Raw genomic sequence first — 114,486 nt, forward strand, 5'->3', positions numbered from 1 at the left:
AAGGGGCGGATGCCAAGCTTTTCGAAAGTGGCCGTTGCCGCGATCGTCGGCAACGAAGACGGCGCGCATAATGCTTCGTCGCAAATCTTTCAGGCGCTGAACGATGTGGGATGGACGATTCCCGCTGTCGCCGCCTGCTACTGGGTCGGTGAGGCGATGGGTTCAGTCGATTTCAAGGATCTTCAGCATCGCCCCAGCAAAGTAACCGAGACCGCCAAAATGGTGGCCGCTAATGCCACGCATCTTGCCCGACTATTGAGGGAATCGCCTTATCCCGGCTGAGCAGGTCGATCGCGCGAGCCGTCTGACCTCTTATCCTGCTGCCTTGGCCCGCACATGCTACGAGACAATCAGCAAGCGCTCTTTGGCGCGTCAACCGCTTGTGGCCATTTAAGAACGGCCCGGTTTTGGCGGGAGACGGAGAGAGGCGGACATCCGCGGCGCGCCGGATAGCCACGACCGAAAGCGACCGATTGCGGGCACCGGCTTTGTATGTATCCTCCACTATATGTTTGGGGAGCGACCGATGATCGGCAGGCGGAAGGCAATCACAGCGGTGGCGTGCGCCACGGTTTATGCCGGGAACGGCAATGTCTTGTCAGATATCATCGCCTCGCCCAGACCCTGTATTTGATAAGCAGGCGCAAGAAAAACGTTTGAGACTCGTCGAAAGGTTTTTTGAGAAGATCGGTCAAGCGGGGTCGTTCGAAGAAATCGAGCGCTCGACCGAGAGCATGCGACGGGCCAGTTTTCGGTGGCCCGCTCCGCAACCGTTTCAACTGCTGGAAGCCACGCCAGTGGGCGATCTGGTGATCGCGCGTGCACAAGGAATTGAAGCCACGCCCGAGAATGAGTGCAATCCGTTCGTCACGGTCCACGCTTATTACTCGTTCCATTTCGACCAAGACCAGATCGCTCTGATGAATATGATTAGCTATGGCGCTCTGTGGTCCGCCCCAGAGATACCGGAGGCTATTTTTCTGGAACGAAGCTAACTCGCTCTTGAGCAGCCGACTGCTGCATCCGCTTGCCATCCCATTCAGCCACCTGTTCGCTGCGAGCCAGCGCCGACGCTGGACCTGGCCGGTAGCGACGGGCGGATGCAAGACCAAATTTGCTCTCAGCGGACGTTTGGAGGGCGACCTGAACTCATAACGCACTGCGAGCACCCGAACTCCCGCTACCGCACGCCCCGGTCGGTGGTCCCGACAAACACGAGCGGCGCCCAAACCGCCGGAGACGAGGTATCGTCTTTTGCACGAAGCGCCAGTATCGCCTGCCGGAACGCAGCCCCCGGAGCGCCGGGATGCTTTTCGATGCCTGCAAAGAGATGCGTGACGATTTCGGCCCCGGCCTCATCGTCGAGCGGCCAGTGCGACACCAGAAGCGAACCCGCGCCAGCATAAAAGAAAGACTGCGCCAAGCCCGACAGCCCGTCCGCTTCGGCGCTGCCGTTCGAACTTGCCGTGTTGCACGCCGACAGTACGACGATATCCGCTGCGAGCTTCAGTTGCGCGGCTTCCGAGGCGGTGAGAAGACCATCCTCCCTGTCGGACTGCGCCCCCGCTAATGGCGGCGTGAAGACGAGACCCGGCTCGCCATCGAGCCCCGTCTCGCTCGCCAGCAGACCGTGCGTCGAAAAGAGGACATAGCGTGCATTGGCCAGCCCGGGATTCGACTTGACCGATCCCTCGGTCGCCGCGGAGCCCATAAGAGCAATAGTCTGTCCAGGATCGAACATCGATCGCACGCCCTCGATCTCGCGGCGCGTGCCTGGAAGCGAAGGCATCGCCATGATCCGGGCCGGGTCCGCTATGCCACGCTGGAACAGTTCCGAATATTCCACGATACCCCGGTCGTCGCCTGGATGACCCTTGAGCGCCGGATCGCCCGCAGCGAACAGGATCGTCTGCGATGGCGGACGATTGCGTCCGGGTCCAGGGCCGCAACCGGCCGGGCGATCACCCGCAGGCCGAAGCAGGCAACGCAACGAGTAAAGGCTTGAAACCGACGGCAGCGTCGAAATCTCGTAACGATCAATCAGAAATTGCGGCTTCTGCGTGTCGGCACCCGCGGTGACGAACAAGGTCAACGGCAGGCTGCTCAGCGGACCTGGCGTCACGGTCATCAGACGTGTTGCGCCGCCGAGGGACGTTTCGATGGGCGCAATGAGCTCCTGATACAGATTGTGCGCAAGCTGCTCGTCGAAATTGTCGACGCTCCCGGCCCAGCGCTCGCGAAGGTCGCGCTTGATCTGACCGCGCAGCCGCTCAACGCTCTTCGCCAAGGCATCGCGGGTCAGGCGCGAACGATGCCATGTAAATCCCGAGCGCGTCAGAACAAAGACCGACGTGCCCCGCTCGTCAGAAAGGAAGAAAAGAACGGCTTCGTCCTTGTCGAGCAGCGCCTGCACTCGTTCGGCGGCGATCGGCCGAGGCTTGACGAGCTGATCATAGGCGGGGTCGATCGCGGCGATCTCCTCGGTCGACATTTCGTCCATCACGGCATCAACGTCGCGCAAATAGAATTTTCCGAGCAACTCGCGATCGGTATCGGGGCTGCCGGGAACCGATAGCCATTGCGCGATCTCGCGGTTGAGCGACGCAACGCTCGCGCGCACCTCCTCGCGGAACCGCTCCTTTTCCGCGACCGGGCCGTTGCTGCGCGATGTGCGTGCCGAAACCTTGGCGAGTGTCGCCGCGGTCTCGCCGATCGACGACCATTGGGCCGCCTCGAACGCTTCTCCGCGCGTGAGCGAGCTCGCCGCTTCGGGAAGAAGGGCGCCGAGCAGTCCCTCAAAGACGGGACGGTAGCGCCGGACGGCGCGAACAAGCCCCTCGGTTGTGTCGGCCGCCTCGACCCGCGCCACCGCGCCTGAGACAGCCTGCCGATATTCGGCCGCGGCATCGGCGTGCTGCCCTGGATCGAGCGCGAGGATGGCGGCGCCGCGCGCCGCATGCGCATCGATGCGCCGGTCGTCGCTCCTGTCCCAAGTCGTATCGACGACCGGCATTGCCTCGGCGAGAATCGGGGCGCCTTCGTTAGCGCGCCCCTCAGCGACGAGCGCAGCGCCGAGCCGGGTCCGAAATTCGAGACGCGACGCGCCTCGCCCGCCGCGGAGCAGGTCCGGCTCGGCATCGAAGCGCGCCACCGCCTTTGCCATGTTCCCGCTCCGCGCGAGAAAAGCGATCTCGTCGCGGGCGAGGCGACCCCGGACTGCCGCCCAGTCATCGGGGTCCCATCCCTCGCCGTTATGCTCGCGTTCCCATTCATACCTGGCCGCCGCCTCGACATAATCCGCAGCGCCACCGGCCGCTTCGCGCGGCACCAACGCCGCAACCGCCAGAAAATCGGGGAGCGCGCGTTTAGCTTCGGGGGAGCCCATCATTGCCAACGTCGAGAGCAGGCTGTCGGCGGCGGCGAGATAACCGCGCGCCTCCTCATTGCGGCCCTGCAGCGCAAGGTTGCGGGTCAGCCGCAGGAGCGATGTGCGGAGCGCCGCATCGGAGAGCCGCTCGGTTCCCTGGAACTCCATTGCCCGCACGATGTTGTATCGCAGCCCGTCCCGCAAATACTGCTCGCCTTCTACCGGCCAGCCGTAGAGGGACAGCATCTCGCCGAGGTTGCCGAACGCCGACGCGAAGATCGGCCCATCGGAGCCCTTTAGCCTGTTCACCTGGGCGTGGAGGAGGCGCGCGGTGCGAAGGGCCATACCTTCGCCCTTTTCGTCGCGATCGAAATCACCATGATCCACCGCCCAGGCGGTCAGCGCATCGCTTTGCAAGGCGAGCAGTCCGACGCAAGGATCGGACCCTTTGCCCGCGACGCAAGCTTCATGCTCGCGGCGTGCCAAAGTCATCGCTTCGTCATAGCGTTTGGCGGCGAGCGCATCGTTCAGCTCGGCACTCGCGGGAACGGGGTCGACGGACAGCTTGGCGGAAACCTCGGGCGCCGCCAAGGCAAGCGCCCCGAAGAGCAACCATGATTTGTACCGGATCAATTGCACGCCCCCTGCCCTAGCGCGACCCCTGACCGACCTATCGCGGCGCGCGAAGGACGCAAGCAAGATCGCTGCGCCTCACCGGCCTCGCGATCGCCGCCTCGGGCGCCAAAGCACTATTTCGAACACCCGCAGTGCTCGTGAAACCGATTTGTGCAAGCTCGGCAGCGGCAGACGGCTACATGCCGGGGACGGCTCCGCCCGACAGCGCTTCTTGCACGCAGGCCTGCTGGAAAGCGCGTGCGGCGCCCGGGTCGGCGCGAGCGAGCGCCGTGACCGCCGACGTGGCCGCGGCGCGGCGTTCCTCGGAGAAATCCTCCGTCCGGATGTCCCACCAGTCGCGCACCTGCCAGCTCGGCCCCGATACCTGTCCCTCGGCGGCGAGCTGCCCGACGAACATTTCCACATGCGCGCGGCACGCGGCCTCGTGGGCGCCGCTCTCGCCGCCGGATGGCGCCGAAGCGGTCCGCTGCGCGCGTTGCGCGCGGTAGCGCGCGAGCAGCGTGCGGCCGTCGATTGCGGGCACACGCTTAACCTGCTGGGCCGGATCGCGACGGCAGATCATTCTCAGACTATGGTCCGCCAGGTCGTTAGCCGGCTTCGCGGCCTCACCCTTGCCGAACGACCGCAGCTTCGCGCCCGAACTCGAGAAGGCGGCGCCCCCGAGCAGCTGCGACTTGAGCGCAAGGCAGTCGGCGCGGTAGGTCGCCGCCGTATACGCCGCTCCGTCGGCATCATCCTGCGGCAGCGTGAAGGCGGCCGCGAAATCGAGCGTCCCGTTGCCGCGATCGACCCAGTGAAGGTCAAAATATTTGGCGCCGTTCGGCCCCAGCGTGTCCGGCACGATGCCTGCGCTCCCTTCCTTGGCGAGGATCGCCGCAAGCTCGTCGCCAAGCGCGACCACTTCGTCGTCGGGCGCGACGGCCAAGGCGAGCCGATACTGGCCAGCGGCGCCATCGATCAGGCCGAGCGCGACGTAAGCGCGTGCCAGATCGCGATGCCACGCGGGCAAGATCGCGAGCATATGATGGCGCGGGGCCACCAGCGTTTCGAGGATGCCCGCCGCTTCGGCAGGGTGACCCGCGTCGATCGCTTGCGCTGCGATCCGAGCGGCGGCGGCATCCCTGTCGGCCTGGCTGCCGTCAACGGCTGGAGGCACGGAAGCGCCGACTGCCGCGGAAGGGCCGATGACCGCGAGGAGGAACCCGGCGATGACATGCCGGCAATGGGTCGCGCCTCGCTTCGCCTGATGCCTCACAAGGTGAGCCTTTGTCCCGCCCGGCCGCGGCGCATCCACTCTCATCGCCGATCCTCCATCATTTTACTGCCCTAGTTCCCTCACCCGCGCCCGCTTCTCGCATCGCGGCCGACAGAACAAAAAGATCGGAACCCTTTCATCGGAGCAAGCTGGTTCGCCTGTTTTGCGGCGAGAACTCACATGCAAAAATCAGGCCAGATTTGACGTGAGCGCTATCGTTTGCCGCGCAGCGACTGGCCTTCGCTTCTTTCATCGCTCACTTGCGATATTGCCATTGATATTCCGGAATATTGCCCTTGCGAAGGAAAGCGGCGGTCCAGAAATTGATCGTCAGGCCTGGCTTGCCGCCGTAAGCTGCCGACTGCACAAAAGCATGCGTAGGACAAGCTATGGTGTCCGACCGCGAGGTGTCGATCAATTCAAGGCATTGGCCGACGAACCGTGCCGACTTGGGTCCGGTCGATTCCACGCCCGTGATGCGAGCGATGACGGTTCCAGGAGGTGCCGCGATCTTCTTGAGGTATGGATCAGCGGTGTCGTTTTCCACGATCGTTACCACGCCATTTGCCACGGACAGCTTGATCTTGTGGTCGACGCCATACCATTCGCCATCGATCGCCTTGGCCGGATTTGCCGGCAAGTCAGGCACCGTCTGAGCCTGCGCCGGTACTGCCATCAGCGCCAACGCCACCATCATATTCGCAGTTCGCATCTGTTTTCCCCCCGTTACAGCATTGAGGCTGCAGCATTCCGCCCAGCCTGGCAATAGCGGCGATCATTGAGAGGGTCGCAGCGCTCCCTTCGACACGCAGTTTGGCCCGTCGCCACCCATGATCGACGAACGGTTGGCCGCATACAATGCTCCTCCGCAACCTCTTGTTAACCTCGAAACCGCATTTTTGCCGCGGGGGGCACTCATACGGCAGCAGCCGAGCGAATGGAGAGTTCGCAGTGCTCGAATTTAGGACAAGGCCGACATCGGTCGCCGGGCCGGTGGGGCCGCTGACAATCGACGATCTGCCCTCATCGACGGCAGGCTATTGGGTCGCGCGCCGCAAGGCGGAGTTGCTTGCCGCGATCGATGGCGGATTGATCGGGCTGGCCGACGACTGCGCAAGATACCGTCTCAGCGGCGAAGAACTGGAATCGTGGCGCCGCACTATCGACCGGGCGGGCATAGCCGGTCTGCGCGTGACGAAGGCACCTCGCCCGCGGGATCAGACTGTCGGATAGATTTTTCGTCACCGCCCGCACCCCCACTGCGTGCGGTGTCCAAGGGGACGGCGCGAGCAGACTGGTCCCTCTCGCGCCGTCCTTTCACATCAGCGGCATTTCAGTTCACCGCGATCGATAGCCCGTCCGAGCAAGCCACCGCCGGCCGCGCCGATGATTGTGCCGACCGTGCGATCACGCCCTCCATCGAGTTCGCGCCCGACGAGCGCACCGACGGCGGCGCCGATGATCAATCCGGTCGTGCCATTCTCGCGGCGGCAGTGGTAGCGGCCATCTTTGCTCCGCCAAATACGGTCGTTGTGCGAAATGCGGCGAGGCTCGTAGTAGCGCCCATATCCGTCATAAAGACCACGATCCTTGGCGCGCTTGCCGTGCGCCGGTGCCCAAGGCGGCGGATCCGCCAGCGCCGGGCCAGCGGGGACGGCGAGTGCAGCGAGGACCGCAGCGGCGATATATTTTTTCATGGCCCGTCTCCTTCAATCATGGACCGGACGTAGCGGCGCGCAGCCGAACACCGGCTGAACAAACCGCATGAGCGGCCGATTGCCTACCGAACGGTTCCTATCTGAAGCAACCGGTGGTCGACGTCCAATGCGCGCCAGGGCAGCTCTTTTGGCGCAGCGGTACAATAATTACCCGGCCCTCGACATTATCTGCGCCGTGCGACCCAGGAGACCTCGTCCTTTCAGGAAACCGAGATCTTCATCTGACGCCCGCACGGTTTCGGCCGCGCGGGCGTCTTTTTTGGCGCTTGCCGGTTGGCGATTGGAATGGCCGATTGGGTCGGGCGGCTTTCAACTCCAATTCCAGATATGCGGACATTCCGTCGCTGTACGACAATGCCGTGGCCCCTCGTTTCTTGGCGCGGCCTGATCGGTACACTGCGCTAGATCAATCTCGGACCTTTCTTCCGATCCCATTCGACAGCATTCGGTCCACCGGCATTTTTTGCGCGGGATGTCACAGCGGAAGAATCCCGCTCGTCAGGCATGGTGACGCCTATTTTGGCTCAGGAAGAAAGGAAGATCAGATGAACCGGTTGAATTGGTCCGAAGTGGCTCCCGCTGGAGCGAAGGCGCTCTACGGTGTGCACCATTATGTCACCACCAGCACGGCCCTACCTGAAGAACTGATTCACCTCGTCTTCCTCCGGGTCTCGCAGATCAACGGATGCGCTCACTGCATCGATCTGCATACCCGGGACCTTCTCAAGACCATGCCGATCGACAAGATCGCGCTGCTTCCGGTGTGGCATGAAGTCCCGCATCTGTTCCCAGACCAATATCGCGCGGCTTTGGCCTGGGCGGAGGAAGTCACGCGTGTCAGCGAGACCCATGCTTCCGACGAGGCCTATTCAGCAGCAGCCGAGGCATTCGAGCCGAAAGACCTCGTGGACCTGACGATCGCGATCGCGGCGATGAACGCCTTCAACAGGCTTGGCGCACCATTCCGTCTTCCGGTTGCGGTCAAGCCCTGAGGCGCGAGAGCTGCTCCCTTTTTGGCGTCGCGGTACAATATCAGGTCTACCAGCGAAGCTAGGCGCGCCATGCGACCCAAGAGAGCTCTTCCTTTCAGGAAACTCAGCTCTTCATCTTACGCCCGTCCGATTTCGATCGGGCGGGTGTTCTTTTTCGGCAAATCGTTCGTTGTGGCCGACAGGAGACAGTCTGCTGATGGCATCAGAATGCAAGGAGCTGCCATTAGGTCCGTTGCGGCAGATTGCAGCTCGGGCTTCGTTGGCGAGAATGGTCAGCGACGGTCCCGCGGTCTGGACAATTTACAGGTGCGACACTGCAAGTGCGCTTGGGTGCGAGGTCGCAACGTCAGCCGTTGAGGCATTGACCGAGACCGGGGGCTTGGTTTCTGAAGTGCAACAGGCCGTTTACCCACCGGGCGATTGAAACGATCATTCCTCGGCAGCACCGAAGTCAGACGGGCGTCGCCGAGCAGAATTTTCATCCCTGTGCGCCAGCGCCTGTGCGATGCGATCGAGCAGGTCGGCCCGGCGATAGGGTTTGCCAAGCACGTCACGCTCGCTGCGAAGTGGTCCTTCGACGACTAAGTCCTCGTTATAGCCCGTGGTCATCAACACGGGCACTTGAGGTGCGAGCCGCCGGACTGCTTCCGCGAGCGCAATGCCATCCAGGTTTCCGGGCATCACCAAGTCGGTGAAGACTAGATCCACCATGTCGGTGGCAAGCAGGTGCTCAAGCGCCACGAGACCCGCGTCACCATTCTCCGCGACCGTTACGCGATAACCAGCGTCCTCGAGATTTTCGCGCGCCAGCGCGCGGACTTCGGCATCGTCTTCGACCAAGAGAATATGGGCCTCGCCGCGTTCGACAGACTGTTTCGGACCCGCAACCGGCAATTCCGCATCGTCAGATGTCGAGACGGGGAAAAGAATGCGAACGGTGGTGCCCTTGCCGACCTCGCTCTCGATTTCGAGCCGCCCCCGCGATTGCAGAACGAAGCCGCTCGCCATCGCAAGGCCCAGCCCTGTCCCCTTCCCGGTAGCCTTGGTCGTGAAAAACGGCTCCACCGCCCGCGCGATCACATGCTGCGCCATGCCTTCGCCCTCGTCGACGAGCTCGACCGAGATATAGTCACCCGGAGAGAGTCCCCGGGCCGGTGCATCGCCGTTCAGATGGACCTTCGCCGTTGCAATCGTCAGGACGCCGCCTCCCGGCATGGCGTCGCGCGCGTTTAGCGCAATATTGAGGATCGCCATCTCGAGCTGCTCGGGATCGACGACCGCCTTTGGAAGGCCGCGCCGGAGCGACAGGTGCAGTTCGATGCGGCCGCCGAGCGATGCCTCAAGCATGTCGGCGAAGCCGTTGATGCAATCGTTCACATCGACAGCCCTGGGCGTCAGCCTCGTCTTGCGCGCAAACGCGAGGAGCTGGCCCGTGAGTTTGGCGCCGCGCTCCGCTGCCCCGCGCGCACGCGCTAGATAGCTTCGTTGTTTCTCATCCTCGATCCGGGTCCCGAGCAATTCGAGATTACCGTTCACGACCTGAAGCAGATTGTTGAAATCATGCGCGAGCCCGGCGGTGAGCTGACCGATTGCCTCCATCTTTTGGGCCTGCTGCGACGCCTGTTCGCTCTCTCGCCGCCGCGTCACATCGAGCTGGCTTGCGAAGAAATGCAGAAGCTTGCCGCCAGTGTCATAAACCGGTCCGATAAAGACCGCATTCCAGAACGGCGTCCCATCGCGCTTGTAGTTCAATATCTCGAGGGCGATCGACTGGCGGTTCGCGACTGCAGACCGGAGGTCCGCGACAAGCTCGCGATCGGTTTGCGGCCCTTGCAGGAAACGGCAGTTCCGCCCGAGAACCTCGGTCTCTTCATAGCCGGTCAGATCGAGGAAGGCCTTGTTCGCGAAGACGATCGGATTATCGGCAATGTTCGGATCGGTCAGGATCATCGGCATCCTGGTCATCTCGATTGCGGCGAAGAAGATATTGCTTCGCTCGTCGAGGCCAGAATGGGTCAGCGTGGTTTCGCGTCGATGATCGCCAAGAGTGGCCCCAGCCGAAGGTTCGGTCCCGCTCGCTCCGGCGTCGAGCTCCTCATGATCTGTCACGCGGTCAACAGCCTCCATTTCGCCCGCTTAGCGGGCGGCTCATCGTGATACCCCATACGCCCCCGTGCGGATTTTGTTGCAAAGTGGCGTGGCTCTTACCGGAACGAAATCGTCCCTATAACGTTCATCCGCGGGGAAATTGTCAAGGGTCGGCCAAGGTGGCGGATCGTCCCATGCGAACGGGAGACGCATGCCACGATCCGATCAGCTAAGCCGCGAGGAATTGCTTGAGCGTCAGGCATTTCAACTCGCCCTGCTTACAGAGCTGCGCGATCTCGCGGACCCCGTGGCGATCCTCGCGGCAGCGGCCACGCGGCTCGGCACCCATCTCGGCGCGGCACGGTGCGGATTCGCTTCGAACGCCGGCGAGGCCGGCCTGAGAATCGCGTCTGAATGGACGAAAGACGGCGCGTCGCGCAGCGGCGAGGTTTCACGATTGCAGGGAGCGACGAACGGCGAGCTCGCCAAAGGTGACACCGTAGTCACGACGGGACACAAATCAGATGACCATTCGCGGCACGATATTGCGGTAGAGATTCTCTGTCCCATGACACGCGAAGGCGTGCTGGAATCGCTGCTTTACGTAGAAAAGGACGCGCCGCACGCATGGACGACGGGCGAAATTGCGCTCGTCGAGGATGTCGCGCTTCGCATTCGCGAGGCGGTCGATCGTGCGCGCAGCGACGCGGCGCTCAAGGCCAGTCGCGAAGAACTTGAGCTCGCGACACGCGCCGCCGAGCTTGGTCGTTATGATTATCGCCCGCGCGAAGGGAGTCTTTCCTGGGATGACCGGTGCCGTGCGCTCTTCGGTCTGTCGCCGGGAGTTCCGGTCAGCTACGAAAGCGCATTTCTCGCCGGCCTCCACCCCGATGATCGCGAGCGCGCAGACCGCGCCGTCGCCGCGGCGCTCGATCCCGATGGAAGTCACCGGTTCGACGTCGAGTATCGGACGGTTGGGGTCTAAGACGGGGCTCTTCGTCACATTCGTGCCCAGGGCCTCGCATTTTTCGACGGCCGAGAGCCTGTTCGGCTCATCGGCACCGTGCAGGATGTTACGCGCGACCGCGAGGCCAGCGCCAGGCTGCGCGAGGTCGAGGAGCGCCTTCGTCTAGCGGGACGCGCCACGAACGATGCGATCTGGGACTGGGATTTTCGGACCAATCATGTGACGTGGAACGCCGCTCTTGAAAGCGCTTACGGTCACAAGCCCGACGACGTTGTCCCGACCGGCGAATGGTGGCTAGCGCAAATTCACGCTGAAGACCGCGCGCGGATCGATGCGAGTATCCATCATGTGATCGACGGAGGCGCGAGTGACTGGACTGACGAATATCGCTTTCGCCGTGCGGACGGGAGCTTCGCCGACGTTCTCGACAGAGGCTATGTCATTCGCGGTGAAGATGGCGCGCCGATCCGGATGGTGGGCGCAATGCTTGATGTATCGGCTCGCAAAGCGGTAGAGCGCCGGCTTCAGCAGGAGCGCACGCGGCTGGTTGAAGAAGTCAAAGAAACCGCGGCGGAGCGTGACCGTGCCGAAGAGGCGCTCAGGCAATCGCAGAAGATGGAAGCTGTCGGCCAGCTCACAGGCGGCATCGCGCATGACTTCAATAATCTGCTGACCGGCATTTCGGGGTCGCTTGAAATGATGCAGATCCGCATCGCTCAGGGACGCGTCGCGGAGATCGACAAATATTCGGTTGCCGCGCAGGGCGCGGTCCGGCGTGCCGCTGCGCTCACGCACCGCCTACTCGCCTTCTCCCGCCGTCAGACGCTCGATCCCAAGCCGTGTGACGTGAACCGGCTGATCTTCGACATCGAGGAATTGGTGCGCCGAACGGTGGGCCCCTCGATCACGGTGGAGACGGTAGGCAAGGCGGGATTGTGGACGACGCTGGTGGACACCAATCAGCTCGAGAACGCCATTCTCAACCTGTGCATCAACGCGCGCGACGCGATGCCCGAGGGCGGACGGATCACGATCGAGACGGCCAATAAATGGCTCGACGGACGCGGCGCAAGAGAACGCGATCTCGAACCCGGCCAATATGTGTCCCTCTGCGTGACCGACACCGGGACGGGCATGACCGACGATGTCGCCGCGCGCGCTTTCGATCCCTTCTTCACGACCAAGCCACTTGGCGAAGGAACAGGCCTCGGCCTGTCGATGATTTACGGGTTTGCTCGTCAATCGGGGGGACAGGTTCGTATCTACAGCGAGGTCGGGATGGGAACGACCATGTGCATTTATCTTCCCCGCTACATGAGCGTTGAGGAACCAGAAACCGTCGATTCCGATCCGCCCGCGCCAACATCGATCGATGGCTCCGCGCCGGCACGCGGCAATGTGCTGGTCGTCGACGATGAGCCGACGATCCGCATGCTCGTCGCCGAAGTGGCCGAGGAATTGGGCTATCAGGTTCTCGAGGCGTTCGACGGGCCGAGCGCGATGCGGATCCTGCAGGCAAAGAAGGTCATCGATCTTCTGATCACCGACGTCGGTCTACCTGGCGGCATGAACGGACGGCAGATAGCCGATGCCGCTCTCAGCCTTTGCCCTAGCCTGAAAATTCTTTTCATCACGGGCTATGCGGAGAATGCTGTCATCGGAAGCGGGAGGCTCGCGCCTAACATGGCGCTCATTACCAAGCCTTTTGCGATGGATGCGCTCGCGCACCGGATTCGCGAAATCATGGCTTGAATGCGATCATAAACACGTGTTGCTCGCCGAGCCGCAACGCTGCTTTGATGCCGCTGTGTAACGTTGTGCTATAAACTGCGCTGCTCGCCGCCTCGAATTTTCCAGATATAGCGCGACGGCATTTCGCCGTCATCGAACGAACTGCGTTTCTGCGGCGCCGCTTGGCCGCTTGCCGTCGGTCTGCTTCTGGCACAATATTCGCTAAAGCGGACAGGCAAAGAGGCGGAGCCTCTTGAAGCGACTGCTAGCTCGTCAATACGGGATAGGCCTTCTATCCCAGCCGTAGAACCCGCCGCTATCCGTTGACGATAGCTGATCGATGACGCCCAGAATGTGCATCGCGCTATTATTCGCACTAAAGAGCGATGATTCAGCTACTCGCGCCTGAAACGGCTCCGAGAGCGGCGTGTCGACTGTTCCGGGGTGCAGTGCCGCGACTATCGCTTCCGGATTGCTGCGGCCGAGCTCTATCGCGAAGCATCGCACCAGAGCATTGAGCGCCGCCTTGGAAGCTCGGTAGCTGTGCCATCCGCCAAGTCTGTTATCCGCAATCGAACCTACGCGAGCAGAAAGAAATATCGCGACGGCTCGCTGCCGCCGGGCAAGCAAGGGAAGAAAATGCTTTGCGACGAGCGCGGGCCCGATGCTGTTCACAGCGAAGACCTCGGCCATCACCGATGCTTCAAGCTGCCGGAGGCTTTTTTCAGGACGGATGTCAGTCCTGCGATGCAGCAGGCCCGTCGCCACGATCAACAGGTCGAGAGCGCCATCTTGGGCAATCTGGCGACCTGCCTCGGCAAGCGTGTCGTCGTCCAGTATGTCGATCGTCAGCGTTGTCACATCGGGACGACGCGAAGCGTCGGGCCGCCTGGTCCCGGCATAGATGCGGTCAAATCGGCCCGATGCGACAAGTTGATCGACAAGCGCGGCGCCGATACCGCCGCCACTTCCGATCACCAAGGCGCGCTTGCCGTTCAAATGCCTCTCCTCACGGCCACAAAGCCGGTCCGGCTGCCTGAAGCTTAATCGGCGGCGGCGCGATATCCCATATGCCTCAAAGGGAAGCTGGAGCGGTCCCTAGAAGCCGGCCTCGACCGCGAGCCGGATCGCATCGGCCGTGGTCTCGACGCCGAGCGCGCGCAGCAGCGCAGCGCGGTGCATCTTGATCGTCCGCTCCGACAGCGACAGCGTGAAGGCAATCTGCTTGTTGAGCTGTCCGCTCGCCATCAGCTTCAACACCTCGCGCTGCCTCGGCGAGAGCGCCTCGATCTGGGCGCGCGCTCGCGTGCTCCGTCCTCCAACCGCCTCGCCGGTCTCGTCGACCTCGATTTGCGAGCCGAGAAAATATTCGAGAGTGCCGCCGGGGCCAAAGATTGGCGCGACCAGCACGGCATTGCGGAAGGGCGTTCCGTCCTTCCGGTAGTTGAGGATCTCGACGAGCGCCGGCCTCTGCTCCCGGATGGCGGCGCGCAAGGTCTCGGTCAGTTCGGGCTCGGTGCCCTGCCCGGCGAGAAAGCGGCAATTGCGTCCAAGAATTTCCTCCGGCCCATAGCCGGTGAGCGCCGAGAAGGCAGCATTGCACTCGACGATCGGATTGTCAGGCAGGCGCGGATCGCTGATCACCGCGGCGATCGGGCTGGCCGCGATCATTGTCTTCAATGACATAGTATCTGCCTGCTCTCCCCTGGGTGCCCCAAGGGACATGTTGCGACACTTCCCCTCGCTCATGCAAGCCTGCGTCGATGACAATTGCGACGAACCGGAAAAAATCACGCATGACGCCTCGCACGTCGACAGCGCGGACATCCCTGCAGGCGGAGGCCGGACATTGTCCGTGCCACTTCGGTGACCGCGAGGCCATGGTCTGATGCGGGTCGCGATCATCGGAGCCGGCATTGCGGGGCTCGCGTGCGCGCGGCGGCTGCGCGACGCCGGTCTGGAAGCCACGCTGTTCGACAAATCCCGCGGCATCGGCGGCCGCCTCGCGACCCGCCGCGCCAACCCGGGCAATCCGGAGGTCGCATTCGATCATGGCGCCACGCATTTCACGGCACGCTCGGAAGGCTTTACCAGGCTCGTAGCAGCGTGGGAGAAGGCAGGCGTCGCCGCGCGTTGGCCGGCCGCCGGCGCGGACAGCTGGGTTGGCACGCCGACCATGACCACGCCGCTCAAAGCTCTCGCGGACAATCTCGATGTCCGCCTGTCGCGACCGGTCACAGCCCTGACCAAATCGCGTGCCGGATGGACGCTCCACAGCGAGGCAAAACGGCTCGGCAAATATGATGCGGCAGTAATCGCCATTCCGGCAGAACAGGCGGCTCCGCTTCTGTCGCTGCATGATTTCGAGATGGCGCGCGCCGCAATGGCGGCGCGCTATAACCCATGCTGGACCGCGATGTTCGCCTTTGAGGAGCGGATCGAGGAGCTCCCCGATTTCCTCCGCGGCTCGGGTGCCCTCGTGACCGCCGCGCGCGACAGCGCGAAGCCCGGCCGCGCGCCGGGCGAGCGGTGGGTCGTGCAAGCCGACTGGACCTGGTCGCAGACGCACCTCGCCTCCGACAGCGCGAGCGTGGCGCCAGAGCTTCTCGCCGAGCTGGGAAAGGTCGCGGGCCGCGACCTGCCCGCCCCGAGCCATATCGCCGCCCATCGCTGGCTATTCTCGCAGCCCTCGGGACAGGATCTGAAGCTGCTCTGGAATCCTGCCATAGGCCTCGGCGCTTGCGGAGACTGGCTCTATCACGGCTTTGTAGAATATGCGTGGCTGTCGGGCCATGTTCTCGGCGCGGCGATTGCGGCAGAGGCGACGCGATGACCCGCGCGATCGTAATCGGAGCCGGCATCGGCGGCCTCGCGCTGGCCATCCGTCTCCAGTCGGCGGGCCTCGATACGCTGCTCGTCGAAGCGCGCGACCGGCCGGGCGGCCGCGCCTATGTCTTCGAGAAGGATGGTTTCACCTTCGATGCCGGGCCGACGGTGATCACCGACCCGGCCTGCCTCGCCGAGCTCTGGGAGCTGAGCGGCCAGCGGCTCGAGCGCGATGTCGACCTTGTCCCGGTCTCGCCCTTTTACCGGCTGAGCTGGCCCGACGGATCGACCTTCGATTATGGCAATGACAAGGGGGCGCTCGCCCGTCAGATCGCCGCGCTCGATCCCGCCGATGTGGCGGGATATGAGCGGTTCCTCGGCTATGCCGCCTCGGTTTACGAGGAAGGCTATGTGAAGCTCGGGGCGGTCCCCTTTCTCGATTTTCGCTCGATGCTGAAGGCGGCGCCCGCGCTCCTGCGGCACCGTGCCTGGCGTTCGGTCTATAACACCGTCGCGAGCTATGTGCGTAGCGAGAAGCTGCGCGAGGCGCTTTCCTTCCATACCCTGCTCGTTGGCGGCAACCCGATGGCGACTAGCAGCATCTATGCGCTCATCCACAAGCTCGAGCAGGATGGCGGTGTCTGGTATGCGCGCGGCGGCACCAACCAGCTCGTCGCCGGCATGGCCGCGCTGTTCGCGCGCCTCGGCGGCACGCTGAGGCTCGGCGATCCCGTAGCTCGCATCGAAACCGAAGGCGACCGCGTAACCGGCGTCGTGACGCGGAGCGGGTTTACCGCACGCGCAGATCTTGTCGTCTCGAACGCCGATCTCATGCACAGCTACCGCGACTTGCTCGCGCATCCGCGCGGCAAGGGAGAGGCGAAGCGCCTCGCGCGCAAGAGCTGGTCGCCTAGCCTCTTCGTCCTCCACCTGGGAGTTCGAGGCGCCTTCCCCGATATACCCCACCATATGATATTGTTCGGTCCGCGCTATCGCGGGCTTCTCGACGACATCTACCGGAACGGCACGCTCGCCGAGGATTTCTCGCTCTACCTTCATCACCCGAGCGCAAGTGATCCGGGCGTCGCGCCCGCAGGTCATAGTAGCTTCTACGCGCTCGCCCCGGTTCCCCATCGCGGCCACGCCCCGCTCGACTGGAAGGTCGAAGGGCCGAAATTGGCAAAGCGCATGATCGCCGAGATCGAACGGCGATTGATTCCTGACCTTGGCGAGCGGATCGTCACGCAAATCCAATATGCGCCGCCGGACTTCGAGCGGGATCTCGCCGCGCATCTCGGGAGCGCCTTCAGCCTGACGCCAACACTGCTGCAGAGCGCCTATTTTCGTGGGCACAACCGCGACGCGCGCATCGAGAACCTCTATTTTACCGGCGCGGGCACGCATCCCGGCGCTGGTATTCCGGGGGTCGTCGCGAGCGCGAAGGCGACGGCGAGCCTCATTCTCGGCGACTTCGGCATCAGAACTGCGGCAGCCCGCGATCCGGGCGCTCGCGACCGGATAGTCTCCGGGCCCAATGAAGCGGCAGGAGATGCCTCCTCCAGTTGATCGCACGGACGTTCCGATTCTGCCGGCGGCCAGCGCCTTGCGACCCACGCCTGGCCGCGGCGGGGGGCGGTGATTGCTCATCGCTGGGCGGTGCGACGCCACGTCGCACCGCCCAATCCCCGCATATACACGCCCGCCAATGCGGTTCTGTATGGCTTGAACTTCCCGAAAGGTCATCTTTTGCGGAGGTCGGAGCCTGCCAGATGAGGAACCCCGCGCTCGCCCGCACCATAGCCCACCAAAAAGGGAACCGCCGCCATGCCGCCCGCCATCTTGTGGCTCCGTCAGGACCTCCGCACCACCGACCATCCGGCGCTTCTCGCGGCGATCGCCGAAGGTCCGGTCATTCCGCTCTACATATTGGACGACGAGAGCCCCGAAACGCGCGCGATCGGCGGCGCGCAGCGCTGGTGGCTCCATCACAGCCTCGCCGCGCACGATGCGAGCCTTCGCAAACGCGGCAGCCGGCTCGTCCTGCGCCGCGGCCCTGCCGCCGAAATAGTCGAACGCGTCGCGGCGGAAGCCGGGAGCACAAGGGTTCACGCGACCCGCTGCTACGAGCCCTGGTGGCGGCGCTGCGAAAACGCGCTGGACGCCAGGCTTGCGCTGCGGCTCCATGACGGCAATTATCTTGCGCCGCCCGAGAGTATCATCAATGCGCAAGGCGCGCGCTACCGCGTCTTCACGCCATGGTATCGCGCGCTCCTGGGACGCATGCCGCCCGCCCTTCCCTATGCCGCGCCCGACCATATTCCGGCTCCCGACGTCTGGCCGACGTCGGACAATCTCGCCGATTGGGGTCTGACCCCGACCAGCCCCGACTGGGCCTCGGGATTTGACGACTGGCACCCGGGCGAGAAAGGTGCCTGGCGCGCGCTGCGCGACTGGCTGCCGCTTGCCGGCGACTACAAGGCCCGCCGCGACTTTCCTTCGCTCCCCGCGACATCGCGGCTGTCGCCGCATCTTCATTTCGGCGAGATCAGCCCCCGGTCGATCTGGCATGCGCTCGGCGAGCGCGACGATGCGGGCGCCGAGACCTTTCGGTCGGAGCTTGGCTGGCGCGAACATGGCATCAATCTCGTCGACCAGATGCCCGATTATGGCGATCGGAACGGGCGCCCCACCTTCGATGATTTCGGCTGGCGGAGCGGCCCCGGAGCCGACCGGGACTTCGCCGCCTGGACCCGGGGAAGGACCGGCTACCCGGTGGTCGACGCGGGCATGCGCGAGCTCTGGCGCACGGGCTGGATGCACAACCGCGTGCGGATGGTCACCGCCTCCTTCCTCGTCAAACATCTGCTGATCGACTGGCGCCGCGGTGAGCGCTGGTTCTGGGATACGCTGCTCGACGCCGATCTCGGGTCGAATGCAATGAACTGGCAATATGTCGCGGGCACCGGCGTCGACGCGCCGGTCTTCTCGCGCATCATGTCGCCGCTGCTCCAGAGCGAGCGGTTCGCGATGGGCGATTATGTCCGCACTTATGTTCCGGAGCTTTCGCATCTGTCGGACGCCGAGATCACCGCCGCCCATGGTCAGGATGCGCGGGTGCCCGCCTATCCCGCGCCGCTGATCGGTCATGAGGCGGCGAGGGCGCGGGCCCTCGCTGCTTGGGAAGCCCTGCGCAGCTAGCGAGCAGGCCCACCAAGCTAGTCGAAGGCGGCGCTTGCCACGCCGTGGCTGTTGTAAACATGGCCTTCGCGCGACACCGCGAATTTGCGGCTCGACGACGCGCGCACGCCAAATGCGCCTATATGCCCCAGCATTCCCCTGTATTGCGGCCCGGCGAGATGCGCTGCGAGCGCAGCTTCGCCGTCCCATTCCTCGAACACGTGGATGCGCGTCGCCACATGCGGATCGAGGGTCCAGGCGTAAGCGAGACAGCCCGGCTGGGCGAGCGCGCCTTCGATCCAGCCGCGCGCACCCGCCAGCGCCTCTCCGCGCGTCTCGGGATCGATATCGATGACCGCCTGGATCAGGATCTTCATGCCTGCACCTCGCTTGCTGAAAGCTGAGGCAACGGTCGAAACCGCCGCTCTGTAAACAGCCACCGACCATCAATTTGGCGGCAGACGTCGTCATAGATGCCAAGGGTCCGGTGAAGGGCGCCGTCGCGCAGGAAGATTTCCTCGGTGTAGGACCGCATGGCCGCGGTCTCGCCATGGACCTCGATCGAACCCGGCCAAGCGCGAAAGACGATGTCGGGAAAGGCGCGCATCGCCGCGCGCCAGGTGTCGACGATCTTCGCCTTGCCCTCGAAGATCCCGAACCCGGGAAGCGACCATCGGCCGCCTTCGTCCCAGGTCGCCGCCCAGGCTTCGCTGTCGGCACGGTTGACCGCGTCGGCGTAGGCATCGAGCAGGTCGCGAAGCGCCAGCCGGTCTTCGAACGATCCCTCAAACGGCATGGATGCCCCCTTCTTGCCCGGCTGCGTCGATCGCCAGCCTGCCGCCTATTTGCCTGCAGCCGATCGGAGGGAGAACTGCCGTTATCGCTAGCGGCGATGGGCCACCGAGTGCGGGCCGGATAACCCGCCCCAAAGGACAGGTCGCCGAGGCGGAGCGGCGCGCCTAATTCCGTACCTGTCCTATCCCCCCGGGACGAACATTCGAAAAGGAATGACCAATGGCTATTTCCCGTATCTCTCTTTCGCTCGCCGCAGCAGCGCTTGCGCTCGCGGGCGGCATCGCGGCCGCCAAGAACCCGATGGTCGGCGGCGCCGCGATGTACGAGACCAACACCATCGTCGAAAATGCCGCCAATTCGAAGGACCACACGACACTCGTCACGGCGGTCAAGGCCGCCGGCCTCGCCGAGACCCTTTCGGGGGCAGGCCCGTTCACGGTCTTTGCGCCCACCAACGCTGCCTTTGCCAAGCTTCCCGCCGGCACCGTCGACACGCTGCTCAAGCCCGAGAACAAGGCGATGCTGACGGGCATCCTTACCTATCATGTCGTGCCGGGCCGCCTGACCGCGACCGATATTGCCGCGCAGGCCAAAGCCAATGGCGGCAAGGCCATGCTTACCACGGTGCAGGGTGCCAAGCTCACCGTCTGGGAGAAGGATGGCAGCTGGTATGTGAGCGACGCCAAGGGTGGCACGGCGAAGATCGGCCCCGCCGACGTTCTTCAGTCGAACGGCGTGATCCACGTCATCGACGGCGTGCTGCTTCCCGCCTGACACGGTATCGGGGCCGCGCGACACTTGTTGGCGCAGCGCGGCCCCGATAATCAAAAGCCCTCAAAGCCAACCGGAAAGTTCGCTCCTTATCAGCGCGGCGAGCATATCCATCCCGACATCGCTGTCATTCAGACAGGGCACATAAGCGAAATGGCGTCCGCCGGCGGCAAGGAACTGCTCGCGGCCGCGGATGGCGATTTCCTCAAGGGTCTCGAGGCAATCTGCAGCGAACCCCGGCGCGATCACGACCACCGACCGGCCTTCTCGCCCGAGCGTTTCGAGCGTCATGTCGGTTGCCGGTGTCAGCCACTTGGCCTTGCCGAAGCGCGACTGAAAGCTCGGAACGACACTCTTCCCCAAGACCTCGCCCAACCGACGCGCGGTCTTGAGGCACATGCAGTGATAGGGATCGCCAAGATGCAGAGTGCGCTCGGGCATGCCGTGGAAGCTCGCGACGATCGTGTCGGGTACAAAGGCGAGGCCGCCGATCGCACGTCCGAGCGACGACGCCAGCGCCTCGACATGGCGATCGTCATCATAATAAGGAGGAAGGATGCGCAGCGCCGGCTGCCAGCGCAGGCGCGCCATATGCGCCTGGACCGCATCACCAACGCTTGCGGTCGTCGCGGTGCAATATTGAGGATAAAGAGGCGCAACGAGAATGCGGCGACATCCTGCCGCAAGAAGCGCGTCGATGCCGTCCGAGATCGAGCCGCTGCCATAGCGCATCGCATGCGCGACCACCGCATCACCTCCCAGCGAAGCCTGAAGCGCCCTTGCCTGGCGGCGGGTGATCGCCGCGAGCGGCGAGCCCTCTGACGTCCAGATTTCGCGGTAGGCACGCGCGGACTTTCGCGGCCGAACGGCAAGGACGATCCCGCGCAGGATCGGCTGCCAGACCAGCGAGGGCAGTTCGACAACGCGCCGGTCGGAAAGAAATTCCGCGAGATAGCGCCGCACCGCACTGCTGGTCGGCGCGTCGGGCGTGCCGAGGTTTACGAGAAGCACGCCGATGCGGTCGACCGGCCCGGCGGGGTGACCTGTTGGCAATCCGGCGGGATCCGCTTCTTCGTAACGGTCGCCGATTCTGGCCGTTAGCAGAGGCCCTTCGTCATTCATTGCAATCTCCGCGGACAGGACGCCTTGCGGCGACCGTGCCGCGCGATGTTGACCCCATGTCTCCGACTTGTCCCGCGCCGCCAAGCTGCACCAAGGGGCAGACTGGATGCGAGTATCAGGACCTCGTCAAGGCCGGCGTGATCGATCCCGCCAAGGTCGTTCGCACCGCGCTGCAGGATGCCGCGTCGGTCGCGTCGCTGCTGATCACCACCGAGGCGCTCGTCGCCGAACTGCCGAAGGAGGAGAAGGCTGCGCCGATGCCGGCGATGGCCTTCTGACAGGCCGGGGGCGGCGGGGCCACCGCCGCCCCCGCATTTCCGTACCGCCCTATTCACCAGCCGCCGCGCACCGCGCCACGCCTCGTCAAGCTAGCGGAGGGCATTTCTGCGTTCCGGGGCTCACCCGAGGTCCGTGCGCGAAACGGGCTTCGAACCGGCGATCTGCCCCAAGGGACATGTTGCGACGCCATGCTGCGCTCGGGCATGCGCCGATCCGGCGGTCCACCTCCCTCTCCTCCCCTCCCGGAACGCCAACCCTTCGCCGTCAGGAGGCCAGACCATGCTTCACGTGCCCCCTTCCAGCCCCACCGTTGACGGCGCGATACCCCCCGAGGTTCTCGCTTCGGTGGAGACGCTGCTGCGCTGGGTCGGCGAAGATCCTCATCGCGAAGGCCTGCTCGACACACCGAAGCGCGTCGCGCGTGCCTGGAAGGATTATTGCCAGGGGTATGACGAGGATCCGGCGGTGCATCTCTCGCGCACCTTCGAAGAGGTCGGCGGCTATGACGAGATCGTCTTGCTGCGCGACATCCCGTTCCAGTCGCATTGCGAGCATCATATGGCGCCGATCACCGGAAAGGCGTCGATCGCCTACCTCCCCCGCGACCGCGTCGTCGGCATCTCCAAGCTCGCGCGCGTGCTGAACGGCTATGCGCGCCGGCTGCAGGTGCAGGAGCGGCTGACCGCCGAGGTCGCCAGATGCATCTGGGACAATCTCCGTCCGCACGGCGTCGCCGTGGTGATCGACGCCCAGCATGGCTGCATGACCGGGCGCGGCGTGCGCACGCCCGGCGTCGGCATGATCACGAGCCGGCTCCTCGGCTGCTTCCTCGACGACCAGCGGAGCCGCAAGGAAGTGCTCGCACTGATGGGCTATTGATGCGCCGGTCGAGAATCCGGACCGGTCTCGCGAGCGTTACCCGCCCCCATGAGGCGCTCGCCAGAATTCTGTGCGGCGCCGCCTCGCGCGGGTCTCCTGCCGGGATTGCACCGACATGACGCGGTCTCCACAACCATCCGACGATCTTGGTCATGTTCCGAACAGCTTGCGTGGGCAGCCGGATGAAGCGGGTCATTTCGGGAAATTCGGGGGCCGCTTCGTCCCCGAAACGCTCATGCCCCTCATCCTCGATCTGGAGCGCGAATATCGAGCCGCAAAGCGCGACCCGGCCTTCCAGGCCGAGTTCGACGACCTGCTCGAACATTATGTCGGCCGTCCCAGTCCGCTATACTTCGCGCCGCGCTTGACGTCCGCGCTCGGCGGCGCTCAGATCTGGTTCAAGCGCGACGAACTCAATCACACCGGCGCCCACAAGGTCAACAATTGCGTCGGCCAGATCCTGCTGGCGATCCGGATGGGCAAGACCCGCATCATCGCGGAAACGGGCGCGGGCCAGCACGGGGTGGCTACTGCAACCGTCTGCGCGCGCTTTGGCCTGCCCTGCGTCGTCTATATGGGCGCCGCCGATATCGCGCGCCAGGCGCCCAATGTCTTCCGCATGAAGCTGCTGGGCGCCGAAGTCGTGCCCGTCACGGCCGGCGCCGCGACCCTCAAGGACGCGATGAACGAGGCGCTGCGCGACTGGGTCGCCCATGTCGAGGACACCTTCTACATCATCGGCACCGCAGCCGGTCCCCACCCCTATCCGGAGCTTGTGCGCGATTTCCAGAGCGTGATCGGCAGGGAAGCGCGGGCGCAGATGCTGGCCCGTACCGGCCGCCTGCCCGATCTCCTGGTCGCCGCGATCGGCGGCGGATCGAATGCGATCGGTCTCTTTCACCCGTTCCTCGACGACCCGATGGTGAAGATGCTCGGCGTCGAGGCGGCCGGGCATGGCCTCGACGAGGCGCACGCCGCGTCACTGGCCGGCGGGCGTCCCGGCATTCTTCACGGCAACAAGACCTATCTGCTGCAGGATGACGACGGGCAGATCGTCGAAGGCCATTCGATCAGCGCTGGCCTCGATTATCCCGGCATCGGCCCCGAGCATGCATGGCTCAAGGACATCGGACGGGTGGACTATACCTCCGCGACCGACGCCGAAGCGCTGGACGCCTTTCAGCTACTTTGCAGCACAGAGGGTATCATCCCGGCGCTTGAGCCCAGTCACGCCGTCGCCGCGGTTGTCAGGATCGCGCCGGCGATGCCGAAAGATAGTATCATCATCGTCAACATGTGCGGACGCGGGGACAAGGACATATTCTCCGTGGCCCAGCATCTTGGCGTGGAACTTTGAGCGCGACGAAAGGTAGGGGCACGGGACGTGTGATCGAAGACACTGGCGCTACAGATTTCGGATCTATGAGGGACGGATGATGATAAGGGTGCTTCTTGTTGAAGACGATCCGCTGGTGGCGATGATGCTCGAGGGGTATCTCGACGTGCTTGAACACGAGATCGTGGCGGCCGCAGCGACCGTCGCGGAGGCGCTGGATCTCGTCGCGAAGCGAGATTTCGACCTCGCAATATTGGATGTTCACCTTGCCGATGGCAAAACGAGCGAGGCGGTCGCTGCCGCGTTGAGCGATGCCGGGAAGGCTTTCATAGCGACGAGCGGAGATGCGACGATCATGGCGGCTGAATTTGATGGCCGGCCAGTTCTTCGCAAACCTTTCAGGATTGCCGAGCTCGAACGGGCAATCGCCGCTATAACGGGGTAGCCCGCGGTCACAGGCCGGAGCCTGCTCGACGGTCGTATTCGGGCGCGACTTGGTGACGGGCCATGTGCGGCATGAAATCCATCTTGCCGATGGCAAGACCTGCGTTGCGCAGCGGCGCGTAAGCCATCGTCGCATGAAAGTAGAAATTTGGCATGATCCAGTCGCGGACTCAAAGCCGCGATTGCAGCCGCAGCATTCTCCTGGCAGATTGTCGTCCATGGGGTCGTTTCGTAGTTTTTTGATCATCCTTTGGCTGGCGCTGGCCGCCTACACCGCTGTAGTTATTTCCCGCCACGGCCTTGGATTGTTACCGATCTTTTTCGGAGACGTGGCGAAGCTGGGATGGCCCGGGCAGTTCAACCTCGATTTTCTCTGCTTTCTCGTCCTCTCTGCGCTTTGGACGGCTTGGCGGAATGGATTCAGTGCGATCGCCCTGCTCCTCGCGCTCATCGCCTTTTTCGGAGGCGCGGGTTTCCTGCTTCCCTACCTCGTCTTTCTAACAGTTCAGGAACGAGGAAACATGCCCCGGGTGCTGATCGGCGCGCGAACCCGAAAAGAGATGAGCCTTACAGCGGACGATGAGCGCGACGGCATTTCGCCGTCATCGAACGAACTGCGCTTCTCGCGGCGCCGCTTGGCCGGTTGCCGACTGTCCGCTTTTGGATCGCGCAGCGAGAGAGCTGCCCTTTACCTATCGCGCTGCGGAGGCCGCAGCGATTTACAAGTTCGTGAGAACTTCGTGATAGCGAGGGAGACAATCGTAACGCGGGACATACTCATGCTACCCAATCTCCAAAGAAATACTTATCGGCTTGCCGGCCGACATTGTGGACGATCTCAATATCATGGCTGACGGCCCGGTCCTTGTCGCACAGGCAACTCTATGACCGTGCCGCCCTTTCATTTCGGGAGGAAGAGAGCTCCTCGGGAAGATGTCGGCGAACGCATATCCCAAGTCGCTGGGCCACGAAACTCCGCTGCGGATTGGGACGAGTTTAAGGCATTTGCGGTTCAAGCCCTCCGGCCCGATCATTTACTCGCAAGCTTGCGCGAACATCGTTCTCGTCGGCCGGACTATGGATACTGCAATATCGCCTTTCGCCGCTTTTCCATCCGGGAGGCAGAGGAGATGGGGTTGGACGAGCTGATTGAGCAAGCCGATTCCGATAGCGACATTTCCTCCGCTCTGTCGCGGTTACGCGCATACGGATTTGAGGTTCGGATTGCCAGTTATGACGAGCCGGGTGGTAGAGACCTTCAGATCGGCATCAAACAGGATGACGAGGCGGAACTAGCGATGCGCATCACCGAGCGTCTCGAATGAGAGTATTTGCAGGACGCCTCGAGGCCATAGTTTTCAGAAGGCAAAAGTAGGTGAGCGACGACGTCACCTATAAGCAAGGGTCCTTCAATCGGCTGCGCTTCTAGAAGCTCTATTTGGTATCGCCTACCCGCAAATCTTGTAAATATTTAGCGCCACGCCAAGCAGCGAGTGCTGGAGCCGTCGACCGTGTCCTCGCGATATCGGCTCCCTATTGATCGCCCTCGGTCAGGCGGAGGAAGAGCCCGTAGCCGATACAGGATAATGCAATCACAAACAGCCCGATCGACTGAGCCATGGGGTATTGAATTCTTGTCGGCCAGCCAAACAAGGCTACGAACAAACCCTGCGCGGCGAGAAGACCCACGCCACCCAAAAGATATTTGCTGCTTTCGCTCATAGTCTTGCCTTGCAAAGAGCGGTCCTGAGCCAACTCTGGCACGCCACCCCGTATCGACTGGAATCGTTAAATTCTTAGTTAGTTCGGGCGCGCTGTCGCATTCTCCGGGGATTGGCTCGATGCGTACGGTTACCGTCAGGCCGGAAGGAAGTTCATGGGGAAGCCTGCCAGCGCTCGGCCGCTTTCAGGTACAGGCGAAGAGAGGCGGGAACGGCTGACATCACAGCCGCGCTGCTATTGGAGCCGCTCTTCAGCCCAACCTGGCCGATAGCGGCCAGGCCGCTTTCGGGCGTAGACCTCAGGAATCAGACGTTCGCGAAAATTTGCTTGCCGATGAGCGGCGTGCGACCGACTGCGGACGTTAACAGTCAACAGATGCGAACAACGGCTGCGACGAAGACGTCGCGACAATTCATATTGACGACGCGGCCGCCAATCGTCCTTGGTATGGAACGCATGACTTCCGTAGGTCATTCCGCCGAAGTCATTCTCCCGCACCGAAAATCAGATCGAGCATTTGATTCTTCCAGATCCGCACTGCGCGCTCGATGAACGCAGCATCCGGATTCCGGATGTGTTCCACGGTCAGCCCGCGGGTGACAGCGTTGTTGAGCAGCTGCACGCTCAGATTATTCTCATTTTCGGCAATTCCCGCTGCGTGCAGGATGGAGTAGGCCCACAAACGGACGCGCCTGTCGAAGCGGCGGGTGCTGGGCCCCACCTCGCGATCGAGGTCCGGATCATTGCGGCGCGCGAGATGAATTTCGAGAACCGCCGCCATCTCGGGTCGGCTGATCATCTCGAAATTCGCGTCGATCAGATTTTCCATCGACTCCCGCGGCGTGCGTCCGCGCCGAATGGCTTCGCGATAGACGCGAACCCGATAGGCCGAGAATTCGGCCGCGACAGCTGCCATGAGCTTCGCCTTGGTCGGGAATTGATGCTGGATCGCGCCGAGGCTCATGCCGGCGGCGTCGCGGATCGCGTGCATCGTCGCCCCAGAATAGCCTTGCGCGCATAAGACATCGCGCGCCGCCGCGATCACCTTGGCGCGGGTTGCCGCGCTGCGGTCGGCTTGGCTGCGCCGCGGTTTCCGTACAAGGTTCGGCACGCGGGAAATGTCGGTAACGATATCGGCCTCGTTCATGAGCGGGGTTTCCACGGAGCCATAGGAAAATTCAACCCTGACGATGGAACGGAGCGGGGGCGCCCCGTCCTTCGGACAAGCCTGTCGTCAGAAGTTCGAACTGAATCGAACACCGAAGGTCCGCGGCTGCTGGACGATAGCATTGCCCGTTCCCCCCGCCCCATCGCCGCTGAGGTAATAATAGAGCCCGCGTGCATTCCCGACGTTCGTGACATAAAGGTCGAGCCGGTGCTGGCCGAGCTCGACCCCGCCTTGCAGGTTCACCGTGCTGTAGCTCGGAAGCCGTTGATGGCCGGTCTGCGGCGCCGCGAGCCCGCCGACGACAAAGTCCGAATTGCGCGATCCGACATAGGTCCAGTCCGCCCCCACGAACATCGTCGCGTTTCCGCCGAGCGGCACGCGATAGTCGAAGCCCGCCGTGTTCGTGAAGGTGGGCACATAGGGCAGGCGATCGCCCCGAAGGCCGCCAATGCTCGGGACGGCTGCCCGCAGATTGGTATCGGTGTAGGCGCCGTTGACGAAGAACGACAGCTGCCGCGATGCCGCCAGCCGCAGCGCATATTCGACACCGCGGCTGCGCGCCTTGCCGCCATTGTCAGTGAAATTGTTGGGGACGCCCGTATCGGGATCGACCACCGACGTCGGGATCTGGATATTCGTCCAGTCAACGGTAAATACCGAGATGTCGAAGCTCAGGCGGCGATCGAACAATTCGCCTTTCGCGCCCAGTTCGTAATTCACGGTCGTGTCGGCGCCGTAGCTGGTCCGGTACCCCGGCGGCGGCGCCGCCGGCACGAGGTTGGGACCACCCGGCCGATACCCCGTCGCCACCCGCGCATAGAGCGTCACCCGCTCGGCCGGGTGCCAGCTGATCGCGCCGGACCACGTGACTTTTCCTTCTTTGGTTTTCGACGCCGGATCGGTGACATCGACGAAGGATTGCGAAACGAAGCCCGCGAAGCGCGTCGTTTGCGATCGTTGCCGGTTGCGCGAATATCGGGCGCCGCCCGTGACCTCGACAGTGGGTAGCACATGCCAAGTCAGCTGCGCGAAGCCGGCGACCTCACGATATCGGGCGGGGACAAACAAGCCGCCGCCTGGCACCGGAAGCGTCAGAATCTCCGGCGGCGTTGTCACGCTGGTCACGTCGAAGAACTGGGTGATCGAGCTCTTTTCATGGGTATAGAAAAGGCCGACGAGATAATCGATCGGTCCGGAGTCCGGCGCTGACGCGAGGCGGATCTCCTGGTTGATGCGGCGTACCGTGGTGAAATCGTTGCTCCGGATATCGACCGGTTGCCCATAAGCCCCGCCAAGCACGTCGCCGAAGGTCACACCCGGCGCCGCATTATAATGGGTTAGGACCTTCCGGCGCTGAAAATTCATCTTGGCCAGGCTGGTGATGCTCGTGATCGACGCGAAGCCGGCATCATAGCTCAGGGTCGCACTATACACTTGCGACTTGCGGTTTATCGGTTCGCCCAGGCGAAGATTGCGTTGCAGTTCGCCCCCATTGGCGATCGAGGTGGCATGGGCCGGCGGCGCAGCAGGCGTCAGCGCGGCGCCGACCACGTCGATGCTGACGGGCGCATCGCGATCGTCGCGCTGCCAGATGCCGCTCAGCCGGACACTGAAGTCAGGCGTGGCCTGCCACAAGAGGGCGCCGCGGACGCCATAGCGTTCACCCCTGTTGACGTTTCGCTTATTGCCCAGCGGATTGTCGATATAGCCCGGAAGACGCTCGTAGAGCCCCGAGATGCGGATCGCCACGCTGTCCTGAATAACCGGCAGGTTGAGCGCCGCGCGGACGCTTCCTCCCGTTTCACCGTCGTCAACGTGATTGAGTTCCAGCTGCGCCGATCCCTCGACACGGGATAGATTGGGCGCCTTCGTCACATATTTCACCAGCCCCCCGAGCGCCGAGGCGCCATATAGCGTTCCCTGTGGGCCGCGCAGCACCTCGATCCGTTCGAGGTCATAGGTGTCGAAATTGGGCGTCGTGCTTTGCTGGTACGATGATGAGGAGGTGAGCGGCACATCGTCGACGAGGATCGCGGTCGTGGCGCCTTGGCCACTCGCGTTGAGCCCGCGAACGGTAAGCTGCGGGCCGGCCAAACCCTCGCTGAACGAGATCCCCGGCGTGAAGGCCGCGAACTGTTCGATTCGAGTGAGGTTGCGCTGCGTCAGCGCATCTCCGCTCACGGCCGTGACCGCGGACGGAACGTCGATCAGCCGCTGCTCGCGCTTTTGCGCGGTCACGACGATCTCGTCGGGCGCGGCCGGGTCGGCGTCCTGTGCCCAAGTCGCCGATGGTGTTGCGATGACGGCGACCAGAGCGGTGCCGGCAAATATCCCGTTCGAACGTCGCATATCGTTTCTCCCAGTTGGCCTGTTTTGGATTTGCTTCACGCCCCGCGGCCCAGCGCAAATCGCATGCCGTGAAGGATAGCGGCCGGCGCGACCGAGACGTGATCGTCCTCGGCAAAGGCGACATGGCGCAGGTTCGAGACGCCGGAATCGCGCAGCGCGCCAGCGAAATCCTTTGCGCCGTCGACCATGCGCGCGGCACGCACCTGCGCCTGCGCTTCCTCCAGCGTCAGGCCCATCCCGTCGGGCACGCTCGTCGGCGGGTCCTGCTCTTTGGCCCCGACATCGACGAACACGCGCGGCTGCTGCGGCAGCGCAGCGAGCCGCTTCTTGAATGCAGGAAGTCTCTGAAGGATTGAAAAGCCGTCCCACCAGAGCGACGGACTGCTGATAATGAAAGACGCAAAGCTGTCGGGCTGGGTCAACAGGGCATTGGCGGCAAAAAGGCCCCCGAGCGAATGACCGAAAAGGATCGGCGCGCCGCCGACCGTCAGCGGATAGCGCGCTGCGATCTCGGGCCGCAGCGTCTCTATCAGGAAGGCCAGGAATGTGTCGGCACCACCGCTGCTTTCGCCGCCGATCGCCGTGCCGAACGCCCCAAGATCGTCGAGCGCCTCGGCTCCGATCGGCGGTGCGAGATCCGCCGTGCGAAGCCTCATGAAATCGGCGAACGCCGCATCATAACCGATCCCGACGACATAGTGCGCAGGAAACTCCTCCACCGTGGAGACCGCCCGACCAATCTCAGCCGCCATGCCGAACAGGATGTCGCCGTCGACGACATAGAGCACCGGCATAGGCGCATCGGGCGTCTCGACCGCTGGGACCGCAACGCTGATCTGGAGCAGTCCCTCGCGATAAGGATGAGCGAGCGTGAATTGCTCGACCGAAGCGCGGACGGAAAATTGCATCGCGTTACTCCTGCCCAAACGACCGCTCGAGACCTGCGCACCAATCGTGATTTTTCAGAAATGCCCAGCCTCTGATGCCCGACTCATCACATCATTTTACAATAAGGTCAACTTATTTGTTGTGCCGCACTGATGATCGGTATAGATCGCTGCATGACAACCGCGGGAGAAGGGACATGACGAGCAGGACGGGCCTGACCGCAGAAAGGCCTTCTCCGCCAGCGATCCGGCGCGCGGCGGCCGAGTCCGCCGCCCGGCCAGCCTCGGATGGGGTTGGGGCGCTGGCCTGGTATGGTCTCGCCGTTCTCTTGACGGCCAATTTCTATGGCCTCGTCGTCCGCCAGATGCTCAACCTGATCGCGCCCGGCCTCCAGAGTTCGTTCGGCTTCTCCGACCTCCAGCTCGGAATGCTCCAGGGGCTCGGTATGGCGGTCTTCGCCTGTATCGCAAGCTATCCGATGGGCTGGCTCGCCGATCGCTACGGCCGCCGCCTGCTGCTCGCGATCGGGATCGGCATATGGTCGCTATCGACCATCCTATACGCATTCCAGGACGGCTTCGGCGGCCTGTTCGCGGGGACGGTCGGCATAGCGATCGGAGAGGCCGGGCTGATCCCAATCATTTATGCGATGATCCCCGACCTGTTCCCCGAACATAGGCGCAACACGGCCAATCTGATCTTTTATGGCGGATCGCTGTTTGGCGCCGGGATCGGCATGGCGCTCGGCGGGGCGATGCTCGAATGGTTGGCTGCATCGCCTGGCAGTCTGCCCGACTGGCTCGCAGGCGTCGATATATGGCGCATCGCGATGGTGATGATCGCTCTGCCCGGCCCGGTCTTCCTCCTGCTCATTGCAACGATGCCGCTTGCTGGGCACGGGTCGCCCGTTCATGCGGCGCAAGCGGCCGCCCCGGACAAGGCGCCGGGCTTTGTCTCTTATGCGCAAGCGCATTGGCGCACGCTCGCCTGCGTCTGCGGTTCGATATTTGCCATGGCGGTGGCGATGACTTCGGCGCTCATCTGGTTTCCCGTCGCTTTGCCGCGCGCCTTCGGTATCGACCCGGCGACCGTTGGCGTCGGCCTTGGTACAGCGGTCACCGCCGCGACGCTGATCGGCGTGTCCCTTCCCGGCATCGCGCTGAAGTTCGGACGGCGCGGCGGGCTAACGCCGATCAAGGCGACGAGTTTCTTTCTCTGGCTGACACCGTTACCCGCCTTGTTCCTGCCCTTCGTCACATCACCCTTCCAAGCCTATACGGTCGCCGCTCTGCAGGGCGCGATGGGCGTCGCGGGCTCGGCGCTTATGCCGGGGATATTCCAAGACCTCGCGCCGTCCGCTCTGCGGGCGCGCGTCATGACCCTGCTGGGCATCGCCAATGCGCTGGCCTTCGCGGCGTCACCGCTCGCAGTCGGCATGATTTCGAATTTTATGACCGGGCCGCGTGGCATGCTTTATTCGATAGCGATCGTCAGCATACCTTCGCTCGTTGCCGCCGCCGTCCTGATGTCGCTCGCCCAGCGCCCCTATGCCGCCACGGTCCGCGCCGTGCGATCCCCGTTTCCAGGAGAAGAAGTATGACCGCCCCCATTACGACCGACCGCCCCGACGATATGACGAGCATGCGTGAAGCGGTCGAGGGCGGGCAAACGACTTCGGCGGCGTTGGTCGAACGCGCGATCGAACGCGCCGAGGCGGTCAATTCGCAGCTCAATTTCATCACATGGCCCTGCTTCGACCGCGCCCGCGCGCAGTCGGCCGAACCGCGCTCGGGGCCGCTGGCTGGCCTTCCGACCCTGATCAAGGATTCGATCCTGGAGAAGGGCACCCGGTCGAGCTTCGGCGCGGTTGTGCTACGCGACTACATCCCCGCCGAAGATGGCCCTTACGCCCGTGCAATAAACAGCGCAGGCCTGGTCTCCATCGCCCGCACGGCGATGCCCGAGCTCGGGCTCAACGTGGTAACCGAATCGCCGCTGGTGGGCGTGACCCGCAATCCGTGGAACCTCGACCATACGCCCGGCGGTTCGTCAGGCGGCGGCGCGGCGGCCGTGGCGGCCGGCGTCGTACCGGTCGCCCATGCCAGCGACGGGCTCGGGTCGATCCGTCATGGCGCGGCGCCGTGCGGCCTCGTTGGTCTCAAGCCCTCGCGCGGACGCAATATCGGTGACGAGGCGATGCGCTCGATCGCCGACCTGAACGTCGATGGCTGTGTTAGCCGCACGGTGCGCGACACCGCCGCCTGGCTCTCGGCAACCCAGACGCGCGCGCCTGACGCCTCCTTCGCGCCGGTGCCGCTCGTAACCGCGCCGATCGACAGCAAGCTCCGCATCCATGCCTATAGCCGGGTTATGCGTAGCGGCTCGGATCCGGACGCGAGCGTCGTGCGGGTCTTTTCGGACACGATCGATCTGCTCGGCCGCCTCGGCCACGGCGTCGGTGACGGTCGGCTGCCGTTCGACGCGCGCGCCGCGATCTCTGCGCTCAGCGACATAACCGAAGGCAGGTTTTCACGGCGCCTGGGGGCGGTCGCCGAACTTCTCGGTGTGAACATCACTCCGAATGATCTCGAATATCGCTCGCAGACGATCGTTGAACAGGGGAACCGGATTTCGGACGAGCAATATGACGCGGCCTGGGCGCTGATGGAGAGAAACGCCGCGTCCTATCTCGCGATGCTGGACAACATCGATATCTGGATGACCCCCACCTTCAGCACCGAAACCATCCGCACCGGCGTCTTCGGACCCGACACCGCATGGCTCGACACACGCGATCATCTGCTCGACTATGCCGGCTATTGCTGGATCGATAATTTTGCCGGCTCGCCGTCGATCAGCCTGCCGATGGGGTTCAGCGACAATGGATTGCCCGTCGGCGTCCAGTTCGCAACCCGGCCCGGCGGCGAGGCGCTCCTGCTCGCGCTCGCATACCAACTGGAAAATGCCGTTGCATGGTGGCGTCATACCCCGCCGATCTGGGTCGGCTAGTGATGATGGACGAGAGCTTCGGAGCCGTGTTGAAGCGCCACGCGGAGGAAACGCCGCATGCCGACGCCGTGCGCTATGACGAAAGCAGCCTGACATGGCGCGAGCTTGACGCACGCTCCGACGACCGCGCGGCACAGTTGCTCGCCGCGGGCGTCGTCCGCGACGATATGGTCGCGATCGCCCTTGCCAACGGCACCACGCATCATGAGTGGACGTTCGGCGCGTGGAAGGCGGGCGCCACGCCCTGTATCCTTCCCTATCGGCTCCCGGCGCATGAACTGGCTGAAATCGTTGCACTCGCGGCGCCCCGTGTCGTTGTCGGATCGCCGGGCCTTCCACAGATGGTCGCCAAGCATATTGCCCCTGACTCAGCATTGCCGTCCGGAAATGAGTCGGTTTTGCGCGCTCCCGCGTCGGCTTGGAAAGCCGTCGCCAGTGGCGGATCGACCGGGCGGCCAAAGCTGATCGTCGATCACGGGCCCGCCAGCCTTACCGCCAATATCGACCAGCTGATCGAATTCGTCTGCATGCCGCGCAGCGGCACGATCCTCAATCCGGGCCCGCTCTATCACAACGCGCCCTTTCTCTTCTCGAACCTCGCTCTTGTCGCGGGGAGCCGCGTGGTCGGAATGGCGCGGTTCGATCCCGAAAAATGGCTGCAACTCGTCGAGCGCGAACGGGTCGAATGGTGTTTCCTGGTGCCGACAATGATGCACCGCATCTGGTCGCTCGCACAGGAGATCCGCGAGGCTTATGACCTGTCATCGCTGAAGTGCATCGTCCACATGGCGGCCGCCTGTCCGGTATGGCTCAAACATGCATGGATCGACTGGCTCGGCCCCGAACGTATCCTCGAAGGCTATGCCGGGACCGAAACACCTGGAACCATGATTACGGGAACCGAATGGCTGCGCAAGCCGGGCTCCGTCGGCCGCGTCGCCCCCGACACGATCACCATCCGAGGCGCCGATGGCGAACCCTGCGCTCCCTGCGAAATCGGCGAGATATTCTTTCCCGCCGCGTCCGCCGACCGCTTTCACTACATCGGCGCGGCACCCCGCCTCGACGATGTGGGACGAATGTCGCTTGGCGATATGGGCTATGTCGACGTCGATGATTATCTGTTCCTCGCCGACCGGCGCACCGACATGATTATCCGCGGCGGCGCCAACATCTACCCGGCCGAGGTCGAGGCGGCAATCGACGAACATCCTGCGGTTGCGAGCGCCGTCGTCATCGGGCTGCCGTGCGAAGAGTTTGGACACCGCGTTCACGCGATCCTCGAAGTCCAGCCCGGTGCTGCGCTCGAAATCGCAAACCTGTCGGCATTCATCGCGGAGCGGCTCGCCCCCTACAAGCGGCCCGAGAGTTATGAAGTGGTGGAGACCCCGCTGCGCGACGATGCCGGCAAAGTGCGACGCGGCGCTTTGCGCGACCAAAGGCTTGCTTGGATAGCTGAAGGAACGCCTCTCCAAGAGTGGTGACCAACCAAACCGCGCAGGGGGACGTTGATAAGTCACGCAGTATGGCCGGTTGCAGACTGTCCGCAATTGGGTGTCAAACAAGGAGAGCGGACGTTCAACGAAGAACCGGAGAGCTCGCTCAACGGGATAGCGAGATTTACTGGCTAAACTTTGATGTTTTCCGTCAGGGTCAGCGCATCTTCAACGTCGACGACGGGGTAAACGCCCTTACATAAGTCATCTCGCGGACAGGTCGAGCGCTTCTCGCGCGCGCTGCGAATGTCGCTTGATCGGCAACGTGACAATCAGAACGTCTCAAGCTATCGGCGTCTTGGGTCGCGCCGCTTTTCTTCTCTCGCCGAGGCGACACGATGCGCATACCTGTTTTATCCCGACTATCCACTTTGCTGATGCTGGCACTTGGCGCGGGTGCAGACGCGCAGGCCCAAGCCGGTCTCGAAATCTGGACCTGCACCGCGGTCGCAGAAGGCGCCCATTGCATTGAAAGGCTGGACGCCGCCGATCTTGCCGTCGCGGTTCAGTCGTCAGCGCGCGATTTGCGCAAGCTCAAGGCCTACAGCGCGGAGGAATGGCGCAAACAGCAGCGCGGCGCGCAGGGCAAAGGCCCGATGGGTCAGTATAAGCTCGGGATTGCCGACGCATCCGGAGCGGTCGTCTTGTCCCCGCTCTACAATCATGTCGCGATCGTCGATGACAATACCGCCTACGCCGTGCTGCTGACGATGAATGGCAAGGCTGCGCGGTACGACAATCTGATGATCGACCTCACGACCGGAGTATCTCGGCCTGCCGACCCCGGTCTCCCCACCTTCTTCCGTCCTCAAACCTATTTGACCGCGTCGGGCCATCGCTATGTCGTGGGTTACAATGACAGACATTCCGAGGCCGCCGTGCCGTTCAACCACCAGCGTTTCCGGGCGTGGGACGGCAACAGGTTTCGGGTTCTCGGTGATGTCAGCCTCGAAGGCGGGGGCTCGAGCGGCCCCAACCTCCTGCGATTGTACGGCGAAGTGCTGGTGCTCCGACAGACGTCGTTGAGCCACATCACCCCTGTGCGCATCTTCGACCGATCGCTCACCGAACTTCACAAGGACCGCGACCTTGTCATCGCACGTGACGACAAATGGCGGCTCACGACCCTCGCCGCAGTGGAACCGATCGATGGCAACCGGGTCTACCGTCCGCTCACAGCGAACGGTGAGTTGGAGACGCGGCCCGATGGTTGGATCGGGTTCGTGGCCAGCCACCCCGATCCGCAGTGGGAATTGTACGACGGGAATTTGCGCGTCAGCGTTTATCGGACGCCGCGCGGGATCCGCTACCGTTACGCTGGCGGCGAATATGTGTCGCTCGTCACCGATCCAGCGCTGATACCGGCTTTCTTCGGCAATTTCCGCGGTCGCACCGGGCGCCAGACGGTATTGGGACGGCTCGAGACCGGGCAATGGACCGCAGTCGAAGATCCGGCGCGCCAGACCTATGCGAGCGTCGCCGACGCCGTCGCCGACCTGCCGCGCCGCAACAGTAACATCGGTGCCGCCGCCTACGCAGCCGCTCAGGCCGCGCGAAGCAAAGGCGACCGAGGCCAGCTAATCGCGGATTTCCAGGCCCATCTCGACACGCCTGCCTATTCACCCGACGGCACGAGCCTGATCGCCAAGGCACGCAGGCTCGGCGGAGACTATCTTCTGACCTATGCGCGGCGCTTTCCGCTGGAACCGCAGGACCTCGCCGTTCTGTGCACCGGTGGCCGGAATGCAATGATTTGCGACAGTCAGCGCTCGCGTCTCGCTGCGCTCGATGCCGCCAAGGCCGCGCGCGCCGAGCGTGGCGCCGAAGCCGCTGCATTCGCGAATGCCATGGCGGCAGCGGCCAGCCGCCCGAGTGATCCGGCGCTTGTCACGGTCCGCACCTATGACAGCAAAGGCAATTACCTCGGCGATCGCCTGATGACCCCGTCTCAGGCCCAGACGATCGGCGCCAGAGCCTATTGAGGGCAAAGCATATCTACAATGCACCCGCACATCAGGAAGACAGCCGGTACCGAGGTAAGGTTTTAAGGATCGAACGGCTTGAACCGCACCCAGTCCAACGGTCGAATATCGATGAGCAAGCAAAGGGAGACCGACGATGGCAAAAGGAAACTATCTTATCACGGGTGCCGCCATGGCGGCAGTGGTCGTCATGACATCGGCGGATGCGAAGTCTCCTCCACCACCGGCTGAAGTGGCTTCCCGTTGGGAAAGCTATTTTGCTGACAGCAGCTATAGCTATTATCGCGACCCGGCGATCGTCCGCGACGGAACGAACGCAAGTTTGTGGAAGGTATCCGTGCCGACGCCGTCCATGAGCAAACTCGGCGTTCCCACGAGCTATGAACGGGTGACCTATGATTGCGTGGGCAAGCGCAAGAAGATCATGGAGATAAAACGCTTCAAGGCGGATGGATCGACCCAGCCGCCGCCTGAAAAGGATGTCAAACTGGACAGCTGGTTTCCGACGCTGAGCGCGTCGGATACATTGCTTCTACGCGAAGTTTGTTCATCGATTTGATGGTCGCGCAACGTCGTCGCAGAATCGCCAATGACCGCGACTAGGTAGAAGCCGCGACTTCGTCGTCGCATGCAAGCCACCGCTATCGATCTGCGACAATTGAGCTCGCCCAATGCGCGGGGGCGCTGATCAAGGTTGGCCGGTTGTGGACTGGCAGCTTTGAGCCAGAGGGCGGGAAAAGCAGACGGAGCCTCGACGAACTAGATCGAGCCCCTCACGCTGTCGAATTGCGCCGCGATATGCCGCGCATAGGGCAGGCCGTCGTCGCGGATCACCAGGTCGTCCGCGTCCCATTCGATGACGCCGCGACGTTCATATTCGGCGAGGACGCTTCGTACGTGCATCCTGCCCTCCGTTCCGACGCGCGTCCGTCCACGGCATAAAAGGTCGCGGATACTCCTGCCCCGCATCTGCTGCGCACCGTCGATCGATACGCCGCGGACCGCGCTCAGCCGCCCTTCGCCGACCATGTCGCGATAGGGACCCGCGCGCTTCTCGTTCTGGACGATCAGCTCGGGAAACCGGCTGATCGCGCTCGCGCCGAAGCCGAGGAGGACCGGCGCGTCGTCGTCGGTAAACCCCTGGAAATTGCGGCTGACGCGCCCCGCCTTTACGGCGCCAGCCAAAGGATCGTCGGGCCTTGCGAAATGGTCGAAACCGACGGGAATATAGCCGGCTTCGGTCAACCGGCGATATCCCAGTTCGGCCTGTTCGAACCGAAGCCGCTGATCGGGAAGTCCGCTGGCGTCGATTCGCCGCTGACGCGGGATCATGTCGGGCAGATGCGCATAGCCGAACAGCGCGATCCGGCTCGGTGCAAGGCGGATCGTTTCATCGAGCGTGGCGTCGAGGTCGGCGAGCGACTGGCCGGGCAGTCCGTACATCAGGTCGAAATTGATCGCATCGATATCGCGCAGGCGCAGCGCCGCGACAACGCGTTCGATATGCGACAGCGGCTGGATGCGGCCGATCGCCTGCTGGACGTGCGGAGCAAAGGTCTGGACGCCGAGGCTGACGCGCGTGACGTGCGCCGCCGCGAGCACCAGAGCCCATTCGGCCGAAAAGCCGCGCGGGTCGAGTTCGATCGACACCTCGGGACGATGCGCGTCGAAGACGGTGAGGATGCGGTCGAGCAGCCGCACCAGTTCCACCGGCGCGATCGCATTCGGGCTCCCGCCGCCAAAGGCGATGCGCTGCACCCGCCCGCGCCCGCCAAGCCGCTTTGCGACGAGCGCGATTTCGGCGCGCAGCGCGACCAGATAGTCCGCCAGCCTCTGCTTGCGCCCGGCCGCCCCCGTGTTGCAGCCACAATACCAGCAGATCTGCTCGCAAAAGGGGATGTGGACATAGAGCGAGATCGGCGTCGCAGCCTCGATCGCGTCGAGCGCACGCGCATAATCGTCAGTGCCGACAGCGTCGGTAAACTCCATCGCGGTGGGATAGCTGGTGTAACGCGGCACCGGCTTGGCGAGCAGATCGGGATGATAGGACCACATGCAAGCCTCTTACCCCCGCGCCCGCGCCCGAACATTGACCGGGATCAACGCACGTACGTCAGCAGCAGCCCTTTTTGACGCCGGCCGCCTTGCTGCGCCGGTCGGTAACGGCGTGGCACGCCTTGACGCAATCGCGCCGCTGGTCGGGGTCGGCGGGATCACCGGGGACGATCATCCGGTGCGTGGCGCCGCCGCACGAGGGCACGAACAGGATGCGTGCACCGGCCGAGACCGGCGGCTGCATCAGTGCAATGGCACCCGCTACGACGAGGAGGTTGCGCAGCCTCATGCCCGCTCCTCCTCATCCTCGACAAAGATGCGCAGCGCGGCGCCGTCGAGATCGTCGAACTGCCCCTTGCGCAGCGACCAGAAGAAGGCGGCGAGACCGAGCAGCCCGAGCCCGAGCGCAATCGGGATCAGGAAAACCAGCCCGTTCACCGGAGCGCCCTTTTGAGCCGCAGCGCATTGCCGACCACGATCAGCGACGAGCCCGACATCGCTATCGCCGCGACGAGCGGCGTGACGAAGCCGAGGAACGCCAGCGGCACCGCGACGGCGTTATATCCGATCGCGAGCAGGAAATTCTGCCGCACGATCGCCTGCGTCCGGCGCGCCATATGTACCGCCTGCGCCACCGGCATCATCCGGTCGCCAAGGAAGATACAGTCGGCCGCATTCTTGCCGACGTCGCTCGCGGATCCCGGCGCCATCGATGCATGGCCCGCCGCGAGCGCGGGGCCATCGTTGAGACCGTCGCCGATCATCAGCACCTTGCGGCCCAGCGCGACCTGCCGGTCGATTGCGTCCAGCTTGTCCTGCGGGCTCATCCCCGTCTGCGCGGTCAGCCCGAGCTGGCGCGCGACCGGCGCGACCGCCTCGGCGCGATCCCCCGACAGAATCATCGCTTCGATACGCTGACGCCCCAGTGCATCGATCGCGTCGGCGGCGTCGGGCCGCAGGCGGTCGGCAAAACGGATCGTCGCGACCGCCTTGCCGTCGACCGACAGCGCGGTCGCGAGCGCGTCGCCCATATCCCCCGCCTGCGGTCGGCCAAGCGTTACGATGCGCCCCGCCCAGTGCGCTTCGATGCCAAAGCCTGGTGTCTCGCGGAGCGACGTCACCTCGGCGGGCCGGACATCATATGCCTGCAGCCCCCGCGTCAGCGCCTCGCTCAGCGGGTGGCGGCTCGCCTGCGACAGCGCGAGGATCAGCGACTTCACCCAGATATCGAGCCGTTCGAGACCGATCGCTTCGGGGCGCCCGAGCGTCAGCGTGCCGGTCTTGTCGACGAGCGCGCGGTCGACCTCGGCGAGCCGTTCGAGCGCCGATCCGTCCTTGATCAGCACGCCCGCGCGCATCAGTTCGCCCGCCGCGACGATCTGTGCCGCCGGAACCGCCAAACCGAGCGCGCAGGGGCAGGTGATGATCAGCACAGCCGCCGCGATCAGCAGGCTGTGATGCCACCCCGTCCCGGCGATCATCCATCCCGCGAACGCCATCAGCGCGAGGCAATGAACCGCGGGCGCATAAAGCCGCGCGGCGCGGTCGGCGATGCGAACATAGCGCGACTTGCCCTGCGCCGCCTCGCCCATCAGCCGCGCGATGTCGGCGATGGCGGTGTCGCCCCCCGCTGCGGTCACGCGCACCCGGATCGGCGTGTCGAGATTCAAGGTGCCGGCATGCACCCGGTCGTCGGGATGGACCGGTTGCGGTGCGCTTTCGCCCGTCAGCAGCGACAGGTCGAGCTGGCTGGCCCCGCCGATGACCACACCGTCGGCGGACAGCCGCTCGCCCGCCGCGACGAGCATCACCATGTCGGGCTCCAGCGCGGTCGCGTCGACCCAGCGGCTGCGGCCATCGTCACCGAGCACCATCGCGCCGGTTCCCATGTTGCGCAGCAGCGCAGTCACCCCGCCCCGCGCGCGGTCGCGCATCACGCTGTCGAGCCAGCGCCCGCAAAGCAGGAAGAAGAGCAGCATCGCCGCACCGTCGAAATAGGCGTGGGGGCCGCTGGTCGCGGTCTCGTACAGGCTGATCGCGCAGACGAGCGCAACGCCGATGCTGATCGGCACGTCCATGTTCGTGCGGCCGTGACGGAGCGCCCGCCAAGCCGAGCGGAAAAAGGGCCGCCCGGCATAGGCCACGGTCGGCAGCGCAATCGCCGCCGACAGCCAGTGGAACAGGTCGCGCGTCGCCCCCGCCGCGCCCGACCAGACCGACACCGACAACAGCATGATGTTCATCATCGCGAAGCCCGATACCGCGACCGCGCGCAGCAGTTCGCGGCTCGTTTCCGCTTCGGCATCGGCTTCGTCGGGACCGCTCCCGATCGGATGCGCCTCGAACCCCAGGTTCGAAAAGGCACCGATCAGGTCGGGCATGTCGGTGTCGGCTGTGCAGGACAGATGCACGCGCTTTTCGGTGAAATTGACGCGCGCGGCGGCGACGCGCCTGTCGCGCACCAGCCCCTGCTCCAGCTTGGCGATGCAGCCCGCGCAGCGGATATCGGGCACCGCGAAGTCCCGTTCGACGAGGGCAGTCGCGGTCATTGCAGATCCTCGCGATAGCGCGCTTCGGCGGAGCCATGCCGGACGATAAGGTCGAGCCGCCAGCGCCCTATCGCCAGCGGCTCGACCGAGCGCAGCCCGCCGCCCGCCGCCGGCTCGAAACGCAGCGCAGCGGGCGCGATGCGCCCAACGGAGTGATTGATGGTCGCCGCGGCGCGAACGCCGTCAAGCGGAACGTCATTCTTGCGAATTGCGAGCAGGACGTGACGCCCCGCATCGAGCGTGATGCGCGCATCCCACCCCAGCCGGTCCTGCGCGTCGGCGCGTTTCAGCCATTCGTTATAATGCTGGCTCGCGACATAGCTGTTCTCGACCACCTTGCCGCCAAAGGTCGACATGGCGAAGCGCGCCATGGTGAAATTGACTGCCATCACCACCGCGAAAAAGGTGACGAGAATTGCTGTCATGTGCCAGCCGGTGAACTTTTTGGGCTTGCGTGTGTCGGTCATTGTCCTGCCTCCGGCCGGTCGAACTGGATGATGTCGCTGTCGCCGCGCGGATCGCCGTCGAGCCCGCGCGTGCTGATCGTGAAGTCCTGCCGTGCAGGACCGGCGCCGGGCGCCGCGATGAAAAGTTTGACGCTTGTGACGCTGTCGGCGGGCAGCGCCATCTCGACGCGCTGCCCGGCATTTTCGCGCGAGCCGGCGTCGGTCCACAACGCCGCACCGGGAAGCCCGCTCATACTCACCGCGACCCGCCGGGGACGCGTTTCCATGTTGCGCAGCTTCAGCGTGTAATTGTTCCGGATTTGCCCGTCGGAAAGCTGGACATAGAGCGGGCTGCGTTCGTGCTGGACGGCAAGGTCGAGCCGCGTCCGCTGGCCGAGCGAAAAGAGCATCGCCGCACCGATCGCCGTCCAAACGCCCAGATAGATGAGGGTGCGCGGGCGCGTCAGCGTCTTGCGAATGGTCTGCCCGGTGCCGCCCGCCTTTTCGGTCGCGACATCGTCGAGCGTGCAATAATCGATCAGCCCGCGCGACCGTCCGACCTGTTCCATCACCCCGTCACACGCATCGATGCACAGCGCGCAGGTGATACAGCCGATCTGCGGCCCCTCGCGAATGTCGATGCCGGTCGGGCACACCGCGACGCACTGGTTGCAGTCGATGCAGTCGCCGATGGCGCCGGGATGCGCTTGTCCCTTCTTGACGCTGCCGCGCGGCTCGCCGCGCCAGTCCTTGTACGTCACCAGCAGCGATTTTTCATCCATCATCGCGGTCTGGATGCGCGGCCAGGGGCACATATAGATGCACACCTGCTCGCGCATGAAACCGCCGAGGACGAAAGTCGTCGCGGTCAGCACGGCGACGGTTCCATAGGCGACAAGCGCCGCCTGCCCGGTCCAGAAGTCCCGCGTGAGCGTCGGCGCATCGGCGAAATACATGATCCATGCGCCGCCGGTCCAGAAGGCGATTGCAAGATAGATCAGATATTTGGCGCCACGCTTCATAATCTTTTCGGGCGTCCATGGCCCGTTGGCCAGCCGGACCTGCGCGTTGCGGTCGCCGTCGACCAGCCGGTCGACATGCTGGAACAGGTCGGTCCACACCGTCTGCGGACAGGCATAGCCGCACCAAGCGCGTCCGACTGCGCTGGTGACGAGGAACAGCCCGATCCCCGCCATGATGAGCAGGCCGGCGACATAGTAAAATTCATGCGGCCAGATCTCGATCTGGAACATGTAGAAACGCCGGTTGGCAAGGTCGACCAGCACCGCCTGATCGGGCGCGTAAGGACCGCGATCCCAGCGGATCCACGGCGTGCCGTAATAGATCGCCAGCGTCACCGCCATGATCGCCCATTTGAAGCGGCGAAAGGGACCATTCACCGCTTTCGGGTAAACGCCCTTCCGCGCTTCATAGAGCGGCGCGGGCTGGCCGGAGAGATCTTCAGGACTGGTCATCGGCTCCCGCCCCTTCGGCGACGGGCGCGAGCCCCTTCTCGCCGCCGCCCAGCGAATAGACATAGGCCGACAGCATCTTGATCGTGACCGGATCGAGCCGGCCGCCCCAGCGCGGCATCACGCCGTTGCGCGGCTGCGTGATCGTCGCGGTCAGGCTGTCGCGGTCGCCGCCATACAGCCAGATCGCATCGGTCAGTTTCGGGGCACCGACCTGCCGCCCGCCTTCGCCGCCCGCGCCGTGACACACCGCGCAATTGTCCGCGAACAGCGCCGCGCCGCGCGACGACGACGCGCTGGCCTTTTCCTGCCGGCTGATCAGCCGCACATAGCTGACGACATCGCCGATCTGCGCCGCATCCAATATGCCGTCGCGGCCGAAGGCGGGCATCAGGCTGGTGCGCGTCGCCTTGTGGTCGGGATTCCGGATGCCGTGGGTGACCGTATATTCGATCGTCGCCAGATCGCCGCCCCACAGCCAGTCGTCGTCAGTCAGGCTGGGATAGAGGTTCTTCACCCCCGCGCCGCCTGCACCATGACACTGGACGCAATGGACGCGGAACGCCGCGCCGCCGCCCAGCACCGCAGCCTGCATCAGCTCGGGCTTCGCGGGCAGATCGGTAATCGCGGTTGCCGCAATGGCATTGACCGTCGGCGCGCGGCGCTTCGCGTCGGCCGCCATTTCCTTTGCGAGGTCGCCGCGGCTCGACCAGCCGAGCACGCCGTTGGTCGCGCTGTCGACCATCGGCCAGGCCGGATAGAGGACGACATAGGCCAGCCCCCAGACGATCGTCGCGTAAAAGGTCCAGAGCCACCAGCGCGGCATCGGCGTATCGAGTTCCTCGATCCCGTCCCATTCGTGACCGACCGTGCTCGTGCCGGTGGCTTCGTCGATGCGCTGTTTCAGGTCAGCCATGCTCGTCTTCCTTGAAGATCATGTTCGCGGCCTCGTCGTTGCGGGCGCGCGCGCTCGGCCGGAACGGCCAGGCGATAAAGGTGAGGAACAGCAGCGCCATCGCGAGCAGCCCCCAGCTATCGGCGAAATGGCGAAGCGCGTCGTAGCTCATCGCGCCGCCTCCGCTTCACCGGCGCGTTCCTGCGGTGCCGCCTTGTCGACATCGACCAGCGTGCCGAGCATCTGCAGATAGGCGATCAGCGCATCCATCTCGGTCAACCGGTCCGGATCGCCGTCGAAATCGCGAACCTGCGCCTTGGGATAGCGCTTCTGCAGGTCGAGGCCGGCTGCAGGATCGACCTGTGCCGCGAGATCTTCGTTCGCCTTCTCGATATCGGTCTTCGTATAGGGAACACCGACACGGTAGAGCGCTGTCAGGTCATTCGACATATCGCCGGTCTGGAGGTCGCGTTCGGCAAGAAAAGCGTAAGGCGGCATGATCGATTCAGGCACCACGCTGCGCGGATCGATCAGATGCGCCTTGTGCCATTCGTCCGAATAGCGGCCGCCGACGCGCGCGAGGTCGGGCCCGGTACGTTTCGACCCCCATTGGAACGGATGGTCGTACATGCTCTCGGCGGCGAGGCTGTAATGGCCATAGCGTTCGACCTCGTCGCGGAACGGACGGATCATCTGGCTGTGGCAGGTGTAGCAGCCCTCGCGCATATAAATGCTGCGCCCCGCGAGTTCGAGCGGGGTGTAGGGGCGCATCCCCTCGACCTTCTCGACAGTGTTGTCGATCCAGAAGAGCGGTGCGATCTCGACGATGCCGCCGACCGTGACGGTGAGCAGCGCGAGCGCGCCGAGCAACGTCACATTGCGTTCGATCTTCTTGTGGCTGAAGCCCTTTTTGGCGGGTTTGGTGGCCATGGTCCGGGCTCCTTATTCGGCGGGAACGGGCGCGAGCGGACGATCCGCCGCGGCGTTGTAGGGCGTTTCGATCATCGGCTTTTCGGCGCGGACCCTGCCCGCGAGCGTCGCCCAGACGTTGAAGACCATGATCAGGAAGCCGGCGAGATACATCGCCCCGCCCGCGGCGCGGATCAGATACATCGGGTGCATCGCCGATACGCTCTCAGCAAAGCTGTAGACGAGGTAGCCGTCGGCCCCATATTCGCGCCACATCAGCCCCTGCATGATGCCCGCGACCCACATCGACGCGGCGTAGAAAACGATCCCCACCGTCGCGAGCCAGAAGTGCCAGTTGACCATGCGCAGGCTGTAGAGGCGCGGACGCCCCCACAGGCGCGGCACGAGGTAATAGACGCAGGCGAAGGTGATCATGCCGTTCCAGCCAAGCGCGCCGCTGTGGACATGGCCGATCGTCCAGTCGGTATAGTGCGACATGGAGTTGACCCATTTGATCGACATCATCGGGCCTTCGAAGGTGCTCATGCCGTAGAAGGCGAGCGCCATCACCATCATGCGGATGATCGGGTCGGTGCGGATCTTGTCCCACGCACCGTTGAGCGTCATCAGCCCGTTGATCATGCCGCCCCAGCTCGGCATCCACAGGATCACCGAAAAGACCATGCCCAGCGTCTGCGCCCAGTCGGGCAGCGCCGTGTAGTGGAGATGGTGCGGCCCCGCCCAGATGTAGAGGAAAATCAGCGACCAGAAGTGGATGATCGACAGGCGATAGCTGTACACCGGCCGTTCGGCCTGCTTCGGCACGAAATAATACATCATCGCGAGGAAGCCCGCGGTCAGGAAAAATCCGACCGCATTATGCCCGTACCACCATTGCGTCAGCGCATCCTGCACTCCGGCAAAGGCGGCATAGCTCTTTGATCCTAGGAGGCTGGCAGGCATCGACAGATTGTTGACGATGTGCAGCATGGCGATGGTGACGATGAAGCTCAGGTAAAACCAGTTCGCGACATAGATATGCGGTTCGCGGCGCTTCACGATCGTGCCAACGAAAACGACCAGATAGGCGACCCAGACGATGGTCAGCCACAGGTCGACATACCATTCGGGCTCGGCATATTCCTTCGCGGCGGTAACGCCCATCAGATAGCCGGTCGCGGCGAGCACGATGAAGAGCTGGTATCCCCAGAAAACGAAGCGCGCGAGCGTCGGGAAGGCGAGTCGCGCGCGGCAGGTGCGTTGAACGACATAGTAGCTCGTCGCGATCAGCGCATTGCCGCCGAAGGCGAAGATCACCGCCGAGGTGTGCAGCGGCCTGAGGCGCCCGAAGGTCGTATATTCGAGGTTGAGGTTCAGCGCCGGAAAGGCGAGCTGGAGCGCGATAAACAGGCCAGCGGCCATTCCTGCGATGCCCCAGAACAGGGTCGCGATGACGCCCCAGCGGATCGGATCGTCGTCATAGATGCTCTGATCGGCGGGCATCTTCAACAGGCCGCGCGCGAGGGCGCTATAGTCGGCGCGCGTGACGGTCGCCCAAAGCATGGCGAGGCACGCAAGCGCGACGATGATCATATGCACCGCGAACGGCGCATCGACCGCCAGCGCCGCCATCACGAGGGCGAGCAGGGTCAATCCCAGCCAGCCCCCCGCCCTTGTTACCAGACCGTCCATATCTCTGTCCCTGCTTGGCGCAGCCGGGCGGCTACGCGGTTCGGGACCGCCATGGACGCGCGCTCGCGCGGAAACATTGATCGGGATCAACGAACTTGTTGCGCCGCATCAATGCGCGGCGATCGGGCCGGACGCAGGGATGCGCCACCCAAACAGGAGGTAGATCCCATGAAGACCAAAGCTCTCCCGCTTATCGCCCTCGCCGCCGCGCTCGCGCTGCCCGGACAGGCCTTTGCCAAGGCGGGCGACATCCAGCTCAAGCTGTTGGCAACCTATGTGGCGCCCGACGGCAAGATCACCGAGGTCAAGACCGACCTGATCGGCCTGCCCGCGGGCACGCAAAGCAAGGCCGACGACAATGTGACGCCGACGGTCGCGATCGAATATTTCGTCGCCGACAATATCTCGCTCGAAACGATCGCCGGGGTGACGCAGCATGATGTCGATGGTCGCGGCGCCCTGAATGGCGCGACGCTGGTGTCCGACGCGAAGATCGTCCCCGCGACGCTGACGCTCAAATATCATTTCGGCGAGGAGGCCGGCGTGCGCCCTTACGTGGGCGCCGGCCCCAGCTATTTCATCTTCATCGACGAAAAGCCCGGCGCAACGACGCGGGCGCTCGGCGCGACGCGGCAAAAGATGGGCGACAAGCTCGGCGCCGCATTACAGGCCGGTGTGGATATCCCGGTGAACGACAAGGGGCTGGCGCTGTCGATCGACGCCAAACGCTATTTCCTGCGTCCGACCGCGACATGGTACGCAGGCAGCACCGAAGTATTGAAAACACGGCACAAGCTCGACCCGTGGGTCGTCAGCGCCGGGGTCGCCTTCCGCTTCTGAGCGAAAGCGTCAGCCCGCCATTTCCTCCATTGCCGCGCGGTCGTTGATCACGATCTCGCGCCGCGAGGGCAGATCGACGACGCCGTCGGCTCGCATCTTCGTGAGCTGGCGGCTCGTCGTTTCAATCGTCAGGCCAAGGATATCGGCGATCTGCTGACGACCAAAAGGCAGCTCGAAACCGTCGCGCGCGCCTGACTGGCACCCCTGCCCCGATAATCGCTCGGACATTTCGAGCAGGAAGGACGCGACCTTCTCCGACGCCGACTTGCGCCCGAGCAGCATCATCCAGTGGCGCGCACGGTCGAGTTCGTCGAGCGTGCGGCGAAGCAGTTTCTGCTGGAGATCGGGGTGCGAGCTTGCAAACTCGTCGAAATTGTTGCGGTTGAAGATGCACACCTCGGCATCAGTCATTGCGGTGACGCTGTACGGGCTTTCCTTGCCAAACGGGCGGCCGATAAAATCGGAGGCGAAGACGACTCCGACGATCTGCTCGCGCCCGTCGGCGGTCGACACGACAAGCTTGAGCACGCCTTCGAGAACATTGGCGACGACGGGTGCGCCATCGCCTTCCCACAGCAAAGTCTGCCCGGCACGTACCTTTTGCCGACGCCCCATCTTGCCCAGAGCGGCAAGCTCCGAGGGGTTCAGGCTCGCGCAAATCGCGCGGTTTCGGACAACGCAGGTCGCACAATCGGTCACGGGTCCACCGTACAGGAAGGCAGCCGGTTTGGAAAGCTTAGCGGATCGAATTCGGAGAGGCAGGACCCTAGTGCGCGAGCAGCAATGGGGCGGGCGCAGCTTCGAGCAGATAGCGCGTTACACCGCCGAACAGGGTTTCGCGCAGGCGCGGCCGGCCGAAAGCCCCCATGACGATCAGGCCGGGCTTCATCTCGATTGCGACACGTTCGAGAACTTCTTCTGCGGTCCTGACGCCCTTCGCCTCGCGTCGGAGCTCGCCATGCACGCCGTACCGCGACATATAGCGAAGCGCATCCTCCGCCGAAACACGGCCTTCGTCGTCGCCCACCGTGACGAGAATGACGTTCCGGGCATCGCGCATCAGCGATATGCCGGCACGCAGGGCATTGGCGGCCTGCGGGCTTCCGTTCCATGCCACCATCATCGGTGCGTCGAAATCGAAGCTTCCTCCCTCGGGCGGAAGGGCAAGGACAGGTAGCGACACGGTGATCGCGAGATCGGCGGCGATCGTCGGGATCCGATGGCCGCGACGGTCGCAAGTACCAAGCGGCACGATCGCCAAGTCGGAGAGCGTTGCGGCAAGCGTCATGGTAGACAGCGCATCGCCGTCGGCGATCGCGACATCCCATGGCACATCCTCGCGCGCGAGCTCGGCCCCCAGTCGTCTTTCGAGCTCGAGATCGGCAAGCTGAGCCTGCGCCAATTGCTCTTTTGCCAGATACATCCCGCCGAAGGGATCGGAGGCGATGAATTGCTGATAGGGCGAGCTGATCAAAAGGCTGAGATGCGCCCCGAAGCGCCGACCGATCGTCAGCGCGCTTTCGATCCGTATCGCCATGCCCGCGTCATTGTCAGCCTGAACCAAAATATTTCGCATCGTCCAATCTCCTTCAATTATGCTAGATTGGAACGCGCCGCGACGTTCGTCATTGATCCGAGTCAAATGGCCGATTGCGGCCCGACCGCTTTCGGCTGTGAATCGCAGCAAGCGGACATTTGTGTGACCTTGGTCAAGGCAAGAAACTTGCCTGTCGAATCCAACCGTCAACATTCGCGAAGAATCAGCTTTCGACACATAAGCGCACAGTCGAGATGGGAGGTTGTTCACGCAATCTGCGTCGGGCACGAACATCGAGGACTTGCCGCTCAAGTGAGACATTAAAACAGAATGAAGTCACTTGCTCCATCCGTATTGGATTGTTTCGTCCGTTCCATTGGCGCAAACTAAATGTTCATGTAAGTTGATACAAGCAGTCGGGGGCGACGGCGATTGTCTGAAGGCGCTGCAGGGGGAACGGGGTTTGAAGCGCAGGGACGGGGCAGTCGTTACGAAAAATCTATGCTCGTTTGTCGATGAGCGGTGATCTTGACGCTTTCCAAAAGCGTCTCGAAGGACACTTCGCGTCGCTGGCGGCAATTCGCGCGGAGCGCGGTTTGCCCGTGTTCGCTTTCGAGCATGGACTAAACACCGATGAGTTGTCCGACGTCTCGAAGCTGCTCAAGGCGGCCCTGCAAACCCGCTATCGCTTGGCCACGCACTGGCTGGTTTGGGTTATCTACGCAACAGAACAGGGTTATGACTACGACGGCGACGAGTATTGGCATACGTTTGAACGCCGGATGCCCTTTTGGGATCGGAGTTGGCGTCCGGCGCTCCGCAACTGGTTCGGAAAGTTCCGCAAGAGCTATGGCGGCGTCTTGCCCGTTGGAAGATGGGCAAACTTTTTCTCAATCATCGCATGGCCAATCACCCACGCACTGCTCCCCAAAGACCTGCAATGGCAATTGGCACGCGCGCTTTATGGCCTTCGATACCAGTTGGTCTCAAGGCTCGACCAATCGGCCTCAGACGTTGGCCGTTACGTTGCCCGCATGGCTCGCGGAGGCAGTTCGCGCTTCGACAACTTCTTAGAGCAAGAGGAGTTGGTCGGACGAATTGTCCTCGGCCTCCTCGACCACCGTACCGCCGGTGAAGATAGCGCAATTCTGCCGCAGACGCTCGAGCGAATCGTTGGTGATCTCGAAGAAACGAGAAACGCGCGCCAGTGGCTGCACGATACCAGGAAGGCCGTCGAGGTCGCCAGAATGCGCGGCGTGGCACGAAATCTCGGAGGGGGCGCGGCTGCGGACGCCTCTTCAACGAGCAAACACGACGAGCGGAGACTTTCGATCCGCCCGTTGCTCTTACTGCGTCGGACCGCCCCCGACGAGTGGACGCCGACCATCGAACTGCCCAGCCTCCAGCCCGTCGCCGACCTCTCCCCTGTCAAACGGCGTTCAAAAGGGACCCCCGATCGGCGTCGAAGAGGGACCCCCTTTTCGGATAATATGATGCTGGTTTGTTGAAGATGGCCTTGCGCTGCGTGCGGCGGAGGGCGGGCGTAGCCCGACCGGAGGCGCGCGCAGCGCAAGATAGATTTTTGAAGGCGCCGAAGGTGGCTGTCAGCTGCGGTTTTTGAAGCGCCAGCTGTCGTTGCCCGTCTCGACGATATCGCAGTGGTGGGTGACGCGGTCGAGCAGCGCCGTGGTCATCTTGGGATCGCCGAACACGGTCGGCCATTCGCCGAAGGCGAGGTTCGTGGTGATGATGACGCTGGTCCGCTCATAAAGCTTGCTGATGAGGTGGAACAGCAACTGCCCTCCCGAGCGGGCGAACGGCAGATAACCGAGCTCGTCGAGCACGATCAGGTCGAGCCGCGACAGCTGCGCCGCCAGGGTCCCGCCTTTGCCGATCCGGGTCTCCTCTTCGAGGCGTGTCACCAGATCGACGGTGTTGAAGTAGCGGGCGCGAGCGCCCCTTCGCACGACATTGGCGGTGATCGCGATGGCGAGGTGGGTCTTGCCTGTCCCCGTGCCGCCGACCAGCACGATATTGCGGCGAGGCGGGAGGAAGGAGCCATCGTGAAGGGAGCGGATCATCTCCTCATTGATCGGTGTGCCCTCGAAGCTGAACCGCTCCAGGTCCTTCACCACGGGCAGCCTCGCAGCCGTCATCCGATAGCGGATGGAGGCTGCATCCCGGTGGGTCGCCTCAGCACGGAGCAGGTCGGTCAGTATCTCCATGGTGGTGCGCTTGCGCTGGAGGCCGGTGGTGACCGCCTCGTCGAACGCCGCCGCCATGCCCTTGAGTCCGAGGCCGCGCATCGTGTCGATCATATCATGCCGCTGCATCATAGCCTCGCAGCAGATCATAGCGGGCACAGTCGGCGAGCGGAGGATGCTGCAGCATCCGGTCTTCCGAAGTGACGATGCTGTGGGGTGTCGCCGGCTCGCGGCGCCGGGAGAGGATGTTGAGGATCAGCTCGTCGCTGGCCGTTCCGTTCGCCAACGCTTCGCGCACGGCAGCCTCTACCGGCTCCAGGCCATCGGTGAGCACCGCCGAGAGGACCCGCACGAACCTGCGATCCGCCTCGTCCCCGGTGCCGAGCCTTCGCCGTAATCGATGCAACGCGGGCGGCAGATCCCAGTCCTGGAACGGCGCCCCGTTACGGAGCGCGCCGGGCTTGTGCGCGAGGACCGGCAGATAATGCCAAGGATCGTAGATGGTGCGGTTCCGACCGAAGTGGCGCTCATGCTCCCCGACGATCTCTTCGCCGCAACGGATGACGATACGATCGGCATAGGCACGCACCTGCACGGTCCGGCGCGCGGCCGTCGACATGACCGAGTAGCGGTTCCGATCGAAGCTGATGAGGCAGGTGCCGGTGACGGCATGCTCGCTCTCATGGAAGCCGTCGAACGGTGCCAGGATCGGCTGCAGGGCCGGTCGTTCCATCTCCAGCGCCTCGGCGACGGTGATGTCGCTGCGCTCGGGGTGGGCGTGATGCTCGGCCCAGCGTCGGCACTCCGCCTCCAGCCACCCGTTGAGCTCGGCCAGGCTGGCGAACCGAAGCCGCGGCTGGAAGAAGCGGCCCCGGATCGTCTGGACTTGCTGCTCAACCTGGCCCTTCTCCCATCCCGCTGCTGGTGAGCAGGCCGTCGGCTCGACCATGTAATGATCGGTCATGATCAGGAAGCGGCGGTTGAACACGCGCTCCTTGCCGGTGAACACGCTCGTCACCGCCGTCTTCATATTATCGTAGATACCGCGCCGGGGCACGCCGCCGAAGAAAGCGAACGCCCGAGCATGGGCATCGAACAGCATCTCCTGGCTCTCACGCGGATAGGCCCGGACATAAGGCGTGCGCGATGCGCAGAGACGAGCGTGCGCAACCTTTATCCGCATCGGCTTGCCGGCGATCTCCACATCCTCATGGCTCCAGTCGAACTGGTAGGCCTCGCCGGGCTGGAAGGTCATCGGGATGAACGCCGGTGCACCTTCGCCGGCATCCTTCCGACGCGCAGCACGCCAGCGCGCCGCATAGCGGCGCACCGCGTCATAGGAACCTTCGAACCCTTCACGCGCAAGCAGATCATGGATACGCGTCATCCGCAGCCGGTCGCGGCGACCTCGCGCCTCGTTCTCCTCGAGAAGCACATCGAGCCGTTCCTGATAGGGGCCAATCCGCGGTAAAGGCTGGACTTTGCGCTGATAGTTGAACGCCGCCTCCGGCGACCGGATCGCTTTGCGGACGACCTTCCGCGACAAACGAAGGTCACGAGCGATCGCCTTGATCGCCTTACCCGCTGCATGCTCACGCCGAATCCGAACCACTGTCTCCACGATCAACATCCCGTTCTCGCCAACTGATCAAAACCAGTCGGCCGACTAAATCCCCGGGATGAAGGGGTCCTTTTTGCACGCCGATCACCCCACGAAGGGGGTGCCTATTGCACGCTGATCCTCACCTCTCCCCTGAGCTTGACGAGTTCCTGAGACGGGCAAGGTGCACCGTCGCTGGTACGAAGGGAACCCGTCCCCCTGGCTGGCTCCTTCAAGGTGCGCAAAGAAGGGTGCTGGAGTCTTGGCCTCCGACGGGAGCGCCGGTTCTGAAATTTCTGGCGCCGAACCCAAAGATGGAACATCTGCTCGCAAGCGAGGGGCATATTTCTCCAGGCCCGACATGGCTTTTCCGGGTCGGCGCCGACGGACAGGCGATCGAGATGGTCGGAAGGCTGGTCCGACCCGGCCACACCTACGTGCTCATATCGACGTCAGAAGTTCCGAACCTCACTGCCGCCACTCCGACCTCGATCGTATGCGAAGGGGTGAAGGGGCTACGACTGGAATTGCCTCGAACCCTGTCAACCGAACAGGTCGCCGAACTTAAGGCGGCCGGGTTCTCCATCGCGCAGACAATTCGAGTCTGGCCAGCGGGACTCGCCGCACGAAATTGGGATGGCGAAGGGGCGACGGAGTGGCTTGAGAACGAAAGCCCGTGCTTCGGAATCGAGCATGATCACCCTATCGCGGAGTATCAAGTAAGGCTCGGCACGGACCCACCGTTGACAATCGCCGCGAAGGCTGCCGGCGTCCCGACGTTCATCCGCCTTCAGCCATTGCCGGCAGGCAACCACGTGCTATCCGTCAGAGTGATCGGGCACGCGGCACCGGACACTTCATCGCAGCCCGTCGAAGGATGGATCTCGCTGTCCATCAGGCCGCCCAACGCTTGGGTCAGCGGAACGATCGGTCATTGTGGACTCATTGCCAGTTCGGAACCGCCGGAACCTACACTCGACGAGTTCTGGGAGGGCCTTTCCCAGATAGAAGTCCTCGGACCGGCGGGTCGCCATGTGACCGTCTCGGTTGAGCTTCTCGATGGCTCCGGAGCACGAATCGCCCTCGAACAGGTTGGCGTTTTGGCGCTGCCTTTTGGCCCGGAGACGTGGCGCTCGGCGTTCGCGACCTTCGAGCGACGGGAGAAGGATCCTTGGGGCTATCTCGCGGCCAGCTCTGGCCGAATTCTGGTCGATGGGGATGAACTCGGAACAATTCGGATCCCGCTTCACAGGGACGCCTCCCCCATCCGCTGGGTATGGCGCTCCACGAACAAGTCCACGCAAATCAGGCTGGTTGACGACCATGACGGTGAGGCACCACCGCAAGTCTCATTCCGATCTTTCGCAAGACCGCTAGACGAGAAACCCTTCGCAGTTGCCGACGTCGAGGCGGGCATCGAGCCGGAGACACCAGGCGGTCTTTTCGTCGCGAGCTATGGTGATCAGCATGTGCCGCTGGTCGTAGGTGTGAGGAAAGTCGATGGCGGCCTAGGCGGGCTGCTCGTCGAGCCGGACTTGAGGACTGTGCTTCGGACGCGTGAAGATGCACTCATCATCGTGAAGGCGGTAGTAGCGTGGTCCGATGCGCGGGTCGCCGGGGCGTTCGCGATCGAGCGGCGCGCGCGCGTCCTCGATCGCCTGAAGGAGTGCCTCCACTACGTCATGTGTGGCGCGAATTGGGCCGCCGCGGAAAGAGCACTGCGCGAAGGTCGTTCTCGGGAAAAGGCGGTGGAGGCGTTGATCGAGTGCTTCGAACACAAGCGGGCGTTCGCGATCGTCCTAGTTAGGGACGCAGCGAAGTTCGCCCGGTTGCCGGACCACGTCAGGCAGCGCGAATTTGCCTCGCTCGCGCATCGCTATGCCGTCGCGCCCGGCGTCGCGTCACAACCCGCTCTCGACCTATCCGACGTGCTCGACCGGGGTTTGAGACCTGACGACACTGAACTGGCGACCATGATCGACCACCTCTGGAACTGTCCAGGCCTAACGGCCGGTGCCCGCATCGTGCAATTGCTTGGCCGGTCCTACCCAGCCTCTGCGTCCAATGTTGGAGGTTCGGTATGATCGAAGCCATCGACGAGCACGCCGTCATTGGCACAGCCTATTCATCATTGGGCCTTGAAAGAGGCGATGAGGGAATTTTGAGCGCTTGCTACTTGTCGGCCGCTGTCCGGCGGCTCGCCGGCTTCCTTTGCCCGTGCTCACCGCGCACACTCGTGCGCCGGATGGTCGACAGTCACCACGGGTTGGTCGATGATGTCGCGACCTTCATAGACCTCGTCGAGGCTTCGATCGAATCGCTGGTGGCGATCGGCGATCTTCTGGAACTGGGCGACGTCGCGCTCGAAGGCGAGCAGGTGCGCGGCACCTGGCTGGTCGCGGCGCCACCCGGCTATGTCGTCCGACCCGGCGGTACGGCCTTCGTGCTAGGGCTCTCCGCGGACGAGCAGACTCCGCTGCCTACGGAGATGAGGTCGCGGGTCGAGATCCGCCGCGGCATCAGGTCCATCACCCCGCTTCCGACGGAGGACTTGGCCACAGTGCTGCACGACCTTGGTTTGCGGCACCTGTCCGAGAGCGCCTGGCTGAAACACCCAAAACCTGTCAGCGCCAAGGACCTAATCACGCTTCACGATACAAAGCTCAGCGGGTTGCAAGCATCTGGAGAAATACCGGACATGATCGTCCTCGACGGATCGCGAAGGGCTCGAAGCTACAAGGGACGATGGACATCGCCGGGGACGCTGACGGGCAACTTCGTGGTCCGTAGGCCGCAGACGTTCGGATCCGACCTGTGGGGCTATGCGCAACTCGTCGATGGTCAGCCGCGGAAGTTGATGGACCTGCCGCTACATGGTGACAGGTGGCGCGGCTGCGACGCCGCGTGGCGGATCCAGATGGCGATCGATACGGTCGCCGGCCGCCCGCAGGAATACCGGTTGCGCGAAGCCGGAGGGGACGCGATTCTGGACTTCTTCTTCCCGATTCCGATGTGGGCACGGAAGCGGCTTGCTGTAATCGGGAGCGAGATCGATCCCGCAGGATGCCTCCTTTCGTTTCTCGTTCCACAGACAGAGCTCGCGACCGAAGAGAAGTTTCTAAGTGAGATGCTGTTCCTCGCGGGGACAGCCGAATGAGGGGGTCCTGAAGATGTCGACCACAATCCAGGAGACGATTGACCGTCTCCATTCCTCGCTGAAGGAATACATCGAGGCGACCTACCACATCGGTGCGTCCACGCTGATCGACCAGCGCAGGACGCTGCTGGACCGGACCGGCGTCACGCACCAGGAGCCATTCCTCGAGACGACACCGCGCTACCAAGTGGGCGCGAGATTCAGCGAGGTCGAGGGTTTGCCGCCCGCCGCCCGCACGATCTTTGAGAAGCTGTCGAGTGTCCGCGAAGACCGTCCCCGCCTGCTGTTCGACCCTCCCTACCGACATCAGGGCGATGCGGTCCGGCACGCGCTGATCGATGGACGCAACCTTGTCATCATGACCGGCACGGGTTCGGGTAAAACCGAATCCTTCTTGCTCCCCATCCTGGGCAAGTTTGCCCGCGAGGCGGCGGAGCGACCGACGTCCTTCGCGCAGCCGGCTATGCGGGCACTGCTGCTCTATCCGATGAACGCCCTGGTCAACGACCAGTTGGGCCGTCTGCGTGCCATCTTCGGCGATACGGACCTCGTCGATCACTTCAACACCTGGGCGGGGCGCCCACCGCGTTTCGCACGCTACACCAGCCGAACGCCGTATGCCGGGGTTCGATCAGGTAAGAAGGATGGACGGAAGCTCGCCTCCTTTGAGGAGTTCTACGTCGAGATCGAGCGCCAAGCGGCTGGTCCCGTCTCCGAGGATCAGGAACGCGCGGCGCGGCTTCGCTCGCAGTTGCAGGAACGTGGGAAGTGGCCGGCGAAACCCGATCTCGACAGGTGGTTCGGGGCGAAGGGGTCACGCTGGTACGACCCCCAGCAGGACGAATTCCTTCGCGCGACGACGCTTCCGGAGGACTCTGAACTGATCACCCGCCACGAGGTCCAGGCTTCGTGCCCGGACCTGATGGTGACCAACTACTCGATGCTCGAATATATGATGATGCGGCCGATCGAGCGGACGATCTTCGACAGCACGCGCACTTGGCTGGCGGCCAACCCCGTCGAGAAGTTCACCGTCGTCCTCGACGAGGCCCATCTTTACCGCGGTGCGGCGGGCGCCGAGGTCGGGCTTCTGCTCCGAAGACTCCGTGACCGCCTCGACATCTCTGCCGAGCGCTTCCAGGTTATCTGCGCGACCGCGAGCTTCGATAGTAAGGAATATGCGACCGAGTTTGGTGCCCAACTTTCCGGCGTGCCGCCCGAGACGTTCGTGGCCGTCACGGGCGACCTAGACTTTCGGGCCAACGCGGCGGTCGGCAGCAAGGCGGACGCTGAGGTCTTGGCGGCCCTCGCCCTCCCGTTGTTCTATTCGCCGGACGAAGCGGACCGCGCGGCAGCGATCGCGCCGTTCCTCGGCCATCGCGGCGTGACGCCGTCGGCAGGCATCGAGCGCGATCTGTTCGAGGCGTTGAAGGACTTCGCGCCGCTTGGGCGGCTCGTCAACACCACCATGGGTGCCGCCCAACCGGTCGCCGAACTCGGCGCGGAGCTTTTCCCTGATTCGCTGGAGATCGCTGACGCGGCCGTCACGGCCCTTCTCGCGATCGGCAGCGTAGCGCGCGAGCAGCCCGATGCGTCGGGCCCGCTGCCATGCCGCGTGCACAATTTCTACCGCGGGCTCCCGGGTCTGTGGGTGTGCATGGACCCCGACTGCTCGGAACTCGGCGAGGAGGAGCGCACCGGCATCAGCGGCAAGATGTACAGCCAGCCGCACGACGTCTGCGGATGCGGGTCGCGGGTATTGGAGTTCTTCACCTGCCGGAGTTGTGGTTCGGGGTACGCAAGGGCGTATTCGGACGACGTCGACTCGCCGGACGCCCTCTGGTCCGAACCTGGCCGCAGGCTGCGCATGACGGGCGGCGAAACCCTGCCGCTTCTAGACCTCGACCTGCTGCTGGAACGGCCGAGACGGCCTGATGTCGCCGAGATCGCTGAATACGATCTCGACACTGGCCGACTTTCGGCCGGCCAGCGGACGCGCACCGTCTACATTAGGAAGGAGCGTCAGGCGCCAGCGGTCGGAGAGGATGGTGAGGTCGACACGAATTCGGAACGGCGCGGCCAGTTCGTGCCCTGCGGCGTGTGCGGGCAGACGGCACGGGGCCGCACAACGGTCCAGAACCACCAGACCAAGGGTGATCAGCCGTTCCAGGCGATTGTCTCCCGCCAGTTGGCCGTGCAGCCTCCCGGCAAGCAAGCCCCGAGCCGGTTCGCGCCGCTCCGCGGGCGTAAGGTCCTCGTCTTCTCGGATTCGCGTCAGGTCGCTGCGCGGCTGGCGCCCAATCTGCAGATGTATTCCGTGCGCGACGCGCTGCGCTCTTTGATCATCTGGGGATACGACCTGCTTGCGAAGCCGACGATGGTCCAGCAGATGCTTAGCCTCGAGGAACTCTATCTCGCGGTGATGCTGGCTTCGCAGGCGCTTGGCGTTCGCCTGCGGCCCGAGCGGAAGTCCGGGGAGAACTTTTCTACCGCGGAGGAGATGGTTGCGAAAGGCATTGCGGAGAACGCGACGGCAGACGAAACCCGGCTGACGATGCTGTGGATGGAGGTACGGGGGGAGACGCCGCCGGCAGCGCTGCTGGACGACATCGTGAAGACCGTCCAGGACAAGTATCTGGGCCTGGAGGCGCTCGCGCTCGCGTCGATCCGCGAGCGTGCCAACAAGACCAAAGAGCTGCACGCGCTCCCGCCGATCCCGGGGATTGCGGAAACCGACGAGGACAAGGTCGCGCTAGCGAGGGCGTGGCTGCGCTGCTGGCGCTCGGTTGGCTTCTGGCTGAGCACGATGCCGATGGCATGGTATAAGCGCCCCGCCGGCAAAGGTACGAGCGTGAATTCCCGCAAGGGCACGTTCAAGGCGATGGACACGGTCCTCAAGGACCCCGCAGCCCGTAAGTCGTTCAAGGCCTGGACGCCGATCCTGCTCAACATATTCACGACCGATATGGACGGTGGCTTTCGCCGGCTCGCGGGCCAGAACTTATCCCTCGAATTAAATGGCGAGTGGCGGCGTTGCACGGACTGCAAGTCGGTCCACCGTCCCGTGCGGACCATCCCACACTGCCTGGACTGCGGCAGCGATCAGGTCGCGGCCCTCGACCCCGTCGAGGACAGCGTCTTCTCCGCGCGCAAGGGGTACTACCGCTCGCCCGTCCTAGGGGCGCTGGCGGATCCTCCCGAGATCCCGATGGCGCTGATCGCGGCCGAGCACACCGCCCAGTTGAACGCGCCCCAGAGCGACGATGTGTTCTCGATGGCCGAGGTGAACGAACTGCTGTTCCAAGACGTGGACCTCGACTGGGGAGCCACGGCTGGGCAGTCGACGGCCATCGATGTACTGTCGAGCACCACCACGATGGAAGTGGGGATCGACATCGGCGCCCTTTCCGGCGTCGCGCTCCGCAACATGCCGCCCGGCCGGGCCAACTACCAGCAGCGCGCGGGCCGCGCGGGGCGCCGCGGCAACGCGGTAGCGACGGTCGTCGCTTTCGGCAGCGCCGACAGCCACGACGAACATTACTTTAGGGAGCCGAAGGAGATGATTTCGGGGAAGGTCATCGATCCGAGGCTGACGCTAGACAATCCCGATATCGTAAAGCGGCACATCCGGGCATACTTGTTGCAGTCGTATCATCAGGTCCGCCTCCCGAAGTTCGATCCCACGTCCAACCCCGACCTGTTCTCGGTTCTCGGTTCGGTTGAAGGCTTCAAGACGTCTGGAGCCACGCTTAACGCGGCCGACTTTAAGCAGTGGCTTCTGGACAATGAGGCCGACCTCAAATCCCGGGTGTCTGGATGGATTCCCCATGAGGTGTCGGGCGAGGTCCGGCAAGCGCTGCTCGACGGCATGGCCGAGGATTGCATCACCGCAGTCGAGGCCGCGATTGCGAGTGATTCGGTCGGCGGCGCGAAAGTCGAGATAGAGGACGATGACGACGCCAAGGAAGGTGACAACGAGGTGCAGGAGGAGGTTGGTGAGGAGGCTCCTCCCCAGAAGGCGGTAACCGGCACGCTGCTCGACCGCCTGCTCTACAAGGGTGTTCTGCCGCGCTATGCGTTCCCGACGGACGTCGCGACTTTCAGCGTCTTCGATCTGGAGCGCTCAACCCAGTACAAACCGGTAATGCGCTTCGCGCCGTCGCAGGGACTGCCGGTCGCACTGTCGCAATACGCCCCCGGCAAGCAGGTCTGGATTTCAGGCAAGTGCTACACCTCGGGTGCCATCTACTCTCCGATGTCGGAGGATCGGTTTGACGCTTGGCAGAACCGCCGGCTCTACCGAGAGTGTAGCGAGTGCGGGTTCGCCGAAACGGTGAAAATCGACGAGGGTCTGGAGCGCGATACAATCACAGATTGTCATGCGTGCGGCTCAGAGGAGACGTTCGGCCCGACGCAATATTGGCTAAGGCCACCTGGCTTCGCGCACCGGGTGGATCAAGAGGAGGTCACCTCACCGGACGATATGCCAGAAACTAGCTACGCGACGCGGGCGAAGCTAGTGATGCCGACGCCCGCCGACGACGAGAAGTGGACGTTTGTGAACGACCGCATCCGCGTTATGCCGAACCGGGAGCATCTTCTGGTGTCGAACACCGGCCCCAAGCATGAGGGATACAACTACTGCACGTTGTGCGGTCGCATCGAATCTTCCGCTGAAGGCACGGCGTCGATGTTCGCTCCGCATCCGAAGCCGTATCCGGACAAGGAGCCCACCTGCCCCGGGACGCGGACCTCCAGGCATATTGTCCTAGGGACCGATTTCATCACCGACATCGCGCTCTTCTCGCTCCGCGTCGAGGCGCCCCTGAAGCTGAAGCCGGGTTACTATCCCACGGATGTCGCCTTGCGGACGGTAAGCGAAGCGATGGCGAAGGCCGCCTGCGGCATCCTTGAGGTCGAGCCGGGCGAGATGATGGCCGAATATCGGCCGGCGCTGACGCCCGCAGGCAAGGCAGGCCTCGAGGCCGAAATCTTCCTTTACGACACGCTGCCTGGTGGTGCTGGCTTTGCCCGACAACTGGCTGGTCGCGGGCTAGAACTGTTCCAGCGCGCGCTCAAGGTTATGAAGACCTGCGAGGAGAACTGCGATTCCTCCTGCTACCGCTGCCTACGTAGCTTCAAGAACAAGTTCGAGCATGGGCAACTCGACCGGCACGTCGGTGCGGAACTCGTGGAGTTCCTCCTAACTGATAACATGCAGCCGTTCAGTCCTCAGCGTGTGGCGGCGTCCACCCGGATTCTACTACTCGATCTTAAGCGGAACACGGGCAATGGTATGACCTACGAGGGCGACGCGACGGTGACGGTATCTGGCATGGGAAATGTCGTCGTGCCCATTCTGGCGACGCGCGCCGATGGCGCAAAGATCGTGATAGCGATCGCCGGCCCCCTCACGGCCGACCATCCGGCGGATCCCGTCATCGCCGAACTGCGGGAGAAGTGGGACGGTGGCGAGGTCATTCCGGTCAATGAACTCCTGGTGAGGGGCAACCTCCCCGCCGCGACACGGACGGTTGAGGAAGAGGTGCTGCGTTGAGAGATGTGCTGACAGTGGTCACCGAGAGTATCGTGCATTGATTATCATCTCTGGCGTGACCGATGGCGACGAATACGCTGCCGCCAAGCGGCTCGAGCGACGGCTGCTGGATCTCTGGCCCGATCTTGCGCGCAGCAAGACAGACCTGGTGCGGATTTTCGTTGGGTTAAAGATGCACGGCCAGAAAATCGAGGATCTCGACCTCGTCGTCATCGGCACCTTCGCTGAGGCTCGCCAGTTCGACGTGGAATGGAAGTTTTACCCGCGCGATGGCGAACCTTTCACACCCAAGTCAGCGAAGGTCCGGAACTTCGCCCTCGTGATTGAGGTGAAGTCGCACACCGCGACCGGAGTCCGGTTCGAGAACTCCGTTGCGTCGGTGCGCTATGTTCGCAACGGCCAGCCTTCTTGGGAATGTGTGACCGAAAAGAACAGGGCGCAGATGTTCGAGTTCAAGAAGTGGCTCGATCGTTTTGGGCTGGATTACGTCCACGTGCAGAACTTAGTGCTATTCACCGGCCTGAAGGAGCGCGACCTACCGCCGCGTCCCCATGTCTGCATCGCGAGCGACACGAGCTTCGAGCGCATCTTGAACGTGCTAGGACAGGTGACGGGCCCCAGGGAGCAAGGCCGACGAGTCACGCTCTCCTTTGGCAGCGAGGAGGCGTTCGACCGATTGATTGCACCCAACTCGCCGCTGTTCACAACCCTTGAGCCGACCCCGTTGGACAGGCGCCGCATGGACCTGATCGCGAAGACCGCCCTGCCGGACGTGTGGCTCGAGGATTTAGGCGAGCGCCAGATTCTGCTCAAGGGTCGAGGCGGCGTCGGGAAGACGGTCATTCTCCTCCAGATGGCGTTCCGCGCGTTCGATCAGTCCGGCCAGCGCTCACTCGTCCTGACGTTCAACAAGGCTCTGGTCGCCGATATGCGGCGTACGATGGCGCTTCTAGGCGTCCCTCGCGGCGTAGAGGGCGGCGGCGTCGCGGTCGAAACCGTGCATGGCTTCATTGGGAGGCTCATGCTGAAACTCGGCATCATTGCCGACTATTCCGGGTTCCTCGATGACTATGACGGGCACAAGTCCTCGCTGCTGAACTACCTGCGCAGTGGCGCGGTCACGCCAGAGGACCTCGCGTCGATTATGCGGGCCGACGCGACCGATTTCGACTGGGATCTGGTGTTCGTCGACGAAGGCCAGGATTGGCCCAGTGATGAGATCGCCATCCTCAACGCAGTTTATGGCCCGAGACGGCTTGTTGTCTCCGACGGCGTAGACCAGTATGTGCGGAATTCGGTCGCCGACTGGACGTCAGATCTGGCCAAGGGCCAATCGACAATGCGCAGGCTCAGGAAGTGCCTGAGGATGAAGGCGAATGTGGCGTCGTTCGTGGCTGACGTCGCAGGGGGCTTGGGGCTGGACGATTGGGACCTCGTTCCGAACTCAGACGCCAACGGAGGACGCGTGATCATCTTCGAGGGCGACCTCGCGGCAGAACCGGGACGAGTGACAGAACTCGTCGAGGCGGCTAGCGAGCTTGGCAACTTCGCGGTCGATCTCCTGGCATGCGTTCCCCCGCAATCGGTGATCCGAACCTCGAGCGGCATGGGGTGTGCCGCCGCTGAAGCCATCGTTCTCAGCGGCGGGAAGGTCTGGGACGGGACCGCGCGTGACGTGCGCGAGCACTACCCGACGGACCGGGAGGAACTGCGATTCGTCCAATATGATTCCTGCCGAGGCTTGGAAGGTTGGACGACCATTAATTATGATCTCGATCTGCTTTGGGACTACAAGGTTCGCCAGCGTCTGTCGGAGGGCCACGCTCACGATCCCCTGATGGAAAGCCGGGAGGAGGAGGCCGAGCGCCACGCGGCGCGTTGGATCATGATCCCGCTTACACGTGCGATAGACACTTTGGTCATCAACCTCAGTTCAGTTCCTGGCCCCCTTCACTCGGTGCTTTGGCGCGCGGCTAAAAACCGGCCCGACTTTGTGGAATGGATCAAACTGGGTTCTGGCGGCGCCTAGCGCGCCAACTCGCTCAGCAGGTCTTGCTCCGGCTCCGCGAGGAGGGACCGCCGAACGCTCTCGGGTCCTCGCGAACTCATCGCCTGCAAGGTTTCGGCGCGATCAATCCGCGCATCCAGCCACCTTTTCCGCCAAGCTCGGGCGATCACTGCGGCGGAGGATGGCTGCGCGTCGGTCGACGCCATTCCCATGAGCGACGCCCTTGCGTCGGCACCTAGTTCGCACGCGTAGAACAGGCGCGGCGTGGCGTGGTGCAACACGCTATCGCTGGCGATTCCGAGCGCGTCCAGGCCCTCGCGGATCTGCCGCAACCGTGGACTCGTTCCCTCGCCGAACCTGTTGTTGACGCGTCTCGATGTGTGCAGGCTCTGCGCCATCTGGCGCAGCGCATGGGCTGTGTCGGCTCCGAGGTGGAGAGTACCGAAACCGCCGGTCTTGCTGCGCCCGATCGAGTCCCAGCGGATGTCATCATCGAGGCCATCGTGGTCGGCCGCCCGGATCGTCAACCGGTTGTACTGGCTGGAGCCGACACCGTAGAGGCTCGTAGTCGTCAGCAAGCGAAGGTCTGCCGGTTTCGATATGGCACGCCCGGCCATCTGGGATGCGATGACGCTAATCTGGCCGCCATAGCGCCTCGAATAGAGGTCGCGCACTTCCTTGGAGGCAAGCATCAGCGCGACCAACTTACCGCAGAGGAGTTCGTTGTAGGGAGCCACCGCGCCGCAGATGCTGACGTCGGCGACGCGGCTGGACAGGCCGGCCTTCCGGAACTCGGTGAGCACGATGTCAATTGCGCGCTGCCCTGTGCGCGCGGACAGCAGTTGTTCGAGCGCGGCGGCGGGATTGTCTTTCAGGTCGGCTGCCCGGAAAACCTGTTTCGCGAAGAGCAGTTGCGACAGCAACTCCGCGCGCTTGCGTACGAATAGTAGGTCCTCGGACGCCTTAAGCCAATCGGTACTCGCACCGGCAACCTTCACAGTGCCGCGCATTGGCTTCACGCGCCCACCCTCTTCGACATTGGCTTGGTAGTGGGCCTGGAGTTCAAGTTCACGGGCGTAGGCGGCGCCGGCGGCCTTCTGCTCAAGTCTGAGGACCGTGCTATCGACGGGCCTCTCGATCTCGCTCGGCTCCGCCAGGTCATCCCAGCGGACGGCCGCAATCGACATCTCGAGCCTGTCGGCGATGGCGCTCGCAAAGAGCGCGGGGTCCCAACGGCCTTCGCGCAGATGGGTCTCTGCCGACTCCCGTAACCATCCGATCCAGTTGTCGCGAACGGATACGCGCATCACTGGACTGGCGAGCATGGCGATGCCCATAACGGGACGGTTGGGTCGAGCGGCGTTCCGGATCAGCACCAGCAGTTGTCGGCCCGGGATCGGCCGGTACTCATGGGCCCAAGTGTGTCGGAAGTAGCGCCAGACATCGTTCAGCGCCAGACCGGTATCGGGGCAGCGCGTCTTCGCTTGGCAGATTTCGACAACCGGATCGATCAGGCCGGCGAGAGCGGACTCCCGTTCTCGCTCCGGAAGCGCAGCGACCGCAGACAGTTCACGGGCCAGCGCGTCGCCGTCGTCGATCAGATCTAGGATAGAGGTCTTTATCCCCGGCGCGCGCAGCGTGCGACGCTCCATCCTGGCGATAAATGACCTTACCGACGTCTCGGCAAGTTGCCGGCGACGAGCCGCCTGCAGAGCGGAGCGAATCCGCGACTTCACGTCGTCAACGGATTGCTCAGTGCTGGCTGTAATTCCGGGCGGGTTGAAGTGCAGTCCCTCGGCCTCGTAGGAAACTTGCCAGCCCTGCTCGAGGAGATCCGCAACTAGCAGACAGACCGCCCTCAGTTTCGTGCTGTCGCCATCATCGATGTAGCTCCGCGCGAGACCGCGCAGGCTTTCGGCAAATCCCGGCGGAGTGGGACCCGCGAAATTCAGCAATCCGTGCAGTCGGTCCCGTTCATCGGGCGCCAAGAAAGGAGCGAACCTCCGCAGGTCGGAAGGATCGCCGTCAGTCTTCGCCATGATCCCCCCTTTCGTTCACCTGTCAAAGTGCTGCATTGCCAACTTCGATCCGGCGACGCCAGCAACCATTGCGACTATTAAGCCTGTCCGCCGGTCGGCCCGTCGCAGATGCGAGTAAGTTCCCGCGTCCAACCTCTGAGGAGGCGGTCGTATTCGCCGGCGACGCTTGGATTGCCGGCGATTATCCTCCTTTCGATGCGCGCCAGCAGCGTGGTCAGCGCGACGGTCGGATCGGACATCACGAGGGCAGCCCGCAACGATGTGGCACGATGTGCCGGCGCCCGGCATGCAACTTGAGGCGCCGATACGCCGACGTCGGGATGAAGATCAAGGCCAACGATGGCCGGCGCGACGCGGCCGTCATATTTGGTCCGCTGCCTCTCTGCCTTTGCCTCACGCACCTTGGCCCTCAACTGCTCGATCGCTTTGGAGAGCCCAATCGCCTGCAGCCGGTCCCACATCTCAGGCGCCACGGTAACCTGCTGCTTCGACGTCGTTACGCCGAACGCCTCGTCCAATGATGCGGAGAACTCTACCTCGATACGAATGTATCGATCGTTGTTGATGAACGTTGTCCAGGGAGTCCGCGTCTGCACGTCGACGACGCGACCGTTCCGGCTGAAGACGATCCCGTGGTACTGCTTGAGTATTGGAAAACGTGCGTTCGCATTGATGCCTATCGCATCCCGCGACTTATCGGTCGCACCGAAGGTCGGTGGTAGCCAAGCGTAGCGCAGGACAACCTCGCCTGCCGAGCCGTCAGCAAGCGCCAAGGTCATTCGGACAGGCTCGATCGCGTTTGCTCGGTCCTCGTCGAGCGAATGGAACTTGGCCTCAAGGTTTAGGAAAAGGGGATCGATCGGTTGCACCCCTTCGCCATCGATATGGATCGCCGTCTCGCCGAGCAGCTTGTGGTAGGCAACGCCAAAATGGCGGACCAAGTTGCGCCGGAGCCCGCTGGCGGTCGTCCAATCGAGACGGTCGAGCTTATCGATGACAACGACCGTGCCGGAATGCCAGCCTGTCGGATGGTCCCGCGCGATCGCCTCGCGAACAAAGCGCGGAAGTCTAGCGGGTTGGGCAATATGGACGGCGCGTTCGGCTCGGCCACTTCCATAGGTCCCGGAGTCAAGGCAGTCGAGGTCGAAGCTGACAGCGTGGACCGCCCGGCGTTTGACTTTTGAGTAGATCGTGAAGCGTCGCCCCATGCTCACGGTCGCACAGGGCAGCCCGTAGCCAAACCTACCAAGACCGGCACGATCGTTCTCGCGGTGGGTGCCACCCCACATCATGGCGACCCGGAGCATATCGGGACTCATCCCATGTCCATCGTCGATCACAGCTACCTGACTAGGCTTTCTGGTGTTCTGTCCTTCTGGGTATCGTAACACGAGGTCGATCCGCTGGGCATAGGCTTGGATCGAGTTGTCGACCAATTCAGCGATCGCCTCGACGTTACTCTTATAGCCGATGTGCCTGATTCCTCGCACAAAGGCATCCGGCATGATCAGCCCTAGTTCTGCTCTGGACGCGGCGTCGCGGCTATACTCTCTCTGACGAACGAGAACCTCATGCAGCGCTGCCTTCATGCGTACGCTCCCCATTTTTTGATGTTGCAGTGACAAGTGTACGGAGCATCCGTAGGCTAGTTTACCTTAGCCCCTACGCCATTCTGTTGCAATTCTAGCAGCATAAATAACATCTCATCACCGAACGTTTCTTATCGTAAAGTTACGATTCCATTATCTATTTATCGGCGTCGACGCGAGATGCTTACGCTGCTGAAATCCATGTGTGGAAAATGCAGTGATGCTCGATCAAAATCGGTGGGGTACCAAGCTGATGATTGCGCCATGGGCTCGTCGGATTGCTCAGTTGGGGAAGAGCGCGCTGGAACGTTCACGTCAGACGAGTGTGTAAGAGCTAATTGCTGCTTTGAGGAGCATGCTGGCGGCAATAGGTCCTGCGCCGAATGTCGGCTTTCAGGTGACGTGCGTGAAACATCCGAACGGCGTAGATGAGGCGCTGAGCCGCCGGTCGCCGGAGTTGCAATCAGCCCAAAAAAAAAAGGCGGCCGGAAAGGCCGCCAAGTTTTTGTGATGAAGGAGCCCCTTCATCGGGTCGCGGGTGGCACATACTTCAGCGCGAGGAAGACACCATAGAAATTGCCGCACCGGTTCGGCGATTCTTTCCCACTGATGCCGCAGCGCAACACATCGTTTCGTGTGCAACTTATGCGGCGAAATGCAGACGCTCCAAATAGGATGCGGCCAATGCTCGGGTCAGGCGTATAGCGAGAATGTCCAAGGCGATCGAAGCACTTCAGAAAAGAATGCAAGCCGCTGTCGACGCGCTCGACTTCGAAGAGGCACGCCGCTGCCGAGACCAGATCAATCTTTTACGCGGCGGCGCGGCGCCCGAGGCGGTAGAGCGAGCGGACCTGTCCGGCATCGAGCGGCAGCAGCCCGGCGCAATGGGGCTCGGCACGAGCCAGCAACGCATGACGCCGCCTCAGGGATGGAAACCGCCACCGAAACCCGACCCTATGACCAAACGGCGATCTTCGCGTAGTGCGGGCAAGCGTGGACAATAAAGTACAAGAAGCTGTTCTCGCGCTTCTGGCCGCGCGGACGGCCGATGGATCAGTATGTCCGAGTGAGGTCGCTCGCGCGATAACCCGCGGGCCTAAATGGCGCAGCGCCATGCCCGCCGTCCATGCGGCAATCGACGGCATGCTCGCGAGCAATCTGGTGCAGCTTAGCTGGAAAGGTAAGCCCCTCGCCCGACGCAAGGGACCGTATCGTACCGGGACGGCGATCAAAAACTAAGTTCGCCGACTTAACCTGTGTTTATTGCCACGAACCAGCAGAGCCTTATTGTCGCCGGTCTAATGCTTCCGTGCGACCCCGGAGGCAAAAGGGGCATCTTTCGGCGGGAGACCCTCTGCGCCGAAAGAAGAGAGGGCTCTGCCACGGCAGGGCCCTTTGCTTTTGGAACCTCAGCCAGCGTCGCGCGCGGTCGCCTCCAACAGCGCAATGCGCTCGCGGCACACCAGTTCAACCATGTCTGCCAAGTCAGCAATGCGCTCGCCCAGCCAAGCCAACTCTGCCTCAGAAATGCTGTAGTGCTTCGAGTAGCGCGCCTTGATGTAAGCCTCCTTGAGCTTCTCGAAACGCGAGCGATCGATCTTTTCGAGGCGCGGCCATGCTTTAGCCAAGCGCGGATCGATGCGTTCAGCCTGCGTCCGCAGGAAGGCGAGATTATGCACATGCGGTGTGTAGAAGCTGCAGACGAGTAGCGCACAGTGGTAGTAACGCTCTGTCGCCTGATGAAGATTAAACGCCGCCTCGCGTAGCCCATCTTCAGAGATGAGGAATTCAGCGGCGCGTTTAAACTTGCCAGCGCTCGGAAACCACTCTTCAAAATATTCCCGCGCCATCTCGAGCGCCGCATGCGGCGTCTTCGGCTGCGGCTCGGCAAGCTCGCTGTCCTCGGCTTCGTAAAGCGCGATCCCGTCGCGCGCGACGTCCATGAAAAAATAGCGCCCCTGCGACAGCCCGCTATTCACCTCGTCGAGACTGTGCACGATGAAGTTCACCGGCGTCCGCAGCGTCTTCGTTACCGACAGTTCGCGAATGAGCCGGTCGTCGAGCTTCGACCAATAGTCGGCGCGATCGGTCAGCCGCTTGTCGTTGACGATGATCAGCAGGTCATAGTCGGACTGATAGCCCTTGGCGGTGTGCGGCTCGTCGACCCAGCCTCCCCTCGCATAGCTGCCGTAGAGAATGATTTTCGAGATGCGGCCCTTCTTCTTCCAGCCCTGCGTCGCGAGCGCCAGCGCATCCTCGAATTCTTCGAAGATAATCTCGACGACGCGCTCGAGTTCGCGCTGCTTGTGCGGGGGAAGATGGTCGATACCGCTTTTCATCGTCGTCACCCTATCAAGGCGGCGCCTCCTGCGCACCAGCTATTGCAGCCAGTGCGAGGATAAACCGCGTGTTTCTCGAACGCCGTCAGTCGGCGGGGTTCCAGAGCAGCACATAAGCATCGGGATTGTCCTGCCCTGCCGCGCGCGCGAGATTGGCATAAAGGCGCCGCTGTCCGAACTCGGGGGCTTCGAGCGCGAGCGACACATAGCGCCGCTCGGACACAGCCGCGAGGCGCACCCATCCCGCGCCGATCTCGACGTCGTCGGTGTAGACGCGGTAGTCGGGCTGCACCTCGCTCCCCTTGCCGCGGTTGATGCGAATTTCGATCGGCACCCGGATCGAGAGGGTGCGAAGTTCGCCGACAAAGCCCTTCTCGATCGTGCCGCTGACGAAGCCGATGGCTCCCATGATGTGTCTCCTGATCTTGCCCGCGAGCCCGTCCCGCGGCGCAGGAAGGCAGCCGGGGCGCCGCAAGGCGCCGGCGCACCCAGAGGGCCGCAACGGCAGTGGAGGACGGGCGAAGCCCGTTGCGCCGGGGCCGCGCCCCGGCAGACGCCTCAAGCGCGGGTCGGGATCGCGGCTGGCCGCGGGGACGCGGCGACGCCCGGTGCCCCTGGCCGTAAGAAGGTGCCGATCACGCGATCGACCCTGGAAATGTTCGAATTCAAACCGACTGCGGCGAAGACGCGCAAGCGTCCGCGAGACAGAATTACGATCTCGAACCGGACCAATGGTGCGCGCCGTCGTCGCGCCAGCTCAGCGAAATTCCAATCAGCACGAGCATCGCCGCGATCGCTGCCGCCACCGCGACGGCAGCCGCCTCCTGTCCGCCGGCTGCAAAGATTGCTGCCAGCGCCCAGAGGAAGACGAGTGCGAAGGGCGGATTGCCCTTGCCCCGCGCAAGGGCCGCGGCCGCGATCAAACCGCCGACGACGATAATCGCGGCGGAGATGAGCGGCGCGACGTCGGGCGCAGCGTCGACGCCATAATAGCGCAACGTGGCCGCGACATTGACGATCGAGGCTGCGGTCAACCAGGAAGCGAGCGCCGACAGCGGCAGGATGGCGCCCCAGCGCTCGGCCGACGAAAAGGGCGCCGTCCAGGCAGCGATACGGCGATAGGCGATGAGGATCGTGACAAGCGAGCCGAAAATGATGAGGGTCGATACCGCGTCGATGTCGCCGAGCTGCACCCAAGTGGCCCAGAGCGCGTTGCCGAGAAAAGCACCGGCTGCCGGCCAGCGCAGCGCGGCGAACAAGGTGCTATCGCGCCCGGCCGACGTAAACTGGAGAAGCGAGAAGACCAGCGATCCCAGATAAAGCGCGCCCCAGATCGAGAAGGCCCAGCCCGCGGGCGTTATCAGCGTCTGCACGGCGTCGGAGCGGTCGCCGACCGGCGTGCCGATCCCCATCGCGGGCAAGAGGGCAGCTCCGATCTGCGCCAGCGCACAGAGAAGGACGACGATACGCGCCGGATCGGCGGCGGGTGCGGGGGTTGCGATGGTCTGAGTCATGCAAGCTTCAACCGGCGCCGCAGCACTTTGTTCCGCGGCTCGAGACCGTCCAAAAATGAGAGGCATCCGGACCGCCTGCGGACATCCGGCTTTACGATCCTTCCGCCAGGCAGCTCCGGCCAGTCGCGGCGTATCTATGCCTCCATTGCCGAGCCGCTGTCCGGGCGTTCGCCACCCGGCGGGGTGGCACCTTCCGGGGCGACGCCGTCGACCTCGACAAGATCGTCGCCGACGAGCGTGCCCGTGATGCGCACGCGCTTCTCGACATGGTCGACGGGGGTGCGGCGAAGGTCGAGCCGCCAGCGGCCGCCGAGGTCGCGGCGAAGCGCAAAACCGCCTGCTACGCGCAGCAGCGTACCCGACTCGTCGATGCGTGATCCGATTCCAGCCATGGCTACGCCTTAGCCGAGCCGCGCCATACTCGCCAGCCACGAGCAAGGTTTGAGACGCCCACCCTGCGAACCGCTCCCTTCGACCATCGACCTTCGGCCCGCACCTTCGATCCTCGAACCACGAACCGCGCGAGCCTCGCGCGATCCCGCCGCGCCCAAGATGCTGGTCATGCGGGAAGCTCGAGAGTGCAGCAGACACCCTCGGGCCGGAATTCGATCGCGGCACTTCCGCCCTGCCCGCGGAGCGCCCGTTCGAGCATCCGCGTGCCGAAACCCGTGCGCGCGGGAGGCGAAACGGGGGGACCGCCCTGCTCGCTCCAGCGCAAGCGGAGCCGATCCCGGCCGCTCTCTTTCACCATGTCCCACTCGACCGCGACCGTGCCGGCATCGCCCGACAGCGCTCCATATTTTACCGCATTGGTCCCGAGTTCGTGCAGCGCCATTGCCGCGAGCAGCGCGCGCGACGCCGGCACCTCGGCGTCCGGCCCGGCGAGGCTGATGCGGCCCGGCTTCATCTTGTCGAAGGCGTGGAGCGCGCGCTCGATCATTTCGCCGGCCGATACGGTGCCCCAGTGGCGCTCGGTCAGGAGGTCGTGCGCATCGGAGAGGGCGCGGACGCGCGCCTCGAACGACTGGCGCTCGGTGGCCGACGTCTCGCGAAACGTCTGCGCGGCGATCGCCTGGACCATCGCGAGCGTGTTCTTCACCCGGTGGCGCATTTCGGCAAGGGTGAGCTGGAGCTCCTCTTCGGCCTTCACGCGCGCCGCGATCTCGACCCGCGCCGCCTCGTGAAGATGGGCGTTATCCATCGCGACCGCCGCCTGCGCCGCAACGGCCGCGACAAGCTCCTCGACCTCGGCGCTGAACATGGCGGGCTCGTCATGGCCAAAGAAAAGACCGCCGAGCACCGCGCCCGAGCGCGACACGACGGGGACGGCGAGATAGCTCACCACGGGCAGATGCCCGTCGGGCATGCCATGGTGCGGCCCGTTCAGGCCGTAGCGCGGATCCTTGCGGATATCGTCGGATCGGACGGTCCCGACCCCGCGGAACGTCGGGTCGAAGACGGCGGTATTGCGCGGCATGCCAAAGCGCTCGAACGCCTCGCGCGGGGCGCCGGATAACGAAAAGAGCAGATAGCTTTCGCCCTCGTCGCCGAGCACATTGTAAAAGAAGGCGCCGAAGCGCGCACCGCTGAGTTCTGTCGCGATATCGGTCACCGCCTGGACGATCCGTTCGAGGTCGAGATCCTGCGAGACGAGGAGGGCGGCGCGATTGAGCTGGGTCAGCCGCTCGGCCTGGCGGGCGAGCTGCGCCTCGACCGCCTTGCGTTCCGAGATGTCGCGCGCGATTTTCGAGGCGCCGATGATCGTGCCGTCGGCGCGGCGCACCGGCGACACGGTGATCGAGAGGTCGACGAGGCTGCCGTCCTTGCGCCGCCGCGCCGTCTCGAAAGGCGGAACGCGTTCGCCGGCGCGAATGCGCTCGATGATCGCGGTTTCCTCGCTGCGGCGTTCCTCGGGGATGAGGGTGAGGATCGAGCGGCCGACGATCTCGTCGGCACGGTAGCCGAACAGGCGTTCGGCCGCGGGATTCCAGCTGGTGATGGTTCCATCGAGCGTTTTACTGATGATCGCATCGTCCGAGCCCTCGACGAGCGCCGCGAGGTGCGCGGCACTTTCGCGAGCGGCACTTTCGCGAACGGCTAAGCCCCCTTGCGCCGCTTCGTCCTCGATCAGCGTCTCACGCATATGTCATGGTCCCTGCCCCTCCGATGGCCCCTGCGTTCCCGAAACGGGAATTCGTTATGGCAAAGAAACCCTTGAGTGGTTGATGCGTTCCGCCGAGACTGCCATGCGCCCAGCCGTGACGCCGAGCCACCTCTCAACTTCGATCCACTTCTCATGGCGAAAGACATCAGCGTGCCCAACCCGTCCCCCGCCCCGCCCTGCACGGCGATCGTCGCCGAAGACGAGTGGCTCGTCCGCATCGACATCGTCGAGGCGCTCGAGGCCGCCGGGTTCGCGGTTCGCGAGGTCGAAACCGCCGAGGACGCACTGCTCCTGATCGGCGAGGAGCGACCGCATATCCTTGTGACCGATATCCGGCTTGCCGGCGCTCTCGACGGATGGAGCCTCGCGGAAGCCTATCGCGCCGCTCATCCGGGCGGCGGCGTCGTCTATGCCTCGGCCAATGTGCCGCTTGCCGACCGCCAGGTCGAGGGCAGCTTCTTCTTCTCGAAGCCCGTGCTGATGAGCGCGCTCGTCGATGCATGCCGCGGCCTCTGCGCCGGGCAAGACGGCCGGCCCGCCTGAGGCGGGCAAGCGGCCGTCATCCACCTGTCACGCGTCCATCGCGCGCCCGTCACCTCCGCAGCGCGGGTCAGGCGGCGGCCGCCCCTGACTGAGCAGAGGGCCCCGCGGTGCCTTGGGATGGGGGGAGGCCGTGCAGCTTCCAGAGATTGGCTTCGGTCTTGCTCATGCGAACGAGAAGCTGCTCGCCGTCCCATAGTTCGACCTCGGCACTGCCGCGATCGTTGAGCGCGAACTGAAACGCCTGATAGGCGTCGGGCGCGCGAAATTCGACGCGGCGCGGCTCGCGCGCATCCTCGCCATGAAAAAGAAGATGAAAAAGGCGCATGACATGCTCCATTCCTGTTCCGGAGCAAGCGCGACCCTGCTCTCAGCACCGATCGGAAGGCCTCATGCAAAGGGCGGACTGCAAAATCAGGCAGCCGCAAGAGACGCCGACGAGGGTGGGACTCAGCCACTTCTGCATAGCAGATTTGGCACCCCAAGGCGCGAAAATCGTGATGATCGAGATCAATCCTGCACGCGGTGCGGCGGGCTGGGCCCCATCCGCCCGTCGCGTCGCCAGATCCATCGAGGCAGGTTTTGCCCAACAACCATGTGGGCCGAACGCGCCCGGCCGAGCAGCTTTCGTGCATCCGTCGAAGCGATAGCCTGCCCCGTGCCCTTCAGTGCTGGTCCACCATTACATGCCCTTCGACACGGCGCAGCCAGTTGTGAAGCCGCGTCGCAGCCGCCGCGCCATGGCCCGTCGCGGTGCTGATCTGGTCGAGCCCGGCGAGAACATCGCCGGCGCCGTAGACGCCGGGCATCAAGGGCTCGGCAAAGGCATCGGCGGGCAGGCAGCGATTGGCGTCGCCTTGGAGACCGAGCCCCGCCAGCAATTCGCTGCGCGGTTCGGATCCGAGCGCCGGATAGAGGGTATCGAAAAAAAGTGGCTCATCCGCACCCTCCAGCTGCACCGCGATACGTCTGCCCCGGTGCGCGAGGCGAAGCAGCTGCCGCTCCTCGATCCGCACGTCGCTTGCCAGAAGTTCGGCACGCTGCGCCGGCGTGAGCTCGACCTGCCACTTGGGGATGAGGGTCACATCGTCGGTATATTGCCTCAGGAACATCGCCTCGGCGGCGCCATGAAGGTCCGACCCGAGTACGGCGATCTTGCGCCCGCGATGCTCAAATCCGTCGCAGATCGGGCAGTAGCGCAGCGCCCCGCTGCGGACGGCGGCGTCATGGTCGCCGCTGGCAAGCACCGCCTCGTTGGTGATGACGCCGGTCGCGAGAATGAGCCCGCGCGACGACAGGCGTCTGCCGTCCTCGAGCTGCGCCGCGAAGGGGGCACCGCCGGCGCCTGCGGACAGACAGTCGACACGCGCCAATTCGATTTCGGCACCGTATCGCCCGGCCTGATCGGTGAGCCGCGCGACGAGATCGGCTCCCGATATTCCGTCGGGAAAGCCGGGCACGTTCCAGGCCATCGGCGCGCCAAGCGCGCGCGAGCGTCCGTCGTGGAGCACGAGGGTGCGGCGGCGATAGCGCGCAAGATATAGAGCGGCGGTGAGCCCTGCGGGTCCCGCGCCGATGACGAGCGCATCATAAGCGGGCTCGCCCGAAGGGTCGCGGCCAGCGGGCATGCCCGCTCCCGTTCCGGCTCCACCCTTCATCCCTGCTGCGGCCTGATGTCGAAGGCGGCTATGCGATCGTCCTCGCTGAGCGCCGCCGCCAGCGCATCGGCACATTCCTCGCCATAGCCTGCGGCGATCGCGGTAAAGCCGGGTGCGCCGCCGGCGCGGCGCTGTTCGACGGTGATCGCCTTGAAGCCATGTTCGCCGAGCAAGGCGATGACCTCGGCCGAGGCGATGATCGTTCCCGCCCGATAATCGAGCATGACATGCGCGATGCGTCGCTGCGGCGCGTGGCGCTCGGTCCAGGTGACGGCAGCGAGCACGAGGAAGGTCGCGACGCCGCCGAAGATGGCGAGTTCGTAGAAGCCCACACCGAACAGGATGCCGAGCGTAGCGGTCATCCAGAGCGACGCGGCGGTGGTGAGTCCGCGGACGTTGAGCCCCTCGCGAAAGATCACGCCGCCGCACAGGAAGCCGATGCCGGTGAGCACGCCATGCGCCATGCGCACGGGATCGATGCGCACGACCTCGGTCGGCGTGTCGGTCAGCCATTCCATCTGGTGGACGGCTGACAGCATGAGGAGGCAGCAGGAAAGCGCGACGAGGATATGGGTGCGCAGACCCGCCGGGCTCGCGCGATATTCGCGCTCGCCGCCGATAATCGCGCCGGCGATGACCGCGCCCGCGATCGGCAGCAGGAGATCGGGGTCGAGGAGATCGAGCTCAGACACCGCGCATCAGCCCCGGGACGAGCGGCAGCAGCTCGCGCGCAAGATAGCCGAGCGGCCCCATGGTTTCGCCGAGCCGCCGCCCCGCTTCGCCGTGCAGCCAGATGCCCCAGGCGGACGCCTGCAGGGGCGAGAGGCCTTGCGCGCCGAGCCCGGCGACGAGGCCCGCCAGCACGTCGCCCGAGCCGCTGACGGCAAGGCCGAGCCCGCCGCCCGCATAAGCCAGGCAGCTCCCCTCGGCGATGAGATGGCTCGTCGCGCCCTTGACCATCACCGCCGCGCCGAACCGGTCGGCGGCCTTGCCGAGCGACGCGAGCGGGTCGCTCGCGACCTCCTCCTTCGCCACATCGAGCATCGCGGCAAGTTCGCCTTCGTGCGGCGTGAGGATTGTGTGCGCGGCGCGCGCCCGGATCGCATCCGAATGCGCGGCCGCGGCGCGCAGCGCGACGGCGTCGAGGAGGAGGAAGATGTCCTCGGGCAGCGCCGGCAGCAGGGCTTCGAGCAAGGTCCGGACGATGTCGGCGTCGATCATCGCGGGGCCGAACACGATGGCATCGTGCAGCGCCACCTCGGCGAGCAGCAGTTCGGCCGCCTCGGGCGCAATCTCGCCCGCTTCGGTTTCGGGGAGCGCGACGACGGCGCAGGCCGGAAAGGCGATGCCGATCGGGATCGCGGCCGAGGCGATCGTCGCGATCGTCACCTTGCCCGCCCCGGCGCGGAACGCCGCCTCGGCGGTAAGCAGCATGCCGCCTGGCACCCGGCGGCAACCGCCGATCACGAGCACGCGGCCGCGGCCGTTCTTGTCGACATTGTCATGATGATCGGGAAGCGGATGCGCCTTCAGCCAGGCGGTGTCGAGCGGGGTTGCCTCAGCCACGCGCGGCCACCATCGCATCGGGTTCGCGGGTGACCGGGACTTCGCCCTCCATTGGCGCAGTCACATTGTAGCGCGACAGGACGAGGTTGCCGTCGCGGCCCATGTCAGCGTCGAAACGATATTCGGTGATCGCGCAATTGGCGACGTCGCCCTCGCTGTCGATTGCCAATATCTCGGCCTCCCCCAGATTTTCGATGATGGTGCGCAGGCAAAGGACGACGACCTGGTGCGCGACGATCATCACGCGCCGCCCGCCATAGTGGAGCGAGACCGTATCGAGCAGCGAGCCGAGGCGAAGGATCACGTCGCACCAGCTTTCTCCGCCCGGCGGGCGGTGATAGAATTTGCCGAGTGCCAGCCGGAATTCGGCCTGATCGGGATGCGCCGCCTCGATGCCGCGGCGCGTGAGGCCGTCGAGGATGCCGAACTCCTTCTCGCGGAGCCGCTCGTCGATGCAGATTTTCTCGTCGGCCGCGCAGCCTCCCGCGCTGCGGAAGATTTCCGCGGTCTGCACGGCCCTCACATAGGGCGAGGCGAGCATGATCTCGGGGCGGCCGTCTTCCTCGCCCGCCGCGAACCAGGCGCCGAGCGCCTGTGCCTGTTGCTCGCCCAGCGCGGAGAGGGGCACGTCGACATCGCGGTGGTCGAGCGCGATGCGCAGGTCACCCGCTGCGTCGGCGGCATCGCGCGCGACATTGCCCGCGCTCTGGCCGTGGCGAACCACCCAGAGCACCGAAGGCCAGCGCGGGGTCATCGAATGGCTTTCCTCGTCATCGAGACGCTAACGCCTCCAAAGCCGAACTCGTTGCCTTGGCGGTGCGGGGCGCCCGGCAAGCGGCCCGGAGCCGCCGCCGCGGCTCCGCCATGCCGGCGAGCGCTGCCTGCCATGCCGGTGCAGCTGCCCGCTCGAGCGAGGACCGGGGAGAAGCCGGCAGGAACCTAGTCCGGCGTCGGGCGATTGTGAGGCTTTGCCGGCTGCGCGCCGGCGACAGCGAACAGAGGAGACAATCATGAAGAAACTCGTCGCCTTCGATCTCGATGGAACCCTGGCGGAAAGCAAGCAGCCACTCGCCCCCGAGATGGGCGCGGCGATCGCGACGCTCCTGGGCGTTGCCGAGGTCGCGGTGATTTCGGGCGGCGACTGGCCGCAGTTCGACAAGCAGGTCGCGAGCCGGCTTCCGGCAGACGCCGATCGGGGCCGGCTCTGGCTGATGCCGACGACGGGCACGAAGCTTTTCGTCCACCGCGGCAGCGGCTGGACGCCGCTTTATGCCGAGCTGTTCAGCGACGAGGAAAAGGCGCGCATCCTCGCCGCCTTCGACGCGTCGCTCGAGGCGACGGGGTTCGTTCCCGAGGAAGTCTGGGGCGATCGCATCGAGGACCGCGGCAGCCAGATCACTTTCTCGGCGCTCGGCCAGCAGGCGCCGATCGCCGCCAAGGAGGTCTGGGATCCCGACTTCGCGAAGCGGCGGATCATCCAGGCGGATCTCGGCGAGCGGCTCCCGGGCCTGTCGATCAACATGGGCGGCGCGACCTCGATCGACGTCACGCGCGAGGGCGTCGACAAGGGCTATGGCCTCAAGAAGCTGAGCGCCGAGAGCGGAATCGCGCTCGGCGACATGATCTTCATCGGCGACGCGATCTTTCCGGGCGGCAACGACTATCCGGCGAAGTTGCTAGGACTCGACACGGTGCGCGTGCGCGACCCCAGGGAAACGATCGCGGTGATCGAGGCGATCGTCGCCTGCCTCGGTTGAAGGTGCGTCAGGCGACCGCGAGCCGCGCCGCGCGCCGGCCCTTTTTTGGCCGCACCGGCGCCGCGCCGCTGCCCTCCCGCACGCATGATGAGTCCGGCGAAGCGCCGAACGCACCTGCCCGCCTCGCCCCGCCGCACCGCGACCGCGCCGTCGCGAAAGGCGGCCGGAACACGCACGGCGCCCCGGGCCGTTGCGGCACGCCAAAAGCGTATAACTTCGATCAACCCAGCTCCTCTTTCACGCAACAAGCCGGACAGGCGCGGGGTTTCCGTATTGGCCCGCCTCGGGCCGCATGGAAAGGATGCGTCATGGCACAGAATGACAAGAAAGACGGCAAGCAGCAGGGCAGCTCGTCCGGCAAGGGCAGCCAGCAGCAGCAGGGCGGCGGCAAGAGCCAGTCGGGAGCCGACAAGCAGTCGGGCAGCAAGGACCAGGGCAAACAGCGCAGCTGACCTCCGCCCCCGCTTTCCGGGTGAAAGACCGGGCCGCGCGCACTGCGGCCCGGTCTTGCATGCGGAAAAGCCGCGAGGCCGAGGCGCAGAAGATGATTTGAGGAGAGACGAGATGAAGACATGGATTGGAGCCGCGGCGATCGCCGCGATCGTCGCGGGATGCGGCGGACCCGATACGCGCGACGAGGAGCAAGCCGCCGCGTCTGCTGACACTGCCGTCGTGGCACCCAAGCCAGGTCCGGCGGCCGCAACGCCGGCGCAAGCAGTCAGCACGGCCGATTATGTCGCGCAGGCGGGCGCCGGCGACCTCTGGGAGATCGAATCGTCGAAAGCCCTGCTCGCCAAATCGAAAGATGCAAAGGTCAGGGCCTTCGCCGAGATGATGATCGACAATCACGGAAAATCGACCGCGAAAGTGAAGGCGGCCGCCGCGAGCGCCGGGGTCCAGGCGCCGGCACCTACACTTGCTCCCGACCAGGAGAAGATGCTGGCGGACATCAAGGCCGCCGATGCCGCGGGTATCGACAAAATCTATCTCGACTACCAGAAGACCGCGCATGGTGCGGCACTGGCGCTGCACCAAGGCTATGCTGCCTCGGGCGAGGCGGTCCCACTCAAGCAGGCGGCAGCAGAGATTGTGCCGGTGGTGGAAGCGCACCGAGCCGAACTCGGCAAGCTGGCCCCCTGACAGATACTCGGAACCGGCCTTTCAAAGCCGCCGCGCGATTAGCGCGGCGGCTTTCGCTTGCCGCATTTCGTCCTCCTCCCGGCAACCGCTTCATGACATCTTAATCCATTCCCGCCGCACCTTCTCAGTTCAGGAGCACTCATGACAGACCGGATCGCGCCCCGCAGCGGCGTCGCCTTCACGCTTCCCAAGGACAAGATTCTCTGCGTGACCGACCCCGATGGCGGCCAAGTCGGCGACCTTCTTGCGTTTCGTGCGGCGGATCCCCGCGAAGCGATCTCGAACGGGCGAACGTTCGACTATGAAGAGACGATCCGGCTGACGACCGGCAACCGCTTGTGGTCGAACCGGTCAAACGCATTGCTCGAGATTGTCGAGGACAGCTGCGGGGTGCATGATTTTCTGCTGACGCCGTGCAGCGAGGCGACCTTTCGCCATTTCTACACCGATAAGCCCGTTCATCGCGGCTGCTTCGGCAATCTGGCCGAAGCGCTCGAGCCATATGGGATTGCTGCCGACGCCATTCCCGTCGCGTTCAACCTGTTCATGAATGTGCCGGTCGGCAGCGACGGCAAGATCCGCGTCCTTCCGCCGACGACGAAGGCCGGTGACTTCATCCGGCTTCGCGCGCTCGACGACCTGATCGTCGGGCTCACCGCCTGCTCGGCCTACGACAGCTGCGGCGGCAGCTTCAAGCCGATCGACTACCGGATCGAGTGAACCGGCGGGTACAGCGCTGCCACAGCGATTGCGCCGCGCCGCCCGGCCGCCGCGAGGGCTAACGGCTCCCGCCAACTGGCGCGTCCGCCCCCTTGCCGGGCGGGGGCGTATCGGGTTCGGCGGCGCGCCCGCCGCCGCCTTGCGGGTCGCTGTCATAATCCTCGGCATTTCCTTTGCCGCCGGCACCCGCCCCGCTTCCGCTGACAGGACCGCTGCCGGTGCTGCGCCGATGGCCGCGGTTGGCGGCGCCCGATACGTCGCCGGCCTCGCGCTCCCCGGCGGGATAGCGGTCGGGCGTGGTCGTTCCGACATTCTCCCGGCGTTCCACGGGCTCTTGCGGCAGCGACCCGTCGCCGGCGGAGCCCCCATCCCTGCTGTCATTGCGATTGTTCATGATCGTCTCCTCTTCACCAAATGATGCCGGATCGGCCAGATCAGCCTTGCGTCCCCGACCCCGGCTCGGCCAGCTTCCGGTGCATCTCGGCTGTCGCCGCTTCGCTGAGAACGCCCGATGCGAGGACCTGCGCCTTGTTCTTGAGCCCGTGAACGACCGCATGCTGTCCTGCGAGAAGCGCGTCCCATCCGGTTTTCGCCACATCGGCGGGATCGTCCTTTTCCGATTGCCCGACCTACGTGTCGAGCATGCCGGCCCGCTCGAAAAAGCGCGTCTCGGTCGCGCCCGGTTTGAGACAGGTGATGGTGACGCCGCTGTCCTTCAATTCGTTGCCGATCGCCGCGGCGAAACTGTCGACGAAGGCCTTGGTACCGTTATACACCGCCTGGAAAGAGCCGGCGAGATGACCGGCGATCGAGCCGGTGATCAGCACCTTGCCTTCGCCGCGCGCGACCATCGCCTTCAGGACCGGCTGGAGCAGCAACAGCGTGCCGGTGATATTGGTGTCGATGACGTGACGCCACTCGTCGACGGGCTGGTCGAGAAAACCGTGTCCGAGGCCGTGGCCCGCGTTGGCGACGAGAATGTCGATCGGCCTGCCGCCCGCAGCGGCGAGAAGACGTTCGACCCCGGCAGCGGTCGCGAGGTCGGCTTCGACCGCCTCGACCTCGACGCCCTTGGCAAGGAGGCCCGCGGCAGCATCGACGAGCGGCTCGTCGGCCGCGACGATGAGGTCATAACCATCCTTCGCGGCGAGTATGGCGATCTCTCGGCCGATACCGCTCGAGGCGCCGGTGACGATAGCGAGTTTGCGATCAGGCATGTTCCATCTCCTGCCGGACCGAGACGGCCCCTTTTGCGAGGCCGGGCTTGAGCACGATCTTCGTGTAGAGGTCCTGCTCGTCGTGCCAGTGCCGGTACATGTCGGCGGCGTCCTCGAGCGATGCGTGATGCGAGATGAGCGAGACGGTATCGAACTTGCCGGCCTGGATCATCTCCAGCAGATCGCCCGAATAGCGCTGGACATGCGTCTGTCCGCTCTTGACGGTGAGGCCCTTCTCCATGAGCTGACCGAGCGGGAATTTGTCGGCGAAACCGCCGTAAACTCCCGGGATCGACAGGCGGCCACCCTTGCGGCACGCAAGGATCGCCTGGCGCAAGGCGTGGATGCGCTCGGTGGACGAGAGCAGCTTGACCTTCACCTGGTCGAGGATGTTGTCGACCGTGAACCCGTGGCTCTCCATGCCGACGCAGTCGATGCAGGCGTCAGGCCCGATGCCGCCAGTCATTTCGGCGAGCGCCTCGCGGACATCGACCTTCGTATAGTCGAGGATCTCTGCACCATATTTCTTCGCGAGCGCGAGGCGCGTCGGAAAATGATCGATCGCGATCACGCGCCCCGCGCCGAGCAGCAGCGCCGACTGGATCGTGAACAGGCCGACGGGGCCGCAGCCCCAGACCGCGACGGTGTCGCCGGGCTCGATGTCGGCGTTGACCGCCGCCTGCCAGCCCGTCGGCAAGATGTCCGACAGGAAGAGCACGTCGTCGTCGGCAAGATCGTCGGGAATGACGACCGGCCCGACATCCGAATAGGGAATGCGGACATATTCGGCCTGCCCGCCGGCATAGCCGCCGGTGAGATGCGCATAGCCGAACGCCCCGCCCATCGCATGACCCATCATCAGCTCGGATGCATCGCGCGTCTCGGACGGGTTGCTGTTATCGCAGGCGCTATATTGCTGCTTCGCGCAGAAGAAGCATTGGCCGCAGCTGATCGTGAAAGGCACGACGACGCGCTGTCCCCGCTGCAACGTCGAGGAGGCGCCGGTCTCGACCACTTCGCCCATGAATTCGTGCCCGACGATATCGCCCGCGCGCATGCCGGGAATATAGCCGTCGTATAGATGAAGGTCCGAGCCGCAGATCGCGGTCGAAGTCACGCGAATGATCGCATCGCGCGGGTTGACGATTTCGGGATCGGGAACGGTTTCGACACTGATCTTGTGGCGTCCCTGCCAGGTAACGGCGCGCATGGCATTCCCCTTGATGTGATTGTGCTACGGTTCGGCGTTCAGATGTGCGGCTCGGCAGGGCTCTCGGCGCCTCGCGCGGAGGGCGAGGCATTGCTCGTCACTTCGCCGGTTTCCATGAGCTGCTTGAAACGGTGAAGGTCGCGCCGCGCCTGCACTTCGGGCTCGCGCTGGAGGAGCTTGGCGGCAAAGCGCCCGACCTTTCCGGCGGGCGGGTCATAGGCGAGGATCAAGCTTACGTAGGTGCCTCGCCCCGCCGGCGCGTCGGTGAAGCGCACCTCGCCACTGTTCGCGATGTCGGAGGCCGGAGTACTTTGCCAATAGATCGATGTGTCCTCGACGCGCTCGGTGATGCGGTTGACCAGTGTCACCTCGCGCCCGGCGGGCGCCTTGATCGTCCACTGCGAGACATCGTCGCCGAGGTCGTCGACCGCGACCACATTCTCCATGAACTCGGGAAAGCGTTCGGGCATCCATGCCGCGTAGAGCTCGGCGCGGGGGCGATTGATCAGCACCGACTTGCCGAACAACGCGCGGAAGGAGGTTTTGTCGAGCGTCCAATGCGGCGCGTCGGTCGCGATTGTTTCTTCTAGCCCTCGGCTCTCGCGGTGCCGACGGCGCTGCCAGAGCGCCGCGCCGGTTGCGAGCACGGCGATGCCCGCGCCAGCGGCGGCGAGAATCAGCGGATCGGGAAGGTCATTCTTGAATCTGGACATGGATCATCTCCCGCCCGGGCAGAGGCCGGGCGTCATCTGGGGAGCGTCGGCGGGGCCGGCGCCGGTCGGGGGAAGCGGCCCCGACTTCGGGGCGATGAACGACTGACGCCCGTCCGCTGCGATCGTTCCGCGGTTCGAGGATTAAATCGGCGCTCCGAGCGCCCAGCGAGACAGGCACCGGGGCGGCGGAGCAGTAACACGCACGCCGGTTCGCTCGGCCATTCGCCGTCACGATCCCGTCTCCGCGTGCGGAGCGGCGACAGGCTTTGATTCGGGCGACTCTTTCTGACGAAGGAAGATCGACAAGAGCACCAGAACGGCGGTCGACAGAAATTCGCTTTGCCAGTTCTGGAAGGATTCGAACCAGAGGCCGGGGTCGCCGAGATAGGCGAAGGTGGAAAGGGCGATTTCGCCATGCTCGCGCGCGTCCTCGGCGGCCGCGCGCGCGCTCTGCGTCCAGTGGAGGATGAAGGAGGCAAGAAACAGCATCGCGAGCACCAGCCCCAGCGAGCGGGCATAAAGAGCGCGCGCGAGACGCCCCTTGCGCAGCACCGCAGGTGCACCGGGCTTGCGCGCCTGCGCGGCAAGATCGGCGTCGCGCAGCGGCGCGTCGGGACCCCGCGATTCCGACGAGCCACGCTGAACGAGCATCGCCGTCAGCACGACATAGGCCGACATCTGGAGAAACTCGCTCTCCCAGTTTTCGAACACCGAGGACAGGAATTGCGGACTGCCGCCATAGGCCCAGAGCGAGAGACCGGGCTGATGGTGCCGCGCAGTGTCCGCGAGCGCGACGTGCCACCCCATTACCCAATGGCCGACGATCGACGCTGCGAACAGCAGCAGCAGCACGATGGTGAGACCATTATCCTTGAGCCGCGTCATGGGCCCCTTCCTTTCCGGCGCCCCGCGGCCCCTCGCCCGCCGCCGCCGCTGCGGGGGCGAGCGACGCTCCCACGGCCACCTGTCCGCGTGGGGGCCGCGCAGGCCAGGCGGCGCCGTCGAGCGTCTCGCGCATCTCATATTCCGCAGCGCTCATCAGCAGCACGAGCCCGTCGGCATGACAGTCGAGCATCGTCGCCGGCACTGCGCGGAGCGTCTCGTCGATGCCGCCGAGCCCGCCGCTCGCGACGACGACATAAGAGAGGCAGCCGCTTTCGCATTCGATCATCGCATCGACGGCCTGACCGATCTTCTCGCCGCGGATGTCGCTCACCGGAAGACCGCCTAACGCGCTGGCGGCGAAGAGCGCCGGCGAGGCGGCGAGCCGGCTTCGTTTCGCGGCACGCCGCGCGCCATCCTCATATTCGCGCTGGCGGCCGAGCCAGCGCCATATGCCGACGAGATTGACCAGCGTCAGAAACAGGTTGGTCGCAAGAAGATTGGTCTGGCCCGATGTGAACCCGACGACCGACCAGGCGAGCGAGCCCAAAGTGAACACGACGAAGCCCGAGCCGGTCACGCGCGCGCCGAGATTGGCTGCCGTCATCATCGCCGCGATCATCGTCGCGGCAGGTGCGATCAGTCCGGCGGCCTCTTCCACGTGCGGCTTCTCCTCGGTCGGCGGCACCCGCTGGCGCCGCTCCCGGGCAGAACCCGCCGCCGTATCACCGCGTTCCCCCGGACGGCGGCGATGCAACATCGATCAATGCGTTTATCGGCGCCGCGCGCTGTACGTCGGCTCCTTGGCGCCAAATCGGCGACGGCCGTCGCCCCCGTACGGGCGCGATCAGGCGATCCTTCAAGACCGCCTAGCCGCGAGTTGTTCCTCCGCGCGCCTCGCCGCCTCGATGAGGCTTTCGCCGGTACTGCGCGCCGCCGCTGCGGTCATCGTCAACGCGACACCGTCGGGGCCATCGAGCAGAACAACGCCATCTTCGGCGGTGGCGATCCCCGCTTCCGTCTCGGGCGGCGGGGGCGAAGATAAATCATCGGTCATCGGCGGGGCCTCTGGTCTGGGGACGGCGGAGATTCGGGGTCGTCGATATAAAGATAGGCGGGATCGAACTGGCCACGCCGCGCCAGCTTCGCGGCATCGAGAATCTCGACCTTGCCGTTGCGGAAAGTGCAAAGCCCTTCCTCGCGAAGATGGCGTACGACACGGTTCACATGCACGGTCGTCAGGCCGCAGATTTCGGCGACATCGGCCTGCGTCAGCCCGAGCGTGAACTGGCGCCCGTCACTCAGCCCCGCCGACTGGAGACGCACATTGGTTTCGCAGAAGAAATGCGCGACGCGCCCGATGGCGTCGAGGCGGCCAAGCCGGAAGAGCCAGGCGCGGTGGATCGCGGCGTCGAGCAAGGTCGCAAACCACAGCTTGCGCGTCAGCTCGGGCATTTCCTCGGTGATCGCGTCGAGCTCGACATGCGGGACGATCGCGATCGTCGCCGAGGTCATCGTACCGACATCATGGTCGAGGTGTTTCAGCGGGTAGGCGTGGAGGTCGACGAAGTCGCCGGGCAGGTGAATCGCGACAAGCTGGCGGAGACCGTTCCGGTCGTCGAGGTACCGCGACATGATGCCCTCGACGAGGAGCGTGCTCTGGTCGAGCCGCTCGCCGGCGCGCGCGATGATCTTGCGGGCATCGACCGTCATTGTCGTGCTGATGGCGGCCTCGAGACGCGCGCGCTCGCCAGCCTCGAGGCTTACCCCGCGACGGTCTCTCAAGAAGCGATCGGTTAACATCACTGACGTTCCCTGTTTCGTCCGAAATGCATGAGCGGGCCTGCTCGACTGCGAAAATTCCGAAAGCCCGGCAACCCCTCACAAGGGAAGCGGAATCGTCATGATCGAGGTTAATCGCATGCCCGGTGCAGCAACTTTCAAAGCGCAAACTCGTTCCATCGCCGGGTCCGGAGGGCGTGCTTGAACGCCCGCGGACCGCGTTCCGCCCAACTGCTGCGCCCCTTCAGACAAAGCGAGATCCGACATGGCCAAATCCCCCACCGCCCCCTCTTCCACCCGCGCGGACGCCGCGAAGGCGAAGCCGCGCCGTGGGCAGAGCGCCGCTGCGATCGCGGGCAAGGACATGGGCGGGGAATCGGTTCGCAAAGCGCCGGTCTTTCCGGCCGATGCGCCGATCATGCAGAGCTATGGCGAGGATCCTGGCACCGGCGGCGAGACGCATCAGGCGGCCGCCGGCCATGCGCCGCTCACCACCCAGCATGGCGTGCCGGTCGCCGACGACCAGAACAGCCTCAAGCAGGGCGCGCGCGGCCCGACGCTGCTCGAGGATTTCCATTTCCGCGAGAAAATCTTTCACTTCGACCATGAGCGCATCCCCGAGCGCGTCGTTCATGCACGCGGCTATGGCGCGCACGGCTATTTCGAGCTCACCGACAGCCTCGCCGACGTCAGCCGCGCCGACATCTTCCAGCGCGTCGGCGAGCGCACACCCGCCTTCGTGCGCTTCTCGACCGTCGCGGGTTCGAAAGGCTCGTTCGACCTCGCGCGCGACGTGCGCGGTTTCGCGGTGAAGCTCTACACCAAGGAAGGCAATTGGGATCTTGTCGGCAACAATATCCCGGTCTTCTTCATCCAGGATGCGATGAAATTCCCCGACCTCGTCCATTCGGTGAAGCCCGAGCCCGACCGAGCCTTCCCGCAGGCGCAATCGGCACACGACAATTTCTGGGATTTCGTGAGCCTGATGCCCGAGAGCTTCCACATGATCATGTGGGTGATGTCTGACCGCGCGATTCCCCGCTCGTTCCGCACGATGGAAGGCTTCGGCGTCCACACCTTCCGCCTCGTCAACGCCAAGGGCAAGTCCACCTTCGTCAAATTCCACTGGAAGCCTAAGCAGGGCCTCCAGTCGGTGGTGTGGAACGAGGCGGTCAAGATCAACGGCGCCGACCCCGATTTCCATCGCCGCGACCTCTGGGATGCAATCAACAGCGGCGATTTTCCCGAATGGGAACTCGGCGTTCAGCTTTTCGACGACGCCTTTGCGGACAAGTTCGAATTCGACGTCCTCGATGCGACCAAGCTCATCCCCGAGGAGCAGGTGCCGATCCGCACCGTCGGCCGCCTCGTTCTCGACCGCGTCGTCGACAATTTCTTCGCCGAAACCGAGCAGGTCGCCTTTTGCACGCAGAACATCGTCCCCGGCATCGATTTCTCGAACGATCCGCTGCTCCAGGGCCGCAATTTCTCCTATCTCGACACGCAGATCAAAAGGCTCGGAGGCCCGAACTTCACCCATATCCCGATCAATGCGCCCAAATGCCCGATGGCGCATTTCCAGCAGGATGGTCATATGGCGATGCGAAACCCCGTCGGCCGCGCCAATTACGAGCCGAACAGCTGGGGACCGACGGACGGCGGCCCGCGCGAGGATCCCGCGCGCGGCTTTGCGAGCTTCCCCGAAGAGGCCGAAGGCGCCAAGCGCCGCATCCGCCCAGAGAGCTTCGCCGACCACTATAGCCAGGCGCGGCAATTCTTCGTGAGCCAGACCCTGATCGAGCAGAAGCATATCGGCGACGCGCTTGTCTTCGAGCTGTCGAAGGTCGAACGCCCCGACATTCGCGCCCGCACCGTATCGCATCTCCTCCATATCGACCGCGGCCTCGCAGCTACGGTGGCCGATGGTCTGGGGCTGCCGCTTCCGGCACCCGCCAAGGCCGCAACAAAGCCGCTCGCCGACCTTCCCCCTTCCCGGCCGCTCAGTATCCTGCTCAACGGCCCGGCGAGCTTCGCCGGACGCAAGCTCGGAATCCTCGCGACCGACGGCGCGGATGCGCGGCTCTTCAAGGCGCTCACCAAGGCGGTCGACGCCGCCGGCGCTGTCTGGGAACTCGTTGCACCGAAGATCGGCGGGATCACACTCTCGGACGGCACGAGCGTCGCGGGCCGGCACAAGATCGACGGCGGGCCGTCGGTGCTGTTCGACGCGGTCGCGCTTCTCCCGAGCGACGATGGGGCCGCGCTGCTCGCAGGCGATGCGGCGGCCAAGGACTTCGTCAGCGACGCCTTCGCGCATTGCAAATTTATCGGGCATGGCGCCGAAGCGGCGCCGCTCTTCGCGGCCGCCGGCCTCGCCGACAAGCTCGACGAGGCCTGCATCGCGCTGGCCAAACCCGGCGATGTCACCGCCTTTCTCGATGCCTGCGCCGCGCTTCGGCACTGGCCGCGCGAGGGAGATGTCGATCTCGACGCGGTGGGCGGCGGAAAGAAGGAAAGCGCCGGCACATCGGCATCGCCCAAACCGGCTTCCAAGCCGGCACGCTGACCGGGTTGGGCGAAGGAGCAAGACCCATGCAATTCGCGACCGATCGGCTGGTCTTCGGCCCCGACGATGTCGATCTGTCGCGCTCGCCGCTCGCGGGTCAGCTCGGCCGCGAGACCTATGTGCTCGGGGCCTTCAACCCGGGCCTGCTGCGCCTCGCCTCGGGCAATCTCCTGATGATGGTGCGCGTCGCCGAGGCGCTCCGGGTCCCGATCGAGGATGGTCATGTTCATTCGATCCGGTGGGAGGCTGGGCGCTACAAGGTCGATAGCTGGCCGCTCGAGCTTTGCGATACGTCGGATCCCAGAAAGTTCATGGTGCACGGCGGTAGCTGGCGGGTCATGGCACTAACCTCGCTTTCGTGGCTGCTTCCCGTCGAGCTCTCGCCCGACGGGCTCGAGATCGTTGCCGTCCATTACGACAAGGCTGTCGATCCGGGCGCGGATTTTCAATGCTATGGCGTCGAGGACGCGCGCATCAGCCGGGTCGGAAGGCGCTGGTTGATGACCACCTGTTCGGTGAGCCCGGAGCGCCATTCGACGACGCTCTACAGTTCGGCGAACGGCCTCGACTGGGTCTTCGAGGGGATTGTTCTCGATCATCAGAACAAGGACATGCTGATCTTCGAGGGCCTGATCGACGGCCGCTACTGGGCGCAGACGCGGCCGCTGGGCGATCTCTATTTCGCCTATCCGCCGGGGTCGAAGTGGCGCGCGGGCCCCTCGATCAACCTCGCGACCTCGCCCGATGCGCTGCACTGGAAGCCTCATGAGGCCCCCGGCATCCGTCCGCATGCCGACACGGTGGCGACCGCGCGCATCGGCGGCGGCACCCCGCCGATCCGTACCGACGCGGGATGGCTCACGCTCTGGCATGGGGTCGAGCCGAAAGAGATCGTCGGCATTTACCGCACCTACTGGTCGCTCCTCGATCTCGACGATCCCTCGGTCGTCCTCCGCACCGATCACCGGCCGCTCCTCGAGGCGAACCCCGAGCTTACGCGTCCGCTCGAAGACAAGCTCTATATACGCGATGTCGTCTTCACGACGGGCATCGCCGATGGCGGCGATCATTATATCGTCGCGTCGGGGGAAGCCGATCTTGCCTGTCGGATCACCCATGTCCCCAAGGCCTGTTTCGATGACTGACCAGCGCGTGGAGACGCGCCGCGACACGCCGCTGACGCCCGATCTCGTTCGCGTTCGCGGCGAGCTCGCGGTCGCTACTCCGATCGTCTCGCAGAGGATCGACGACCTCTCCGTCGAACTTGCTGCGGGCGGCGAAGCGCTCTGGCTGTTCGTCCGGCGCGCCGACAGCGGCGGCGTCGCCCTGCGCGCGGCCTCGTGGCCCGGCGCAGCGAAGGTCCGCCGCGTCAAGCGCGCGGGCGGCGAGCTCGCCCGCGTGCATGTCGAAAGTGCGATCGGCGCGCATGAGGTCGCGCTCGAGGCGCGACCCGGGCCGCTCCCCTGCCTCCGTCTTGTCTCGACACTCCGCCCCTCGGCGCCGCTGCTACTTCCGCCCGGAGCGCGCGATCTCTTTCCGTTCGACGCCCAGGACGATCCGATGGGGGCCCGCGGCACCGTCGAGGCGGTGCAACGCGGTCTCAACGCCGGGCTCCTCTATGGCGAACTTACCGACCCCGCCTTCGGTACCTTTTTCTATTTTCAGGATTTCACCGCGCTCAATCCCTACTTCCAGGCGACTGGCACCAATCCGGATGCCGCGGTGGGAGGCATCTGGCCGGGGCTGGGCTTCCGCCTTCCCGGCCAGACACTCCACACTGCCGACGAAGCCGCGCCGCTGGCGCCCGGGATCACTTATACGCTGAGCGATGCGAGGCTCGTCGTCCGCGACGGCTCTCCGGCAGACGAGCGCGACAGCGCACGGCGATTTCTCCAGATGCTGGGCGCCGTCTATCGCTCGCTGTCCCTGCCGCCGACCGAATATCGCGACTGGCGGCAGCGGGCCGCGCGGACGGCGCGGCATCTCGGCGCCGCGCCGGAGGCGACCGTGCGCCATTATGGTCATCGGTACGTGCACCCCTATACGGATGCCGAATATCCGGACGCCATGGTCCAGATGTCGATCGTGCAGGCGCTGCACGACTGGGGGAAATGGCGCGGAGAGGTTCATCCTCTCGAGGAAGAGTTCAAGGCCGGCCTCGGCAAATTCTACGACCGGAAGCTCGAGACGCTGCGCCGCTATCTGCCCAATGTCGGTGACGACAAGGATGCCGACGCCGTCGACAGCTGGTATCTCTACCACCCGCTGCTGAACCTCGGAAAACTCGCACTCGATGGCGACGCGAAGGCGCGGCGGCTGTTTCTGAAATCGCTTCCTTATGCGATCCGCGCAGCGCGGCATTTCGCTTACAAATGGCCGATCCAGTACAAGATCACCGATTTCTCGGTCATCACCGAGACCGCCGGAGCCGACGGGCGCGGCCAGACCGATGTCGGCGGCATCTATGCCTGGGTGATGCTCGAGGCTTTCGAGCTCACCGACGAGAAGCTTTATCTCGACGAGGCATGCGCCGCGATCGACACCGCGGTCGGTCTGGGTTTCGACATCAATTATCAAGCCAACCTCACCGCCTGGGGGGCTGCCGCCTGCATGCGCTTGTGGCGGGTCACCGGCCGCGACGTCTACCGCGAGCAGAGCTATGTCTATCTCGCGAGCTTCTTTCATCACACCGAGATCTGGGAAAGCGAGATCGGCCTCGCCGTCCATCACCGCAACTTTCTGGGCGCCACCTGTCTGCAGGACGCACCTTATATGGCGATCTACGAATGTTTCGACAGCTTCGCCGCTTTCGAACATTATCTTGCCGACAGCGGACTCGACCTCGAGCCGGCGGCGCGCATGCTGATTTCGGAATATTGCCGCTATGCGCTCGATCGGGCCTGGTTTTATTATCCCGACGCGCTGCCCGCCGAGGCCGTCTCGGACGAACAGCGCCCCGGTAACGGACGCATCGACCGCGCCCTCTCCTTCCCCGTCGAGGATCTTTATGCCGACGGTCAGCCCGCGGGCCAGGTGGGGCAGGAAGTCTATGGCGCCGGGGCCGCATTCATCTTCGCGACCCGCGCCTTTCACCGCGTCGACGGCGCGCCGTTCGACCTTTATTGCGATCATTTCGTCCGTGCCCTCGAGCGCATGGCGCCAGCGCGGCTCTCGCTTCGCCTCGACGGCGGCGAAGGCTGCACGGCCCGGCTCAGCTTCGTCCGGAAGAGCCGGGGCGAGCTTCCCGCGATACGCGTCGCCGCGGCGGACGGCGATGCGATCCGGCCCGACGGGAACAGCGGCGACCGCCTCGATTTCCTCGTTCCGGCGAATGGCAGCCTCCTTCTCAGCTGGAACTGAGGCGTCCGCCCCGCACGGCCGGTACAAACAGCGCAACATTTGTTAATCGGTGCGGCGCCGCGGCAACTTTGAGCCCGCCCCCCCGTTGCCCTTTCAGCCTCCCGGATTTTCTCTCAAGCTGGAGACAGACATGGCACACGCAATGACGGCGCCCCGCCGTTCGTCGGGGTTCGGAAAAATTCTCGGTATCGGTGTCCTCGGGGCGCTGTTCTGGTTCACGCGCAAGCAGGCGCCGGCCGCCCCAAAGGACGATAGTCATTCGGCCGCATTCGCCGATGGCGAGACGCATCCCGAAAATTTCGATCAGACCCGCTCGGCGGGACCGGACGGCATGCGCGACGAGGGCCGGCGCGAGTGGGACCGCGTCGACCAGGCCGCCGACGAATCCTTCCCTAGCAGCGATCCGCCGGCTTACTGAGGGGCTGACGATGAACGCTCCCGTCACCGGCCAAGTCGCGGCAGTAACATCGAACGGCCCGGCGCCCGCACGCAAGCCGACACTCATGCTGCACTATGAGGAGGATCATATCGGCCTCGAGAAGCGCCTCCTCTTCGAGGCGGCGAGCCCCGCAAGCGCGCTCGATATCGCCGCCGGCGAAGCGGCAGGCCGCTCCGCACGGCTGTTCGTCGACGGCGCGCCGCTCTGCAGCCTGCTCAAGGCCGACGATGACAATCCCTACTGGGTCGTCGCCGCGCCGACAGCGCGAACGAGAGCCGATCCCGTCTCCGCGACCTTCGAGGAAAAGCCATGATCGATGAAGCCGACGCGCACACCGAGGCCCCCGACATCAAGGGCCGGCGGGCGATCATAACCGGGGGCACGACCGGGATCGGCCGCGCGATCGCAGTCCTCTTGGCAAGTTACGGCGTCAAAGTGTTCATCTGCGGCCGTACCCCCGAACATCTGGACGATGCGCTGCAGCGCATCCGCGAAGTGGGCGAAGGCGACGGGATCAATGTGGATCTTTCAATGGCGGAAGATGTCGACCGGTTTTTCGAGGCAGCGCGAGACTTTCTCGGCGAAATCGACATCGCGGTGATCAACGCCGCCGTCCCGGCGGCGGCGCTTGCAGACGCAGGCGAGAGTGAGGCGCGCTACCAGCTCGAGACCGACTTCACCGCCTATCTCGTCTGCGCCCAGGAAGCGGCGCGCTGCATGTCGGCGGGCAGCGACATCATTATGATCGGATCGATGACCGCGGTGTCGCGCGGTCCGGGCAGCTCGATCTACGTCGCGGCGAAAAGCGGCATACAGGGCTTCGTCCAGTCGTTCCGCAAGGAGCTGGCGGAGCAGGATATCAAGGTCGGACTGATCGAGCCCGGGTTTACCGGTGCCGACTTCCAATATCCCGAATTCCCGCCCGAGAAGCAGAAGGACCTGATCGGCAAGCATCAGATGCTTCGCGCCGAGGACATCGCGGTCGCGGCCCACTTCATGCTCGTTCAGCCGCGACGCACGGCGGTATCGCTCATCCGCGTCGAGACCCGCCTCGATCATCCCTGACCTTTCCGAAGGAGCCTTCCCATGTCCCTCAACATTTTCGCCAACGCGCGCCAGCCGCTGGGCAACCCGGTATTCCTGCTCGGTGCGGCCGCGGCGGGATTTGCCGTCGGTCTCGTCGCCAATCTCGGCCGCAAGGCCGCGGTTCAGAGCCTCACCGCGCTCAAGGGACAGTGGGACGAGGGCCTCAAGGCCGAACACCGGTTGACGATGACGCTGTTCGATGCACTCGAGGCGACTGACGAAAGCGACGTTAAAAAGCGAAAGGCGCTGCTCGTCCAGCTCCAGCACCCGCTCGCCAAACATGCGGTCGAAGAGGAGAATGTCGTCTATCCGGCGATGCGCGACCATGGCCAGATCGAGGACGCCGACAAGCTCGTTCACGACCATGGCTATGTGAAGCAATATCTTTTCGACCTCTTGGAAATGGACGCCGCTGACCCCGCCTGGATCGCCAAGGTCCGCGCATTTCGCAGCCAGATCGAGGCGCATGTCGAGGAAGAGGAACAGCGCCTTTTCCCCCGCCTCAGGGCGGCGCTCGGCGACGACGGCAACAAACATGTGACCGCAGTGATGAACAAGGCTGGATTTGCCGCCGCCTGAGCGCCATAGGCGGGCATGAGGCCCGCCCGATCGGCATGTGTCGTGGTGCAGTGACGAAGGGGCGGTGGCCGGATCGAAACCCTAGGCAGACTTGTGAGTTGCCGAAGGTGGGAGAAGTTGGATGCCCCGTTATTATTTCCACAGCAGCAGCGGCCAGCGCGAACTCGACGACGAAGGCGTCGATCTGCCCGACACGGCCGCAGCCCGGGTCGAAGCCGCCCGCTATGCGGGGCATCTCCTCGGCGACAATCCCGAACTCATCAACGATGTCGATACGCTGCGGATCGAGGTGACCGACGAGGATGGCTGCCTATGTTGCGCCGTGCTCGTCGCGTCGGTCGATGCCAGGCGGAAGATCGAGCGCCCCGCGCCCTTTAAATAAGGCGCCTGGCCTCTAACGCATGCTCGCGAGCAGCCGCTCGATCGGCGTCGTCGCAAAACCGATCGCGCTGTCCGAAATCCCGTAAGGTATGAACAGGTCCCCGCCGACGCGCATCGCGCCGCAGGTATAGACCACATTCGGAACATAACCTTCGCGGTCGCTCTCGGCGGCCGATAGGATCGGGCACTCGGTGCGCGCGATGAGTTTGGTCGGATCGTCGCGGTCGAGCAAGGCCGCGCCAAGGCTGTATTTGCGCATCGCACCGACGCCGTGCGTGAGAAGGATCCAGCCCTCGTCGCATTCGATCGGGCTGCCACAATTGCCCATCTGGATGAGCTCCCACGCATAGGCGGGACGCATGAGGATCTGTCCCTCGTCGTCCCAGTCGGTGAGACTGTCCGAAGCGATGATGGTGATGTTCTTGCCGTCCTGCCGCGCGATCATGAGATAGCGGCCGCCGACCTTGCGCGGAAACAGCGCCATGCCCTTGTGGCGCGCGGCGCGGCCCGACAGAGGCTCGAGCGAGAAGCCCGAGAAATCGGTCGTGCGCAGGAGCTCCGAGCGGATCGCCTGCCCCGAATAGGCCGTATAAGTGCCGATATATTCCGTGCGGCCATCGTCGTGGACGAAGGGCACGAGGCGCAGATCCTCGATGCCGCCGCGCTGCGCCTCGGTCATAGGAAAAAGAACGCTGTTCGAGATCGCACTGTCGGGCTGACGGTGGACATTCACCTTGCCGTCATCGCCAAGCCGATGGCGGTCGTCCGCAACCGCCGCCATCGCGGGTCCCGACTGGGGCCAAAGCGTGAAGTCGCCGCCCTCGCCGATGATCCCCTCGCGGAAGGCGACCGAGCTGATATGGCCCTCGCCCACCGCGCGCATCGACATGAGAAAGCGCTGCTGGTCTGCGGCAAGCCCGCTCTGGTCGGGATGCGGGACGACGCTCGGGTTCATGAGCGCGGCGGCGGCATAGCTATATTCGTGGCAGAAATAGGCGCCGATCAGCCGCCGCTTGACGGGCGAGACGATGGCGGGATCGAGTTCCAGATCTTCCGCGACCTCGGCGAAGCGTTCGTCGAAGATCCGCCCGATCTGCCAGTGGCGCTCGGAAAAATCCTTCCACACGAGGCCGAGCTGTGCCTCGGCCTCCTCCTCGTCCATCGCCAATATGTCGGCGGCGAGCTGCGCCGCCCGCGATGGTTCGGACACATTGGACTGCCAGGCGAGGTGGAAGGGCCTGAGCACGACCCGCGCAGGGTCGGCCGCAAGCTTGTCATGAAGAATGTGCAGCGGCGTGTGGTTCGGATTGCAGATCAACATCGCTGGCGCTGGTGTCCTTCGCTATCCCCCGCGTCCAGAATGTATCGGCCATCGCGCGGTGCGCAAGGTGAAAAGCCAGCGCGGACTCGGCCCCGACATTCGAATTGACCCCGTGACGGGTCAGCCCGTCGCAGCAGCGCCCCGTTGCCGAGCTCGCTATCACCGCGCCGCGGTCGTTCGCGCCGAGAAACCAGCCATAGGCCCGCTCCGCCCGGTCATGCCAGCGCAGCTTGCCCGTCAAGCGGTAGGCGGCGGCGGCGGCATCTACCGTCGCCCAGGCTTCGAGCGGCTGTTGATCGAACGGAAAAAGCTCGCCCTCGGCGCCGAAGCCTTCGCAGCCCATCGGACGGAAATGCCCCTCGCTGCTCGTCTGGATGTCGCAGAGCCAGTCGAGCGCCCCGATGCCGGCCTCTTCCATCGGAACGGAATCCGTCCGCCGCCCGGCGCGCAGGAGCGCCTCGGCGAGACGCGCATTGTCATAGGCGAGAGCGGGTTCGAACCACTCCCAGCCGCTCCGCCGCGCGCTGCGCCAGAGCGCGTTCAGGAAGGCGCCGCCGCGCTCGACGATCGCGCCTGCCGCCGCATGCCCCGGCTCGCGCGCCAGGAGTTCGTCGGCTCCGAGAAGTGCGAACGCGATCGCGCGCGGGCTCTTGAGGTCGGCCGCCAAAGGGGCGGTGCGCGCAAACAGTCCCGCGCACCAGGCGCGGAGTTCCGGCGTGCGCGCGTGCGCTGCGCCATGGCCGAGCGCCCAGAGCGTGCGCCCGTTGCTGTCTTCGGACCCTTCATCCTCGAGCCAGCGCCGGTCATAGGCCATGAAGTTGCGGAAGCGCCCACGATCGGGGTTCCAACCATGGTGAAGGAAGGCGGCGTAGCGCGCGAAGAGCAGGCCATATTCCTCCTCGCCGAGCGACGGGCTCGCATTGACGAGCATCAGCGCGCGCGCATTGTCGTCGATGCAATAGCCGTGATTCCGGTCGGGAATGAGCCCCGTCCCGTGCTGCAATATGCCGACATCGTCCGAGAGCGCGCGGATCGCGGCGAAGGAGGGGAACATCCGCCGGGGCTCGCGCCGCGCCGGCACGGCCGCGACGTTTTCGATCAGCGATGCAAAGCGCGCCGCGATGACCGGCCAGGCGGTAGACCGGCCGCGCGCATAGGCGCGCTCCTGGAGCGCGCGCCGTTCGCCGGGGTGCGCGAGCAACAGCAACACCGCCTCGGCGATCGCGTCGCTGTCGGCCCCGCCGAGCAGGATGCCCACGTCATCGGCGAGCAGTTCGCGCGCATGCACGAAGGGCGTCGATACGACCGCGCGGCCGAGCGCCACCGCATAGGCGAGCGTACCCGAGGTGATCTGCGCGAGATTGGGATAGGGCGCGAGATAGATATCGCATAGCTCGATCTGTTCGAGGAGTTCGGGCAGGTCGAGAAAGCGGTTCTCCCAGGCGATATTGTCCGCGACGCCGAGCTCCCCGGCGAGGTCGGCAAGGCTCTGCCGATAGGCCTCGCCCTCGGCAGCGACGAGATTGGGATGGGTGGCGCCGACGATCCGATAGACAATGTCGGGATATTGGGCGGCAATCGCCGGCAGCGCGCGGATGGCCGCTTCCAGCCCCTTGCCCGGCCCGAGGAGGCCGAAGGTCGAAACGACCGGACGGCCCGCAAGGCCGAGCCGCTCGCGAAGCGGCGAACATGCCTCGAAGGCCCGGTCGGGGGTGCCATGCTCGATCAGTTCGATGCGCTCTGCCTTCGCGCCATAGATGCGGATCAGCGTCTCGCGGCCGAAGGCGCTCATCACGACGAGCTTCGCCGCCTTCGCGACGAGATGCTCCATCACGCGCCGCTGGTCGGCGCTGGGCTCGGCGAGGATGGTATGGAAGGTGACGATCAGCGGCGCCGCAACGCGGTCGACGAGCCCCAGCACCATGTCGCCCGCGGGACCCCCGAAAATCCCGAACTCATGCTGGAGCCAGACCGCGTCGGCACCGCTTGCGTTTATCGCCTCCGCGGCAGCGCGATATCCATCGGCATCTTTCTCATCGATGCCAGCAACGGCTGCGGAATCGCTCGCATCGCCCGGCCTGGCTGCCATCGCATAGACATCGATCGCCATGTCGGGACGCGCGGTCGTCAGATGGTCGTAAATGTCGGCGGTGAAGGTCGCGATCCCGCACTGGCGCGGCCGGAAACAGCCGATGAGCGCGAGGCGCCGGGCGCGCGAGGCGATACCGGCAACGGGCCCGCCGTGGCGGCTCTCTTCATTGTCGAATGCGGTAAGGAAGCTGGTCTCGCTGTCGAATTTCATCGTTGTGCCTTCTGTCCGGTCCCCCCGAATGAAGAACGGGCGCGCGCATCGACCTTGCCCTTCTTCCCCTCGAGACGGGATTCAGTGGAGAACGGTCGAGCCCGAAGGGCGCGCCCCGCTCTGGCAGGAGATGCGTCATCGCCTGCTTCCCCAACGCGCCCCCGCGCGCGCAGTTGCCGACCCGCCGGCAACAATCGCCATGATCCAGGTTAACTCCGGCAACCGGGCCCAGCCGCTCGCGTTGGCAGCTGCAGGACCCAACCCAAGGACAAGCATGCCGCGCTTCCCCCTCTCCCCTCCCGGCCCCATCTTTTCGCGCGCCCCGGCTCGAACCGCGCCCCTCGACTGCGGCAACCGGTCGCTGCCCCCTGCAAGGCCGGCGCATTGAGTTCCGCCCAGCTGCGCGTGCTCGAACGCTCGGTCTATAACGGCCCCAACCTCTACAGCCGGCGTCCGATGATCCGGATCCGCGTCGATCTCGGGATCCTCGACGATTATCCGAGCGACCGCCTCCCGGGTTTCGACAATGCCCTGCAATCGCTACTTCCCGGCCTCGCGGACCATGGCTGCAGCTATGGCGCGCCTGGCGGCTTTCTCCGCCGGCTCGCCGACGGAACCCGCCTCGGCCATATCATCGAACATGTGGCGATCGAGCTGCAGACCAGCGCCGGGGTCGCGGTCACGAGGGGCAAGACGCGCAGGGTGCGCGGCAAGCCCGGCCAATATGATATTCTCTACTGCTACGCCGATGCGCCGAGCGGCCTAGCCGCCGGGCGGGCAGCCATAGAACTCGTGAACGCGCTGCTTCCGACTGCGATGCAGGGTGCCGAAGGGCTCGATCGTATCGCCCCGGAGCTCGACGGCAGAGCGACCGATACAGACAGGAGAGTGGGCGCGCTTCGAGCGATCGTCCGCAAGAACGGGCTCGGCCCCAGCACCGCGGCGCTCGTGGCGGAAGCGCGGCGCCGGCATATCCCCGTCCTGCGGCTCGACAAGGCAAGCCTCATCCAGCTCGGCACCGGCCACCGCCAGCGCCGCATTCGGGCGAGCGTGACCGGCGCGACATCGCTGATCGGCGCCGAACTCGCCGCGAACAAGCAGGCGGCGAAAGAGATGCTCACGAGCATCGGTATCCCCGTACCGCGCGGCGAACTCGTGCGGACGGTGTCGGAGGCGGAACGCGCTGCCGCGAAGCTCGGCTGGCCGGTCGTTGTAAAACCGCTCGACGGCAATCAGGGCCGCGGTGTCACCACGAGCGTCGCCGACGATGGAGCTCTTCGCGACGCCTTCGAGCGAGCGCAAGCCATCGCACCGCGCGTCATCGTCGAGCAGCAGCTCGTCGGAGCCGATCACCGCATTCTCGTCGTCGGCACAGCCGTGGTCGCGGTCGCCGAGCGCGTCGCCGCGCATGTGGCCGGCGATGGCAGGAACAGCATCGCGGATCTGATCGAGGCGGTTAACAACGATCCACGCCGCGGTGTCGGGCATGAGGCCGTTCTCACCCGGATCCGCATCGACGCCGCGCTCGAGGCCTTTCTTGCCGAGGCGAACTTCACTCTCGCAAGCGTGCCCAAGGCAGGCGAGATCGTGACGCTCCGCGGCGCCGCCAACCTGTCGACCGGCGGGAGCGGGATCGACCGGACCGATGTCATTCATCCCCAAAATGCGGCGATCGCAATCGACGCCGCCGCCGCGCTCGGACTCGACGTCGCCGGCATCGACATGATCGTCCCCGATATCGCGCAAAGCGTCCGTGCGTCGGGGGGCGGCATCGTCGAAGTCAATGCCGCGCCCGGGCTTCGCATGCATCTTGCTCCATCGGAAGGGACGCCGCGCGACGTTGCGCGGCCGATCATCGCCTCGCTCTTTCCAAAAGGCCAAAAGAGCCGCATCCCCATCTTCGCGGTGACCGGAACGAACGGCAAGACGACGACGGTGCGCATGCTCGCGCGAATCCTCGAACACCATGGCCTCACCACCGGCTTCACCTGTACCTCGGGCGTCTATGTCGGCGAGACCCGCAGCGCCGGGGGCGACGCGAGCGGTCCCAAGAGCGCGCGCATGCTGCTGCGCCACCCCCGCGTCGAAGCGGCGGTTCTCGAGACCGCGCGCGGCGGGATGTTGCGTGAGGGGCTCGCCTTCGACGCGTGCGACGTGGGGGCAGTCCTTAATGTCACGCCCGACCATCTCGGCCTCAAGGGCATCGAGACGCTCGCCGACCTGGCGCGCGTCAAAGCGATCGTTGCCCGCAACGTCAAGAAGAGCGGCGCCTGCGTTCTCAACGCTGCCGACCCGCTCACCGTGCGGATGGCACGCCGCGCCCGCGGACGGATCGTCTGGTTCACCGGCGGAGCGGTAGCGGACGCGTTGGCACCGATCCAAGCGCATCTCGAGAGTGGCGGACTGGCGGTAAGCTGCGAGCGCGGAACGCTCATGCTGCACCGGGACAGCGAATCCATGCCGATCATTCCCATCGCGACTATTCCCGTGACGCTGAACGGGACGGCCCGGTTCAATGTCGAGAATGCCGCCGCGGCCGCCGCGATGGCCGCCGCCTATGGGATTGCTCCGGGTATGATCGCCTCAGCCCTCGCATCCTTTCGTCCAAGCTTCGAGGATTCGCCGGGGCGTCTCAGCCTTGCCGAGGCGCACGGGGTGCGGATCGTCGTCGATTATGCCCATAACCGCGCCGCGCTCATCGCGCTCGCCGAGTTGCTCGGCTCGATGCGCGGCGACAGCAATGTCCGTGTGATCGGAATGATCGGCATCCCGGGGGACCGGCGCGATTGCGATCTCGTCGATATCGGCGCTCTCTCGGGCGCGATGTTCGATGTCCTGATGCTGCGCGAGAATGTTGACCTCAGGGGACGCCCACCCGGCGAAGCCAATGCCTTGATGCGCAAGGGCGCCCTCGCAGCGGGGCTCGATGCGGCCGCGATCGGTATGCACGATGGTGAGTATGACGCTGCCTCGGCTTGCCTTGCGGCCGCGCGCCCCGGCGATATCGTGGTGCTCACGCCGACCGACGTCGACGGGATATGGAGGATCGTCGAAGCCTGGGCGGCGGGCGCCGGTCCTGAGGACGCCCGGTTGCTGGAGGCGGCGCATGGCTGACGGACGTTGGGCGATCGCGGTCCACGGCGGAGCGTGCCGGATCCCGCCGGCACTGCAGGCGCCGCGCCGCGAGGGGTGCGCGGCAGCCTTGGAAGCCGGCCGGATGATATTGGAGCGCGGCGGCGGCGCGCTCGAGGCGGTCAAGACCGCGGTCTGCCTGCTCGAGGACGATCCGCTGTTCAACGCCGGCCGGGGATCGGTGGCGAATGCAGACGGCGAGGTCGAGATGGACGCGGGTATCATGGATGGCGCCACGCTCGACGTCGGGGCGGTCGCTTGCGTGCGGCTCCTCTACAATCCCGTCGAAGCGGCGCATGCCATGCTTCGCGAGCCGCCCGTGCTCCTCGTCGGTGCCGGCGCCGAGGCGTTCGCACGATCGAGCGGTATCGCGGAATCCATGGAAGCCATGCCCCCGGCGACAGCGGGCGAGAGCGACCATGATACGGTCGGCTGCGTTGCGCGCGACCGGGCGGGACATGTTGCCGCGGCGACATCGACCGGCGGACTGGCGGGCACGCTCGCCGGGCGCGTCGGCGACGCACCGCTTCCCGGCTGCGGCTTCTATGCCGAGGACGGCATCGGCGCGGTGTCGCTTTCGGGAGACGGCGAGGCGATCGCACGGACGCTGCTTGCCGCGCGCGTGATGCGCGCGCTCGAGACAACGGGCGCCAGCGCGGCGGTTACAACTATTTTCGAGCCGATGGCGCGCCTCCGAGCCGAGGCGGGCGTCATCCTTCTCGACCGCGACGGCGCGATCGGCATCGCGCACAATAGTCCGCATTTCGCCGCCGCCTATGCCCGCGAGGGAATGTCCGCGGTTTCCGACATCGTCTGGAAGGATCACCATGCCCATTAATCGCGGCCCCCTTTTCGTGATCGGCGGCCATGAAGACAAGGATGGCAGCCGCAAGATACTCGGTGCAATCGCTGCTGAGTTGGGCCAAGGCACGCTCGTCATTGCCACTATCGCCAGCGCGAAGCGCGATGGATATTTCGAGGCCTATTGCGAGGGCTTTGCGCCGCTTGGGATCGGCCGGCTCGTCGAGCTTTACCTCGACGATCGGGATCAAGCCCGGGATCCGGCGCGCGTACGGATGATCGACCAGGCCGACGGTATCTTCTTCACCGGCGGCGACCAGTCGCGCCTCGTGAGCCTCACCGGAGACACGCCCATCGAGGCGGCCATTCACGCGCTCCACGATCGCGGGGGACTTATCGCGGGAACGTCGGCGGGAGCCTCGGCGCAGGGCGAAACGATGCTCATCGGCGGAAGCGGTGAAGAGACGCCGCGCATCGACGATATCGAACTGGCGCCGGGGCTTGGCCTCATCCGCGACTGCATCATCGACCAGCATTTCGCGGAGCGCGGGCGCATCGGGCGGCTTCTCGGCGCGGTCAGCCGTCGTCCCGACTGTCTCGGAATCGGGATCGACGAGGACACCGCGCTCCGGATCGAGGCCGGCACCGCGCAGGTGATCGGAAGCGGCGGCGTCACGATCGTCGACGCGTCGCAGGCGAGCCATTCCGCCGCGGCGGGCGCGTCGACCGGCGGCATCGTGTCGCTTCACGGCGCGACGCTTCACGCGCTTCGCGATGGGGAGAGTTTCGACCTGGCGCCGCGCCGCCCGGCAAAATAGGCTGCGCAGAGGCGCTCAGGGCGCCGCGTTACGTCCGGAGAAGGGACACCGCCAATCGGGTCCGACAGCCCGCCCCGAATATTGTCGTGCCTCCGACACATCGCCGTGACGGGCAAGCATGGGGTTCGCGTTGCCGGCGAGGGCGACGTCGCGTGCGATGATCTTGCTGCGCATCCTCTCATAGACGTCGGTCTCGCGGAGCTTCTCGAACTGGTCGTGCAGGTTGAACACCAGCGCGGGGCGTTCGAAGCGGCGAGCGGGACGGCTGGCTCGGGGGTGGAGCCCGACGACGAAAAAGGCCTCGCCGCCGAAGCTCAACGAGAAGTGCGGGTCATCAGGGCTGTGACTGACGCGTGGATCTGGCGGCTGGCCCGCCCAGTCGTCCTTCCGGCTCAGCGAGTCGATACGCTCCCACAGGCATGTCTCGAACGCTTGCTCGTCGAGCCCACCATCCTCCTCGAAGATCACCACGAGCGAATGGAATAGGCTCGGCGAGCGCGCATAACTCCAGGCGAGATCGAGGAGATTGGGGTAGATGCGCAAATCGTCCCAAGCCGAGCGCATGTCGCGGCCGACGACGAAGCGGATCTGGCGTCGCGCAAGCGCGGACTTCGCTCCGACACAGGGAAAATCCGTGGCGCGGATGAAGTCCCGGAAGCGTTGAGCCAGAGGATGGGAGCTGTCGTCGGTTGGCGGTAGCATGCTGCTGAAACCGCCCCCTCTCGCCGCAGTTGCGGCGAGTTAACTTGGGTTGCGTCGATTTTTCGGTCGCCTCGCCTCCGCTCATTTTCGATCGGTGGCCTGCAGCCGTAGTGTATAGCTTAGCCCCTCCAAATATCTCAAAGCGCGATTATTCCACGCAATCGAGGGGCGCTCACAAACGCAACTTCTCAGAAATTTTAGCTCTTGTCCTGCAGCGCCTCTACGATCGCGTCGCAAAATGCAGGCAAATCGTCGGGGCAGCGGCTGGTAATGATGTTGCCGTCGATCACGACCGCCTCGTCGACCACCTCGGCACCCGCGTTCGCGACGTCGGTCCGTATCGACTTATAGCAGGTCAAGCGCCGCCCCTTTGCCAGCCCCGCTTCGATCAGAAGCCATGGCGCGTGGCAGATGGCTGCAACCGGTTTGCCGGTCGCGGCAAAGTCACGAATCAACGCCACCGCGTCGTCATCGACGCGCAGAAGATCTGGATTGATCTGACCGCCCGGCAGTATGAGCGCGTCGTAATTGTCGATATGGACATCGGATATCTTGAGGTCGACCTCGATCTCGTCGCCCCAGTCATCTTCGTCCCAGCCGGTAATATCGCCCATCTCGAGGGACGCGATATCGATCTCGGCTCCAGCGTCCTGAAGACGCTCAAGCGGGACCTCAAGTTCGGATTGTTCGAAGCCGTCGGCGGCCATGATGAGGATACGCCGGGACAATAGGGGTTCGGTAGTTGCCATGAGGGGAGTTCCTTTGCCTGTTACCCAGACAATGCGCCGCGCCTTCATATGTTGCCTGCCTCGGCCCATGCCTGCCATGCGAAGCTACAAATGAAAAAGGCGGCCCCGAGGGGCCGCCAAGTCAGTGAATGAAGGGAGCCCTCCATTCGGGTCGCGAGCCGGCGGATAGACGATCGCGCAAAACAGGCGAGCAAAATCTACCATGCCGTAGCGTTATGCGGCGGCGATGATGCATCTCGGCAACAGTTTGCAATGGCTCGGGTCCGATCCTGCAAGGACCTGGTAAGCCGACGCGGTTATGCTCGGTGACATGAAACATATCATCGCCGCCTCGCTGCTGCTGCTCGCAGTCCCTGCTCTTTCGCAGGATATCAGTGGAGTGGCACGCGCCGCCGACGGAGATTCGCTCGACTTCGGCGGGATCGCGGTCCGGCTTCACGGCATTGATGCACCCGAACTGTCGCAGACTTGCGAAAGGCCGGATGGAAATTGGCCCTGCGGCAAAGCTGCTGCGGCCAAGCTGGCCGCGCTCGTCGGTAGGCAGCAGATCATTTGCGAACAGCACGACATCGATGCTCATGGACGCACCGTCGCCGCCTGCCGCGCCGGGGCCACCGACCTTGCCGGCGCGATGGTCGACGCCGGGCTTGCGGTAGCCCTCGCCGGGTTCTCGGACCGTTATGTCGCGCATGAGGTCCGGGCCAAGGCCGCGCGCCTCGGGCTTTGGGCCGGGACATTCCAGATGCCCGCCGACTATCGCGCCGCGCACCCTCGCACGGTCCCACGCAACGCACACCGGCATCGGGAACCAATCCCCTCACCCCCTCCGCGCGCGGGGCCTTCGACCACATATTATAGCAACTGCAAGGAGGCTTGGGTGTCCGGCGCTGCCCCCCTCCACCGCGGGCAGCCGGGCTATCGTCCCGAGATGGACGGCGACGGAGACGGGATAGCCTGCGAGCCCTATCGGCGCCGCTGACGAGCGCTGGTTCGAAGGAGAATCCGATTCGATTTGGATGCAATTGCTCCGGGGACTCTTGCCCTGACGCACCGTCGGGCTATGCTTGCCCTGCATCGGGCAAGAAGGCGCGCGGTGCCGGGTCGTAAGAAGCCTCGTCGGAAAGCCTTGTGAAATTTCCATCCGCTGCCGGGTGGCCGACGCGTATGTCCAGGCCCTCGGGCTAAAGGCGGCGGCGCATATTTCCGAATATGTTCTTACCATTCCGGCAGACTCGCTTTCCGGCTCGACCGGTAGGCGATATGGAATGGATTATGACGACGCCCCCTCGGCAGGCCGCGGCCTCCCGTCGGGAACTCCCCTTCCCCCCGACGACTGGGCCGGTCACGGCCATGACGCGCGGATGGAGAATCTTTATGCTTCGCACCATGCACGGGTCGCCGGAATCTTCCGACGCAATGTGCCGCCGCAGGAGGTGCCCGATCTCGTCCAGGAGACGTTCCGCCGGCTCATGTCCGCGGAGGGGTATGGCGCCGGATTTCTCGAAGCGCCCGCCGCCTATCTGGCATCCGCCGCCCGCAGCATTCTCAAGAACCGGGCGCGCTCGGGCGTGCGCAGTCATGTGCAGGCCCATGACAGTTTTGAGGACCAGCAACTCGCCGGTCCCGATCCCCACGCCGTTCTCGAACAACGCGACCTTCTGCGCCGCGCCGAGGATGCGATCGCTACGCTGAATCCCACCACACGGGATGTATTCCTGATGCACAGGCTCGATGATCTCAGCTATTCCGAGATTTCACGAATCAAAGGCATGAGTCTGAAACGCGTGGAAAAACATATCGCCAAGGCCCTCAAAGCGATCCGCAAGGCGCGAGACGCACAGCTGTGAGGCGCGCGGACAGCGAGGCGGCCGACTGGGCCGCCAAGATGCACGGCTCACTCACCGAAGCCGAACGGGCCGCATTCGCCGCGTGGCACGCGAAGCCCGGCCATGCGGACGCCTATGCCGAGGCAGAGGAACATTATGTGCTGGGTGCCAGCATGTCGCGTCAACGCATTGGCGCCCGGGCACGCCCGTCGCAAAGCGCACCGCGTCAGCTTCGCTGGGCGGTCGCCGCGGTCGCGGCTGTGAGCATCGCAATCGGCTTTGCCTGGCACCTCGGTAAGCCTGGCGACGTCGAACAGATTGCCGCCGGGCCAATGTTGCCCGGCCAACTCCGCCTTGCCGACGGGTCGACGGTGACGCTGATGGACGGCGCATGGGCTGAACCGCAGTTCACGACAAGCGAGCGCCGCGTCCGCCTGCACGGCGGGCGCGCCCGCTTCGAGGTCGCCCATGACGCCAACCGGCCTTTTATCGTCGTTGCCGGGCGCTCTGAGACCGTCGCGCTCGGAACTGTATTCGAGATCGACGCTCGCGAAGCCATTCCGAAGGTGACGCTGGTCAAAGGCTCGGTCGAGGTTCGCCTCAGCGGCACCGGCCATTCGCTCCGCCTTGCTCCCGGCGAGCGAGCCGAAGTTTCCGATACCGGGCCGCGCCTTTTGCCCGAGATGGCAAACCCGGTGCCTGCGACGATGCTGGCGGCTAACAATCTGCCGCTCGGCGCGGTTCTCGACGCGGCGAACAAGACCGGCGGCAAGCCCATCCGTCTTGACGATCCCGCCCTTGCCTCGCTTCCCGTCACCGGCCGGTTCGACGTCGCCGACGGCGACAGCCTCGCGCGCAAGCTTGCCGCGGCGCTAGGCCTTTCGGCCGAGGACAAAGGCAACGAAATCATCCTCCGGAAAAAATAGTTCGATCGGGAAGGGGGGATAATCCTCTCCCGGTGTTTTGCACCCCCAGACGGCCAACAGTGGCCGCTTGGGGAGGTATCATGAAGACCAAGTTTATTGCGGCGATGCTCGCATCGGGCACTGCGGCCATCGCGATTCAAGTGCCGAGCGCTCAGGCCCAAGCTCAGGCTCGGGTGGGACAGCAAAGCTACAACCTCCCCGCGCAGGACCTTGCCACCGCACTCCAGCGATACTCCGAAATCTCCGGCCGCGAGGTCATCGCCTCCGGCACGATCACACACGGCAAGCGCAGCTCCCGCGTGACCGGCCGCCTGAACGCCGACGCTGCCCTATCACGCCTCCTCTCCGGGACCGGTCTCATCGGAGAACTCATCGACGGCGCCCTGGTACTGCGCGAGGGAAACGACGGTGCCGCGGCAGCGCAATCGATTGATGGCCGTGACGAGGCGATCGTCGTAACCGGAACCCGTATCCGTGGAACGGGTCCCGTCGGCTCGGCCGTCGCCACCATCGATCGCGACGCGCTCGATCGCAGTGGGCGAGCAACGCTCGCCGATTTCATCCAGACGATCCCCCAGAACTTCTCGGGTGGTCCGACCGAGGCCAATGTCGGGTTCAGCAATCGCGGCAAAGCCTCGTCGAATATCGCCTATGGGAGCGGCTTCAACCTGCGTGGCCTCGGGCCCGGTGCCACGCTCACGCTGTTCGATGGCGCGCGGCCCGCGCTGGGCGGCGGGTCGGGCGCCTATGCCGATGTATCGCTCGTGCCCTCCGTCGCCATCGACCGGGTCGAGATTCTCACCGACGGCGCGTCCGCAATCTATGGTTCGGATGCGGTCGCGGGGGTGGTGAACATCCGCTTTCGCAACCGCTTCGAGGGCGCCGAGACACGGCTGCGTGCCGGGACCGCCGATGGCGATTATGGCGAGGTCCAGATCAGCCAGATTTTCGGTACGGGCTGGTCTACGGGCCACCTCGTCGTCGCAGGAGAATATAGCAAGCGCGGCAATCTCGCGGCAACAAAGCGACCTTTTGCTACCGAGGATCTTCGAGCCTTCGGTGGCCCCGATCTGCGCTCGAACTATAACAGCCCCGGGACCATCGTGGCCGCAAACGGCCAGCGTTTCCTCATTCCGCGGGGCCAGAATGGTCGCGGGCTGACGGCAGCCCAACTGACGCCGAGCGCGGATTTCAAACGCGGCGACGCGCGGCGTCACACAGACATTCTGCCCGAGCAGGAGACAGGGAGCCTCTATGGAAGCGTCGAGCAATCGCTCGGCTCGCACGTCACATTATTCTCGCGCGCCCTGTATTCGGAGCGGCGTTTCGAGGCACGACGCCGCGTCAGCGGCCCGACGCCGGTCCGCGTTACAAGTGCGAACCCCTTTTATGTCGACCCGATCGGTACGGGTCAGCCGATCACCGTCTATTATGATCCGGCAGCGGACTTCGGCCCGGAAAGCCTGCGCGGCACGGCAAAGGCCTTCAACAGCCTCGTTGGCGCACGCGCCGACATCGGGACCTGGTCGATCGAACTGACCGGCGGGTTCGGATGCCAGAAGGAGCGTTACGACAGCTTCAATCTGGTCCATAGCCTGCGCTTCTCGCGCGCGGTCGCCTCGACGAACGCCTCGCAGGCGATCAATGTCTTCGGCGATGGCGCGGTCAACGACCCTGCGCTGATCGACAGCCTGCGTGGTACCATCACCGCCGAAACCCGGTTCAAGGTTTGGACCGGAGCCCTCCGTGCCGACGGCGCCCTGTTCGCGCTGCCCGCGGGCGACCTCAAAATGGCGGCGGGCGCCGAGTATCGCCGCGATCGCTTCACCTTCGAGCAGGTGCTCGACCTCGTCACCGACACGCCGCTGGTCATCGGCATCCCGGGTCTGCCCGACAAGCGCGTCGTCAAGGCCCTCTACGGCGAGCTGGTCGCCCCGATCTTCGACAGCGGCGCCAGCTTCCCCGGCGCGCTCATCGTGTCGGCCGCCGGACGCTATGAGGATTATTCGGACTTCGGCGACACCGCGAATCCGAAGTTCGGCGCACGTTGGACGCCGCTCCCGGGGCTGGCGCTCCGCGCTTCCTATGGCAAATCGTTCCGCGCGCCCTTCTTCGACGAACTGGTAGGCACCGCCAACGCGCTCTACCAGACGCTCCGGGTCGCCGATCCCTCGTCGCCGACCGGGCAAACCGTCGTCCTTGCACTCTTCGGCTTTCGTCCCGACCTGCAGCCCGAGCGCGCCGAGAGCTGGACCGCCGGCATTGACTTCGAGCCTCGATCGATCCCGGGCACCAAGCTGTTGCTGACCTATTTCGATATCCGCTACCGCGACCGAATTGCGTCGGCATCGAGCGATAGCCGGAATATCCTGAACCGGCGCGATCTTTATGCGTCCATCATTCAGGACAATCCGGACCTCGCGACGGTGAACGGCTATTTCACTGGGCCGAACTTCTCGAATGGACTCGGCGTAACCCCAGCCGACGTCCGCGCCATCATCGATCTCAGGACCCGCAACCTCTCAACTTCGACGATCCGAGGTCTGGATTTCGACCTTGGCTACAGCCGCCCGGTTGGCGGCGGGAGCATCTCGCTCAGCCTCGGGGGTACCAGACTGTTCGCGATCGACAACCAGATCGCCCGTCGGTCACGCTGCCTTACGTCGCAGCCGGATCGGAGCGGGCCAAATAAAGCTGTTTCAGGACCGGTACGACCAACCCTTATCGGGCAGTGGCATGGCGCCAAAACGTTCTACGCGATGCCTCGTGTCGGGATCACCGAGCAGTTCCTACACTTAGGTTTCTCTGGAGCATTGAAGCGAATTGACTCGCCGCTTGCGATCCAAGCGTCGATGAGGAGCGCGGTTCGAATACAAAGAGCACGGGCTAGGCTTCCACCATTAGCTGCTGCGCTTCGACACTTTTCCCACACTAGCCGTTTTCGTCGCCCGCCCCACGAGCGAGGCAATAATTTCCCCATGCGCGCATGAGATCGATACGAGCTCCGGGTTTGTCAGCAGTGCCAAGATATGTTGTGCGGCGATAGGCCGCCTGCACTGCATCCGGCGTCTTGTGCGCAAGCGCCGCTTCCACGACGGCATCAGGGAAACCCTCGTTCGCCGCCCAATCGGTGAATGTCGACCGGAAGCCGTGGACATGAAAAGGCTCAGCCATGTCACGAAGGACTTTGAGCAGCGTCATATCGGACATCGTCTTCCCCCTTACACCGGGGAAAACACGTCTGTGTCCGGGAGCCTGAAAGCATGCGCTTTTGCAATCACTTCCAGCGCGGCATCGGACAGCGGCACGATATGCGACTTGCCACGCTTCATATGATCGGCGGGCACAGTCCATAGCCGCGCGTCGATGTCGAGTTCGTCCCAGGTCGCCAGACGCACCTCCTGGCTGCGCGCACCGGTCAGGATGAGTAGTTCCAGCGCAAGCCTGCTGTAGGATGGCTTGCGCTGCAGTGCAGTGATGAAACCGGGCAAAGCCGCATATGGCATAGCCTTGCGATTCTCGGTCTTCTTGAGTTGCCGCGGCAAGCCACGCCCCGCTTTCAGGCTGCTATTACCTGAGGGAGCCTCGCGTGAACGCCAGCCCTTTGCATGCGCATAATCCAGCACGGTGCAGATCCGGTTGCGCACCTGACGGGCGGTGTCGGGTATCTCCTGCCAGATCGGCGTGAGCACGTTTATGATGTCAGCCGCGACAATCGCACCGGTCTGCTCGTCGCCCAGTTTCGGGAAGGCGTAATTCTCAAGGCTGGAAAGCCATTGGCGGGCGTAGATCTCGCTCTTCCATCCCGCCTCGTTCTCGGCGTGATATTGCCTCGCCGCCTCGCGAAACGTCACCTTGGCAGACGCCTCGTCCTTCCGCTCAGCCAATATGTCGCGCCGGTCGACCTTGACCGCCTTGCGAAGCTCGCCGGCCTTCTCGCGGACCTGCGCCAAAGTGAACAACTTCGCGCTGCCCAGCCCAATGTCCTGACGCTTGCCGTCGCGCTGCAGGCGAAGGGTCCAAGACGCCCCTCCCCGCTTGTCGACCTTCAAAAACAAGCCGTCACCATCCTGATAGGTGCCCGGATTCGCAAGAGCGGCCTTGACCGCAACCGCCGTGAGTTTGCCCATGGGAATCTTCCCCCACACTTTCTCCCCACATTCTGAGGAACACGAGTGTGGGGGAAAGACAATCTTCCCCCACACTTCCCCCACACTACGCTCCGGCTGCAGGCAAATTGCCCCGGACGCATGCGGACGATGCGTGGATGATACGCTAGGTTTTCCGCGATTTCTAGGGGGTTCGGCGGACACCCTCGGATGGGAGGATGGTGGACAGGGCTGGATTCGAACCAGCGTACGGAAAACCGGGCAGATTTACAGTCTGCTGCCTTTAACCACTCGGCCACCTGTCCTTGGGGCCCGCTTTGGGAAGCGGTCCAATGGCGAAACGAGGCTTGCCTGTCAATGCCGCTCGTGGGAAAGGCGCGGCCATGAGACAATTTTCCCGTCACCGCCGCCCGCAGGGCCAGAGCACGCGCGGCCAGCCGATCCGCTTCTGGGGCCGCCATGCCGTGTTGGCGGCGCTCGCCAATCCCGAACGTACCGTCAAGCGCATCTGGGGCACCCGCGAAGCGCTGGGCCAGCTCGACCTACCGCCGGTGATTCCGATCAGCTACGCCGACGTCACCGACCTCGCACGCCTCGTCGCGCGCGATGCGCCGCATCAGGGACTGGTGATCGAGGTCGATCCGCTCGAAAGCGTCTATCTCGGCGATCTGCTGCAGGAAGAGGTCGATGCCGACAGCCGGCGCCCGCTGATCGTCCTCGATCAGGTCACTGACCCGCATAATATCGGCGCGGTGCTGCGCTCGGCCGCCGCCTTCGATGCCGCCGCCATCATCACGCAGGACCGCCACAGCCCGCCCGAAAGCGGCGTCATCGCCCGCTCGGCGTCGGGCGCGCTCGAAACCGTGCCGTGGGTGCGTGTGGTCAACCTGTCGCGCGCGCTCGAGGAAATCGCCGAGGCGCAATATTGGCGCATCGGGCTGATGGGCGACACCGAAACGACGCTCGGCTCGACGCTCGACGGCAGCAAGGTGGCGCTGGTGCTTGGCTCCGAAGGCGACGGCATGCGCCACAATGTCATGGAGCATTGCGACGTGCTGGCAAAGCTGCCGATCTCGCCGCGAATGGAAAGCCTCAACATCTCGAACGCCGCCGCGATCGCGCTCTACGCGGTCGCAACGGCGGGGCAATAAGCCCCCATATCAGGCGAAATCAGTCCTCGGCGGCGATCCGTACGCGCAGGCCGTCCAGCGCGTCGCTGAACGGGATCTGGCACGACAGGCGCGAATTGTCGTCGCGGTCGGTCGTCGAATCGAGCAGGTCGTTCTCGTCCTCGCTCATCGCGGGCATCGCAGCCTTGTCGCCCGCCTCGACATGGACGTGGCAGGTCGCGCACGAACAGCAGCCGCCGCACAGCGCGAGCAGTTCGTCGAAGCCGGCGTCGCGGATATTTTCCATCACGGTCAGGCTGGTGTCGCCTTCGATTTCATGTTCGGTCCCGTCGCGCGTCACCACAATCAGCTTGGCCATGTGCATCCCCATATCGTTCGATTCGGATGGGCTATGTCGCGCGTTGCGCGGCAAATCAAGCGCTGCTAGAGCAACGATCAGGAACAAAAGGAGAATATGCGATGGGCCTGAGCCAGCAGCAGCTCAACGCCGGAATCGACGCCCTCGCGGCGCTCGATTCAAATTTCGCGCGCGCGTTCGGCCATGCGGGCTATCCCGAACCGCGTATCCGCGCCCCGGGTTACACGACGCTTTTACGTACCATCGTCGGCCAGCAGGTCAGCGTCGCCGCCGCCAATTCGATCTGGAACAAGCTGGAAGCGGGTTTCGGCGAGGGCTGCCCGGCCGAAGCGGTGGCCGCCGCCGATTTCGATGCGCTGCGTGCGTGCGGCCTGTCGGGACAGAAACAGGGCTATGCGAAAAGCCTCGCGCAATTGATTCTCGACGGCGAACTGAAATTCGACGCCCTCCCCGCCGACGACGAGGAAGCGATCGCCCTGCTCACCAAGGTCAAGGGCATCGGCCGTTGGTCGGCCGAAATCTACCTGCTCTTTGCCGAGGGACGCCCCGACATCTGGCCCGCGGGCGACCTTGCGGTACAGGAGGCGGTCGGCCGCATTCTCCAGCTCGAAGCGCGGCCGAGCGAGAAACGGGTACGCGAGCTTGGCGAAGCCTGGCGCCCGCACCGCGGCGCCGCCGCCATCTTCAGCTGGCACTGCTATAATATGGACGTGATCTAGGGCTTACCCCGGCTATTTCTATATTGCGGCGAACCGGACAAGGCGCCAATCGGAATCGCGCAATTCCGTTTGATGAGGCTTTCATGACCACCACCCGCGATATCGTCACCACTTATTATGCGGCGTTCAACGCCGGCGACAGCGAAGCCATGCTCGCATGTCTTGCCGACGACGTCCGCCACGACGTCAACCAAGGCGATCCGCGCCACGGCAAGGCGCTGTTCCGCGAATTCAACGCGCATATGGCGAAATGCTATCGCGAACAGCTCACCGACATGGTGATCTTCGCCGAAGGCGACCGCGCCGCCGCCGAGTTCATCGTCAACGGCACCTATCTCGCCACCGACCAGGGACTTCCGGAGGCGAACGGCCAGACCTACCGCCTGCCCGGCGGCGCTTTCCTGTCGGTCAATGCCGACGGGCTGATCGACCGC

At 64.4% G+C, this 114,486-nt stretch carries 106 protein-coding genes, 1 tRNA gene and 2 pseudogenes (2 of these 109 cut by a window edge); 52 read left to right on the plus strand and 57 right to left on the minus strand.

All coding sequences use genetic code 11. The features are described 5' to 3' along the window. Both V6U71_RS13410 and V6U71_RS13415 read left to right on the plus strand, forming a co-directional pair. Positions 1-282 carry the 3' end of a flavodoxin family protein gene (locus V6U71_RS13410; RefSeq protein ID WP_411338923.1) on the plus strand. 327 nt of this gene lie to the left of the window's left edge, so only the last 282 of its 609 coding nucleotides appear in the window; its start codon lies beyond the left edge, outside the window; it ends in the stop codon at positions 280-282. A gap of 374 nt (positions 283-656) precedes the next feature. Beyond that, a complete protein-coding gene (locus tag V6U71_RS13415; protein WP_411338924.1) occupies positions 657-995 on the plus strand; it encodes a hypothetical protein in 339 nt (112 codons plus the stop codon). A gap of 185 nt (positions 996-1,180) precedes the next feature. On the opposite strand, the gene V6U71_RS13420 is transcribed toward V6U71_RS13415, so the two are convergent. From V6U71_RS13420 to V6U71_RS13430, 3 genes are all read right to left on the minus strand, one after another. Further along, a complete protein-coding gene (locus V6U71_RS13420; RefSeq protein ID WP_411338925.1) occupies positions 1,181-4,000 on the minus strand; it encodes a CHAT domain-containing protein in 2,820 nt (939 codons plus the stop codon). A 178-nt stretch (positions 4,001-4,178) separates the two neighbouring features. Continuing rightward, positions 4,179-5,159, minus strand: a complete 981-nt coding sequence (locus tag V6U71_RS13425; protein ID WP_411338926.1) for a hypothetical protein — start codon at positions 5,157-5,159, stop codon at positions 4,179-4,181. Positions 5,160-5,514: 355 nt separating this feature from the next. Beyond that, positions 5,515-5,970, minus strand: coding sequence for a hypothetical protein (locus V6U71_RS13430; RefSeq protein WP_411338927.1), 456 nt, complete (start codon positions 5,968-5,970; stop codon positions 5,515-5,517). Between the two features lie 239 nt (positions 5,971-6,209). On the opposite strand from V6U71_RS13430, the gene V6U71_RS13435 reads away from it, so the two are divergent. Beyond that, entirely contained in the window at positions 6,210-6,491 is a 282-nt protein-coding gene (locus tag V6U71_RS13435; RefSeq protein WP_411338928.1) for a DUF1153 domain-containing protein, read from the plus strand. Positions 6,492-6,580: 89 nt separating this feature from the next. On the opposite strand, the gene V6U71_RS13440 is transcribed toward V6U71_RS13435, so the two are convergent. Beyond that, positions 6,581-6,955 (minus strand): glycine zipper 2TM domain-containing protein, encoded by a 375-nt coding sequence (locus tag V6U71_RS13440; protein ID WP_058538768.1) that lies wholly within the window; start codon positions 6,953-6,955, stop codon positions 6,581-6,583. 566 nt (positions 6,956-7,521) lie between these two features. On the opposite strand from V6U71_RS13440, the gene V6U71_RS13445 reads away from it, so the two are divergent. Further along, positions 7,522-7,968, plus strand: coding sequence for a carboxymuconolactone decarboxylase family protein (locus V6U71_RS13445; protein WP_056350192.1), 447 nt, complete (start codon positions 7,522-7,524; stop codon positions 7,966-7,968). A gap of 429 nt (positions 7,969-8,397) precedes the next feature. Here the strand turns inward: V6U71_RS13445 and V6U71_RS13450 are convergent, their stop codons facing one another. Then, the gene (locus V6U71_RS13450) at positions 8,398-10,095 is read right to left on the minus strand and encodes a histidine kinase famiy protein (RefSeq protein WP_411338929.1); all 1,698 of its coding nucleotides are present in this window, start codon (positions 10,093-10,095) and stop codon (positions 8,398-8,400) included. A 172-nt stretch (positions 10,096-10,267) separates the two neighbouring features. Between V6U71_RS13450 and V6U71_RS13455 the strand changes: the two genes are divergently transcribed. After that, positions 10,268-11,041, plus strand: coding sequence for a PAS domain-containing protein (locus V6U71_RS13455; protein WP_411338930.1), 774 nt, complete (start codon positions 10,268-10,270; stop codon positions 11,039-11,041). A gap of 78 nt (positions 11,042-11,119) precedes the next feature. Then, positions 11,120-12,775 (plus strand): PAS domain-containing hybrid sensor histidine kinase/response regulator, encoded by a 1,656-nt coding sequence (locus tag V6U71_RS13460; RefSeq protein WP_411338931.1) that lies wholly within the window; start codon positions 11,120-11,122, stop codon positions 12,773-12,775. 252 nt (positions 12,776-13,027) lie between these two features. Here the strand turns inward: V6U71_RS13460 and V6U71_RS13465 are convergent, their stop codons facing one another. Next, the gene (locus V6U71_RS13465; protein WP_411338932.1) at positions 13,028-13,753 is read right to left on the minus strand and encodes an SDR family NAD(P)-dependent oxidoreductase; all 726 of its coding nucleotides are present in this window, start codon (positions 13,751-13,753) and stop codon (positions 13,028-13,030) included. A gap of 99 nt (positions 13,754-13,852) precedes the next feature. Next, a complete protein-coding gene (locus V6U71_RS13470; RefSeq protein ID WP_411338933.1) occupies positions 13,853-14,440 on the minus strand; it encodes a PAS domain-containing protein in 588 nt (195 codons plus the stop codon). Between the two features lie 202 nt (positions 14,441-14,642). Between V6U71_RS13470 and V6U71_RS13475 the strand changes: the two genes are divergently transcribed. The 3 genes from V6U71_RS13475 to V6U71_RS13485 all read left to right on the plus strand — a co-directional run bounded on the left by V6U71_RS13475 (position 14,643) and on the right by V6U71_RS13485 (position 18,778). Then, positions 14,643-15,587, plus strand: a complete 945-nt coding sequence (locus V6U71_RS13475; RefSeq protein ID WP_411338934.1) for an NAD(P)/FAD-dependent oxidoreductase — start codon at positions 14,643-14,645, stop codon at positions 15,585-15,587. Further along, the gene (locus tag V6U71_RS13480) at positions 15,584-17,146 is read left to right on the plus strand and encodes a phytoene desaturase (protein ID WP_411338935.1); all 1,563 of its coding nucleotides are present in this window, start codon (positions 15,584-15,586) and stop codon (positions 17,144-17,146) included. The genes V6U71_RS13475 and V6U71_RS13480 overlap by 4 nt, the downstream gene beginning before the upstream one ends. Before the next feature lie 258 nt (positions 17,147-17,404). Continuing rightward, entirely contained in the window at positions 17,405-18,778 is a 1,374-nt protein-coding gene (locus V6U71_RS13485) for a cryptochrome/photolyase family protein (RefSeq protein WP_411338936.1), read from the plus strand. 17 nt (positions 18,779-18,795) lie between these two features. Here the strand turns inward: V6U71_RS13485 and V6U71_RS13490 are convergent, their stop codons facing one another. Both V6U71_RS13490 and V6U71_RS13495 read right to left on the minus strand, forming a co-directional pair. Next, the gene (locus tag V6U71_RS13490; RefSeq protein ID WP_411338937.1) at positions 18,796-19,134 is read right to left on the minus strand and encodes a putative quinol monooxygenase; all 339 of its coding nucleotides are present in this window, start codon (positions 19,132-19,134) and stop codon (positions 18,796-18,798) included. Then, a complete protein-coding gene (locus V6U71_RS13495) occupies positions 19,131-19,553 on the minus strand; it encodes a nuclear transport factor 2 family protein (RefSeq protein ID WP_187140834.1) in 423 nt (140 codons plus the stop codon). Before V6U71_RS13495 ends, V6U71_RS13490 begins: the two co-directional genes overlap by 4 nt. Positions 19,554-19,771: 218 nt before the next feature. On the opposite strand from V6U71_RS13495, the gene V6U71_RS13500 reads away from it, so the two are divergent. Beyond that, positions 19,772-20,326, plus strand: coding sequence for a fasciclin domain-containing protein (locus V6U71_RS13500; protein ID WP_171013724.1), 555 nt, complete (start codon positions 19,772-19,774; stop codon positions 20,324-20,326). Positions 20,327-20,386: 60 nt separating this feature from the next. Here V6U71_RS13500 and hemH read toward each other — a convergent pair whose 3' ends face one another. Next, entirely contained in the window at positions 20,387-21,445 is a 1,059-nt protein-coding gene (gene hemH / locus V6U71_RS13505; RefSeq protein WP_411338938.1) for a ferrochelatase, read from the minus strand. A 113-nt stretch (positions 21,446-21,558) separates the two neighbouring features. Between hemH and groEL the strand changes: the two are divergent. The 4 genes and pseudogenes from groEL to V6U71_RS13525 all read left to right on the plus strand — a co-directional run. After that, a pseudogene (gene groEL / locus V6U71_RS13510) lies at positions 21,559-21,723 on the plus strand (chaperonin GroEL); the annotation flags it as partial. Positions 21,724-22,003: 280 nt separating this feature from the next. Then, a complete protein-coding gene (gene folE, locus V6U71_RS13515; RefSeq protein ID WP_136172900.1) occupies positions 22,004-22,603 on the plus strand; it encodes a GTP cyclohydrolase I FolE in 600 nt (199 codons plus the stop codon). A 115-nt stretch (positions 22,604-22,718) separates the two neighbouring features. Then, positions 22,719-23,960, plus strand: coding sequence for a tryptophan synthase subunit beta (trpB, locus tag V6U71_RS13520; RefSeq protein WP_411338939.1), 1,242 nt, complete (start codon positions 22,719-22,721; stop codon positions 23,958-23,960). A gap of 76 nt (positions 23,961-24,036) precedes the next feature. Then, on the plus strand, positions 24,037-24,384 hold the full coding sequence (locus V6U71_RS13525; protein WP_083435721.1) for a response regulator: 348 nt from the start codon (positions 24,037-24,039) through the stop codon (positions 24,382-24,384). A gap of 7 nt (positions 24,385-24,391) precedes the next feature. Here the strand turns inward: V6U71_RS13525 and V6U71_RS13530 are convergent, their stop codons facing one another. Beyond that, entirely contained in the window at positions 24,392-24,538 is a 147-nt protein-coding gene (locus V6U71_RS13530; protein ID WP_082545156.1) for a DUF1993 family protein, read from the minus strand. 63 nt (positions 24,539-24,601) lie between these two features. On the opposite strand from V6U71_RS13530, the gene V6U71_RS13535 reads away from it, so the two are divergent. Further along, entirely contained in the window at positions 24,602-25,237 is a 636-nt protein-coding gene (locus V6U71_RS13535; RefSeq protein ID WP_411338940.1) for a hypothetical protein, read from the plus strand. Positions 25,238-25,267: 30 nt separating this feature from the next. Next, positions 25,268-25,708, plus strand: a complete 441-nt coding sequence (locus V6U71_RS13540; RefSeq protein WP_411338941.1) for a hypothetical protein — start codon at positions 25,268-25,270, stop codon at positions 25,706-25,708. A 208-nt stretch (positions 25,709-25,916) separates the two neighbouring features. On the opposite strand, the gene V6U71_RS13545 is transcribed toward V6U71_RS13540, so the two are convergent. The 4 genes from V6U71_RS13545 to V6U71_RS13560 form a co-directional block, all read right to left on the minus strand. After that, entirely contained in the window at positions 25,917-26,105 is a 189-nt protein-coding gene (locus V6U71_RS13545) for a hypothetical protein (RefSeq protein ID WP_411338942.1), read from the minus strand. 484 nt (positions 26,106-26,589) lie between these two features. After that, positions 26,590-27,252, minus strand: a complete 663-nt coding sequence (locus V6U71_RS13550) for a TetR/AcrR family transcriptional regulator (protein WP_411338943.1) — start codon at positions 27,250-27,252, stop codon at positions 26,590-26,592. 87 nt (positions 27,253-27,339) lie between these two features. Then, entirely contained in the window at positions 27,340-29,622 is a 2,283-nt protein-coding gene (locus V6U71_RS13555; protein ID WP_411338944.1) for a TonB-dependent receptor, read from the minus strand. Positions 29,623-29,657: 35 nt separating this feature from the next. After that, the gene (locus tag V6U71_RS13560) at positions 29,658-30,530 is read right to left on the minus strand and encodes an alpha/beta hydrolase (protein WP_411338945.1); all 873 of its coding nucleotides are present in this window, start codon (positions 30,528-30,530) and stop codon (positions 29,658-29,660) included. A 308-nt stretch (positions 30,531-30,838) separates the two neighbouring features. On the opposite strand from V6U71_RS13560, the gene V6U71_RS13565 reads away from it, so the two are divergent. The 5 genes from V6U71_RS13565 (at position 30,839) to V6U71_RS13585 (ending at position 37,556) form a co-directional block, all read left to right on the plus strand. Next, positions 30,839-32,110 carry an MFS transporter gene (locus V6U71_RS13565; RefSeq protein WP_411338946.1) on the plus strand — a complete coding sequence of 424 codons (1,272 nt, stop codon included), beginning with the start codon at positions 30,839-30,841 and terminating at the stop codon, positions 32,108-32,110. After that, positions 32,107-33,519: an amidase gene (locus tag V6U71_RS13570; protein ID WP_411338947.1), complete on the plus strand. Its 1,413-nt coding sequence runs from the start codon at positions 32,107-32,109 to the stop codon at positions 33,517-33,519. The genes V6U71_RS13565 and V6U71_RS13570 overlap by 4 nt, the downstream gene beginning before the upstream one ends. Continuing rightward, complete coding sequence (locus tag V6U71_RS13575; protein ID WP_411338948.1) at positions 33,483-35,003, plus strand: AMP-binding protein; 1,521 nt, start codon at positions 33,483-33,485, stop codon at positions 35,001-35,003. The genes V6U71_RS13570 and V6U71_RS13575 overlap by 37 nt, the downstream gene beginning before the upstream one ends. 389 nt (positions 35,004-35,392) lie before the next feature. Continuing rightward, positions 35,393-36,997, plus strand: coding sequence for a hypothetical protein (locus V6U71_RS13580; RefSeq protein WP_411338949.1), 1,605 nt, complete (start codon positions 35,393-35,395; stop codon positions 36,995-36,997). A 136-nt stretch (positions 36,998-37,133) separates the two neighbouring features. Further along, a complete protein-coding gene (locus V6U71_RS13585; RefSeq protein WP_411338950.1) occupies positions 37,134-37,556 on the plus strand; it encodes a hypothetical protein in 423 nt (140 codons plus the stop codon). Between the two features lie 200 nt (positions 37,557-37,756). Here V6U71_RS13585 and hemN read toward each other — a convergent pair whose 3' ends face one another. From hemN to ccoN, 10 genes are read right to left on the minus strand one after another with little or no spacing between them, the layout of a single operon-like run. Continuing rightward, positions 37,757-39,052, minus strand: coding sequence for an oxygen-independent coproporphyrinogen III oxidase (gene hemN / locus V6U71_RS13590; protein ID WP_411338951.1), 1,296 nt, complete (start codon positions 39,050-39,052; stop codon positions 37,757-37,759). 58 nt (positions 39,053-39,110) lie between these two features. After that, positions 39,111-39,341, minus strand: a complete 231-nt coding sequence (locus tag V6U71_RS13595; RefSeq protein WP_411338952.1) for a hypothetical protein — start codon at positions 39,339-39,341, stop codon at positions 39,111-39,113. Beyond that, complete coding sequence (gene ccoS / locus V6U71_RS13600; RefSeq protein ID WP_327479572.1) at positions 39,338-39,490, minus strand: cbb3-type cytochrome oxidase assembly protein CcoS; 153 nt, start codon at positions 39,488-39,490, stop codon at positions 39,338-39,340. The genes V6U71_RS13595 and ccoS overlap by 4 nt, the downstream gene beginning before the upstream one ends. Beyond that, positions 39,487-41,601 (minus strand): heavy metal translocating P-type ATPase, encoded by a 2,115-nt coding sequence (locus tag V6U71_RS13605; protein WP_411338953.1) that lies wholly within the window; start codon positions 41,599-41,601, stop codon positions 39,487-39,489. Before V6U71_RS13605 ends, ccoS begins: the two co-directional genes overlap by 4 nt. Continuing rightward, entirely contained in the window at positions 41,598-42,068 is a 471-nt protein-coding gene (locus V6U71_RS13610; protein WP_411338954.1) for a FixH family protein, read from the minus strand. Before V6U71_RS13610 ends, V6U71_RS13605 begins: the two co-directional genes overlap by 4 nt. Further along, complete coding sequence (gene ccoG / locus V6U71_RS13615) at positions 42,065-43,522, minus strand: cytochrome c oxidase accessory protein CcoG (protein WP_411338955.1); 1,458 nt, start codon at positions 43,520-43,522, stop codon at positions 42,065-42,067. Before ccoG ends, V6U71_RS13610 begins: the two co-directional genes overlap by 4 nt. Beyond that, a complete protein-coding gene (gene ccoP, locus V6U71_RS13620) occupies positions 43,509-44,435 on the minus strand; it encodes a cytochrome-c oxidase, cbb3-type subunit III (protein WP_411338956.1) in 927 nt (308 codons plus the stop codon). The genes ccoG and ccoP overlap by 14 nt, the downstream gene beginning before the upstream one ends. Continuing rightward, positions 44,428-44,586, minus strand: a complete 159-nt coding sequence (locus V6U71_RS13625; RefSeq protein ID WP_411338957.1) for a cbb3-type cytochrome c oxidase subunit 3 — start codon at positions 44,584-44,586, stop codon at positions 44,428-44,430. Before V6U71_RS13625 ends, ccoP begins: the two co-directional genes overlap by 8 nt. After that, complete coding sequence (gene ccoO, locus V6U71_RS13630) at positions 44,583-45,344, minus strand: cytochrome-c oxidase, cbb3-type subunit II (RefSeq protein WP_411338958.1); 762 nt, start codon at positions 45,342-45,344, stop codon at positions 44,583-44,585. The genes V6U71_RS13625 and ccoO overlap by 4 nt, the downstream gene beginning before the upstream one ends. 12 nt (positions 45,345-45,356) lie before the next feature. Further along, positions 45,357-47,015 carry a cytochrome-c oxidase, cbb3-type subunit I gene (gene ccoN, locus V6U71_RS13635; RefSeq protein ID WP_411338960.1) on the minus strand — a complete coding sequence of 553 codons (1,659 nt, stop codon included), beginning with the start codon at positions 47,013-47,015 and terminating at the stop codon, positions 45,357-45,359. 168 nt (positions 47,016-47,183) lie between these two features. On the opposite strand from ccoN, the gene V6U71_RS13640 reads away from it, so the two are divergent. Next, entirely contained in the window at positions 47,184-47,855 is a 672-nt protein-coding gene (locus tag V6U71_RS13640; RefSeq protein WP_411338961.1) for an OmpW/AlkL family protein, read from the plus strand. A gap of 9 nt (positions 47,856-47,864) precedes the next feature. Here V6U71_RS13640 and V6U71_RS13645 read toward each other — a convergent pair whose 3' ends face one another. Together V6U71_RS13645 and V6U71_RS13650 are read right to left on the minus strand one after the other, a co-directional pair. Next, complete coding sequence (locus tag V6U71_RS13645; protein WP_411338962.1) at positions 47,865-48,554, minus strand: Crp/Fnr family transcriptional regulator; 690 nt, start codon at positions 48,552-48,554, stop codon at positions 47,865-47,867. Between the two features lie 67 nt (positions 48,555-48,621). Continuing rightward, positions 48,622-49,704 carry a universal stress protein gene (locus V6U71_RS13650; protein WP_411338963.1) on the minus strand — a complete coding sequence of 361 codons (1,083 nt, stop codon included), beginning with the start codon at positions 49,702-49,704 and terminating at the stop codon, positions 48,622-48,624. Positions 49,705-49,907: 203 nt separating this feature from the next. Here V6U71_RS13650 and V6U71_RS13655 point away from each other — a divergent pair, with 203 nt between their 5' ends. Further along, a complete protein-coding gene (locus V6U71_RS13655; RefSeq protein WP_411338964.1) occupies positions 49,908-50,900 on the plus strand; it encodes a hypothetical protein in 993 nt (330 codons plus the stop codon). Between the two features lie 96 nt (positions 50,901-50,996). Here V6U71_RS13655 and istB read toward each other — a convergent pair whose 3' ends face one another. Together istB and istA are read right to left on the minus strand one after the other, a co-directional pair. Next, positions 50,997-51,725 carry an IS21-like element helper ATPase IstB gene (gene istB, locus V6U71_RS13660; protein WP_031304487.1) on the minus strand — a complete coding sequence of 243 codons (729 nt, stop codon included), beginning with the start codon at positions 51,723-51,725 and terminating at the stop codon, positions 50,997-50,999. Next, a complete protein-coding gene (gene istA / locus V6U71_RS13665; protein ID WP_068878314.1) occupies positions 51,712-53,226 on the minus strand; it encodes an IS21 family transposase in 1,515 nt (504 codons plus the stop codon). The genes istB and istA overlap by 14 nt, the downstream gene beginning before the upstream one ends. 284 nt (positions 53,227-53,510) lie before the next feature. Here istA and V6U71_RS13670 point away from each other — a divergent pair, with 284 nt between their 5' ends. From V6U71_RS13670 to V6U71_RS13685, 4 genes are read left to right on the plus strand one after another with little or no spacing between them, the layout of a single operon-like run. After that, positions 53,511-55,280, plus strand: a complete 1,770-nt coding sequence (locus V6U71_RS13670) for a hypothetical protein (protein WP_411338965.1) — start codon at positions 53,511-53,513, stop codon at positions 55,278-55,280. Continuing rightward, a complete protein-coding gene (locus tag V6U71_RS13675) occupies positions 55,277-56,353 on the plus strand; it encodes a hypothetical protein (protein WP_411338966.1) in 1,077 nt (358 codons plus the stop codon). The genes V6U71_RS13670 and V6U71_RS13675 overlap by 4 nt, the downstream gene beginning before the upstream one ends. 13 nt (positions 56,354-56,366) lie before the next feature. Next, positions 56,367-61,910: a DEAD/DEAH box helicase gene (locus V6U71_RS13680; protein ID WP_411338967.1), complete on the plus strand. Its 5,544-nt coding sequence runs from the start codon at positions 56,367-56,369 to the stop codon at positions 61,908-61,910. Positions 61,911-61,965: 55 nt separating this feature from the next. After that, positions 61,966-63,939, plus strand: a complete 1,974-nt coding sequence (locus V6U71_RS13685; protein WP_411338968.1) for an RNA helicase — start codon at positions 61,966-61,968, stop codon at positions 63,937-63,939. Here V6U71_RS13685 and V6U71_RS13690 read toward each other — a convergent pair. Continuing rightward, on the minus strand, positions 63,936-65,957 hold the full coding sequence (locus V6U71_RS13690) for a Druantia anti-phage system protein DruA (RefSeq protein ID WP_411338969.1): 2,022 nt from the start codon (positions 65,955-65,957) through the stop codon (positions 63,936-63,938). The genes V6U71_RS13685 and V6U71_RS13690 overlap by 4 nt on opposite strands. A gap of 77 nt (positions 65,958-66,034) precedes the next feature. Then, positions 66,035-67,546, minus strand: coding sequence for an ATP-binding protein (locus tag V6U71_RS13695; protein ID WP_411338970.1), 1,512 nt, complete (start codon positions 67,544-67,546; stop codon positions 66,035-66,037). Between the two features lie 710 nt (positions 67,547-68,256). Between V6U71_RS13695 and V6U71_RS13700 the strand changes: the two genes are divergently transcribed. Together V6U71_RS13700 and V6U71_RS13705 are read left to right on the plus strand one after the other, a co-directional pair. After that, a complete protein-coding gene (locus V6U71_RS13700; protein WP_411338971.1) occupies positions 68,257-68,550 on the plus strand; it encodes a UvrB/UvrC motif-containing protein in 294 nt (97 codons plus the stop codon). Then, positions 68,540-68,785, plus strand: coding sequence for a DUF3253 domain-containing protein (locus tag V6U71_RS13705; protein ID WP_411338972.1), 246 nt, complete (start codon positions 68,540-68,542; stop codon positions 68,783-68,785). Before V6U71_RS13700 ends, V6U71_RS13705 begins: the two co-directional genes overlap by 11 nt. Positions 68,786-68,955: 170 nt before the next feature. Here V6U71_RS13705 and V6U71_RS13710 read toward each other — a convergent pair whose 3' ends face one another. From V6U71_RS13710 to V6U71_RS13730, 5 genes are all read right to left on the minus strand, one after another. Beyond that, complete coding sequence (locus tag V6U71_RS13710; protein ID WP_411338973.1) at positions 68,956-69,885, minus strand: HEPN domain-containing protein; 930 nt, start codon at positions 69,883-69,885, stop codon at positions 68,956-68,958. 85 nt (positions 69,886-69,970) lie between these two features. Continuing rightward, complete coding sequence (locus V6U71_RS13715; RefSeq protein ID WP_411338974.1) at positions 69,971-70,294, minus strand: DUF736 domain-containing protein; 324 nt, start codon at positions 70,292-70,294, stop codon at positions 69,971-69,973. Between the two features lie 301 nt (positions 70,295-70,595). Continuing rightward, positions 70,596-71,399, minus strand: coding sequence for a hypothetical protein (locus tag V6U71_RS13720; protein ID WP_411338975.1), 804 nt, complete (start codon positions 71,397-71,399; stop codon positions 70,596-70,598). Positions 71,400-71,533: 134 nt separating this feature from the next. Continuing rightward, positions 71,534-71,791, minus strand: a complete 258-nt coding sequence (locus tag V6U71_RS13725; RefSeq protein WP_411338976.1) for a DUF5818 domain-containing protein — start codon at positions 71,789-71,791, stop codon at positions 71,534-71,536. Positions 71,792-71,958: 167 nt separating this feature from the next. After that, positions 71,959-73,542 (minus strand): sensor histidine kinase, encoded by a 1,584-nt coding sequence (locus V6U71_RS13730; protein WP_411338977.1) that lies wholly within the window; start codon positions 73,540-73,542, stop codon positions 71,959-71,961. A 153-nt stretch (positions 73,543-73,695) separates the two neighbouring features. Between V6U71_RS13730 and V6U71_RS13735 the strand changes: the two genes are divergently transcribed. Beyond that, positions 73,696-74,106 (plus strand): response regulator, encoded by a 411-nt coding sequence (locus V6U71_RS13735; protein WP_411338978.1) that lies wholly within the window; start codon positions 73,696-73,698, stop codon positions 74,104-74,106. Positions 74,107-74,173: 67 nt separating this feature from the next. Here V6U71_RS13735 and V6U71_RS13740 read toward each other — a convergent pair whose 3' ends face one another. The 5 genes from V6U71_RS13740 to V6U71_RS13760 all read right to left on the minus strand — a co-directional run bounded on the left by V6U71_RS13740 (position 74,174) and on the right by V6U71_RS13760 (position 78,081). Next, on the minus strand, positions 74,174-74,431 hold the full coding sequence (locus tag V6U71_RS13740; RefSeq protein WP_187140791.1) for a hypothetical protein: 258 nt from the start codon (positions 74,429-74,431) through the stop codon (positions 74,174-74,176). A gap of 337 nt (positions 74,432-74,768) precedes the next feature. Continuing rightward, a complete protein-coding gene (locus tag V6U71_RS13745; RefSeq protein WP_411338979.1) occupies positions 74,769-75,731 on the minus strand; it encodes an NAD(P)/FAD-dependent oxidoreductase in 963 nt (320 codons plus the stop codon). A 26-nt stretch (positions 75,732-75,757) separates the two neighbouring features. Next, positions 75,758-76,453 (minus strand): MgtC/SapB family protein, encoded by a 696-nt coding sequence (locus V6U71_RS13750; protein WP_411338980.1) that lies wholly within the window; start codon positions 76,451-76,453, stop codon positions 75,758-75,760. Then, positions 76,446-77,327 (minus strand): NAD(P)H-hydrate dehydratase, encoded by an 882-nt coding sequence (locus V6U71_RS13755; RefSeq protein WP_411338981.1) that lies wholly within the window; start codon positions 77,325-77,327, stop codon positions 76,446-76,448. Before V6U71_RS13755 ends, V6U71_RS13750 begins: the two co-directional genes overlap by 8 nt. Next, the gene (locus V6U71_RS13760) at positions 77,320-78,081 is read right to left on the minus strand and encodes a histidine phosphatase family protein (protein ID WP_411338982.1); all 762 of its coding nucleotides are present in this window, start codon (positions 78,079-78,081) and stop codon (positions 77,320-77,322) included. Before V6U71_RS13760 ends, V6U71_RS13755 begins: the two co-directional genes overlap by 8 nt. Positions 78,082-78,337: 256 nt before the next feature. On the opposite strand from V6U71_RS13760, the gene V6U71_RS13765 reads away from it, so the two are divergent. The 4 genes from V6U71_RS13765 (at position 78,338) to V6U71_RS13780 (ending at position 80,944) form a co-directional block, all read left to right on the plus strand. After that, complete coding sequence (locus V6U71_RS13765; RefSeq protein ID WP_411338983.1) at positions 78,338-79,084, plus strand: HAD-IIB family hydrolase; 747 nt, start codon at positions 78,338-78,340, stop codon at positions 79,082-79,084. Between the two features lie 308 nt (positions 79,085-79,392). After that, positions 79,393-79,536 carry a hypothetical protein gene (locus V6U71_RS13770; RefSeq protein ID WP_411338984.1) on the plus strand — a complete coding sequence of 48 codons (144 nt, stop codon included), beginning with the start codon at positions 79,393-79,395 and terminating at the stop codon, positions 79,534-79,536. Positions 79,537-79,648: 112 nt separating this feature from the next. Continuing rightward, entirely contained in the window at positions 79,649-80,224 is a 576-nt protein-coding gene (locus tag V6U71_RS13775) for a DUF4142 domain-containing protein (RefSeq protein WP_411338985.1), read from the plus strand. A gap of 141 nt (positions 80,225-80,365) precedes the next feature. Next, positions 80,366-80,944, plus strand: coding sequence for a DUF1989 domain-containing protein (locus tag V6U71_RS13780; RefSeq protein WP_411338986.1), 579 nt, complete (start codon positions 80,366-80,368; stop codon positions 80,942-80,944). A gap of 58 nt (positions 80,945-81,002) precedes the next feature. Here V6U71_RS13780 and V6U71_RS13785 read toward each other — a convergent pair whose 3' ends face one another. From V6U71_RS13785 to V6U71_RS13820, 8 genes and pseudogenes are all read right to left on the minus strand, one after another. After that, entirely contained in the window at positions 81,003-81,338 is a 336-nt protein-coding gene (locus V6U71_RS13785) for a hypothetical protein (RefSeq protein WP_411338987.1), read from the minus strand. A 40-nt stretch (positions 81,339-81,378) separates the two neighbouring features. After that, positions 81,379-82,161 (minus strand): annotated as a pseudogene (locus tag V6U71_RS13790) (SDR family NAD(P)-dependent oxidoreductase). Continuing rightward, positions 82,154-83,371, minus strand: coding sequence for a zinc-dependent alcohol dehydrogenase (locus tag V6U71_RS13795; protein WP_411338988.1), 1,218 nt, complete (start codon positions 83,369-83,371; stop codon positions 82,154-82,156). The pseudogene V6U71_RS13790 and the gene V6U71_RS13795 overlap by 8 nt, the downstream one beginning before the upstream one ends. A 38-nt stretch (positions 83,372-83,409) precedes the next feature. Further along, positions 83,410-84,084, minus strand: a complete 675-nt coding sequence (locus V6U71_RS13800; protein ID WP_411338989.1) for an SRPBCC family protein — start codon at positions 84,082-84,084, stop codon at positions 83,410-83,412. 228 nt (positions 84,085-84,312) lie between these two features. Beyond that, complete coding sequence (locus V6U71_RS13805; protein WP_411338990.1) at positions 84,313-84,969, minus strand: DUF6766 family protein; 657 nt, start codon at positions 84,967-84,969, stop codon at positions 84,313-84,315. Beyond that, positions 84,950-85,627: a PRC-barrel domain-containing protein gene (locus tag V6U71_RS13810; protein ID WP_411338991.1), complete on the minus strand. Its 678-nt coding sequence runs from the start codon at positions 85,625-85,627 to the stop codon at positions 84,950-84,952. Before V6U71_RS13810 ends, V6U71_RS13805 begins: the two co-directional genes overlap by 20 nt. Positions 85,628-85,825: 198 nt before the next feature. Next, positions 85,826-86,023: a hypothetical protein gene (locus V6U71_RS13815; protein ID WP_411338992.1), complete on the minus strand. Its 198-nt coding sequence runs from the start codon at positions 86,021-86,023 to the stop codon at positions 85,826-85,828. Then, a complete protein-coding gene (locus V6U71_RS13820) occupies positions 86,020-86,769 on the minus strand; it encodes a Crp/Fnr family transcriptional regulator (protein ID WP_411338993.1) in 750 nt (249 codons plus the stop codon). Before V6U71_RS13820 ends, V6U71_RS13815 begins: the two co-directional genes overlap by 4 nt. A gap of 397 nt (positions 86,770-87,166) precedes the next feature. Here V6U71_RS13820 and V6U71_RS13825 point away from each other — a divergent pair, with 397 nt between their 5' ends. From V6U71_RS13825 to V6U71_RS13860, 8 genes are all read left to right on the plus strand, one after another. Continuing rightward, positions 87,167-89,314, plus strand: a complete 2,148-nt coding sequence (locus V6U71_RS13825) for a catalase (protein WP_411342356.1) — start codon at positions 87,167-87,169, stop codon at positions 89,312-89,314. Positions 89,315-89,340: 26 nt separating this feature from the next. Next, positions 89,341-90,459 carry a glycosidase gene (locus tag V6U71_RS13830; RefSeq protein WP_077029059.1) on the plus strand — a complete coding sequence of 373 codons (1,119 nt, stop codon included), beginning with the start codon at positions 89,341-89,343 and terminating at the stop codon, positions 90,457-90,459. Then, the gene (locus tag V6U71_RS13835; protein ID WP_411338995.1) at positions 90,452-92,674 is read left to right on the plus strand and encodes a hypothetical protein; all 2,223 of its coding nucleotides are present in this window, start codon (positions 90,452-90,454) and stop codon (positions 92,672-92,674) included. Before V6U71_RS13830 ends, V6U71_RS13835 begins: the two co-directional genes overlap by 8 nt. A 130-nt stretch (positions 92,675-92,804) precedes the next feature. Continuing rightward, the gene (locus tag V6U71_RS13840; protein ID WP_411338996.1) at positions 92,805-93,092 is read left to right on the plus strand and encodes a hypothetical protein; all 288 of its coding nucleotides are present in this window, start codon (positions 92,805-92,807) and stop codon (positions 93,090-93,092) included. Between the two features lie 10 nt (positions 93,093-93,102). Next, a complete protein-coding gene (locus tag V6U71_RS13845) occupies positions 93,103-93,426 on the plus strand; it encodes a hypothetical protein (RefSeq protein ID WP_411338997.1) in 324 nt (107 codons plus the stop codon). Then, complete coding sequence (locus V6U71_RS13850; protein WP_411338998.1) at positions 93,423-94,178, plus strand: SDR family oxidoreductase; 756 nt, start codon at positions 93,423-93,425, stop codon at positions 94,176-94,178. The genes V6U71_RS13845 and V6U71_RS13850 overlap by 4 nt, the downstream gene beginning before the upstream one ends. A 21-nt stretch (positions 94,179-94,199) precedes the next feature. After that, positions 94,200-94,778 (plus strand): hemerythrin domain-containing protein, encoded by a 579-nt coding sequence (locus V6U71_RS13855; RefSeq protein ID WP_411338999.1) that lies wholly within the window; start codon positions 94,200-94,202, stop codon positions 94,776-94,778. 121 nt (positions 94,779-94,899) lie between these two features. Beyond that, the gene (locus V6U71_RS13860) at positions 94,900-95,160 is read left to right on the plus strand and encodes a DUF6894 family protein (protein WP_054728047.1); all 261 of its coding nucleotides are present in this window, start codon (positions 94,900-94,902) and stop codon (positions 95,158-95,160) included. A 12-nt stretch (positions 95,161-95,172) separates the two neighbouring features. Here V6U71_RS13860 and V6U71_RS13865 read toward each other — a convergent pair whose 3' ends face one another. Next, positions 95,173-96,480, minus strand: coding sequence for a glycoside hydrolase family 130 protein (locus V6U71_RS13865; protein WP_294048082.1), 1,308 nt, complete (start codon positions 96,478-96,480; stop codon positions 95,173-95,175). Continuing rightward, positions 96,434-98,782: a glycosyltransferase family 4 protein gene (locus V6U71_RS13870; protein WP_411339000.1), complete on the minus strand. Its 2,349-nt coding sequence runs from the start codon at positions 98,780-98,782 to the stop codon at positions 96,434-96,436. The genes V6U71_RS13865 and V6U71_RS13870 overlap by 47 nt, the downstream gene beginning before the upstream one ends. A gap of 384 nt (positions 98,783-99,166) precedes the next feature. On the opposite strand from V6U71_RS13870, the gene cphA reads away from it, so the two are divergent. The 3 genes from cphA to V6U71_RS13885 are packed head-to-tail and all read left to right on the plus strand — an operon-like array spanning position 99,167 to position 103,533. Continuing rightward, on the plus strand, positions 99,167-101,896 hold the full coding sequence (gene cphA, locus V6U71_RS13875) for a cyanophycin synthetase (protein WP_411339001.1): 2,730 nt from the start codon (positions 99,167-99,169) through the stop codon (positions 101,894-101,896). Continuing rightward, positions 101,889-102,752, plus strand: coding sequence for an isoaspartyl peptidase/L-asparaginase family protein (locus V6U71_RS13880; RefSeq protein ID WP_411339002.1), 864 nt, complete (start codon positions 101,889-101,891; stop codon positions 102,750-102,752). Before cphA ends, V6U71_RS13880 begins: the two co-directional genes overlap by 8 nt. Then, entirely contained in the window at positions 102,742-103,533 is a 792-nt protein-coding gene (locus tag V6U71_RS13885; protein ID WP_411339003.1) for a cyanophycinase, read from the plus strand. The genes V6U71_RS13880 and V6U71_RS13885 overlap by 11 nt, the downstream gene beginning before the upstream one ends. Positions 103,534-103,548: 15 nt before the next feature. Here V6U71_RS13885 and gntA read toward each other — a convergent pair whose 3' ends face one another. Both gntA and V6U71_RS13895 read right to left on the minus strand, forming a co-directional pair. Beyond that, positions 103,549-104,235 (minus strand): guanitoxin biosynthesis heme-dependent pre-guanitoxin N-hydroxylase GntA, encoded by a 687-nt coding sequence (gene gntA / locus V6U71_RS13890; RefSeq protein WP_411339004.1) that lies wholly within the window; start codon positions 104,233-104,235, stop codon positions 103,549-103,551. 197 nt (positions 104,236-104,432) lie between these two features. Then, positions 104,433-105,032: a type 1 glutamine amidotransferase domain-containing protein gene (locus tag V6U71_RS13895; RefSeq protein ID WP_411339005.1), complete on the minus strand. Its 600-nt coding sequence runs from the start codon at positions 105,030-105,032 to the stop codon at positions 104,433-104,435. A 262-nt stretch (positions 105,033-105,294) separates the two neighbouring features. Between V6U71_RS13895 and V6U71_RS13900 the strand changes: the two genes are divergently transcribed. From V6U71_RS13900 to V6U71_RS13915, 4 genes are all read left to right on the plus strand, one after another. Further along, positions 105,295-105,963, plus strand: a complete 669-nt coding sequence (locus V6U71_RS13900; RefSeq protein WP_411339006.1) for a thermonuclease family protein — start codon at positions 105,295-105,297, stop codon at positions 105,961-105,963. Between the two features lie 286 nt (positions 105,964-106,249). Beyond that, positions 106,250-106,831: an RNA polymerase sigma factor gene (locus tag V6U71_RS13905; RefSeq protein WP_411339008.1), complete on the plus strand. Its 582-nt coding sequence runs from the start codon at positions 106,250-106,252 to the stop codon at positions 106,829-106,831. Further along, positions 106,828-107,736 (plus strand): FecR family protein, encoded by a 909-nt coding sequence (locus V6U71_RS13910; RefSeq protein ID WP_411339009.1) that lies wholly within the window; start codon positions 106,828-106,830, stop codon positions 107,734-107,736. The genes V6U71_RS13905 and V6U71_RS13910 overlap by 4 nt, the downstream gene beginning before the upstream one ends. Positions 107,737-107,816: 80 nt before the next feature. Further along, positions 107,817-110,726 carry a TonB-dependent receptor domain-containing protein gene (locus tag V6U71_RS13915; RefSeq protein ID WP_411339010.1) on the plus strand — a complete coding sequence of 970 codons (2,910 nt, stop codon included), beginning with the start codon at positions 107,817-107,819 and terminating at the stop codon, positions 110,724-110,726. On the opposite strand, the gene V6U71_RS13920 is transcribed toward V6U71_RS13915, so the two are convergent. From V6U71_RS13920 to V6U71_RS13930, 3 genes are all read right to left on the minus strand, one after another. Continuing rightward, the gene (locus tag V6U71_RS13920) at positions 110,668-110,946 is read right to left on the minus strand and encodes a hypothetical protein (RefSeq protein WP_411339011.1); all 279 of its coding nucleotides are present in this window, start codon (positions 110,944-110,946) and stop codon (positions 110,668-110,670) included. The two genes, V6U71_RS13915 and V6U71_RS13920, sit on opposite strands and share 59 nt — an antisense overlap. An 11-nt stretch (positions 110,947-110,957) precedes the next feature. Then, positions 110,958-111,866 (minus strand): tyrosine-type recombinase/integrase, encoded by a 909-nt coding sequence (locus tag V6U71_RS13925; protein WP_411339012.1) that lies wholly within the window; start codon positions 111,864-111,866, stop codon positions 110,958-110,960. Positions 111,867-112,064: 198 nt separating this feature from the next. Then, positions 112,065-112,150: transfer RNA gene (locus V6U71_RS13930), tRNA-Tyr, on the minus strand. 78 nt (positions 112,151-112,228) lie between these two features. Between V6U71_RS13930 and rlmB the strand changes: the two genes are divergently transcribed. Further along, positions 112,229-112,996, plus strand: a complete 768-nt coding sequence (rlmB, locus tag V6U71_RS13935) for a 23S rRNA (guanosine(2251)-2'-O)-methyltransferase RlmB (RefSeq protein ID WP_411339013.1) — start codon at positions 112,229-112,231, stop codon at positions 112,994-112,996. 19 nt (positions 112,997-113,015) lie between these two features. On the opposite strand, the gene V6U71_RS13940 is transcribed toward rlmB, so the two are convergent. After that, positions 113,016-113,333, minus strand: a complete 318-nt coding sequence (locus V6U71_RS13940) for a 2Fe-2S iron-sulfur cluster-binding protein (RefSeq protein WP_327469501.1) — start codon at positions 113,331-113,333, stop codon at positions 113,016-113,018. Between the two features lie 101 nt (positions 113,334-113,434). On the opposite strand from V6U71_RS13940, the gene V6U71_RS13945 reads away from it, so the two are divergent. After that, a complete protein-coding gene (locus tag V6U71_RS13945) occupies positions 113,435-114,052 on the plus strand; it encodes a DNA-3-methyladenine glycosylase family protein (RefSeq protein WP_411339014.1) in 618 nt (205 codons plus the stop codon). 83 nt (positions 114,053-114,135) lie between these two features. Continuing rightward, positions 114,136-114,486 carry the 5' portion of a ketosteroid isomerase-related protein gene (locus V6U71_RS13950; protein WP_411339015.1) on the plus strand. 51 nt of this gene lie beyond the right edge of the window, so the window shows 351 of its 402 coding nt (coding positions 1-351); the start codon lies at positions 114,136-114,138; its stop codon lies beyond the right edge, outside the window.

The sequence above is a fragment of the Sphingopyxis sp. J-6 genome, from assembly GCF_046603995.1.
Taxonomy (GTDB): Bacteria; Pseudomonadota; Alphaproteobacteria; order Sphingomonadales; family Sphingomonadaceae; genus Sphingopyxis.

Bases quoted from the DNA above. Each gene is read 5' to 3' on its own strand.
- V6U71_RS13430 (WP_411338927.1), bottom strand. From the start codon at position 5,970: ATGCGAACTGCGAATATGATGGTGGCGTTGGCGCTGATGGCAGTACCG.
- V6U71_RS13440 (WP_058538768.1), bottom strand. From the start codon at position 6,955: ATGAAAAAATATATCGCCGCTGCGGTCCTCGCTGCACTCGCCGTCCCC.
- V6U71_RS13445 (WP_056350192.1), top strand. From the start codon at position 7,522: ATGAACCGGTTGAATTGGTCCGAAGTGGCTCCCGCTGGAGCGAAGGCG.
- V6U71_RS13450 (WP_411338929.1), bottom strand. From the start codon at position 10,095: ATGGAGGCTGTTGACCGCGTGACAGATCATGAGGAGCTCGACGCCGGA.
- V6U71_RS13455 (WP_411338930.1), top strand. From the start codon at position 10,268: ATGCCACGATCCGATCAGCTAAGCCGCGAGGAATTGCTTGAGCGTCAG.
- V6U71_RS13470 (WP_411338933.1), bottom strand. From the start codon at position 14,440: ATGTCATTGAAGACAATGATCGCGGCCAGCCCGATCGCCGCGGTGATC.
- V6U71_RS13475 (WP_411338934.1), top strand. From the start codon at position 14,643: ATGCGGGTCGCGATCATCGGAGCCGGCATTGCGGGGCTCGCGTGCGCG.
- V6U71_RS13480 (WP_411338935.1), top strand. From the start codon at position 15,584: ATGACCCGCGCGATCGTAATCGGAGCCGGCATCGGCGGCCTCGCGCTG.
- V6U71_RS13485 (WP_411338936.1), top strand. From the start codon at position 17,405: ATGCCGCCCGCCATCTTGTGGCTCCGTCAGGACCTCCGCACCACCGAC.
- V6U71_RS13490 (WP_411338937.1), bottom strand. From the start codon at position 19,134: ATGAAGATCCTGATCCAGGCGGTCATCGATATCGATCCCGAGACGCGC.
- V6U71_RS13495 (WP_187140834.1), bottom strand. From the start codon at position 19,553: ATGCCGTTTGAGGGATCGTTCGAAGACCGGCTGGCGCTTCGCGACCTG.
- V6U71_RS13500 (WP_171013724.1), top strand. From the start codon at position 19,772: ATGGCTATTTCCCGTATCTCTCTTTCGCTCGCCGCAGCAGCGCTTGCG.
- hemH (WP_411338938.1), bottom strand. From the start codon at position 21,445: ATGAATGACGAAGGGCCTCTGCTAACGGCCAGAATCGGCGACCGTTAC.
- folE (WP_136172900.1), top strand. From the start codon at position 22,004: ATGCTTCACGTGCCCCCTTCCAGCCCCACCGTTGACGGCGCGATACCC.
- trpB (WP_411338939.1), top strand. From the start codon at position 22,719: ATGACGCGGTCTCCACAACCATCCGACGATCTTGGTCATGTTCCGAAC.
- V6U71_RS13525 (WP_083435721.1), top strand. From the start codon at position 24,037: ATGATGATAAGGGTGCTTCTTGTTGAAGACGATCCGCTGGTGGCGATG.
- V6U71_RS13530 (WP_082545156.1), bottom strand. From the start codon at position 24,538: ATGCCAAATTTCTACTTTCATGCGACGATGGCTTACGCGCCGCTGCGC.
- V6U71_RS13535 (WP_411338940.1), top strand. From the start codon at position 24,602: ATGGGGTCGTTTCGTAGTTTTTTGATCATCCTTTGGCTGGCGCTGGCC.
- V6U71_RS13540 (WP_411338941.1), top strand. From the start codon at position 25,268: ATGACCGTGCCGCCCTTTCATTTCGGGAGGAAGAGAGCTCCTCGGGAA.
- V6U71_RS13545 (WP_411338942.1), bottom strand. From the start codon at position 26,105: ATGAGCGAAAGCAGCAAATATCTTTTGGGTGGCGTGGGTCTTCTCGCC.
- V6U71_RS13550 (WP_411338943.1), bottom strand. From the start codon at position 27,252: ATGAACGAGGCCGATATCGTTACCGACATTTCCCGCGTGCCGAACCTT.
- V6U71_RS13555 (WP_411338944.1), bottom strand. From the start codon at position 29,622: ATGCGACGTTCGAACGGGATATTTGCCGGCACCGCTCTGGTCGCCGTC.
- V6U71_RS13560 (WP_411338945.1), bottom strand. From the start codon at position 30,530: ATGCAATTTTCCGTCCGCGCTTCGGTCGAGCAATTCACGCTCGCTCAT.
- V6U71_RS13570 (WP_411338947.1), top strand. From the start codon at position 32,107: ATGACCGCCCCCATTACGACCGACCGCCCCGACGATATGACGAGCATG.
- V6U71_RS13575 (WP_411338948.1), top strand. From the start codon at position 33,483: ATGGTGGCGTCATACCCCGCCGATCTGGGTCGGCTAGTGATGATGGAC.
- V6U71_RS13580 (WP_411338949.1), top strand. From the start codon at position 35,393: ATGCTGGCACTTGGCGCGGGTGCAGACGCGCAGGCCCAAGCCGGTCTC.
- V6U71_RS13585 (WP_411338950.1), top strand. From the start codon at position 37,134: ATGGCAAAAGGAAACTATCTTATCACGGGTGCCGCCATGGCGGCAGTG.
- hemN (WP_411338951.1), bottom strand. From the start codon at position 39,052: ATGTGGTCCTATCATCCCGATCTGCTCGCCAAGCCGGTGCCGCGTTAC.
- V6U71_RS13595 (WP_411338952.1), bottom strand. From the start codon at position 39,341: ATGAGGCTGCGCAACCTCCTCGTCGTAGCGGGTGCCATTGCACTGATG.
- V6U71_RS13605 (WP_411338953.1), bottom strand. From the start codon at position 41,601: ATGACCGCGACTGCCCTCGTCGAACGGGACTTCGCGGTGCCCGATATC.
- V6U71_RS13610 (WP_411338954.1), bottom strand. From the start codon at position 42,068: ATGACCGACACACGCAAGCCCAAAAAGTTCACCGGCTGGCACATGACA.
- ccoG (WP_411338955.1), bottom strand. From the start codon at position 43,522: ATGACCAGTCCTGAAGATCTCTCCGGCCAGCCCGCGCCGCTCTATGAA.
- ccoP (WP_411338956.1), bottom strand. From the start codon at position 44,435: ATGGCTGACCTGAAACAGCGCATCGACGAAGCCACCGGCACGAGCACG.
- V6U71_RS13625 (WP_411338957.1), bottom strand. From the start codon at position 44,586: ATGAGCTACGACGCGCTTCGCCATTTCGCCGATAGCTGGGGGCTGCTC.
- ccoO (WP_411338958.1), bottom strand. From the start codon at position 45,344: ATGGCCACCAAACCCGCCAAAAAGGGCTTCAGCCACAAGAAGATCGAA.
- ccoN (WP_411338960.1), bottom strand. From the start codon at position 47,015: ATGGACGGTCTGGTAACAAGGGCGGGGGGCTGGCTGGGATTGACCCTG.
- V6U71_RS13640 (WP_411338961.1), top strand. From the start codon at position 47,184: ATGAAGACCAAAGCTCTCCCGCTTATCGCCCTCGCCGCCGCGCTCGCG.
- V6U71_RS13655 (WP_411338964.1), top strand. From the start codon at position 49,908: ATGAGCGGTGATCTTGACGCTTTCCAAAAGCGTCTCGAAGGACACTTC.
- istB (WP_031304487.1), bottom strand. From the start codon at position 51,725: ATGCAGCGGCATGATATGATCGACACGATGCGCGGCCTCGGACTCAAG.
- istA (WP_068878314.1), bottom strand. From the start codon at position 53,226: ATGTTGATCGTGGAGACAGTGGTTCGGATTCGGCGTGAGCATGCAGCG.
- V6U71_RS13670 (WP_411338965.1), top strand. From the start codon at position 53,511: ATGGAACATCTGCTCGCAAGCGAGGGGCATATTTCTCCAGGCCCGACA.
- V6U71_RS13675 (WP_411338966.1), top strand. From the start codon at position 55,277: ATGATCGAAGCCATCGACGAGCACGCCGTCATTGGCACAGCCTATTCA.
- V6U71_RS13680 (WP_411338967.1), top strand. From the start codon at position 56,367: ATGTCGACCACAATCCAGGAGACGATTGACCGTCTCCATTCCTCGCTG.
- V6U71_RS13690 (WP_411338969.1), bottom strand. From the start codon at position 65,957: ATGGCGAAGACTGACGGCGATCCTTCCGACCTGCGGAGGTTCGCTCCT.
- V6U71_RS13695 (WP_411338970.1), bottom strand. From the start codon at position 67,546: ATGAAGGCAGCGCTGCATGAGGTTCTCGTTCGTCAGAGAGAGTATAGC.
- V6U71_RS13700 (WP_411338971.1), top strand. From the start codon at position 68,257: ATGTCCAAGGCGATCGAAGCACTTCAGAAAAGAATGCAAGCCGCTGTC.
- V6U71_RS13710 (WP_411338973.1), bottom strand. From the start codon at position 69,885: ATGAAAAGCGGTATCGACCATCTTCCCCCGCACAAGCAGCGCGAACTC.
- V6U71_RS13715 (WP_411338974.1), bottom strand. From the start codon at position 70,294: ATGGGAGCCATCGGCTTCGTCAGCGGCACGATCGAGAAGGGCTTTGTC.
- V6U71_RS13720 (WP_411338975.1), bottom strand. From the start codon at position 71,399: ATGACTCAGACCATCGCAACCCCCGCACCCGCCGCCGATCCGGCGCGT.
- V6U71_RS13725 (WP_411338976.1), bottom strand. From the start codon at position 71,791: ATGGCTGGAATCGGATCACGCATCGACGAGTCGGGTACGCTGCTGCGC.
- V6U71_RS13730 (WP_411338977.1), bottom strand. From the start codon at position 73,542: ATGCGTGAGACGCTGATCGAGGACGAAGCGGCGCAAGGGGGCTTAGCC.
- V6U71_RS13735 (WP_411338978.1), top strand. From the start codon at position 73,696: ATGGCGAAAGACATCAGCGTGCCCAACCCGTCCCCCGCCCCGCCCTGC.
- V6U71_RS13740 (WP_187140791.1), bottom strand. From the start codon at position 74,431: ATGCGCCTTTTTCATCTTCTTTTTCATGGCGAGGATGCGCGCGAGCCG.
- V6U71_RS13745 (WP_411338979.1), bottom strand. From the start codon at position 75,731: ATGCCCGCTGGCCGCGACCCTTCGGGCGAGCCCGCTTATGATGCGCTC.
- V6U71_RS13760 (WP_411338982.1), bottom strand. From the start codon at position 78,081: ATGACCCCGCGCTGGCCTTCGGTGCTCTGGGTGGTTCGCCACGGCCAG.
- V6U71_RS13765 (WP_411338983.1), top strand. From the start codon at position 78,338: ATGAAGAAACTCGTCGCCTTCGATCTCGATGGAACCCTGGCGGAAAGC.
- V6U71_RS13770 (WP_411338984.1), top strand. From the start codon at position 79,393: ATGGCACAGAATGACAAGAAAGACGGCAAGCAGCAGGGCAGCTCGTCC.
- V6U71_RS13775 (WP_411338985.1), top strand. From the start codon at position 79,649: ATGAAGACATGGATTGGAGCCGCGGCGATCGCCGCGATCGTCGCGGGA.
- V6U71_RS13780 (WP_411338986.1), top strand. From the start codon at position 80,366: ATGACAGACCGGATCGCGCCCCGCAGCGGCGTCGCCTTCACGCTTCCC.
- V6U71_RS13785 (WP_411338987.1), bottom strand. From the start codon at position 81,338: ATGAACAATCGCAATGACAGCAGGGATGGGGGCTCCGCCGGCGACGGG.
- V6U71_RS13795 (WP_411338988.1), bottom strand. From the start codon at position 83,371: ATGCGCGCCGTTACCTGGCAGGGACGCCACAAGATCAGTGTCGAAACC.
- V6U71_RS13800 (WP_411338989.1), bottom strand. From the start codon at position 84,084: ATGTCCAGATTCAAGAATGACCTTCCCGATCCGCTGATTCTCGCCGCC.
- V6U71_RS13805 (WP_411338990.1), bottom strand. From the start codon at position 84,969: ATGACGCGGCTCAAGGATAATGGTCTCACCATCGTGCTGCTGCTGCTG.
- V6U71_RS13815 (WP_411338992.1), bottom strand. From the start codon at position 86,023: ATGACCGATGATTTATCTTCGCCCCCGCCGCCCGAGACGGAAGCGGGG.
- V6U71_RS13820 (WP_411338993.1), bottom strand. From the start codon at position 86,769: ATGTTAACCGATCGCTTCTTGAGAGACCGTCGCGGGGTAAGCCTCGAG.
- V6U71_RS13825 (WP_411342356.1), top strand. From the start codon at position 87,167: ATGCAGAGCTATGGCGAGGATCCTGGCACCGGCGGCGAGACGCATCAG.
- V6U71_RS13830 (WP_077029059.1), top strand. From the start codon at position 89,341: ATGCAATTCGCGACCGATCGGCTGGTCTTCGGCCCCGACGATGTCGAT.
- V6U71_RS13835 (WP_411338995.1), top strand. From the start codon at position 90,452: ATGACTGACCAGCGCGTGGAGACGCGCCGCGACACGCCGCTGACGCCC.
- V6U71_RS13840 (WP_411338996.1), top strand. From the start codon at position 92,805: ATGGCACACGCAATGACGGCGCCCCGCCGTTCGTCGGGGTTCGGAAAA.
- V6U71_RS13845 (WP_411338997.1), top strand. From the start codon at position 93,103: ATGAACGCTCCCGTCACCGGCCAAGTCGCGGCAGTAACATCGAACGGC.
- V6U71_RS13850 (WP_411338998.1), top strand. From the start codon at position 93,423: ATGATCGATGAAGCCGACGCGCACACCGAGGCCCCCGACATCAAGGGC.
- V6U71_RS13855 (WP_411338999.1), top strand. From the start codon at position 94,200: ATGTCCCTCAACATTTTCGCCAACGCGCGCCAGCCGCTGGGCAACCCG.
- V6U71_RS13860 (WP_054728047.1), top strand. From the start codon at position 94,900: ATGCCCCGTTATTATTTCCACAGCAGCAGCGGCCAGCGCGAACTCGAC.
- V6U71_RS13865 (WP_294048082.1), bottom strand. From the start codon at position 96,480: ATGTTGATCTGCAATCCGAACCACACGCCGCTGCACATTCTTCATGAC.
- V6U71_RS13870 (WP_411339000.1), bottom strand. From the start codon at position 98,782: ATGAAATTCGACAGCGAGACCAGCTTCCTTACCGCATTCGACAATGAA.
- V6U71_RS13880 (WP_411339002.1), top strand. From the start codon at position 101,889: ATGGCTGACGGACGTTGGGCGATCGCGGTCCACGGCGGAGCGTGCCGG.
- V6U71_RS13885 (WP_411339003.1), top strand. From the start codon at position 102,742: ATGCCCATTAATCGCGGCCCCCTTTTCGTGATCGGCGGCCATGAAGAC.
- gntA (WP_411339004.1), bottom strand. From the start codon at position 104,235: ATGCTACCGCCAACCGACGACAGCTCCCATCCTCTGGCTCAACGCTTC.
- V6U71_RS13895 (WP_411339005.1), bottom strand. From the start codon at position 105,032: ATGAAGGCGCGGCGCATTGTCTGGGTAACAGGCAAAGGAACTCCCCTC.
- V6U71_RS13900 (WP_411339006.1), top strand. From the start codon at position 105,295: ATGAAACATATCATCGCCGCCTCGCTGCTGCTGCTCGCAGTCCCTGCT.
- V6U71_RS13905 (WP_411339008.1), top strand. From the start codon at position 106,250: ATGGATTATGACGACGCCCCCTCGGCAGGCCGCGGCCTCCCGTCGGGA.
- V6U71_RS13915 (WP_411339010.1), top strand. From the start codon at position 107,817: ATGAAGACCAAGTTTATTGCGGCGATGCTCGCATCGGGCACTGCGGCC.
- V6U71_RS13920 (WP_411339011.1), bottom strand. From the start codon at position 110,946: ATGTCCGATATGACGCTGCTCAAAGTCCTTCGTGACATGGCTGAGCCT.
- V6U71_RS13925 (WP_411339012.1), bottom strand. From the start codon at position 111,866: ATGGGCAAACTCACGGCGGTTGCGGTCAAGGCCGCTCTTGCGAATCCG.
- rlmB (WP_411339013.1), top strand. From the start codon at position 112,229: ATGAGACAATTTTCCCGTCACCGCCGCCCGCAGGGCCAGAGCACGCGC.
- V6U71_RS13940 (WP_327469501.1), bottom strand. From the start codon at position 113,333: ATGGCCAAGCTGATTGTGGTGACGCGCGACGGGACCGAACATGAAATC.
- V6U71_RS13945 (WP_411339014.1), top strand. From the start codon at position 113,435: ATGGGCCTGAGCCAGCAGCAGCTCAACGCCGGAATCGACGCCCTCGCG.